Annotated in this window: 102 protein-coding genes (2 of these 102 cut by a window edge); 43 read left to right on the top strand and 59 right to left on the bottom strand. The window is 61.8% G+C overall.

Annotated elements, in window-relative coordinates; all coding sequences use genetic code 11:
• A protein-coding gene (locus tag RPE78_RS00780; protein ID WP_406720967.1) for a TetR/AcrR family transcriptional regulator crosses the window boundary here: on the top strand, nt 1-423 show its 3' portion. 237 nt of this gene lie to the left of the window's left edge; the window shows 423 of its 660 coding nt (coding positions 238-660); its start codon lies beyond the left edge, outside the window; it ends in the stop codon at nt 421-423.
• Nucleotides 424-442: 19 nt separating this feature from the next.
• Here RPE78_RS00780 and RPE78_RS00775 read toward each other — a convergent pair whose 3' ends face one another.
• The gene (locus RPE78_RS00775) at nt 443-3,049 is read right to left on the bottom strand and encodes a chemotaxis protein CheB (protein WP_339107627.1); all 2,607 of its coding nucleotides are present in this window, start codon (nt 3,047-3,049) and stop codon (nt 443-445) included.
• A 77-nt stretch (nt 3,050-3,126) separates the two neighbouring features.
• Here RPE78_RS00775 and RPE78_RS00770 point away from each other — a divergent pair, with 77 nt between their 5' ends.
• Nucleotides 3,127-3,501, top strand: coding sequence for a response regulator (locus RPE78_RS00770; protein WP_339107626.1), 375 nt, complete (start codon nt 3,127-3,129; stop codon nt 3,499-3,501).
• 97 nt (nt 3,502-3,598) lie between these two features.
• Nucleotides 3,599-6,010, top strand: coding sequence for an ATP-binding protein (locus tag RPE78_RS00765; protein WP_406720966.1), 2,412 nt, complete (start codon nt 3,599-3,601; stop codon nt 6,008-6,010).
• 25 nt (nt 6,011-6,035) lie between these two features.
• On the opposite strand, the gene RPE78_RS00760 is transcribed toward RPE78_RS00765, so the two are convergent.
• Nucleotides 6,036-7,979, bottom strand: coding sequence for a putative bifunctional diguanylate cyclase/phosphodiesterase (locus RPE78_RS00760; RefSeq protein WP_406720965.1), 1,944 nt, complete (start codon nt 7,977-7,979; stop codon nt 6,036-6,038).
• A 359-nt stretch (nt 7,980-8,338) separates the two neighbouring features.
• Here RPE78_RS00760 and RPE78_RS00755 point away from each other — a divergent pair, with 359 nt between their 5' ends.
• On the top strand, nt 8,339-9,517 hold the full coding sequence (locus RPE78_RS00755) for a M20 aminoacylase family protein (protein WP_406720964.1): 1,179 nt from the start codon (nt 8,339-8,341) through the stop codon (nt 9,515-9,517).
• Nucleotides 9,518-9,589: 72 nt separating this feature from the next.
• On the opposite strand, the gene RPE78_RS00750 is transcribed toward RPE78_RS00755, so the two are convergent.
• Complete coding sequence (locus tag RPE78_RS00750; protein WP_339107622.1) at nt 9,590-10,387, bottom strand: Crp/Fnr family transcriptional regulator; 798 nt, start codon at nt 10,385-10,387, stop codon at nt 9,590-9,592.
• A gap of 60 nt (nt 10,388-10,447) precedes the next feature.
• On the bottom strand, nt 10,448-11,455 hold the full coding sequence (moaA, locus tag RPE78_RS00745; RefSeq protein ID WP_406720963.1) for a GTP 3',8-cyclase MoaA: 1,008 nt from the start codon (nt 11,453-11,455) through the stop codon (nt 10,448-10,450).
• A 155-nt stretch (nt 11,456-11,610) separates the two neighbouring features.
• Between moaA and RPE78_RS00740 the strand changes: the two genes are divergently transcribed.
• The 3 genes from RPE78_RS00740 (at nt 11,611) to RPE78_RS00730 (ending at nt 15,625) form a co-directional block, all read left to right on the top strand.
• Nucleotides 11,611-12,102, top strand: a complete 492-nt coding sequence (locus RPE78_RS00740; RefSeq protein ID WP_406720962.1) for a hypothetical protein — start codon at nt 11,611-11,613, stop codon at nt 12,100-12,102.
• A gap of 456 nt (nt 12,103-12,558) precedes the next feature.
• Nucleotides 12,559-14,148 (top strand): Re/Si-specific NAD(P)(+) transhydrogenase subunit alpha, encoded by a 1,590-nt coding sequence (locus tag RPE78_RS00735; RefSeq protein ID WP_406720961.1) that lies wholly within the window; start codon nt 12,559-12,561, stop codon nt 14,146-14,148.
• A 13-nt stretch (nt 14,149-14,161) separates the two neighbouring features.
• Nucleotides 14,162-15,625, top strand: a complete 1,464-nt coding sequence (locus RPE78_RS00730) for an NAD(P)(+) transhydrogenase (Re/Si-specific) subunit beta (protein WP_406720960.1) — start codon at nt 14,162-14,164, stop codon at nt 15,623-15,625.
• Between the two features lie 40 nt (nt 15,626-15,665).
• Here the strand turns inward: RPE78_RS00730 and RPE78_RS00725 are convergent, their stop codons facing one another.
• The 5 genes from RPE78_RS00725 to RPE78_RS00705 form a co-directional block, all read right to left on the bottom strand.
• A complete protein-coding gene (locus tag RPE78_RS00725; protein WP_406720959.1) occupies nt 15,666-16,034 on the bottom strand; it encodes a hypothetical protein in 369 nt (122 codons plus the stop codon).
• Complete coding sequence (locus tag RPE78_RS00720) at nt 16,034-16,321, bottom strand: hypothetical protein (RefSeq protein ID WP_406720958.1); 288 nt, start codon at nt 16,319-16,321, stop codon at nt 16,034-16,036. The genes RPE78_RS00725 and RPE78_RS00720 overlap by 1 nt, the downstream gene beginning before the upstream one ends.
• On the bottom strand, nt 16,318-16,887 hold the full coding sequence (locus tag RPE78_RS00715) for a sigma-70 family RNA polymerase sigma factor (protein WP_339107615.1): 570 nt from the start codon (nt 16,885-16,887) through the stop codon (nt 16,318-16,320). Before RPE78_RS00715 ends, RPE78_RS00720 begins: the two co-directional genes overlap by 4 nt.
• Before the next feature lie 72 nt (nt 16,888-16,959).
• Complete coding sequence (locus RPE78_RS00710; RefSeq protein ID WP_339107614.1) at nt 16,960-17,265, bottom strand: hypothetical protein; 306 nt, start codon at nt 17,263-17,265, stop codon at nt 16,960-16,962.
• A gap of 48 nt (nt 17,266-17,313) precedes the next feature.
• Nucleotides 17,314-17,766 carry an EF-hand domain-containing protein gene (locus tag RPE78_RS00705; RefSeq protein ID WP_406720957.1) on the bottom strand — a complete coding sequence of 151 codons (453 nt, stop codon included), beginning with the start codon at nt 17,764-17,766 and terminating at the stop codon, nt 17,314-17,316.
• 194 nt (nt 17,767-17,960) lie between these two features.
• Here RPE78_RS00705 and RPE78_RS00700 point away from each other — a divergent pair, with 194 nt between their 5' ends.
• On the top strand, nt 17,961-19,250 hold the full coding sequence (locus RPE78_RS00700) for a DUF3422 domain-containing protein (RefSeq protein ID WP_339109517.1): 1,290 nt from the start codon (nt 17,961-17,963) through the stop codon (nt 19,248-19,250).
• 324 nt (nt 19,251-19,574) lie between these two features.
• Here RPE78_RS00700 and RPE78_RS00695 read toward each other — a convergent pair whose 3' ends face one another.
• Nucleotides 19,575-21,161, bottom strand: a complete 1,587-nt coding sequence (locus RPE78_RS00695) for an AcvB/VirJ family lysyl-phosphatidylglycerol hydrolase (RefSeq protein WP_406720956.1) — start codon at nt 21,159-21,161, stop codon at nt 19,575-19,577.
• Nucleotides 21,162-21,348: 187 nt separating this feature from the next.
• Between RPE78_RS00695 and RPE78_RS00690 the strand changes: the two genes are divergently transcribed.
• The 3 genes from RPE78_RS00690 (at nt 21,349) to RPE78_RS00680 (ending at nt 24,098) form a co-directional block, all read left to right on the top strand.
• On the top strand, nt 21,349-22,572 hold the full coding sequence (locus RPE78_RS00690) for a glutathionylspermidine synthase family protein (RefSeq protein ID WP_339107611.1): 1,224 nt from the start codon (nt 21,349-21,351) through the stop codon (nt 22,570-22,572).
• Between the two features lie 100 nt (nt 22,573-22,672).
• Nucleotides 22,673-23,254, top strand: a complete 582-nt coding sequence (locus tag RPE78_RS00685; protein WP_339107610.1) for a DUF1190 domain-containing protein — start codon at nt 22,673-22,675, stop codon at nt 23,252-23,254.
• Nucleotides 23,255-23,405: 151 nt separating this feature from the next.
• Complete coding sequence (locus tag RPE78_RS00680) at nt 23,406-24,098, top strand: DUF1236 domain-containing protein (RefSeq protein WP_339107609.1); 693 nt, start codon at nt 23,406-23,408, stop codon at nt 24,096-24,098.
• Nucleotides 24,099-24,432: 334 nt separating this feature from the next.
• On the opposite strand, the gene RPE78_RS00675 is transcribed toward RPE78_RS00680, so the two are convergent.
• On the bottom strand, nt 24,433-25,179 hold the full coding sequence (locus tag RPE78_RS00675) for a DsbA family protein (RefSeq protein ID WP_339107608.1): 747 nt from the start codon (nt 25,177-25,179) through the stop codon (nt 24,433-24,435).
• A 169-nt stretch (nt 25,180-25,348) separates the two neighbouring features.
• On the opposite strand from RPE78_RS00675, the gene RPE78_RS00670 reads away from it, so the two are divergent.
• The 6 genes from RPE78_RS00670 to RPE78_RS00645 all read left to right on the top strand — a co-directional run bounded on the left by RPE78_RS00670 (nt 25,349) and on the right by RPE78_RS00645 (nt 33,404).
• Nucleotides 25,349-26,494 carry a pyridoxal phosphate-dependent aminotransferase gene (locus tag RPE78_RS00670; RefSeq protein WP_406720955.1) on the top strand — a complete coding sequence of 382 codons (1,146 nt, stop codon included), beginning with the start codon at nt 25,349-25,351 and terminating at the stop codon, nt 26,492-26,494.
• 68 nt (nt 26,495-26,562) lie between these two features.
• Nucleotides 26,563-27,825, top strand: coding sequence for an N-acetylmuramoyl-L-alanine amidase (locus RPE78_RS00665; protein ID WP_406720954.1), 1,263 nt, complete (start codon nt 26,563-26,565; stop codon nt 27,823-27,825).
• Between the two features lie 173 nt (nt 27,826-27,998).
• Nucleotides 27,999-30,560, top strand: a complete 2,562-nt coding sequence (locus RPE78_RS00660; protein WP_339107605.1) for a PBP1A family penicillin-binding protein — start codon at nt 27,999-28,001, stop codon at nt 30,558-30,560.
• Nucleotides 30,561-30,656: 96 nt separating this feature from the next.
• Nucleotides 30,657-31,784 (top strand): peptide chain release factor 2, encoded by a 1,128-nt coding sequence (prfB, locus tag RPE78_RS00655; RefSeq protein ID WP_339107603.1) that lies wholly within the window; start codon nt 30,657-30,659, stop codon nt 31,782-31,784.
• A 242-nt stretch (nt 31,785-32,026) separates the two neighbouring features.
• Nucleotides 32,027-32,590 carry an adenylate kinase gene (locus tag RPE78_RS00650; RefSeq protein ID WP_339107602.1) on the top strand — a complete coding sequence of 188 codons (564 nt, stop codon included), beginning with the start codon at nt 32,027-32,029 and terminating at the stop codon, nt 32,588-32,590.
• Nucleotides 32,591-32,657: 67 nt separating this feature from the next.
• Complete coding sequence (locus tag RPE78_RS00645) at nt 32,658-33,404, top strand: SDR family NAD(P)-dependent oxidoreductase (RefSeq protein ID WP_406720953.1); 747 nt, start codon at nt 32,658-32,660, stop codon at nt 33,402-33,404.
• Nucleotides 33,405-33,458: 54 nt separating this feature from the next.
• Here the strand turns inward: RPE78_RS00645 and RPE78_RS00640 are convergent, their stop codons facing one another.
• From RPE78_RS00640 to RPE78_RS00630, 3 genes are all read right to left on the bottom strand, one after another.
• The gene (locus RPE78_RS00640) at nt 33,459-33,959 is read right to left on the bottom strand and encodes a polymer-forming cytoskeletal protein (RefSeq protein ID WP_339107598.1); all 501 of its coding nucleotides are present in this window, start codon (nt 33,957-33,959) and stop codon (nt 33,459-33,461) included.
• Nucleotides 33,949-35,262: a DUF5930 domain-containing protein gene (locus RPE78_RS00635; protein ID WP_406720952.1), complete on the bottom strand. Its 1,314-nt coding sequence runs from the start codon at nt 35,260-35,262 to the stop codon at nt 33,949-33,951. Before RPE78_RS00635 ends, RPE78_RS00640 begins: the two co-directional genes overlap by 11 nt.
• A 231-nt stretch (nt 35,263-35,493) precedes the next feature.
• Nucleotides 35,494-35,970: a peroxiredoxin gene (locus RPE78_RS00630; protein ID WP_339107596.1), complete on the bottom strand. Its 477-nt coding sequence runs from the start codon at nt 35,968-35,970 to the stop codon at nt 35,494-35,496.
• Between the two features lie 246 nt (nt 35,971-36,216).
• Here RPE78_RS00630 and RPE78_RS00625 point away from each other — a divergent pair, with 246 nt between their 5' ends.
• The 5 genes from RPE78_RS00625 to lpdA all read left to right on the top strand — a co-directional run bounded on the left by RPE78_RS00625 (nt 36,217) and on the right by lpdA (nt 44,403).
• Nucleotides 36,217-39,612 carry a hypothetical protein gene (locus RPE78_RS00625; protein ID WP_406720951.1) on the top strand — a complete coding sequence of 1,132 codons (3,396 nt, stop codon included), beginning with the start codon at nt 36,217-36,219 and terminating at the stop codon, nt 39,610-39,612.
• Between the two features lie 7 nt (nt 39,613-39,619).
• Nucleotides 39,620-40,669, top strand: coding sequence for a tRNA preQ1(34) S-adenosylmethionine ribosyltransferase-isomerase QueA (queA, locus tag RPE78_RS00620; protein ID WP_406721667.1), 1,050 nt, complete (start codon nt 39,620-39,622; stop codon nt 40,667-40,669).
• Between the two features lie 148 nt (nt 40,670-40,817).
• The gene (locus RPE78_RS00615) at nt 40,818-42,215 is read left to right on the top strand and encodes an MFS transporter (protein ID WP_339107594.1); all 1,398 of its coding nucleotides are present in this window, start codon (nt 40,818-40,820) and stop codon (nt 42,213-42,215) included.
• A gap of 124 nt (nt 42,216-42,339) precedes the next feature.
• On the top strand, nt 42,340-42,948 hold the full coding sequence (locus RPE78_RS00610) for a DUF924 family protein (RefSeq protein ID WP_339107593.1): 609 nt from the start codon (nt 42,340-42,342) through the stop codon (nt 42,946-42,948).
• A 60-nt stretch (nt 42,949-43,008) separates the two neighbouring features.
• Nucleotides 43,009-44,403 carry a dihydrolipoyl dehydrogenase gene (gene lpdA, locus RPE78_RS00605; protein ID WP_339107591.1) on the top strand — a complete coding sequence of 465 codons (1,395 nt, stop codon included), beginning with the start codon at nt 43,009-43,011 and terminating at the stop codon, nt 44,401-44,403.
• A gap of 94 nt (nt 44,404-44,497) precedes the next feature.
• Here the strand turns inward: lpdA and RPE78_RS00600 are convergent, their stop codons facing one another.
• Nucleotides 44,498-44,863 carry a rhodanese-like domain-containing protein gene (locus tag RPE78_RS00600; protein ID WP_406720950.1) on the bottom strand — a complete coding sequence of 122 codons (366 nt, stop codon included), beginning with the start codon at nt 44,861-44,863 and terminating at the stop codon, nt 44,498-44,500.
• Nucleotides 44,864-45,149: 286 nt separating this feature from the next.
• Between RPE78_RS00600 and uvrA the strand changes: the two genes are divergently transcribed.
• A complete protein-coding gene (uvrA, locus tag RPE78_RS00595; RefSeq protein WP_406720949.1) occupies nt 45,150-48,005 on the top strand; it encodes an excinuclease ABC subunit UvrA in 2,856 nt (951 codons plus the stop codon).
• A complete protein-coding gene (locus RPE78_RS00590) occupies nt 48,002-48,406 on the top strand; it encodes a DUF4260 domain-containing protein (RefSeq protein ID WP_406720948.1) in 405 nt (134 codons plus the stop codon). The genes uvrA and RPE78_RS00590 overlap by 4 nt, the downstream gene beginning before the upstream one ends.
• Before the next feature lie 28 nt (nt 48,407-48,434).
• Here the strand turns inward: RPE78_RS00590 and RPE78_RS00585 are convergent, their stop codons facing one another.
• The 6 genes from RPE78_RS00585 to RPE78_RS00560 form a co-directional block, all read right to left on the bottom strand.
• The gene (locus RPE78_RS00585; protein ID WP_406720947.1) at nt 48,435-48,896 is read right to left on the bottom strand and encodes a hypothetical protein; all 462 of its coding nucleotides are present in this window, start codon (nt 48,894-48,896) and stop codon (nt 48,435-48,437) included.
• Between the two features lie 11 nt (nt 48,897-48,907).
• On the bottom strand, nt 48,908-49,330 hold the full coding sequence (locus RPE78_RS00580; RefSeq protein WP_339107586.1) for an excinuclease ABC subunit A: 423 nt from the start codon (nt 49,328-49,330) through the stop codon (nt 48,908-48,910).
• 159 nt (nt 49,331-49,489) lie between these two features.
• Complete coding sequence (locus RPE78_RS00575; RefSeq protein ID WP_339107584.1) at nt 49,490-49,867, bottom strand: hypothetical protein; 378 nt, start codon at nt 49,865-49,867, stop codon at nt 49,490-49,492.
• A gap of 108 nt (nt 49,868-49,975) precedes the next feature.
• Nucleotides 49,976-51,025: an enoyl-CoA hydratase/isomerase family protein gene (locus RPE78_RS00570; RefSeq protein WP_406720946.1), complete on the bottom strand. Its 1,050-nt coding sequence runs from the start codon at nt 51,023-51,025 to the stop codon at nt 49,976-49,978.
• Nucleotides 51,026-51,080: 55 nt separating this feature from the next.
• On the bottom strand, nt 51,081-51,887 hold the full coding sequence (locus RPE78_RS00565) for a hypothetical protein (RefSeq protein WP_406720945.1): 807 nt from the start codon (nt 51,885-51,887) through the stop codon (nt 51,081-51,083).
• 117 nt (nt 51,888-52,004) lie between these two features.
• Nucleotides 52,005-53,504, bottom strand: coding sequence for a CoA-acylating methylmalonate-semialdehyde dehydrogenase (locus tag RPE78_RS00560; RefSeq protein WP_339109515.1), 1,500 nt, complete (start codon nt 53,502-53,504; stop codon nt 52,005-52,007).
• A 150-nt stretch (nt 53,505-53,654) separates the two neighbouring features.
• On the opposite strand from RPE78_RS00560, the gene RPE78_RS00555 reads away from it, so the two are divergent.
• The 3 genes from RPE78_RS00555 to coaD all read left to right on the top strand — a co-directional run bounded on the left by RPE78_RS00555 (nt 53,655) and on the right by coaD (nt 55,917).
• Nucleotides 53,655-54,569 carry a LysR family transcriptional regulator gene (locus RPE78_RS00555; RefSeq protein ID WP_339107581.1) on the top strand — a complete coding sequence of 305 codons (915 nt, stop codon included), beginning with the start codon at nt 53,655-53,657 and terminating at the stop codon, nt 54,567-54,569.
• Between the two features lie 213 nt (nt 54,570-54,782).
• Entirely contained in the window at nt 54,783-55,217 is a 435-nt protein-coding gene (locus tag RPE78_RS00550; protein WP_406720944.1) for a CBS domain-containing protein, read from the top strand.
• Nucleotides 55,218-55,419: 202 nt separating this feature from the next.
• Nucleotides 55,420-55,917 (top strand): pantetheine-phosphate adenylyltransferase, encoded by a 498-nt coding sequence (gene coaD / locus RPE78_RS00545; protein WP_339107578.1) that lies wholly within the window; start codon nt 55,420-55,422, stop codon nt 55,915-55,917.
• 33 nt (nt 55,918-55,950) lie between these two features.
• On the opposite strand, the gene RPE78_RS00540 is transcribed toward coaD, so the two are convergent.
• From RPE78_RS00540 to purB, 6 genes are all read right to left on the bottom strand, one after another.
• Entirely contained in the window at nt 55,951-56,649 is a 699-nt protein-coding gene (locus tag RPE78_RS00540) for a YfdX family protein (protein ID WP_406720943.1), read from the bottom strand.
• Between the two features lie 183 nt (nt 56,650-56,832).
• Complete coding sequence (gene gap, locus RPE78_RS00535; protein WP_339107576.1) at nt 56,833-57,834, bottom strand: type I glyceraldehyde-3-phosphate dehydrogenase; 1,002 nt, start codon at nt 57,832-57,834, stop codon at nt 56,833-56,835.
• Nucleotides 57,835-57,924: 90 nt separating this feature from the next.
• Complete coding sequence (locus RPE78_RS00530) at nt 57,925-58,068, bottom strand: hypothetical protein (RefSeq protein WP_339107575.1); 144 nt, start codon at nt 58,066-58,068, stop codon at nt 57,925-57,927.
• Nucleotides 58,069-58,105: 37 nt separating this feature from the next.
• Nucleotides 58,106-59,110 carry a type I glyceraldehyde-3-phosphate dehydrogenase gene (gap, locus tag RPE78_RS00525; RefSeq protein ID WP_406720942.1) on the bottom strand — a complete coding sequence of 335 codons (1,005 nt, stop codon included), beginning with the start codon at nt 59,108-59,110 and terminating at the stop codon, nt 58,106-58,108.
• Nucleotides 59,111-59,323: 213 nt separating this feature from the next.
• Nucleotides 59,324-60,385: a FliG C-terminal domain-containing protein gene (locus tag RPE78_RS00520; protein ID WP_339107573.1), complete on the bottom strand. Its 1,062-nt coding sequence runs from the start codon at nt 60,383-60,385 to the stop codon at nt 59,324-59,326.
• A 181-nt stretch (nt 60,386-60,566) separates the two neighbouring features.
• Nucleotides 60,567-61,871 carry an adenylosuccinate lyase gene (purB, locus tag RPE78_RS00515; RefSeq protein ID WP_339107572.1) on the bottom strand — a complete coding sequence of 435 codons (1,305 nt, stop codon included), beginning with the start codon at nt 61,869-61,871 and terminating at the stop codon, nt 60,567-60,569.
• Between the two features lie 393 nt (nt 61,872-62,264).
• Here purB and RPE78_RS00510 point away from each other — a divergent pair, with 393 nt between their 5' ends.
• A complete protein-coding gene (locus tag RPE78_RS00510) occupies nt 62,265-63,065 on the top strand; it encodes a heme-dependent oxidative N-demethylase family protein (protein WP_406720941.1) in 801 nt (266 codons plus the stop codon).
• On the opposite strand, the gene RPE78_RS00505 is transcribed toward RPE78_RS00510, so the two are convergent.
• The 3 genes from RPE78_RS00505 to acnA form a co-directional block, all read right to left on the bottom strand.
• Nucleotides 63,066-63,377, bottom strand: a complete 312-nt coding sequence (locus RPE78_RS00505) for a TM2 domain-containing protein (protein ID WP_406720940.1) — start codon at nt 63,375-63,377, stop codon at nt 63,066-63,068.
• A gap of 106 nt (nt 63,378-63,483) precedes the next feature.
• Nucleotides 63,484-63,954 (bottom strand): DMT family transporter, encoded by a 471-nt coding sequence (locus RPE78_RS00500; protein ID WP_339107569.1) that lies wholly within the window; start codon nt 63,952-63,954, stop codon nt 63,484-63,486.
• Between the two features lie 315 nt (nt 63,955-64,269).
• Nucleotides 64,270-67,023, bottom strand: a complete 2,754-nt coding sequence (acnA, locus tag RPE78_RS00495; RefSeq protein WP_406720939.1) for an aconitate hydratase AcnA — start codon at nt 67,021-67,023, stop codon at nt 64,270-64,272.
• 505 nt (nt 67,024-67,528) lie between these two features.
• On the opposite strand from acnA, the gene RPE78_RS00490 reads away from it, so the two are divergent.
• Nucleotides 67,529-68,569, top strand: a complete 1,041-nt coding sequence (locus tag RPE78_RS00490; RefSeq protein WP_406720938.1) for a DUF1223 domain-containing protein — start codon at nt 67,529-67,531, stop codon at nt 68,567-68,569.
• Between the two features lie 243 nt (nt 68,570-68,812).
• On the opposite strand, the gene RPE78_RS00485 is transcribed toward RPE78_RS00490, so the two are convergent.
• The 3 genes from RPE78_RS00485 to tkt form a co-directional block, all read right to left on the bottom strand.
• Nucleotides 68,813-69,685 (bottom strand): lysophospholipid acyltransferase family protein, encoded by an 873-nt coding sequence (locus RPE78_RS00485; protein WP_406720937.1) that lies wholly within the window; start codon nt 69,683-69,685, stop codon nt 68,813-68,815.
• A gap of 36 nt (nt 69,686-69,721) precedes the next feature.
• Complete coding sequence (locus tag RPE78_RS00480) at nt 69,722-70,546, bottom strand: DMT family transporter (protein ID WP_406720936.1); 825 nt, start codon at nt 70,544-70,546, stop codon at nt 69,722-69,724.
• Between the two features lie 188 nt (nt 70,547-70,734).
• A complete protein-coding gene (tkt, locus tag RPE78_RS00475) occupies nt 70,735-72,753 on the bottom strand; it encodes a transketolase (RefSeq protein WP_339107564.1) in 2,019 nt (672 codons plus the stop codon).
• Nucleotides 72,754-73,000: 247 nt separating this feature from the next.
• Here tkt and RPE78_RS00470 point away from each other — a divergent pair, with 247 nt between their 5' ends.
• From RPE78_RS00470 to RPE78_RS00460, 3 genes are read left to right on the top strand one after another with little or no spacing between them, the layout of a single operon-like run.
• A complete protein-coding gene (locus tag RPE78_RS00470) occupies nt 73,001-73,729 on the top strand; it encodes a hypothetical protein (RefSeq protein ID WP_406720935.1) in 729 nt (242 codons plus the stop codon).
• Nucleotides 73,722-74,099, top strand: coding sequence for a cell division protein ZapA (locus tag RPE78_RS00465; protein ID WP_339107562.1), 378 nt, complete (start codon nt 73,722-73,724; stop codon nt 74,097-74,099). The genes RPE78_RS00470 and RPE78_RS00465 overlap by 8 nt, the downstream gene beginning before the upstream one ends.
• Nucleotides 74,096-74,449: an MliC family protein gene (locus tag RPE78_RS00460; RefSeq protein ID WP_339107561.1), complete on the top strand. Its 354-nt coding sequence runs from the start codon at nt 74,096-74,098 to the stop codon at nt 74,447-74,449. The genes RPE78_RS00465 and RPE78_RS00460 overlap by 4 nt, the downstream gene beginning before the upstream one ends.
• A 68-nt stretch (nt 74,450-74,517) precedes the next feature.
• Here RPE78_RS00460 and RPE78_RS00455 read toward each other — a convergent pair whose 3' ends face one another.
• The 9 genes from RPE78_RS00455 to pyrC form a co-directional block, all read right to left on the bottom strand.
• On the bottom strand, nt 74,518-74,988 hold the full coding sequence (locus RPE78_RS00455) for a hypothetical protein (protein ID WP_339107560.1): 471 nt from the start codon (nt 74,986-74,988) through the stop codon (nt 74,518-74,520).
• A gap of 139 nt (nt 74,989-75,127) precedes the next feature.
• A complete protein-coding gene (gene purF, locus RPE78_RS00450) occupies nt 75,128-76,603 on the bottom strand; it encodes an amidophosphoribosyltransferase (RefSeq protein ID WP_339107559.1) in 1,476 nt (491 codons plus the stop codon).
• A 150-nt stretch (nt 76,604-76,753) separates the two neighbouring features.
• Nucleotides 76,754-77,344 (bottom strand): CvpA family protein, encoded by a 591-nt coding sequence (locus RPE78_RS00445; protein WP_339107558.1) that lies wholly within the window; start codon nt 77,342-77,344, stop codon nt 76,754-76,756.
• 32 nt (nt 77,345-77,376) lie between these two features.
• Nucleotides 77,377-78,744, bottom strand: a complete 1,368-nt coding sequence (gene radA, locus RPE78_RS00440; RefSeq protein WP_406720934.1) for a DNA repair protein RadA — start codon at nt 78,742-78,744, stop codon at nt 77,377-77,379.
• Between the two features lie 107 nt (nt 78,745-78,851).
• Entirely contained in the window at nt 78,852-79,772 is a 921-nt protein-coding gene (locus tag RPE78_RS00435; RefSeq protein WP_406720933.1) for a DNA repair protein, read from the bottom strand.
• Between the two features lie 163 nt (nt 79,773-79,935).
• Nucleotides 79,936-80,985, bottom strand: a complete 1,050-nt coding sequence (gene alr, locus RPE78_RS00430; protein WP_339107555.1) for an alanine racemase — start codon at nt 80,983-80,985, stop codon at nt 79,936-79,938.
• 182 nt (nt 80,986-81,167) lie between these two features.
• Nucleotides 81,168-82,670, bottom strand: a complete 1,503-nt coding sequence (locus tag RPE78_RS00425) for a replicative DNA helicase (protein ID WP_339107554.1) — start codon at nt 82,668-82,670, stop codon at nt 81,168-81,170.
• Between the two features lie 259 nt (nt 82,671-82,929).
• The gene (locus tag RPE78_RS00420; protein ID WP_339107553.1) at nt 82,930-83,610 is read right to left on the bottom strand and encodes an orotate phosphoribosyltransferase; all 681 of its coding nucleotides are present in this window, start codon (nt 83,608-83,610) and stop codon (nt 82,930-82,932) included.
• A gap of 51 nt (nt 83,611-83,661) precedes the next feature.
• A complete protein-coding gene (gene pyrC, locus RPE78_RS00415; RefSeq protein WP_406720932.1) occupies nt 83,662-84,702 on the bottom strand; it encodes a dihydroorotase in 1,041 nt (346 codons plus the stop codon).
• Nucleotides 84,703-84,898: 196 nt separating this feature from the next.
• Between pyrC and RPE78_RS00410 the strand changes: the two genes are divergently transcribed.
• From RPE78_RS00410 to RPE78_RS00400, 3 genes are all read left to right on the top strand, one after another.
• Complete coding sequence (locus tag RPE78_RS00410) at nt 84,899-85,294, top strand: hypothetical protein (RefSeq protein ID WP_406720931.1); 396 nt, start codon at nt 84,899-84,901, stop codon at nt 85,292-85,294.
• A 27-nt stretch (nt 85,295-85,321) separates the two neighbouring features.
• The gene (locus RPE78_RS00405) at nt 85,322-85,777 is read left to right on the top strand and encodes a hypothetical protein (RefSeq protein WP_406720930.1); all 456 of its coding nucleotides are present in this window, start codon (nt 85,322-85,324) and stop codon (nt 85,775-85,777) included.
• Between the two features lie 138 nt (nt 85,778-85,915).
• Nucleotides 85,916-86,137, top strand: coding sequence for a DUF1127 domain-containing protein (locus tag RPE78_RS00400; protein ID WP_406720929.1), 222 nt, complete (start codon nt 85,916-85,918; stop codon nt 86,135-86,137).
• A gap of 140 nt (nt 86,138-86,277) precedes the next feature.
• Here RPE78_RS00400 and RPE78_RS00395 read toward each other — a convergent pair whose 3' ends face one another.
• The 3 genes from RPE78_RS00395 to RPE78_RS00385 form a co-directional block, all read right to left on the bottom strand.
• Complete coding sequence (locus tag RPE78_RS00395) at nt 86,278-87,204, bottom strand: phosphoadenosine phosphosulfate reductase (RefSeq protein WP_406720928.1); 927 nt, start codon at nt 87,202-87,204, stop codon at nt 86,278-86,280.
• A gap of 177 nt (nt 87,205-87,381) precedes the next feature.
• Nucleotides 87,382-88,431 carry a glycosyltransferase family 2 protein gene (locus RPE78_RS00390; RefSeq protein ID WP_406720927.1) on the bottom strand — a complete coding sequence of 350 codons (1,050 nt, stop codon included), beginning with the start codon at nt 88,429-88,431 and terminating at the stop codon, nt 87,382-87,384.
• 160 nt (nt 88,432-88,591) lie between these two features.
• Nucleotides 88,592-90,883, bottom strand: a complete 2,292-nt coding sequence (locus tag RPE78_RS00385) for a glycosyltransferase family 2 protein (RefSeq protein ID WP_406720926.1) — start codon at nt 90,881-90,883, stop codon at nt 88,592-88,594.
• Nucleotides 90,884-91,131: 248 nt separating this feature from the next.
• On the opposite strand from RPE78_RS00385, the gene RPE78_RS00380 reads away from it, so the two are divergent.
• Complete coding sequence (locus RPE78_RS00380; RefSeq protein ID WP_406720925.1) at nt 91,132-92,484, top strand: hypothetical protein; 1,353 nt, start codon at nt 91,132-91,134, stop codon at nt 92,482-92,484.
• Nucleotides 92,485-92,645: 161 nt separating this feature from the next.
• Entirely contained in the window at nt 92,646-94,883 is a 2,238-nt protein-coding gene (locus RPE78_RS00375) for a hypothetical protein (protein WP_406720924.1), read from the top strand.
• A 453-nt stretch (nt 94,884-95,336) separates the two neighbouring features.
• Here RPE78_RS00375 and RPE78_RS00370 read toward each other — a convergent pair whose 3' ends face one another.
• The 10 genes from RPE78_RS00370 to cobA form a co-directional block, all read right to left on the bottom strand.
• Nucleotides 95,337-96,131 (bottom strand): methyltransferase domain-containing protein, encoded by a 795-nt coding sequence (locus RPE78_RS00370; protein WP_406720923.1) that lies wholly within the window; start codon nt 96,129-96,131, stop codon nt 95,337-95,339.
• A 147-nt stretch (nt 96,132-96,278) separates the two neighbouring features.
• Complete coding sequence (locus tag RPE78_RS00365) at nt 96,279-96,881, bottom strand: L,D-transpeptidase (protein ID WP_339107543.1); 603 nt, start codon at nt 96,879-96,881, stop codon at nt 96,279-96,281.
• A gap of 212 nt (nt 96,882-97,093) precedes the next feature.
• Nucleotides 97,094-97,633 carry a translation initiation factor IF-3 gene (gene infC, locus RPE78_RS00360; RefSeq protein ID WP_406721666.1) on the bottom strand — a complete coding sequence of 180 codons (540 nt, stop codon included), beginning with the start codon at nt 97,631-97,633 and terminating at the stop codon, nt 97,094-97,096.
• 194 nt (nt 97,634-97,827) lie between these two features.
• On the bottom strand, nt 97,828-98,487 hold the full coding sequence (locus tag RPE78_RS00355; RefSeq protein WP_339107541.1) for an SDR family oxidoreductase: 660 nt from the start codon (nt 98,485-98,487) through the stop codon (nt 97,828-97,830).
• Nucleotides 98,488-98,743: 256 nt separating this feature from the next.
• Complete coding sequence (locus RPE78_RS00350) at nt 98,744-99,574, bottom strand: ferredoxin--NADP reductase (protein ID WP_339107540.1); 831 nt, start codon at nt 99,572-99,574, stop codon at nt 98,744-98,746.
• A gap of 151 nt (nt 99,575-99,725) precedes the next feature.
• The gene (locus RPE78_RS00345) at nt 99,726-100,097 is read right to left on the bottom strand and encodes a DUF934 domain-containing protein (protein ID WP_406720922.1); all 372 of its coding nucleotides are present in this window, start codon (nt 100,095-100,097) and stop codon (nt 99,726-99,728) included.
• Nucleotides 100,094-100,894, bottom strand: a complete 801-nt coding sequence (locus tag RPE78_RS00340; protein WP_406720921.1) for a phosphoadenylyl-sulfate reductase — start codon at nt 100,892-100,894, stop codon at nt 100,094-100,096. Before RPE78_RS00340 ends, RPE78_RS00345 begins: the two co-directional genes overlap by 4 nt.
• Nucleotides 100,863-102,530: a nitrite/sulfite reductase gene (locus tag RPE78_RS00335; RefSeq protein WP_406720920.1), complete on the bottom strand. Its 1,668-nt coding sequence runs from the start codon at nt 102,528-102,530 to the stop codon at nt 100,863-100,865. Before RPE78_RS00335 ends, RPE78_RS00340 begins: the two co-directional genes overlap by 32 nt.
• A 12-nt stretch (nt 102,531-102,542) precedes the next feature.
• Complete coding sequence (locus RPE78_RS00330; protein ID WP_339107536.1) at nt 102,543-102,851, bottom strand: DUF2849 domain-containing protein; 309 nt, start codon at nt 102,849-102,851, stop codon at nt 102,543-102,545.
• The gene (gene cobA, locus RPE78_RS00325; RefSeq protein WP_406720919.1) at nt 102,851-103,669 is read right to left on the bottom strand and encodes a uroporphyrinogen-III C-methyltransferase; all 819 of its coding nucleotides are present in this window, start codon (nt 103,667-103,669) and stop codon (nt 102,851-102,853) included. Before cobA ends, RPE78_RS00330 begins: the two co-directional genes overlap by 1 nt.
• A 132-nt stretch (nt 103,670-103,801) precedes the next feature.
• On the opposite strand from cobA, the gene RPE78_RS00320 reads away from it, so the two are divergent.
• Complete coding sequence (locus tag RPE78_RS00320) at nt 103,802-104,263, top strand: Lrp/AsnC family transcriptional regulator (protein ID WP_339107534.1); 462 nt, start codon at nt 103,802-103,804, stop codon at nt 104,261-104,263.
• A 96-nt stretch (nt 104,264-104,359) separates the two neighbouring features.
• Here the strand turns inward: RPE78_RS00320 and RPE78_RS00315 are convergent, their stop codons facing one another.
• Nucleotides 104,360-105,634 (bottom strand): cytochrome P450, encoded by a 1,275-nt coding sequence (locus tag RPE78_RS00315; RefSeq protein WP_406720918.1) that lies wholly within the window; start codon nt 105,632-105,634, stop codon nt 104,360-104,362.
• Between the two features lie 26 nt (nt 105,635-105,660).
• Here RPE78_RS00315 and RPE78_RS00310 point away from each other — a divergent pair, with 26 nt between their 5' ends.
• The 5 genes from RPE78_RS00310 (at nt 105,661) to RPE78_RS00290 (ending at nt 112,144) form a co-directional block, all read left to right on the top strand.
• Nucleotides 105,661-107,469: a sensor histidine kinase gene (locus tag RPE78_RS00310; RefSeq protein ID WP_406720917.1), complete on the top strand. Its 1,809-nt coding sequence runs from the start codon at nt 105,661-105,663 to the stop codon at nt 107,467-107,469.
• Nucleotides 107,453-108,688: a sigma-54-dependent transcriptional regulator gene (locus tag RPE78_RS00305; RefSeq protein WP_406720916.1), complete on the top strand. Its 1,236-nt coding sequence runs from the start codon at nt 107,453-107,455 to the stop codon at nt 108,686-108,688. The genes RPE78_RS00310 and RPE78_RS00305 overlap by 17 nt, the downstream gene beginning before the upstream one ends.
• 225 nt (nt 108,689-108,913) lie before the next feature.
• Nucleotides 108,914-109,927, top strand: coding sequence for a TRAP transporter substrate-binding protein (locus RPE78_RS00300; RefSeq protein WP_339107530.1), 1,014 nt, complete (start codon nt 108,914-108,916; stop codon nt 109,925-109,927).
• A 124-nt stretch (nt 109,928-110,051) separates the two neighbouring features.
• A complete protein-coding gene (locus RPE78_RS00295) occupies nt 110,052-110,747 on the top strand; it encodes a TRAP transporter small permease (protein WP_406720915.1) in 696 nt (231 codons plus the stop codon).
• Between the two features lie 5 nt (nt 110,748-110,752).
• Complete coding sequence (locus RPE78_RS00290) at nt 110,753-112,144, top strand: TRAP transporter large permease (RefSeq protein WP_406720914.1); 1,392 nt, start codon at nt 110,753-110,755, stop codon at nt 112,142-112,144.
• Between the two features lie 131 nt (nt 112,145-112,275).
• On the opposite strand, the gene tpiA is transcribed toward RPE78_RS00290, so the two are convergent.
• The 3 genes from tpiA to RPE78_RS00275 all read right to left on the bottom strand — a co-directional run.
• On the bottom strand, nt 112,276-113,028 hold the full coding sequence (gene tpiA, locus RPE78_RS00285; protein ID WP_406720913.1) for a triose-phosphate isomerase: 753 nt from the start codon (nt 113,026-113,028) through the stop codon (nt 112,276-112,278).
• Nucleotides 113,029-113,129: 101 nt separating this feature from the next.
• Nucleotides 113,130-113,534 (bottom strand): HesB/IscA family protein, encoded by a 405-nt coding sequence (locus RPE78_RS00280; RefSeq protein ID WP_406720912.1) that lies wholly within the window; start codon nt 113,532-113,534, stop codon nt 113,130-113,132.
• A 27-nt stretch (nt 113,535-113,561) separates the two neighbouring features.
• A protein-coding gene (locus RPE78_RS00275; protein ID WP_406720911.1) for a DUF3307 domain-containing protein crosses the window boundary here: on the bottom strand, nt 113,562-114,049 show its 3' portion. Its footprint extends 298 nt past the window's final position; 488 of the gene's 786 nt are visible here — the last part of the coding sequence; its start codon lies beyond the right edge, outside the window; its stop codon occupies nt 113,562-113,564.

Here is a 114,049-nt window from a genome sequence, read left to right as displayed (position 1 = left end):
ATTTTTCTGGCCGGTGTCGAGGATTGTCTTGCCGGACCGGGAGGGACGCGGGACAAACTTCTGGGGGCGGCGCGCCTTCTGGCGGGCCGGCTATGCGCCGAGGATGTGGTGCGGGTGCAGCGGATCGTGATTGGTGTGGTTGAACGGATGCCCGAGCTGGGGCAGCGTTTTTACGAGGCGGGCGCGCGGAATTTTCTTGGCGTCTTCAGTCATTGGCTGGGCGCGCAGGCGCAGGCCGGACAGCTTTCGCTGAGCGATCCGGTGATGGCCGCGCACCGGTTTTCCGAGCTGGTGACGGCGGGGATCTGGCGGCAATGTCTTTTCGGATTGCGTACGGCCCCACCCAGCGACGCCGAAATCGAGCGCAACTGTCAGGAGGCGGTACGCATCTTTTTGCTGGCCTATGGCCCGCCTGCCGTCTGACGCAGGCAGGGGCTAGATCTCAGGCGGGCGTGGTATCGATGCCGTGAAACAGCAGCATCGCCCCCGTTGTCGGTTCGGCCTGCGTAGTCGATTTCTGCATCATCGGGTGGACCTCGATGCGCAGATGATGGCCTTCGTGATCCCCTTCGGCATTGCGCGATGTCTTGGAGCTGATCACCTCACGCGCCAGTTTCGGCAGGTCGATGAAGGACAGCTTCGGCGTGACCACCGCCAGCGGGCGGTTCACATCATGCGCTTCCAGCAGGAAATGCGCCCCGACCAGATCGCTGAAACGCCGGATGCGCAGGTCGCTATCCACGAAGATCACCCCGACGCGCAGCTTGCGCAGGACCGTGTCGGTATGCTCGTTCAGCTCGGAAAGCTTGTCGATCTGCAATTCGTGCTCTGTGCTCAGCGTCACCAGTTCTTCATTGACCGCGTGCAGTTCCTCGTTCGAGCTTTGAAGCTCTTCGTTGGAGGCCTGCAATTCCTCGTTCGAGGCCTGTAGCTCTTCGTTGGAGGCCTGCAATTCCTCGCCGCTGGCTTCCAGACGCTCTGTCACATGCTGGAGCGTTTCCTCGGTCAGGCGCAAGTCGCGTTCCAGTTCCTGGATGCGGCGGGTCAGCAGCAGCACATCCTCGTTGAAGCTGATCGGCTTGGCAGATTTGGGCGGGGCGTCCTCCGCATCGGTCTCGCTTGCCTCGCGGAAGGTGATATCCACCAGCATGAGCCGCGAGCGGGTCAGTTGATCCAGCGGCTCGATGCGCAGCACAACCGACCGCAGGCGTCCGCCGCCCATATCCACCTTCACCTCGCGCGACGAGATATCCAGCACCCCTTGGCGCAGGCGCTCCATCCCGACCTTGATCGGGAATTGCAGATCGCGATGCACGATCTCGTCCACCGTCCATTCGGCCAGATTGTTCATCGTGTCGATGAAGGCGCTGGCGGCCCCGAACCAGCTGAGCACATGCCCGTCCGTGGTCACCAGAATGGAGGAGGGCGCGTAGCGTTTGAGCAGCGCATCATATCCCGCAATCAGCATCTCGCGATGCGACATGTCGAAGAAAGTGCTGTTGGTGGCGGCGTTGCGGCGCGGGGCAGGGCGGGCCGAAGTCACCGGCGCGCGCTCGGAATTGCGCGTGGCCGAGCCCAGCTGGTGTGACAGGATGTTCCTGTCCAGCACCCTGCGGCTGGAGGCTTTCTGGAACAGTCGCCAACGGGCATTGATCTGTTTGAATTCCGGTCCGAAGCGGCCGATCGTCTCGGACGGGCCAAGCAACAGGAACCCGTCCTTGCGCAACCCGAACAGGAACATCGAGATGATGCGCGCCTGTGGTTCCTCGTTGAGATAGATCAGCAGGTTCCGGCACGAGACCAGATCCAGATTCATGAAGGGCGGGTCACTGAGCGCGTCATGCACCGAGAAGATGATCGACTGCCGCAGCTTGGGTTCGATGATATACTGGTCGCGATGCTGGATGAAATATTTGGCCCGCAGCTCGGCGGGGACTTTGGCCACGCTGGTTTCCGAATAGATGCCCGCCGAGGCGATATCGATGGACCGGCGGTGCACATCGGTGGCGATGATCCGGAATTTACGGTCAAGTCGGGCGGCTTCCAGCGCTTCGCTGAGTTCGATGGCAATCGTATAGGCCTCTTCGCCGCTGGCACAGCCCGGAATCCAGATACGCAAAGGGGCATCGTCATCGGAACGTTCCACCAACTCATCCAGCGCATCCTTGCGCAGGATGCGGATCGCTTCGGGATCGCGGTAGAATTCGGTGACGCCGATCAGCAGGTCCTGATAAAGCTCCTCCAGCGCATTCGCATCCTCGGAGAGCAGAACGCGATAGGCCTCGAGCGAGGGCAGGCCCCGCAGATGCTGGCGGCGGTCGATCCGCCGCTGCACGTTGATCGGCTTATAGGACGAGAAATCCACATGGTATTTGCGTTCCAGAAGTTTCAGGATCGCCTGCGAGGCCGATCCTTCCATCTCGGTCAGGGCACCACGGCCTTTCTTGCCCATCGTGAAGACGATAGAGATCGCCTCGGGCATCTCCTCGACTTCCAGCACGCGGTCCACCGCGCCGGCTGTCAGCACCGAGCGCGGCATCGAGGAAAACGCCGCCTGTGCGGGGGCCTGCGCCAGCACCGTGGCATCGGCATTATGCAGGATTTGCGCGCCGCGGGTGCCATCGGTGCCCGAGCCGGAGAGGATGATCGCAACCGTCGCTTCGGGCGGGCGTTCTACCAGAGAGCGAAAAAGCGCATCAATCGGCATGGGCGGGCGGTGCCCTCTCTCGCCGAAGGCCGTGGTCACGAAATGGTCCCCGACCAGTTCGACCGTCTGGTTGGGCTGGTTGAGATAGATGGTGTTCGGCTCCAGCCGCATGCCGTCTTCGATATGTTCGATGCGCATCTTCGAACGGCGGCTGAGCAACTCGTCCATCATGGACCGGTAATCGGGCGATAGATGCTGGATAACGATATAAGCCCATCCTGTCGAATCAGGGCAGTTGGAGAAGAAAGCCTCCAGCGGTTCCAGCCCGCCCGCCGATGCGCCCAACGCCACAACGGGAAGAGCGTGTGAATCCCCGTGCTGAGCCTGAGATGCATCGGTCATCGTGAAGTCCTTGTCGGTCTTGAGTTAATTCAAACCGTAGCACATACTCTGCCAGCCGCAACTTTAAGGACACCCCCTTGGCCAGAATTCTTATTGCAGATGACGACGAAAACTATCTGATCGCCTTTTCGGAGGGGATGGAGGCGCTTGGCCATGAAACCGTCTGTGTGACGCAATCCGACAGGCTGCTTCCGAATCTGGAACTGGGCGGGTTCGATATCGTTTTTCTCGACGTGGTGATGGCCGGAGGCGGGGCGATCGTGGCGTTGCACAAGGTGCGTGAATTCAGCGCGAGCCTTCCCGTTGTGGTGATTTCGGGCATGCCCGAGGTGGTGGATTCGCCGATTTTCACGCTGGGTATGCGCGCGGCAAATGCGCGGGTGTCCAAATCGACATCGCTCGCTAAGCTGTCGGAACTGGTCGATGATCTCGTCAGTAAAGCGCGGCAATAACACGTATCGCGTGTAGCCACCCGCCGGTTTTGCGGCGGCGTTACAGGCGCGCATATGTCACGGGCCTATCTCAGGGGGCGCAGGCGGGAAGGATTGCATGAGACACAGAGTGCAGCTCGAAGATCGCCTGTTTGCGCGCCCGCAGATCCGCAATGTTTCCGGCGGGTCCTATGCGCTGCTGGGGTCCTATGCGCTGCTGGGGGCCTGTCTGGCGCTCTGCGCCTGTGTTCTGCTTGGCGGCTATGTTCTTGACATCGCGCTTTTGCGCCAGCTTGCGCCGGGCTGGCCCGCGATGGTGCCGCAGACCGCCTATGCCCTGCTGTTTCTGGCGCTGGCCCAAGGCGGGCTGTTGCGCGGTATCGGGCGGGGGCCGGTGCTGGTGGCGCTCGTGTTGGCGCTGGCAATGGCGGGGATCGGGATCGAGGACCAGTTGCATGCCCTGCCGCAAACCCAGATCCGGCGGCTGTCTCTGAACCCGCTGGTGACCTCCAGCACCGGACGGATGGCCCCCGCAACCATTGCGGGCGTCTTGCTGATGGTGGCGATTTTGGCATTGCAGATGGCCAGAGCCAAATGGTGCAAATGGGGCCATGCGGCGCTGGCGAGTTTCGGCATCTTTTCGTGCCTGATCGCGATGGATGCCTATTTCTTCGATGCGCCCGCCTTGTCGCGCATCACCTTCCTGTCGGCGATGGCCTTCCATACGGCTTTGGGTTTTTTTCTTTTATATGTCGCGGCTTTGCTGGCATCTCCCGAAGGAAGCTGGGTGCCCGACCTGTTTGCCGACCTTCCGGGGGGGCGTATGGCGCGTTGGGTGCTGCCTTGGGCCGTAATGGGGCCTATCGCGCTTTGCTATGTCGCGCTGCGCAGCACCGAGCACGGGCTGATCTCGCCCAATTTGCGGCTCAGCAGTCTGGCCATTGTGCTGCTGCTGCTGGCGGCGGTGGCCACCCTGCGCGGGGCACGCTACCAGAATATCGCCGCGCGCAGGGCGGTCTATGAAGAGCGTCGCCTGCGCGAGGTGCTGGATGGGCTGGAAACGGCGGTCTTCGTGATTGATGCGCAGGGCGTGCTGCGGATGGTCAACCATGCCGCCGAGGAGATGGCGGCCCATGCCCCTGACACCTTCCTGCAGACGGCAGAATTCCATTCGATGCGCAACCGCCGTCCGTTGGAGGGGGACGAGCATCCCGTTACACGGCTTCTGGCTCAGGGCGGTCCGACAGAGCTGCATTGCGGCTGGATCGATGGGAGCGGTCGGGAACATGCGCTGCGGCTGTCGGTGACGCGGACCCATCCGGGGCAGGGCTTTGCCGAGCCGGTGCGGATTTTGGCCATTCAGGACCAGACCGAGGGCTGGATCCTGCGCGAGAACCTCTCGCGCACCGAACGGCTGGATGCGATCGGCCAGATGGCGGGGGGCGTTGCCCATGAAATGGCCAATATTCTGGGGGCTGCGCGCCTTTCGGTGGATACGCTGCTGCTGAAACCCGAAGAGCTTTCCGAGACGCAGCGTGGCAAGATCACGGCTATCCGCACGGTCTGCGAGCGCGGGGCCGATCTGACCGAACGGCTTTTGAACCTGACCCGAGACCGCGCCGCCGAGGACGAGACGCTGCGGCTGGACGCGAAGCTGCGCGAGGTTGCGGATCTGGCCCGCCAGACGGTTCCGGCGGCGATCCGTTTGGACCTCGATCTGGGCTGCGGGGATCTCTTCGTGCGCTGTGTGCCGCGTGATCTGGAAAGCGCGCTGCTCAATCTTGTGCTCAATGCCAGCCATGCGATCATGGAAGGGCCGGGGGCGGGCGGGATCACGCTGCGCAGCCAGGCGTGCCCCGATGGTCGTGTCGCGATTTCGGTGATCGATACGGGGCCGGGCATGTCGGCGGCATTGCTCGAACATGTGCGCGAACCGTTCTACACAACGCGCGAGGCGCAGGGCGGCACCGGATTGGGGCTGCCGATGGTCGATAATTTCGCCCGTCAGTCGAATGGCCTGTTCGAGCTGCGCTCGACCGAAGGCGAGGGCACGACCGCGACGCTGGTGCTCGGGGTGGTGTCACCGGCCGATGCCGAAGCTGCCCCGCCGCAGATGCAACTGCCGGATCTGGGCGGTCTGCGGGTGCTGGTGGTGGAAGACGACCCGCATTTCCATGATATTCTGACCCAATCCCTGCAAATGCTTTCGGCCGAAGTGCTGTCGGCCTCGTCGGCGGCGCAGGCGCTGGATATTCTGGCGCGCCAGACCCGTGTGCCGGATCTTCTGATCACCGATATCATGCTGCCGAACGGGTTGGACGGCTATCGTCTGGCCTTTGAAAGCCGCAAGATCTGGCCTGATCTGCGGGTGATCTACATGTCGGGCTATACCGACCAGATCAGCCGTTCGGGGCGCAGCGTGCAGGGGCTGTTGCTGCGCAAACCGCTGGCACTGGACAATCTGGTCAATGCCATTGCGCTGACCTTGCATAACAGGCCCGGTGATGGGCCGGGCCCGTCTGCGCCGTGACGCGCTGTTGTTTTGGCGTGCGGGGCTACTTTTGCGCAGAGGGCGTCGGTGAGGCCGGATCGTAGCGGGTGGGGGCCTGTATCAGGTCTTCGATGGACATCGGACGGGCAAACAGGAACCCCTGCGCGCGCGGACAGCCCATCGCCTTGAGCATCTGTAGCTGTTCAAGGGTTTCGACGCCTTCGGCCACCACCTCGTAGCCGCATTTCCGTGCGATCAGCAGGATGGCTTCGGCAATCGCGCCCCCCGAGCTGCTTTGCGACAGCTTGGCGCAGAAAGACCGGTCGATCTTGAGAATATCCACCGGCCAGTTGTCCAGATGGCGCAAGCCCCCATAGCCCGTGCCGAAATCATCCAGCGCCACTTTCGCGCCTCTTGTGCGCAATTCCAGCAACGACCGCAGGATCTGCCCCGAGCGTTCGTCCAGCATGACCTTTTCGGTGACCTCGATGGTGATCATGCTCCAGTCCAGATGGTGCCGGTTCAGCATGGACTGGACATCGAAGACGAATTCGGGGTTCAGCAGGTCGAAGGCGGTCAGGTTGATCGAAAGGGAGGCGGGGCGGGCGCCGCGCTGACCCAGACCGGCCTCGTTATAGGCCATCAGCGCGCGTTCGAGCACCGTGCGGGTCAAGGTCTCGGCAAGGCGGTAGTCCTTGAAGATCGAGGCGAAAGCATCGGGCAGCAGGATGCCGCGCTGCGGATCGCACCAGCGGGCCAGAACCTCGTAGCCTTGCACTTCGCCCGTCCCGCTATCGACGATCGGCTGGAAATAGGGTTCCAGCCGGTGGGCCCCGATTGCCTCGTCAAAGCGGCGCCCGATGGCACGCGAATTGAAGCGTTCGTGATGGCTGGGCGAGAAGATGGTATTGACCGCGCGCCCTGCATGTTTCGAGGCATAGAGCGCGCTATCGGCCAGTTCGAACAGGTGACTGAAGCTGCGCCCCTGCGACGGAAACAGGCTGGCCCCGATGCTGACCCGCCCCAGATCCGCTTTTCCCAGCATGGCCGCGCCCCGCTGCACCGCCGAACGGCAGCGCGACAGAAGCGTTTCCAGATAGTTCGACGAGGTCCGGCCCGTTTCGACGAAAATCCCGAATTCATCCCCGCCGACACGCCCCACGATCGCAGGCGGAGGGAAGGCCGAGGTGATGGCGGAGGCGATGATGCGCAGATATTTGTCGCCAAAACTATGGCCGTAAATATCGTTGATCGACTTGAAATGGTCGATGTCGAGCATGATGAACGCCCCCTGCGCCTCTTTGGCATTCAGAAGGTCAAGCCGCATCGCGACCTTGCGCTCGAACGAGCAGTGGTTCTCGACCTGCGTCAGCGGATCGACCTCGGCCTCGCGTTCCAGCCGTTTCGCGCGGCGCTGTGCGGCCTGATAGCTGTTCTGGAGCGCCTGCTTTTCCAGATGCACGGCCAGCGTATGCGCCAGAAGCTGGGCGGTGGTGTCAAGCTGTTGGGCGCGATAGGCGCAGGCGGGGGCGCTGGTCGGAAAGGCGGTGCTGAGCCCCCCGAGCCGCCGCCCCGTTTCGCTGAACAGCCCGTGGCTGTAGAACACGTAGTCCTCGGTGCTGCAGCTATAGGGCGGGGTTGCGCGCCCGTGCAGATGGGACTGTGCCGTGACCTCTTCCAGCCCGAAGCTGAGCGCATCCTCTTGGGCGGTGCGGCCCTCGGTGAAGCTCTCGGTGCGGCTTTCGGCGGGGCTGTCCTGCGCAAGGGTGACATGCGCGCGCGTGGCCCCTGTCAGACGTTGCGCCAGCGCCGAGAGGTCTTGCAAAAGTAATGGGGAACTGTCCGTCGCGTCCAGCGTCGCGTTCTGTTTTTCCTGCCAATGGGCTGCGCGCAGGTTCCGCATTTCCAATTCGTGCAACTGATAGGTCCCTCGCGTCTGCGCAGGCGGAAAAGGCTGACCGACCATCGTGACCGAAATGGGGGCTGTCCCGCGAGATTTATGTGCCATCGCAATGTCCTAAGCAAGAAAACCGATCAGACTGGTCAAACGCATCCACAGGGAGAAAATGGTCAAATTTTGATTTATGATTAACTCAACTTTAAGGTGATCACGCTTCTTGGCGCTTCGTCAATCATTTTCCGCATTCTGCGGATTTTTTTGCCCTAAAGGCCGAATATTGCGTAATTTTACAGCCAGTTGCGGGGGCGGGGTGTCGCCTCCTGCGCCCCAAAGCCGTCTTCAGGCCATTCATCGGGGCCAAAGATCCTCGGGGGGAGGCAAAGCGACACGGGCAAAGACGGCAGGCCTTGTGCCCGCGCACGCCATCGCGCAAGCTGCGAGGGGATTTAGCGTAGAAAGAGCAGCCAATGCCGATCAAGACCCGTTTTGCCGAGATGCTTCCGGAAATCACAGCATGGCGGCATGACTTCCACCAGCATCCTGAACTGTTGTTCGATGTTGGACGCACGGCTGGGCGGGTTGCCGCGCTTTTGCGCGAGTTCGGCTGCGACGAGGTGGTCGAGGGCATCGGTCGCACAGGTGTGGTCGGGGTGATCCACGGGCAGTCCACTCAGGCGCAGGGACCTCGCGCAGAGCGTGCCATCGGGCTGCGCGCCGATATGGATGCATTGCCGATCCTTGAACAGGCCGATGTGCCCTATGCCTCGACCGTGAAGGGCAAAATGCATGCCTGTGGCCATGACGGGCATACCGCCATGCTTTTGGGGGCCGCGAAATACCTGTGTGAAACGCGGCAGTTTGCAGGGCGCGCCGTGGTGATTTTCCAACCCGCCGAGGAAGGGGGCGGTGGCGGCCTTGAAATGTGCCGCGACGGGCTGATGGACCGCTTCGGCATCGAGGAGGTCTATGCCATCCATAATATGCCGGGCATCCCCGTGGGCGAATTCGCTATTTGCGATGGTCCGATCATGGCGGCTTGCGACCAGTTCGATATCCGTGTGCTCGGGCGGGGCGGGCATGCCGCGACCCCGCATGATGCGGTGGATGCGGTGGTTGTCTCGGCGCAGATCATCATGGCGCTCCAGACCATCGCCTCGCGCAATGTGAACCCGCATGATCAGGTGGTGGTCTCGACCTGCGCGGTCAAATCCGACAGCTCGGTGCATAATGTCATCGCGCAGGAGGTGAAGCTGCGCGGCACCGTGCGCACCATGCGCCCCGAGTTGCGCGATTATGTCGAAGCGCGCCTGCACCAGATCGTGACCGCCACCGCAGAGGCCTTCGGGGCGCGGGCCGAGATCCATTATGACCGCGGCTATCCCGTGACCTCGAACCCGCCCGAATATGCCGCGCTTGCCGTGCAGGGCGCGCGCGGGGTCACCGATAAGGTCAATCCGGATGTCACCCCGATGATGGGGGCCGAGGATTTCAGCTATATGCTCGAAGCCCGTCCCGGCGCCTATATCTGGCTGGGCAATGGCGATAGCGCGATCCTGCATAGCCCCGATTACATTTTCGATGACCGTGCCTTGCCTTACGGGGCGAGCTGGTTTGTCGAAATGGTCGAGACCCGTCTGCCGGTTTGACGTGACGGGTCTGGCGTGACGGGGGGGACCTGACGGGTCGGGCATGCGGTCGGCGCAGCGCCGGTGTCGGGCTTACAACAGAGGGCGCGTGACCTTTTGCGGCAGGATGATATCCTGCGCGCGGGCCAGCTTTTCGGGGTCGGGCAGGGTCAGCCAGCCCCGCTTCCATTCGGCCAGTTTCTCGCGCCGCAATCTGGCCAGCGTCTTGTTGGTATGCACCAAAGACATCCCCAGCGCGTCGGCCAGATCCTGCTGCTTCCAGGGCATCGGCACGGTTGGTCCTTTCAGGCCCCGTTCCGTTCCGGGGGCGGCAGAGCGCGAAGGCTCCAGCTCGATCTGGCGCAGGAAGATCTGCAACAGCGCCCAGGCGATGCGGCTTGTGGCTTCACGCTGACCGATGGCGGCAAGGCTTTCGCCAAGGAAATGCTCCTCGCGGGCGGCCAGCCATGTCACGGTAAAGGCGCGTTCGGGCTGTGTGCGCATCAGATCCCAGAAGGCGCTGCGATCGAACACGCATAGCCGCATGTCGGAAGAGCTTTCGAAGCCGTGGCACATTTCGCCCATCACAGCGGTCTGCAGCCCGACGAAATCACCGGGAAACACGAAGTTCAGCACCTGACGGCTGCCATCGGGCAGGGTCTTGTAGCGCATCCCCAGACCCTCAAGAACGGTATACATCTGCGGGCTTGCCGCGCCTTCAAGCATCACCGTCGTGCCCGCCGCTACACTCATCTCTCCGGCCTTGAACCGCTCCATGAACGCGATTTCCTGATCGGAGAATGTCTCGAAACAGTCCTTCTTGCGGAGCGGGCAATCGGTGCAGGCGGTGCCATGCCCCGAACGCGGGCTTGCTGGTGTGGCGGATGACATGTTCTTTCCCTCGTGACCTATGTCCTGAGACAAGCCGCAAAGGAGGGGTTGGTTCCCTGTCTAGCCGCCGGTATGGCTCATATGGCGCGACATCTGCCCCGCGACCTGCTGGCGGGAATAATCGAAATCGTGGCCCTTGGGTTTGCGGGCAATGGCGTCGCGGATGGCAGCGATCAGGGGGGCATCCGCGTGGTCGGCGCGCAGGGGCGCCCGCAGATCGGCGCGGTCCTCCTGACCCAGACACATATACAGCTCGCCCGTGCAGGTGACGCGCACCCTGTTGCAGCTTTCGCAGAAATTATGGGAGAGCGGTGTGATGAAGCCGATTTTCTGACCGCTCTCGCGCAAGCGGACATAGCGCGCAGGCCCCCCCGTGCTCTCGGGCAGGTCGGTCAGCGTGAACCGCTCGGCCAGACGGGTGCGCAGCGCCGAAAGCGGCCAGTACTGGTCCAGCCGCAGGTCTTCGCCCATCTCGCCCATCGGCATGACCTCGATGAAGGTCAGGTCGAACCCCTCGTCGCCGCACCATTTTACCAGATCGAACAGCTCTGCCTCGTTGAACCCTTTCAGGGCGACGGTGTTGATCTTGACCCGTAACCCCGCCGCTTTGGCGGCCTGTAGCCCTTCGAGAACCTGTTCAAGCCGCCCCCAGCGGGTGATCTGCGCAAATTTCTGCGGATCAAGCGTATCAAGCGAGACATTGATCCGGCGCATCCCCAAGGCGGCCAGCTCTGTGGCATACCGCGCCAGTTGCGAGCCATTGGTGGTCAGCGTCAGCTCGTCAAGCGCGCCGGTGTCGAGATGGCGGGCAATCGCGCGGAAAAAGGTCATGATGTCGCGCCGCACCAAAGGCTCGCCCCCCGTGATGCGCAGCTTGCGCACGCCCAGCCCGATGAACGCCGAGCAGAGCCGGTCAAGCTCTTCAAGGCTCAGCAGATCGCGCTTGGGCAGGAACTGCATATGCTCGGCCATGCAATAGGTGCAGCGGAAATCGCATCTGTCGGTCACTGAAACCCGCAGATACGAGATAGGCCGTGCAAAAGGGTCTATGAGAGGCGCATGTGTCATGTCCGAAATCTAGGTTTGCCAGCGGCATTGAGCAAGCGGTCTCTGGGATTTGCGCAATGCGATTTGCCCAAGGAATTCCCTTGCGCTAGCTATACGGGCGTGACCTGCGGCAATGGCTTCGGGAACACGCTGTATTTTTATAAAAGGATGGGTGCATGATGGCGAGGCAGCGGACGCAGGAACGGGTCTGGGGGCAGACCGTGCGGTTGAAACAGGGGCTGGTGGTGCTGGTTTGCGGCCTTGGCCTGAGCGCCTGTTCCCAGTTGGGCGGCCATACGGACCCGGCGGCTGCACCGGGGACGGGGCTGATCAAAAGCCCCATTCCGCAGGGGGCGGCCCATACGGCTCAATCGCTGGATCAGGCCAGCGCGGGCGAGCGCGCGGCGGCGATGGCAACCAGCACCGGCGGCACCAAGCTTGGCACGACCGTGGCCAGCCTCGGCGACCCGACCCAAGCCGGTTTCTGGCTGAAGACCTCTTTGGTGAAAACCCAGACCAAGGGCCGGGTCACATTGTCGAACGGCAAATCCGTGCAGGTGATGCTTCTGCCTGCGGAAGATGGTGCCAGCCAGCTTTCGCTCTCGGCGCTCCGGATGCTGGATGTCTCGCTTACCGACCTGCCGACCCTGACGGTCTATGCGCTGTAATCTGCATTGGCGGGGGGTGTGCTGACCCGCGACCGGCCCGTCGGAGGATGGGCCGGTTTTTTATTTGCCAAAACCCGTGTGGAAACTTGCCTATAATTTTCAAACCGTTGCTGAAAAAGAGGCAGTATTAGTGTCCTATATTTGAATGTTTCCGCAAACATACTGCGGTCTATGGTCGCAATCAAAAAAATATATGGCAGCCATGCTGTCTATTAATGGATTGCAGGTGAATTTGAAAAGCACCGCAAGATGCTGAAAAATATATGAAATTATTCAGTATGCCTTGGTATGCAGAGGTATGCCTTTGTATTCCGGGGTGAAACGCTCTTCTTTTCAAGGATTTCGACTATAGGGGCGCTTGTGAAACAATCTTGCGCAGTCTAATCCTTTTGCAGGGCGTGTCGCTTGGGGCATGTCGTCTATTGACCTGACACCGCGTCAAAAGGGGGGATCAACTTGAAGATCGGTGCTCCAGAGGAGATTTATTCGGGGGAATCGCGTGTTGCGATGACGCCGGATTCCGCGCTCCAGCTGCAAAAGCTGGGCCATGAGTGTTTCATTCAATCGGGGGCCGGCATCAAGGCGGGCTTTACCGATGCGGCCTATACGGCTGCCGGCGTCACCGTTATCGAGGGCGCCGAGGCGCTGTTCGACGCGGTTGATTTCGTCGTCAAGGTGCGTCCGCCGGAGGAGGCGGAGCTGTCGCGCCTGAAGGCGGGCCAGACGCTGATTTCGTTCTTCTATCCGGCGCAATCGCCGGAGATGCTGGAAAAAGCCAAGGCCACCGGCGCGAATGTGATCGCAATGGATATGGTGCCGCGGATTTCGCGCGCGCAGAAGATGGATGCGCTGTCGTCGATGGCCAATATCGCGGGCTACCGCGCGGTCATCGAGGCGGGCAACAACTTCGGGCGCTTCTTCACCGGTCAGGTGACGGCGGCGGGTAAGGTGCCGCCGGCCAAGGTGCTGATCGTGGGCGCGGGTGTGGCAGGTCTGGCCGCGATCGGGGCCTCGACCTCGCTTGGTGCGATCACCATGGCCTTTGACGTGCGTCCCGAAGTGGCCGAGCAGATTGAATCCATGGGGGCCTCCTTCGTCTATCTGGACTTCGAGGAAGCCCAGACCGATGGCGCGGCGACGGGCGGCTATGCGGCCCCGTCTTCCCCCGAATTCCGCGAAGCGCAGCTGAAGAAATTCCGCGAGCTGGCACCGGAAGTCGATATCGTCATCACCACCGCCCTCATCCCCGGCCGTGATGCGCCGGTGCTCTGGACCAAGGATATGGTCGAGATGATGAAGCGCGGCTCGGTGATCGTCGATCTGGCCGCCGAGCGTGGCGGGAACTGCGAGCTGACCGTCAAGGACGAGCGGATTGTCACCGAGAATGGCGTGACCATTCTGGGCTATACCGATCTGCCCTCGCGGATGGCGACGCAATCATCGACGCTGTATTCGACCAATATCCGCCATATGCTGGCGGACCTTACGCCGGAAAAAGACGGTGTCATCAACCATAACATGGAAGATGACGTGATCCGTGGCGCGACCGTGGTTCATCAGGGCGAGATCACCTTCCCGCCGCCGCCGCCCAAGGTGAAGGCGATTGCCGCGCAAAAACCGAAGGAAAAGGCCAAAGAGCTGACGCCCGAGGAATATAAGGCGCAGGAAAAAGCGGCCTTCCGCAAGCAGACCATGTCTCAGGTCACGCTGCTGGTGGCGGGCACCGTGCTGCTGCTTCTGGTGGGCGCGGTCGCACCGGCCAGCTTCATGGCGCATTTCGTGGTCTTCGTGCTGTCGTGCTTCGTGGGCTTCCAGGTCATCTGGAATGTCTCGCACAGCCTGCATACGCCGCTTATGGCGGTCACCAACGCGGTGTCGGGGATCATCATCCTTGGCGCGCTGTTGCAGATCGGCGCGGGCACGCAGGTCTCGGGCGGCTGGCTCGTGGTGATCCTCTCGGCCATCTCGATCCTGATTGCCACGATCAACATCGTCGGCGGCTTCCTGGTTACGCGCCGGATGCTTGCCATGTTCCAGAAGTCGTAAGGGGGTGGGATCTATGGATATCGCTCTGATCTCGGCCGCCTATATCGCGGCGGCCATCCTGTTCATCCTCTGCCTTGGTGGCCTCTCGGGGCAGGAAAGCGCCAAGCGCGCTGTCTGGTATGGCATCTCGGGCATGGCTCTGGCCATCATTGCGACCGTTTTCGGTCCGGGTGTGGGTTTCTACTGGCTGATCCTGCTGATGCTGATCGTCGGCGGCGGCATCGGTGCGCAGCTGGCGCGCAAGGTGGAAATGACCGCCATGCCGCAGCTTGTGGCGGCGCTGCACAGCTTCGTGGGTCTGGCCGCTGTCTTCATCGGCATCAATACCCATATCGTGCTGGCCTCGGTCATGCCGATCATTCTGGAACATGCCCAAACCGGCGTGATGCCCACCGCTTATGAGCAACTGTCGGGCTTTGCCGCGATTGTTGCGCATAAGTCGATGGCCGAGGTGAATATCCTCAAGGTCGAGACCTTCCTTGGCGTGTTCATCGGCGCGGTCACCTTCACAGGGTCCATCGTGGCTTTCGGCAAGCTTGCAGGCAAGATCGACGGCAAGGCCAAGAAACTTCCGGGTGGCCATATTCTGAACGCCGGTGCGGCGATCCTGTCGCTGGCGCTTCTGCTGTGCTACATGGGTGGCTCGGGCGCGTGGACGCTGATCCTCATGGCGCTTTTGGCCTTCTTCATCGGCTATCACCTGATCATGGGCATCGGCGGCGCCGATATGCCGGTGGTGGTGTCCATGCTCAACAGCTACTCGGGCTGGGCGGCCTCGGCCATCGGCTTCTCGCTTGGCAATGACCTGTTGATCGTCACCGGTGCGCTGGTGGGCTCTTCGGGTGCGATCCTGAGCTACATCATGTGTAAGGCGATGAACCGCTCCTTCGTCTCGGTGATCCTTGGCGGCTTCGGCACGACCACGGGCCCCGCGATGGAAGTCGAGGGCGAGCAGATCGCGATCGATGCCGGTGGTGTGGCTGATGCGCTGCATGATGCCGATAGCGTCATCATCGTGCCGGGTTACGGGATGGCCGTGGCGCAGGCGCAAAACGCCGTGTCCGAGCTGACCAATATGCTGCGCTCGCGTGGCAAGACCGTGCGCTTCGCGATCCACCCCGTGGCAGGCCGCCTGCCGGGTCATATGAACGTGCTCTTGGCCGAAGCCAAAGTGCCCTATGACATCGTGCTGGAGATGGACGAGATCAATGACGACTTCCCCTCGACGGATGTGGTTATCGTCATCGGCTCGAATGACATCGTGAACCCCGCAGCCCAGGAAGACCCGAATTCGCCCATCGCGGGCATGCCGGTCCTCAAGGTCTGGGAAGCCAAGCAGGTGTTTGTATCCAAACGCGGACAGGGCACCGGTTACTCGGGCATCGAGAACCCGCTGTTCTATAAGGAAAACACCCGCATGTTCTACGGCGATGCCCGTAAGTCGGTGGATGAGCTGCTGCATATGATGAAAGCCTGATCAGGCAAAGGAAAGGCCCCGAGGTTTCTCGGGGCCTTTTTCATTGGTGATGCGCGTCAAGCCTGTCCAGCACTAAGGGCTGTAGCTGATCTAGCAGCGCATCCAGATCGCGGCGGAAGTCGCCCATCGCCGCTTCGGTTGCGGCGCGATCAAAAGGCTCGGCGGTGCCAAGCGCCACAATTCTGGCGCGCGCCTTCAGCACCTCTTGCAGGGTGGGGGTCAGGGTCTCGCGGTTCTCGGCCAGAGCGTCCCGCAGATCGCGCCGGATCTCGCGCGGGAAGATCACCGCCTCGCCCACGGGGCCGGTCAGCTGGGCGCGCAGCGACATCAGCCGCAGCCCCGCGCCGATCGCCAGCGCATTGCCCAATAAAGACACCGCCAGTACGCCAATCAGAACCTTGCGCTGCATCAGAAGCCTCCCGGCGGCAGGCTGCCGGTGATCAGCGCCAAGGCCAGATCATCGCCGAAGAGCGGCCCGATCACGCCCCAGCCAAGGGCGAGCGCCACAATCAGCGCGCCACCGAAGCCAAGCGTAACGGGCAGGGGGCGGATGAGAACCTCGGCCAGAGGCGGTCTGTGCGGCGTCTGTCGGGCGATCTCGCTCAGCACGGTGCGCGACAGTCGGGGGAGGTCCACGGGTGTCGCCTGCATCAGTTCGATCACGCGCGCGTCGATATCTTTGGTGTCTTGCGTCATGGATCGATCTCCTTGAGTTGGTCGCGCAGTCTGGCGCGGGCGCGGATCAGCAATTGTTCGACAGCCCCCGTCGACAGCCCCATGATCTGGGCAATCTCTCGGGTGCTCAGTTCGCCACTGGCGCGCAGCAAAAGCGCGCGCCGCTGGCGGTCGGGCAGGTGGTGCAGGGCGGCTCGCGTCAGCCCCAGCCGCTGGCGCATCGCCAGATCATATTCGGCAGGGGGATGGTCATCGACCGGGTCGGGGGCTGCGTCAAGCCCCAGAAAGTGCCGGACCCCCAGACGCCGGTTGCGGTCGGTGCAATGGTTGGCGGCAATGCGGTAGATCCAAGTCGAGACGGCGGCCCGCGCAGGGTCATAGCGGGAGGCTTTCTGCCAGACGCGCAGGAACACCTCCTGCACAACGTCCTCGGCCTCTTCGGGGCGGCGCAACATAGCGGCGCTGAACCGCGTTACTCCGGGGCCGAAGCGCTGCATCAGGCGCTGCAGGGCCTGCCGGTCGCCCTGCGCCAGTGCGGCCATCAGCGCGACCCATTCGGTTTCGGGGCGGTTATCGGCCTGTGTCACGCGGGCCTCCTTCCGCCCGATCCCTGCCTGCAACCGGATTGGATCGCAGGCAGGAAGGAAGAGCAAGCGTGATCAGCGGGTGACACTGATCTTGCGGCTTGTCTGGCCGGTTTCGCCATTCGTGCCGGTCGCCGTAACGGTGGTTTCGGTGCCGGTGCCGTCGCTGCTACGGGTGCGCGTTTTCGAGGCGGTCTGCCCCGTCGGGCTGGTCGCCTTGGTGGTCGTGGTGCATTTGGCCTGACCGTTTTCACGCACGCAGTCGCGGTCCTTGGTGACGGTGCTGCCTTTGCCGGTTTGCACGGTGACGCTTTGCGCCTGCGCGGTGGCGGCCATCGTGAACAGGCCGAGCGAGGTCAGCAAAACAGGGAGAAGTTTCATAGCAAAATCCTTTTGCGGGGGAGAAAACAGAGCATGACAGCCCCGTTGTTAAAATGACGCAGGCGAGAGGCCTGCAGGAAGGCGGGCGATCAGGCGCGCCAGTTCTGACGCGCTGAGATGTCCGTCGCTGTTGCGGTCGGCACGGGTAAAGCCCTGTGTCTGTGCCTTAAACTCGGGCCAGTCCACAAATCCGTCGCGATTCGTGTCACGTTTCATCAGACGCTGACCATCCGCATGCTGCCCGCGGGCCTGTGCGGCCTGCGCCACATCCTGCGCGCGGATTTTTCCATCCTGATCGCGATCGATCCCGTTGAAGATCGTGCGGCGCAGGGCGTCGAATTCCGCCAGATCCAGCCTCCGGTCCTGATTGCGGTCATAGCGATCAAGGATCTGGGCGGCGCGGGCCATATCTGTGTCGGGGCTGGCTTCGGCCAGCGGGGCGAAAAGGGCAAACAGGCAAGACATCACAAGCGATGAGGGGCGTGACAGGCGGCAGGTCATGGCGGTCTCCGGCAAACTGGCGATGTCTTCCTTTACGCAATCCGCGCGCGGTCCCTACGCGTGCCAGCGGAAAAACTGTTGCGGCATACGAATGTATGCTAATAAATACATGATATTAATGCACAAAATTATTTACAGGCGGGTGTGATTGAGGCAGGCTCCGACGGTCGTAACCAGGAATGACTGTCATGCCCATGCCTCCGGTCGAAGACCATCCGCAGCGCTACCCGATGGTGGCAGAGCTTCATGCGCGCCCCTTTCCCAAGATATCGGTGCCCTCGCATGTGGTCTATCTGGCGGTGAAAGAACCGCTGGGGGCGGCATCGCGTTCGCGGGCGGCAGATATGGAACATCTATGTGATCTTCTGGACCGGCATGGCGCGCCGCTGCCTCCCGAAGGGGCCACCCATCATGCGGGAAATATCGGGCGATACCGGCTGTCTTGGGAAAGCCATACAGAGTTTGTCAGCTATCTTGCGCAGTCCGACGGGGTGTCACAGCGCCCCTTCGATCCTGCGGAAACGGCGGTTTTCCCCGAGGACTGGCTTAGAACGGCCCCCGGAAAGCGTCTGGTGGCCGTGCATATCCGCATCAAGGAAATGCCCGAAGATCCGGGGCAACTGGCCAAGATGGTCGATGACTGGTTCGTACCGGAAAATCTGGTCTGCACCTGGGTTGTGGATGAGGCGATCGCTTTGGCGGGCGATTTCCGCATCGATGCGGCAGGGCAGATGCGTTTTGCGCTTTTCGTGCGGCCCGGCACGGGGCCGGGTCGGGTCGGGAGGGTGGTCCAGCGGCTCTGCGATCTGGAGGCCTATCGCGCGATGTCCATGCTGGGGCTGTCGCGCGCGCGAGAGCTGACCGCGCGGCTTAACAGCCTTGATCCGGCCCTGTCCTCGCTGATCGCATCCATGCGCGATGCCGATACCACGCCCGAGAAGGTGTTGAACGCGTTGCTCGATATCTCCTACGAGCTGGAGATGCTGGCGATGCATCTGTCCTTCCGTTTCGGGGCGACCCGCGCCTATGCCGCCTTGGTGCGCGAGCGGGTCGAGATGCTGCGCGAGACACGTTTTGCGGGGCGGCAGAAGCTGGGCGAATTCGTCTCGCGCCGTTACGATCCGGCGATCCGCACCGTCTTTGCCGCCGAGCAGCGGCTGAATGCGATGCTGGAACGTGCCGGTCGCGCCGCCGAATTGCTGCGCACACGGGTGGATGTGGACCGTTCGGCGCAGAACCAGAAGCTGTTGGAAAGCATGGATCGCCGTTCGGATCTGCAGTTGCGCTTGCAGCATACGGTCGAGGGGTTATCGGTGGTGGCGATCAGCTATTACGCCGTCAGCCTGTGCGGATATCTGGCCTATCCGCTCGCCAAGAAGCTGGGCATGGGCAAAGAGATGATGGTTGCGGGGCTGACGCCACTGGTTGTGCTGGCGGTCTGGCTGATGCTGCGGCGGATCAAGAAAGGCATGGGCGCGCATTGACGGCCTTGCGGATAGCAAGGCCGAGATCGGGAGGGGGCGGTTTGGCACGGACCTGCTTTGGCGCGCGCCAATCCGGCTGATACCCTCGCGGTCCCGTTCAGCGTCGAACAGGCCGATCCAGCCCCCAGTCCGCGCGGGCCCGCGCTGTCATAAAGGCGCAAGCTCATTTCGTTGTTTCGCACGTTCCACAGGGGCCCGCGATCGATCCTGCATCGGGGTAGGCTGCTCTCGCTTTGATGGGCCGTGGTAATGCCGCGGGGGCGCTCTCCCGTAGCGGTGGCCGTTTTGACACGGCACCGGCTGACCAGTTCCGGAGGGTCTTGCTCAGGGTAAGGCGGCGGTATCGGCGGGCAGAGGCGGGGGGGAAGGCAGAGGCGGGAGCAACGGCACGGGCAAGGAGACGGGCAGTGAAACGGTGCCAAGCGCAGGCGGTCTTTCGGCGTCGGTCTGCACTGAGGGCGCGGGGGCGGGGTCTGCCTGTTGTGCGGAAAGAGCATCGGCGGGCGGCCTTGCCTCCTGTGCGTCGGGAAGGCGCAGACCCAGTATGGCCTCTGCCGCGCGGTCATAGTTTTTGTCCAGATGATGGCCCCCTTCGAAGGCCAGCGCCGTAACCGAGGGGCTGGCGGGGCAGGCGCTGTATTGGTCTTTGCGCCCGTACAGGCAGAGCACATGCAGGGACGGCGGCAGTGCCTCCAGGGCCGCGACCACATCGCGGCTGCCGGTCTTCTGGCCAAGCCATCCCCCCATGACCACCTCGAAGCCGGTATGGGTTTCGGGCGAAAGCAAGGCCAGCCCCAACACGTTCTCGCGCAGCGTCGCGGGCAGCAAGGGCGCATAGAACGGGGTGACATTCGCCCCCAGCGAAAATCCCGCCAGAATGACGTTCTGCGTGCCGAAACGGGCCGCAAAATGCGAGTGGATGCGGGTCATATCGGCGGCAATCCTGTCCGGGCTGCGTTCCTGCCACAGATAACGCATGGTCGAAATCCCGATGACAGGTAGCCCGTTCTGTGCCAGCCGGTCTGCGATTTCCTCGTCGAAATTGGCCCAGCCGCCATCGCCCGACAGGAAAATCACAAATGCCTCCGGTGGGGTGTCCGCGGCGCTATTATCGGTGGCCGCTTCGGGCAGGTGGAGAGTGATCGGCAGATCCTGCAGATCCTGTGCACGGGTGCCGGTGTCAAAGGCGTGATCGGTTCCGGCCAACGCCAGATAGGCCTGCACCAGCGCCGCGTTACGGGCCTCGGTGCTGTCCTCGGCGGGCGGGTAGAAGCGCACACCACGCACCGCCTGTAGCACCGAGGCCGCGTCGGTTGCGGCATCATGCCAACGCAGCACCGTCTTGCGGCCCGCTTCGGGCAGGGCGGTCTGACAGGTATCGGGCAGATCCCTGTGCAGATCCTGCGTCACGATCCCCTTGAACTGGTCGGGGCGGGTGGCGGCCGCCAAGCGCGCAAGGGCCGTCCCCTCTCCGATGCCAAGCAGGACGGGGGCACGGGGCGCGGCTTCCCGCCGCTTGCCGATTTCCTGTGCGATATATAGCAGGGCGTCGGTTGCCTGCTGGCAGCCGCCCCCGAGATCCAGCAGCCAGTCCGGATCGATGGTAATGACAAGCGTATGCATGTCCGCCAGTGTCCGGGCAATCGTTTCGCTCCGGCCTGCCGTGGCATCCGCCGCCCCGCCCGCCAGTAAAAGCGCGGTCGAACGGATGTCGTCCTGCGGCTCGGCAATCGAGGTGACCGCCAGAAACAGCGCGCTGCTTTGCGGTTGTGCCGTTGCGCGCAGACCACCGAAGATCATCAGGCCCAGCAGCAGGGTCAGCATCAGCCCCGGTCTTACTATCAGCGCGCGGCTTGGCGCAGGGGGCAACAGGCGCAAGACAGAACGGGCGGGGAAAGGCGAATGCGGCATCAAGCGGTCTCCTGCAATGGGCAAAGCTATAAGCGGCAAACCCTGATGAGCGGTTAAACCCTCGGAGGAAAACCGCACCGATGGCGGCCAAGGCTGGCATGGAGGGCCGAAAACGGGTAGAGCGCGGGCAAGGCCCCCGCGATATCCGTTGGTTTGCGGTATCCGGTCAGGGTCCGAGGAGGATGATATGCGCAAACTCGATCTGCCCGAACGTGCTGGCTGGCGCGATATGGCCAAAGAGGTGGGGTTCACCTTTGCCGATATGCATGGCGAACCCTATTGGGACGAAAGCTCGGCCTATGAATTCACGCTGCGCGAGATCGAGGACCGCATCGAGGACCCTGCCACCGAGCTGCACGCGATGTGCCGCGAGGCGGTGGACCGGATCGTGAATTCGGAGGAATTGATCGGGGTCATGGGCCTGCCCGAGGCGCATTGGGATCTGGTCCGCAATAGCTGGCGCGACGGGCAGCCCGAACTGTATGGCCGTTTCGATCTGGCCTATGACGGCAAGGGTCCGGCCAAGATGCTGGAATATAACGCCGATACGCCCACCTCTTTATACGAGAGCGCGGCCTTCCAGTGGCAATGGCTGGAAGAGCAGATCGCGGCGGGCGTGCTGGCGGAGGACGCCGACCAGTTCAACGGCATCCACGAGGCGCTGGTCGAGCGGTTCCGCGCCCTGTTTGCGCCCAAGACGGACCTGCATTTCACCGCGATGGGCGGCAATCCCGAGGATTATGCCACGGTCGAGGCGCTGGGTTGGGCCGCGCGCGAGGCGGGGCTGGGGGCGCATTACTGTGATCTGGAAAAGATCGGACTGAGCGAAGAGCAGCAGTTTCTTGATGACGAGGATCGGGTGATCGGCACGCTGTTCAAGCTGTATCCGTGGGAAGATCTGCTGCGCGAGGACTATGCCCAGTATCTGGCAGGGTCGGGGGCACAGTTTATCGAACCCGCTTGGAAGGCGCTTGTCTCCAATAAGGCCATCCTGCCGATGCTCTGGTATTTCTTCGAGGGCCATCCCAATCTGCTGCCCGCCTATTTCGAGGAGGATGTGCGCGAGGGGCTGGCCGGAAAGGGCCGCCCCGCTCCCGAGATTGCCGAAAGTTTCGCCCGCGCGCATGGCCAGCTTCTGCGGGGCTATGTCACCAAACCGATTTTCTCGCGCGAGGGCGCATCGGTGCATATCATCGAGGGCAGCAAGGTCGAGACATCGCAGCAGGACGGCTATGCGCAATATCCCCGCATCGTGCAGGCCTATCAGCCCTTACCGGAATTTTCAGGCTTCCGACCGATTATCGGGGCCTGGATCGTGGGCGGGGACTGCGTGGGGATGGGGCTGCGCGAGGATCGCTCGCGGATCACGCAAGACCTGTCGCGCTTCAAGCCGCATTTCATTCGGGGCTGATGCGCCCGTAACTGCGGTGCCGATGCCGCGGACCTGTGATATGGGGCCTTATGCCGTGCGTGCTCGGGGCTCCGATACTGTTTGATGAAGGACCAGATTGATGAAGAAACGCTCACGCTATGTTGCCCTGACCATCATGGGGGCTGCCGCCTTTACGCTGGCGGGGTGCAAGGAGGAAAAGGTCGATGCACAGGCTTTCCCCGATCTGGCCTCTTGCGAGCAGGCGGCAGGCGCGGGGGGCGACTTCACCGCCGAGCAATGCCGCACCGCTTTTGCCCAGGCGCAGGAGCTGAACGTGGAATCCGCCCCGCGCTATGACAGCCTGCAGGTCTGCGAAGAGCAGCACGGGGTCGGGAATTGCGGTAGCGAAGAAGAGGCCACGGGGCATCAGGGCAGCGGTATGGGCGGGATCTTCATGCCGCTTCTAGCAGGCTATCTGATCGGCAATATGCTGGGCGGGCGCGGCTCGGCGCAGCCTTTGTATCGTAACGGGCAGGGGGGCTATACCAATGCCGACCGCTCGGCCAGCTTCTCGACCAATAACGGCAAGGCCAAGCTCAGTCAGGGGCTGTTCAAGAAACCGGCCACGACCATCGGCAAGGCGCCGATGACCCGTGCTACGGCGGTTTCGCGCGGGGGGTTCGGGACCAGCTCCAGCACCAGCCGCAGCTTTGGCGGCTGAGGGCGCTGGCCGGTTCCCGCCGATGGCTTGAGAATCTTGTGAACGGTTTGCGGGGAACGTCTCTGCCCGAATGCGGGTTGTTTGTACAAATCGCAGCACAGCGCCGGATCGGTGCGCAGCGGCTGCGACGGGTAAGCTTAGGAGATAGAAGATGTTCAAGAAAACCACGATGACCGTTGCCGCATTCGCCACGCTTGCAACCGCAGGTCTGGCCACCAGCGCCTCGGCGTTTCCGGCCATGCTTGGCACCGACAGCTCGCTTCGCGCAGGGCCGGGGGCGGATTATCAGGTCAGCTCGACCGTGCCGCAAGCCGCCAATATCGAAGTGGATGGCTGCATCTCGACCGGCAGCTGGTGTCAGGTCAGCTATGGCGACAATACCGGCTGGACCCCCGCGTCGAATATCGCGATCCATGAGGGGAACAACATCGTCTATCTGGCCGATCGCCCGAAAAATGTCGATGTGAAGACCATCGAGATCAAGGATAATGGCAATGGCCAAGCGGCCGGTGCCTTTGCCGGTGCCGCCGCAGGTGGGGCGGCAGGCGGCGCCATTGCCGCAGGCACGGTGATCGGCGGGCCGGCTGGTGCCGTTGTGGGGGCGCTTATCGGGGGCGCGCTGGTTGGCGAGGCCGCCAAACCCGAGCCCACCACGGTCACCTATGTGCAGGAGCATCCGGTTGATCCGGTCTTCCTGAAAGGCGATGTGAAAACCGGCGCGAAGCTGCCCGATAACGTGGCATTGCAGCCCGTGCCCGACAGCAAATACGCCTATGTGAACGTCAACAAGGAACCGGTTCTGGTGGACCCGCATAGCCGTGCCATTGTCTATGTGTTCAACTGATCTCCTCTGTTGAGGAAAATCCGGAAGCTGGCCCTCGGGCCAGCTTTCTGCTGTGTGGTCCGGAGCACTGATCCTGTCGGACGGGGCCGCCATCCAGATGGGCAGGCCCGAATGGCAGAATCCGCAAAAGCCGCCCCGCAGAGGACCGCTCCGGCTTGCCGCCTGCCAAAGGCCAGAGAGCTGCCTGTTCTGGGGCTTCCGATTCCCCAGTGTCGCGTGCGGTGGAAGGCCTGGGGCAATCTCTCCCGAAACTTGCCATCAGGACCGGCGCTGCGTCTTATCGCCGCGCCAGACATCAGTGCCAGAAATCGGTGCCAGTTACAGCCGCGCCTGTTCAGCCGCGCTGATCGGCGACGATCTTTTTCATGGCCTCTTCCGGCGCATAACCGCGCAGCATCTCGTCGCCGATCACAAAAGACGGGGTACCGGACAGGCCCATCCGCTGGCCAAGCGCGTAATTCGCCTCGATCACCTTTTCAACCTCGGGCGAGGCGGCGGCTTTCTGGATCGCATCGCCGTCCAGATCGAGCTTCTTGGCCAGCGCCGAAAGGCTGTCATCGGAAATATCGCCACGCAGGGTCATCAAGGCGTTATGGACCTTCTCATACGCCTCATCGCCCGCGACCTGCTTGGTGGCAATGGCAAAACGCGCAGCCTTTACCGAGGCGTCGCCCAGAATAGGGAATTCCTTGACGATGAAACGGATATGGCCATCCGATTTCAGAAGCGCGTTGATTTCGGGATAGGCCTTCTTGCAATAGCCGCAGCGGTAATCCATGAACTCGACAATCGTCACATCCCCATCGGGATTGCCGCCCACCCATGACTCGGGATCATTGGTCAGCTCGTCTTCATTGGTCGCAATCAGTTGCTGGTCATTCTGCGCGATCTGGGCGTTCTGCTTTTTTTCAAGCTCGTTGATCGCCTCCATCAGGACTTCGGGATTGTCCATTAGGTAATTGCGCACGGCCCGTCCGAAATCGGCGCGTTCGCTATCGGTCATCGACCCCAGATCAAGCGCGCCTGCGGGCTGGGCCAAAAGCGCAGAAAGGGCGAAGGCGGGAAGGAGTTTGCGGGTCATCTGGGTCCTCTGTCGATCCTTGGTCCGGCGCCACAGACCGGCGCGGGAGGTTGGCGCCCACACTGGCGCAAGCGCGGCGGCGGGGCAAGGGGGGGTACAGCCTTTGCATTGACCTATGGCAGCGGCTGGCCTATCGCGGCGGGGTCGAAGCCTAAAATGGAGCCCCACCATGCGTTTCTCAACCCGCGGACAAGTTGATCCTTTCATTGCGATGGATGTGATGGAGGCCGCCAGTGCCGCCGAAGACGCAGGGCGCGATATCGTACGAATGGAGGTAGGCCTTCCCTCGACGCCTGCACCTTCGGGCGCGCGCAAGGCGCTGGCCAAGGCGCTGGACGATCAGGCGATGGGCTATACGGTGGCCTTGGGTCTGCCTGCGCTGCGGCAGGGGATCGCGGGGCTGTACAAACGTTGGTACGGGGTCGATCTCGATCCGGCGCGGGTGGTGGTCACCTCGGGCTCCTCGGGCGCGTTCGTACTGGCATTCTCGGCGCTGTTCGACGCGGGCGACAAGGTTGCTCTGGGCGAGCCGGGCTATCCCAGCTACCGCCAGATCCTGCGCGCGATGTCGGTGGAACCGATGGGCATGCCGACCAGTGCCGAAAACCGCTATCAGCCGGTGCCTTCGGATATCCCCGAAGATGTGCAGGGGCTGATCGTGGCCTCGCCGGGCAATCCGTCGGGCACCATGCTGGGCAAGGCTGAACTGAAGGCGCTGATGGATCTGGCCGAGGCACGCGATTTGGCTTTTATCTCGGACGAGATTTATCATGGCCTCCATTACGAGGACCGCGCGGTGACGGCGCTAGAGGTCTCGGATCAGGCCTATGTGGTCAATTCCTTCTCGAAATATTTCTCGATGACGGGCTGGCGGGTCGGCTGGCTTGTGGTGCCCGAAGACCATGTGCGCACGGTCGAGCGTCTGGCGCAGAACATGTTCATCTGCCCGCCGCATGCCAGCCAGATTGCCGCCCTTGCCGCGCTGGACTGCATCGACGAGCTGGAGGCCAATCGCGCCGCCTATGCCGAGAACCGCCGCCTGATGCTGGAGGCGCTGCCGCAGATCGGCTTTGACCGGATCGCGCCGCCCGATGGGGCCTTCTATATCTATGCCGATGTCGCGCATCTGACCGATAACTCGCTGGCCTTTGCCGAAGAGATCCTGCGCGAGGCAGGGGTTGCCGTGACCCCCGGGCTGGATTTTGACCCCGCGCGCGGGGCCACGACGCTGCGGTTTTCCTATGCGCAATCGACCGACCGCATCCGCGAGGGGCTTGCACGGTTGCAGAGCTTCATGGCGCAGCGTGGCAAGTGAGCACTGACTTTCGGGGGGCGCTGCGCTAAGCTCGCCCCGAACAGGATACAAGAACGGAATCGGGCAGAATGCGGAGATCGGCGCAGCCGTGTCATGGGCGCTTGGCGCTTTTCTGGGTCATGGCGCTTTGGGCGTTTCTGGCGGGGTGCGGGCTGGCGCAGGCGCAAGACAGCCGGCTTTCGGCGCTGGCGCAGCTTGATCCGGCGCGCAGTGGCATCACCGGCGATGCAACGCAGACGGATCTGCGCTTGGGGCTGTCGCAGCCTGTCGCGTGGCGGGCGTTCTTGCTGGATAATCCGCCGCGTCTGGTGGTGGATTTCCGCGAGGTCGATTTTTCCGCACAGGATCCGGCGGTGATGCTGGGCAAGGGGGGCAAAAGCGGCGCGGTGCAGGTGCTGCGCTGGGGGCCGTTCCGCCCCGGCTGGTCGCGTCTGGTGGCCGAGCTGTCCGGCCCGATGAAAATCGCGGCCGCGCAGCTGCGGACCGGCGAGGCGCCGGAACTGGATATTTCGCTGACTCCGGTCAGCAAAGACAAATTCGAAACAACGCAGGGCGACCCGAATTCGGCCTTGTGGGATTTGCCGCAGCCGGCGCCGGTTCCGGCTCCGATCCTGCGCCAAGATGGCTCGCGCCCGCTGCGGGTGGTGCTTGATCCCGGTCATGGGGGCATTGATCCCGGTGCGGAGGCGGAGGGCACTTCGGAGGCGGTGCTGGTGCTGACCTTCGCGCGCGAGCTGAAAGAGGCCCTGACCCGCGCGGGGATCGATGTGGTGATGACGCGCAACGAGAATGTGTTTGTGCCGCTTGAGACCCGTCTGACGATTGCGCGCAAATCCGAGGCGGATCTGTTCATCTCGCTGCATGCCGACGCGCTGGCCAGCGGGAAAGCCACCGGAACGGCGATCTATATGCTTGACGAGAAAGCCACCGACGACGCGTCGCAAAAACTGGCCGAGCGCCATGATCGCGCCGATATTCTGGCCGGTGTCGATCTGGACGGGCATGGCGATGATGTCGCACGGGTGCTGATGGATCTGGCGCGCACCGAGACGCGCCCGCGCACCGTGCGTTTTACGCAGGTTCTGGTGGGAGCACTGAAATCGGCGGGGGTGACGCTTTACAAACATCCCGTGCAGGGGGCCGATTTCTCGGTGCTGAAATCCGCCGATTTCCCTTCGGTGCTGATCGAGCTGGGCTTTCTGGACTCGGAACGGGATCGCAAGCATCTGCTGGATGACAGCTGGCGCAAAACCACGGCCGCCGCGATCACGCAGGCAGTGCAATCCTGGGCGCAATCGGATGCGGCAGAGGCAAGACTTTTGCGCCAGTAGCCCTATAAATGACGCTGAATGCTGTAGAAACGCCGCTCACATAGCCGAGATGTGAGCGCGATCTTGCCGCGAAGGCGTATAACTTGTTTTGACCCCGCAGGCCGTGGCGGCTATAGGCGGGCAGAATTGCGGTTTTCCGCGATAAACGGGCATCCCCCGGTAAGGAGCGAACCTTGATCCGATTTATCCTGTCCTTCTTCGGCAGCATCTTTTCGTGGATTGTTACGGCGGTGTTCTTCGCCGCGCTGACGGTCGGGGCGATCTTCTGGATGTATTCCCGTGACCTGCCGAGCCATGATCAGCTTTCGCAATACCAGCCCAAGACGATTTCGCGCATCTATAATGGCGACGGGCGCCTGATCGACGAATTCGCCACCGAGCGCCGTCTGTTCGTGCCGATCGACGAAATTCCGCCCATCGTGCAGGATGCCTTTGTATCCGCAGAGGACAAGAATTTCTGGCACCATGCGGGCTATGATCCGGTCGGGATCGCGCAGGCCGTGTTCGAGGCGGTGCGCACCGGCGGCCATGACGTGCGCGGGGCCTCGACCATCACCCAGCAGGTGATGAAAAACTTCCTGCTGTCTTCGGACCGGTCGGTCGAGCGGAAGATCAAGGAGCTTATTCTGGCCTCGCGGGTCGAACATGCGCTGCCCAAGAAACGTATTCTGGAGCTCTATCTCAACGAGATCTTCCTCGGCCAGAATTCCTATGGTGTGGCGGCGGCGTCGCTGACCTATTTCAACAAGCCGCTGTCGGAACTGAAGCCCTATGAGGCCGCGACACTGGCCTCGATGCCGAAAGCCCCGTCGAATTACCATCCGGTGCGCGATATGCAGCGGTTGAAGGACCGCCGCAACTATGTGCTGCATGAGATGTGGCAGAACGGCTATATCTCCGAGGCAACCTATCGCGAAGAGCGTGAATTGCCGGTGAAATCGGTGCAGAACGGGGATTACGCGCCGTTCCGCGACCAGATGCCGCCGCGCGACTATTTCACCGACGAGATCCGCCGCCAGCTTTCGCGCAGCTTCGGTCAGGACGAGTTCTTCTCGGGGGGGCTGACCGTGCGCGCAACCGTCGATCCCGAGATGCAGGCACAGGCCGGACGCGCCCTTCAGCATGCGTTGGAAGATTATGACCGCAGCCGGGGTGTCTGGCGGGGCACGGGGGTGACCATTCCGGCGGACAAGCTGAAAAACGAGGCCGATTGGCGCGCGGCGCTGGCCGATGTGCGCAGCGATAAGGTGCCGCGCGATGTCGAGGGCTGGATGCCTGCCGTCGTGCTGTCTGTCGGCAAGGAAGATGCCCGCATCGGCATCGAGGGGATCAAGGAAGAAGGCAATGGCAACTGGATCCCCGCCAAGGATGTGCAATGGGCCCGCAAGCTGAACGAGAACGGCAAGCTGGGTCCGAAGGCGCGTGTGGCGTCGGATCTGGTGAGTGTGGGCGATGTGGTGATGGTGCGCGCCATGACCTCGGACAGCGATGGCAGTTTCATCCGCTGGACGCTGCGGCAGGTGCCGCAGGTGGAAGGGGCCTTCATGGCGATGGACGTGCATACGGGCCGTGTGATCGCGATGCAGGGCGGCTTCTCCTATCAGTCGACCGTATTCAACCGCGCCACGCAGGCGATGCGCCAGCCGGGCTCGAACTTCAAACCCTTCGTCTATGCGGCGGCGCTGGATTCGGGCTTTTCGCCCGAGACGGTGGTGGTGGACGCCCCGATCGAGGTGAATACCCCGCAAGGCCTGTGGCGTCCGAAGAACGCCTCGAACAAATATTACGGCCCGACCCCGATGCGGACCGGTCTGGAACAGTCGCGTAACCTCATGACCGTGCGGATCGCGCAGGAAATCGGCATGGATACCATTGCCAATTATGCCGAGCGCATGGGCGTCTATAACCCGATGAAGAAGTTCCTTGCCAACGCGCTCGGGGCGCAGGAAACCACGATGTTCAATCTGGTCTCGGCCTATGCGATGTTCGCGAATGGCGGCAAGCGGGTGGAACCGACGCTGGTGGACCGTGTGCAGGACCGCTATGGCCGCACGATCTACCGCCACGACCAGCGCGTCTGTGACGATTGCAGCGCCCAGACCCTGCCTGCGGGCGAGGGGCCGCGGATCGAGTCGAATTCCGAGCAGGTGGTCGATCCGATCACCGCCTATCAGATGATCTCGCTCATGAAGGGCGTGGTCCAGCGTGGTTCGGGCCGCGGGGTGAATATCAGCGTGCCCGTCGCGGGTAAAACCGGCACGACCAATGATGCAAAAGACGTGTGGTTCACGGGCTTTACCTCGAATATCGTCGCGTCGTGCTATATCGGCTATGACAATCCCAAAGGGCTGGGGGCGCATGCTTTCGGCGGGACGCTCTGTGTGCCGGTGTTCAACGAATTCATGAAGGAAGCGGTCAAGAAATATGGCGGCTCCGAATTTACCGTGCCGCCGGGCGGGCATTGGCAGAACTTCAACCGCTTCACCGGCGAGATGCTGCCGCCGGGGGCGTCGGGCGATTATGTGCAGGCCGAATATCTGCGCGAAGGCCAGAGCATTGCCGGTATGGGGCTGGTGGTTGATGGCGGCTTCGGCATGGGCTCCAACCTGCCGCTCTTTGCGCCCGGGGAAAGCGACGAGGGCGGGACATCTGTCACCACCTCCTCCGGCAAGACCGCGATCCTCCCCAAACAGCGCGCGAATTTCGGCACAATCAGTGCCGGCGGGCTATACTAACATCACAGGCCACGGATTTTCGGCCCCTTCGACAACTTGTCGAGGGGGCCTTAAATCTGTATGACCGGCCAGAACAGGAAAAGGACAGGTTTCGACATGCGCGCCGAGACGCAGAACATCGTTGAACAGATCAAGAAATCGCTCGACCTTCTGGGGCAGCGGATGGACCTTGAAACGGCTCCGCACCGGATCGAGGAATTCAACGCCATGATCGAGGACCCGACGCTGTGGGACGATCAGGCCCGCGCGCAGAAGCTGATGCGCGACCGTCAGGCGTTGTTGGACAAATACGAGACCTATCAGCGCATCAAGCAGGAGCTTGAGGACAATATCGAGCTGATCGAGCTGGGCGAGATGGAAGGCGATTCCGATGTCATCTCGGAGGCCGAGGCCGCGTTGAAGGCCCTCAAGGAAGAGGCTGCCGCCAAGGAGCTGGAAGCGCTTCTGAATGGCGAGGCCGATGGCAATGATACCTATCTCGAAGTCCATTCGGGCGCGGGGGGGACGGAAAGCTGCGACTGGGCGTCGATCCTTGCGCGGATGTATGTCCGCTGGGCCGAAAAGAAGGGCTATGAGGTCGAACTTGAATCCGAGACCGCAGGCGAAGAGGCGGGCATCAAATCCGCAACCTACAAGATTTCCGGCCCCAATGCCTATGGCTGGCTGAAATCTGAATCCGGTGTGCACCGTCTGGTGCGGATTTCGCCCTATGACTCGGCGGCGCGTCGGCATACCTCTTTCAGCTCGGTCTGGGTCTATCCGGTGGTCGATGACAATATCGAAATCGAGATCAACCCATCGGATATCCGCATCGATACCTACCGGTCTTCGGGCGCGGGTGGCCAGCACGTGAACACCACCGACTCTGCGGTGCGGATCACTCACTTGCCGACCAATATCGTTGTGACCTCCTCGATGAAGTCGCAGCACCAGAACCGTGAAATCGCGATGAATGCGCTGAAATCGCGTCTCTACCAGTTGGAGCTCGACAAGCGTAACGCCGCGATCAACGAGGCGCATGAGAATAAGGGCGAGGCGGGCTGGGGCAACCAGATCCGGTCCTACGTGCTGCAGCCCTACCAGATGGTGAAGGATCTGCGCACCGGACACGAGACTTCGGACAGTCAGGGCGTTCTGGATGGCGATCTTGACGGGTTCATGGCCGCGACGCTGGCAATGGGCGTCGAGGGCAAATCCCGCGCCGATGCGCAGGCGGCGGATTAAGACCGGCTTTGTTTAAGCACCGAATCTTAGGTGCCTAATCACGCGGAACAGGGAGGGCGAAGGCTCTCCCTTTCTCATTTTGGTGAACCGGATCTCAAGAAAACTGATCGAATTGCATAAATTTATGCTGCAGGACAGCATCGTGAACAAACTGGTAATTGATTTTTGAACGATGATCGGGAAGATTATGAACAAGAGATGACTGCCTACAGGGCCCTTTAACGGGAAATTAGGAGGCCTTCATGAAACCTAGAATTTACATCACCGGTGCTGCGGGTGCGGGTTCGACATCGCTTGGTCAGAAGATCGCGCAGACGCTTCAGGTTCCCTATATCGATACGGATGACTGCTATTGGGCCGAAACCGAGGTGCCCTTTACCTGTAAACGCGAGATTGGCGAGCGCTGCGCGCTGATCGAAAAGGCGCAAGGCAAAGGCGGCCCCGAAGGCGGATGGGTTCTGGCCGGAGCCGCCGATGGCTGGGGCGACGCTATTTTACGGCAGGCCGATCTGGTCATTTTCCTGCGCGCGCCTACGCCTTTGCGACTGACCCGTCTGCGCAAGCGCGAGGTTCTGCGCTATGGCACGCGGGTGGCACCGGGCGGCGATATGGAGCAGATCTACCGCACCTTCCTGAACTGGGCGGCCAGCTACGACGACCCCTATTTCTGCGGACGTTCACTGAACCGCCACCGCGACTGGCTGGAAAGCCAGCCGGTGCCGGTGCTGGAGCTGTCCGGTGCGCGTCCGATTGCCGAACTGGAACATGACGCGCTGGCCGAGCTGGAGCATCTGGTCGCGGCCTGAGTGACGGATTGTCTTTTGGGCGGAACTCCTTTCCCCTCAGCGCGTAGGGCAGGAAAGGAGCAGTATCATGGACTTCAACGGAAAAACCATCTGGCTGGTGGGTGCAAGCTCCGGCATTGGCGAGGCGCTGGCGTTCGAACTGGCACAGCGCGGCGCGCGGCTTGTGCTGTCGGCGCGCTCCGAAGCGCCCCTGCAGGCGCTGCAGCAACGGCTCGGGCCGCACCATGCGGTTCTGCCCGTGGATCTGGCGGATAGGGCCGGGGTCGATGCGGCATGTCAGGCGATCTTACCACTGGTCGGGCAGGGGCCTCTGGACGGGATGATCACCACCGCCGCGCTTTACGATCCGGGGCTGGTGCGCGAGATCGATTGGGACAAGGCCGAGCAGTTGATGCGCGTCAATCTTCTGGGGACGCTGGCTTTTGCGCAGGCCGCCCCCGCGCTGTTACGCAAAGGCGGTCAGCTGGCGATTTTCGGTTCGGTTGCAGGCTATTTCGGGTTGCCCAAGGGGCAGTTCTATTCGGCCTCGAAAGCGGCTGTGATCAATCTGGTCGAGAGCCTGCGGGTGGAATATGCGCCCGATATCGATGTGCGGCTGATCTCGCCCGGTTTCGTCAACACCCGCCTGACGCAGAAAAACCAGTTCGACATGCCCTTCATCATGGAACCCGAGGCCGCGGCAAAGGCGGTCGCGGATGGTCTTGCAGGCCATCGCTTCGAGATCCATTTCCCCAAGCGCCTCACGCTCGGGTTGAAGCTTTTGCAGCTTTTGCCCTATGCGTTGTCGCTGCGGCTGACAAAACGTCTTCTGTAAACGCAAAAGGGGCAGCGCGATGGCTGCCCCTTGCAGAATGCAGGACTGCGGTGATCAGTCTTCGCTGCTAACCGGCGGAGCCAGTTTCGGCGTGACGTCGCCCGATTGCAGCGGGTCTTCCTGACGCTGCACGGACCCTTCGAAATGGGCACCGGATTCAATCGCGATGGTTTTGTGGATGATGTCGCCTTCGACCTTTGCGGTCGAGGTCAGGCGCACTTTCAGGCCACGCACGCGACCGATCACACGGCCATTGACCACGATATCATCTGCAACGATTTCGCCGCGGATGGTGGCGGTTTCGCCAACGGTCAGCAGATGCGCGCGGATGTCGCCTTCAACAACGCCCTCAACCTGCACATCGCCCGTGGTGCGGATGTTGCCGGTGATGGTCAGGTCGGAAGACAGCACCGAAGCACCGGGCTTGGCGCGGGGCGCACCACCGGGAGGCGGCGCGAAATCGCTTTTGCGCGGCGGCAGGCCTGCATCGGCCTTGCTTGCTTCGGGTTCGCCGGATTTGGTGCCGGGCTCGTGGATTTTGCTTTTAGAAAACATTCTTTGCAGCCTTGATGAAGGTCATCGGATCAACGGGTTTACCGCCTAACCGGATTTCATAGTGCAGATGCGGTCCGGTTGACCGTCCGGTATTTCCTGTATCACCGATCAAATCGCCTTGCGAGACCTTTTGCCCTTTCTGCACGCGGATTTTGGACAAATGGCCATAAACGGTCGAAACACCGAATTCATGCTGGATTTTGATCACCTGACCATAGCCATGTTCCCATTCGGCGGCGGTGATCACACCATCGGCAGGGGCATAGACATGGTTGCCGATGGGCAGCGCCATATCGACACCGGCATGCAGACGGCCCCAGCGGTAACCGAAGGGCGAGGAATAGCGGAACTGCGATTTCAGCGGCAGCTGGAAGGGCAGCTTGTCGGCGGCGATGCGATACATGTTGATCTCATCGAGCTTTTGCAGGATCGACGCCGCGCGCTTGTCATCCTCGGTCAGGGAGGCGGGGCTTTTGGAGGACATCGACACGCTGCCCAAAGGGCCGCCCGTACCGGAATAGCCCTTGCGGATCTCGCTCAGGATCTTGTCGGTGTTCAGCCCTGCCTGTTTGAACATCTTGTCGAACGGCGCCATCGAGATGGTCACCGCATCTTCAAGCGTGGCGAAAATCTGGTCATTGCGTTGTTCAAGCTGGCGTTTCTGGAGCGCAAGCTGTTCGGTTTCCTGCCGTGCATCCTGCGCGTCCTGCGTTGCACTATCGCGTTCGGTCGCGATTTCGCCCAGAGCGTTGGACAGCATCTGCACGGTTTCCGACATATCGACATTGCGCGCAGCGGGGCTGCCTTTGCCATCCTTGCCCTGCTGCAATCCGGCCAGCTGGGTCTTGGCAGCGTCACGTTCGTTCATCACGCGGCGCAGGGTCTGCTGCACCACCTTCAGGCCGGTTTCCAGCTCGCGGCGATGTTCTTCGGATTGCAGAAGCGCCGATTGCATCTGCGAGACCTGACCAAGCGCGGTCTGGAACCGCTCCTGCGCCGCCAGCGCCTCGGAGGCGCGGCTGTCGCGTTCACGCGCAAGGCTATCAAGGCGGTGTTCGAAGGCCTTTTGCGAAATGGCCGCCTGCTGCGCCGAGGAGCCTTCGGAAATATTGTCGATAAACAGAAGCGAGCTTGCCACGATGGACCAGCCAAACAGCACCGCCCCGACAGCCAGCACCGAAGCCTGCGTCAAAGGGCGCAGGCGCACAAAGCGGGTCGAGTCATCCGATTTCATAAAGAGGCGCTGCTCGGGGAGCCAGCGCTCCAGGGCAGAGTTGGTACGATCCAGTAGACGTCGGGGCAAAGGCTTGGGTCCTGCTCTTCCTGAGGGCCACATCGCAAGGGCGAGGCTGTGGCCGAATTGTCACCTGTGCGACATGAAGTGGTTGATAGATCTTGCGCGAGGCACGAAACCGATTAGCAACCACGCGGCCCATCTGACAACCTGATTCCTTGCCTGCGCGCAGGACATCGGCCACACTTCGCATCACATCAGCGAAATCCTGCCGAGGTTTTGCGTTAATTCGTTAACGTTTTAGCCCAACTCTTCGGCTTTTTGCAGGACTTCTGCGGCATGGCCGGTGACTTTCACCTTTGGCCACTGCGCGGCAATCCGGCCTTCGCGGTCAATCAGGAACGTGCTGCGTGTGATGCCCATATAGGTCTTGCCATACATCGATTTCTCGGCCCAGACGCCGTAGGTTTCACAAAGATCGCCCTCGGCATCGGACAGGAGGATGACGTTAAGGTCATGCTTGGCGCAGAAATTCTCGTGCTTTTTTAGGCTGTCCTTGGAGATCCCCAGCACCACCGTATCGGCTGCGGCAAAGGCGTCCGACAGGCGCGTGAATTCCAGCGCCTCGGTGGTGCAACCGGGCGTGTTGTCCTTGGGGTAGAAATACAGGACAACCTTCTTCCCCTTCAGCGCCGAGAGTGTCAGCAGGGCCTCGTCGCCGCCGTTTTGCGTGCGCGGCAGGGTGAAATCGGGCGCTAAATCGCCGATGGTTGCCATTTTTCTTTCCTTTTGCTTGTCTCTAAGCCTATTCACAGCCTAGATGAATTCTGCACGAACTCTATCTGTCCCGAAAATGCTGACAAGACATAGGCGGGATTTTTTGTGCCCTTTCCGGTTTTCAGAGCGGGCGGGCATGTTTTTGGGTGTGCCTGCGGGCCTTTCGGGGCGCGCAAGAGAACTTGGGGCCGGCTCGGCAGAGCCATTGCGTGAGAATTGGGCTATGGGCGCAAACGGGACGGCAGCGTGACAGACGACACGACCGATTTTTCCAAGCCGGAAGACGAGACAGAGCCGAAGCGTGCCCCAACGCAGCCTGTCGGCCGCCCTCCCATGCAGGGGCCGCCCGCAAGATCGCGCTCTATTTATAAGATTTTGCTTGTTTTTCTGGCGGTGCTGACCGTGCCCGTCGTCAGTCTTGTGGCGGTGCTGGCTTGGGCCGCCGTGACCCATCATCCGATGCGGGTGCCGATGGCGATTACCACCAAGGTGGAGGCGCGTGTCAATCAGGCGCTTGGCGGCACGTTACAGGCGCGGTTCTCGGGCGGGGCGGATCTGGTGATTGCCAGCGGCCTGCGCCCGCAGGTGCGGCTGAATTCGGTGCAGCTTCTGGCGCCGTCCGGACGCCCGATTGCGGTTCTGCCGCAGGTGCAGGCCGCCGTTCTGCCGATGCCGCTTCTGCAACGCCGGATTGCCCTGTCGAGCATCGAATTGAAGGGGGCCGCCGTTGCGATGCGCCGCCTTTCCGACGGGTCGCTGGATATCAATTTCGGCGGTCAGGGGGAGATGCAGCATCTGGCCATCGACAGTCTTTCGGATGTGACCGATGCCGTCGAAGCGGCTTTTGCCACCCCTGTGTTGCAAGATCTCAGCGAGATCCGCGCCGACACGATCGATATCCGCCTTGATGACGAACGGCTCGGGCGGGTCTGGCGGGTGTCGAAAGGGCAGTTCCGCCTGACGCAGGAGGCCGACCGTATCTCGGCCAGCCTGTCGCTGAATGTGGGCGAGCAGAACGATATGCCCGCCCAGCTTGCCTTGGGCGTGACCACTTACAAGAATTCGCCGCGGGCGCAGTTCGGGGCGGCGGTCACGGGGGTGCCTGCCCGTGATCTGGCCGTGCAATCGCCCGCGCTTGCAGGGCTTTCGGTGCTGGACGCGCCGATCTCGGGGTCGTTGCAGACCGCGATTGATGATCAGGGCGTCGTGTCGGGGATGGTGGCCAAGCTGAATATCGGGGCAGGGGCGTTGAGCCCTGTCGAAGGGTCGCGCCCGATTCCGTTTGAAAGCGCGGCGCTGGAATTGAGTTACAACCAGAAACAACAGCGGATCGAGATGAGCCGCCTCGAGGTGCATAGCACCGCCGCCGCCTTCAAGGCGACCGGCTCGGTGATGCTGCGTGATTTTGCCAATGGCCTGCCGCGCCAGCTTGTCACCCAAGTGGCGCTGAACGATCTGCAGCTTGATCCGGAAGGGGTGCTGGAACAGCCTGCCCATTTCTCCGACGGGATGGTCGATCTGCGCATCGGGCTTGATCCGTTCCGTGTGGATATCGGTCAGGCGCAACTGATGGAGGACCAGACACGGCTTTCGGCCAAAGGCTCTCTGGCGGCCAGTTCCAAAGGCTGGCAGGTGTCGCTTGATAGCGGGATCAGCCGGATTTCCTCGAAAGGGTTGCTGGCGCTCTGGCCGCCGAAGCTTGTCGAGCATACGCGCAAATGGGCTGACGAGAATATTGCCGATGGCACGCTTTACAATGTGCGGGCGGCCATCCGCATTGCCCCCAATCATGACCCGCGCATAGATCTGGGGTATGAATTCAGCGGTGCCGATGTGCGCGCGGTCAAGACGCTGCCCAATATCGAGGACGGGCGCGGTTTTGCCACGCTGGATGGCACAACCTATGCGATGATGGTGGAAGAAGGGCAGGTCACGGCCCCCGATGGCGGGGCAATCGAGGTGGCCGATTCCACGCTGAAAGTTCCCAATATCAAGCTTAAGCCCGCGCCGATGCAGGTCGATCTGGTGACCCGTTCGCAGATTCCGGCGGCACTTTCCCTGCTGGACGAGCCGCCCTTCAGCTTTATGAGCAAGGCCGGCAAGGGAACGGATATCGCCAAGGGCTGGGCCGTCGCGCGGACGCATCTTGAATTTCCGTTACAGCCGCATCTGAAACCGACGGATTTCAAATATGATGTCTCGGCCACGCTGACCGATGTCTATAGCGACCAGATCGTTCCGGGGAAGGTGCTGCGTTCGCGGCAGATGCGACTGCTGGCCGATCCGGAAAAAGGGCTGCGCATCGGCGGGCGGGGCCTGTTTCAGGACCAGAAATTCGATGCGTGGTGGATCAAGAAATTCACCCCCGAAGAGGCCCAGCATTCCCAGGTGCAGGGCTATCTGAATATCACCCCCGAAGGGCTGACCAAGCTGGGCGTGGCGCTGCCCGACAATATTCTGTCCGGCGAGGGCTGGGCCGCGCTGGATCTGGATATGGTGACGGGAGAGCCGGTCAGATATGTGATCCGCAGCGATATGAAGGGGATCGGCCTGTCGATCCCGCAGATCAGCTGGCGCAAGGGGCAGGCCTCTTCGGGCAAGCTGTCGATTGCGGGCGAGTTGAGCCAGCCCGTGAAGGTCGACCGGATCTCGCTGGATGTGCCGGGGTTGAAGGCGGAAGGCTCGGTCGCGTTGCGGGCCGATGGCGAGGGGCTGGAGCGCGCAAGCTTCGACCGTCTGTCGATTGGCGGCTGGTTCAACGGCGCCGCCGATCTGATTGGCAAAGGGCGCAACCGCCCGCCGGGCGTGGCCATTCGTGGCGGGCGCCTGACGCTGTCGGACCTTCCGTCGGGAACCAAGGGCGCGGGCAGCGGTAGCACGGGGGGCGGCGCGTCGGCCTCGACCCCGTTATCGGTGCGGCTGGACCGGCTGCTGGTGACGGACGGGATCGAGCTGACCGACCTTGTGGGCCAGTTCAACACCCGTGCGGGCTTCAACGGCACCTTTGACGCCCGCCTCAATGGCGGGGCGGTGGTCAGCGGTGCGGTGGGGCCTTCGGCCTCCGGGCGGCCTGCGGTGCGGGTGGAAACCCGCGATGCGGGCGGTGTGCTGGCCTCGGCCAAGCTGTTTGACAATGCGCGCGGCGGGCAGATGGTTCTGAACCTGTCGCCTACGGGGGATCGCAGCTATGTGGGGCAGCTTCGGGCCAGCAATCTGAAAATCACCAATGCGCCTATTCTGGCCTCGATGCTGTCGGCGGCCTCTATCGTGGGGCTGCTGGAGCAACTGACCGGCGACGGCATTGTGTTCAATAACGCCTCGGCCGATTTCAAACTGACGCCGCAGGGCGTATCCGTGACCGAAGGCCGTGCCACAGGCGCGTCGATGGGGATCACGCTGAATGGCAATTATCACATCGGATCGGGGGCATTTGATATGGAGGGGGTGATCTCTCCGCTTTACATCGTCAACGGGATAGGCCAGATCCTGAGCCGACGCGGCGAGGGCCTGTTTGGCTTCACCTATACCCTGCGGGGGTCGAAGACCGCGCCCAAAGTGTCGATCAACCCGCTTTCCATCTTCACGCCGGGGATGTTCCGCAACCTGTTCCGGACCGATCCGCCCGCGCTGAGCACAGAATAAGACGATGATGCAACTTTCGGATTTCGACTTTGACCTGCCCGAAGGGCTGATTGCCACAAGGCCCGCCCGCCCGCGCGATGCGGCGAAACTTCTGCTGGCGCAAGGCGGGGGCATTACGGATCTGCATGTGCGCGATCTGGTGGATGTGTTCCGCAAGGGCGACCGGTTGGTGCTGAACAACACCAAGGTGATCCCCGCGCGGCTGTCGGGCACGCGCACCCGCCAAGCGGCGCAGGGCGAGGTGACGGCCAATGTCGAGGTGACGCTTCTGGAGCCGCGCGCCGATGGCTGCTGGACGGCGCTGGCCAAGCCCCTGCGCAAGGTCAAAGAGAGCGAGGTGATCCGCTTTTCCGCCGATCTGTCGGCAGAGGTGGCAGAGATTGCCGAGGGCCAGCTGGCGATCCGCTTCAACCTGACGGGCGAGGATTTCGACGCGGCGCTGGCAGAGGCGGGGGCAATGCCGCTGCCGCCCTATATCGCGGCTTTGCGCAAACCCGATGCGCAGGATAAATCCGACTATCAGACCGTGTTCGCCCGCCATTCCGGCGCGGTGGCGGCCCCCACCGCCAGCCTGCATTTCACCCGCGAGCTTCTGGAGGCGATCCATGCCAAAGGGGTGGAGTTCACCGAAGTCACCCTGCATGTCGGGGCGGGGACGTTCCTGCCGGTGAAGGTCGATGATGTCACCACCCATAAGATGCACAGCGAATGGGGCGAGATCACGCCCGAAGCCGCGGCCGAGATTGCCGCCACCAAAGCCGCAGGCGGGCGCGTCATTCCGGTGGGCACCACGGCGCTGCGGCTGATTGAATCGGCGGCGCGCGGGACAGGGGCGATTGCGCCGTTCCGTGGCACCACCGATATCTTCATCTATCCGGGCTTCGAATTTGCCGTCACCGATGCGCTGATGACCAATTTCCACCTGCCGAAATCGACGCTGATGATGCTGGTTTCGGCGCTGATGGGCCCCGAGCGTATCCGCGAGATCTATGCCCATGCGGTGGCGCAGGAGTACCGGTTCTTCTCGTATGGCGACAGTTCTCTATTGATCCCGTAAGCTTGCTGATAATCCCTGCTTGAAAAGCTTAAAACGAAACTGGACACTGGCCCCTACGGGGACTAGCTCAGCGCGGGGCGCTGAGGGAGATTCTCGCCGCGGATGTCGGTTTTGGCACATTCAGATAGTATTCGATTAGGGGGCTTTGATGTTCGCCGCGATAAAGGATAGCTGGGCGCTGCTTTTGGGCGTGATGTTGCTGATGGTCGGCAACGGGATGCAGGGGACGCTTTTGGGGATCCGGGGCCAGCTCGAGGGCATCGGCACCTACGAGATGTCCTTTGTCATGACAGGCTATTTCGCAGGCTTCCTGATCGGGTCGCGCTCGATCCCCGGGCTGATCGGTCGCGTGGGCCATGTGCGGGTCTTTGCCGCACTCGGGTCGCTGATTTCGGCCGTGCTGATCGCCTATGCCGCCGCTCCCAACTGGATCGCATGGTCCCTCATGCGGGTGCTGATCGGGTTTTGCTTCTGTGGCGTGTATATCTCGGCGGAGAGCTGGCTGAATTCCAGCGTCGAGAAGGAAAACCGTGGCCAGCTTCTGGCGGCCTATATGGTCGTGCAATCGATCGGTATCGTCAGCGCGCAGCTGATGCTGAATGTCGGCGATCCGGCAGGCTATTTCCTCTTTGTCATCCCCTCGATCCTCGTGTCGCTGGCCTTCACCCCGATTTTGCTCTCTGCCGTGCATGCGCCGGATTTCTCCTCTGGCAAACGCATGAGCTTCCGTAGGCTGTGGACGGTTTCGCCCTTCGGCTGCGTGGGAATTTTCCTGATGGGGGGCGTGTTTTCCGCGCTCTTCGGGATGGTGTCTGTCTGGGGGACGCAGGCGGGGCTGAACGTCAAGCAGATCTCGCTTTTCGTCTCGGCGATCTATGTCGGCGGGCTGATCGCGCAATTCCCGCTGGGCTACCTGTCCGACCGTGTGGACCGGAGGATGATGGTTACCGTGTTGACGGTGATCGCGACCCTTTCCATGCTCTATCTCTTTTTTGCCACGCCGCCTTTCTGGGTGCTGCTGCCGATGGCGGCGGTTCTGGGCGGGATTTCCAACCCCGTCTATTCGATCCTTGTGGCCTATACCAATGACTTCCTCGACCGCTCTGAGATGCCTGCCGCATCGGCGGGGCTGATGTTTCTTTACGGGATCGGCTCGGTTGCAGGGCCGGTGGTCACGGGTTGGATGATGGAAACGCTTGGGCCGCAGGCCTTCTTCCTGTTCATCGGTGTGCTCTATGCCCTGCTGGCGGGCTACGGGATCTACCGGATGACACAACGTCCGGCACCGGCATCCGAAGATACGGGCACCTTCGCGGTGCTGTCTCCGGCCGTGACCGCCTATGCGGTGAACTACGCGCTTGATGCCGTGACCGAGGACCCCGACGCGGAAGCGCGCGCCGAGCAGGAAGCCCATGACAACCTGCGCGCCGCAGAGGCCGCTTCGGGGGTCGCGTTGCCGCTGCCCGTCGACCCCGAGGACGAGACCGCTCCGATGCCCGAAGATTCGGCGGACCCGGCCTATGGCACCAAGCCGGAAGAGCCGTGATCGGCGTAAAACCTCTGAAATTGCCGCCCCGAAGGTCGAATCTTCGTGATTTTGTCTTTGGGGCTTGCGTCGTGAAGCAAACGTGACAGGCTCGGGCCAAAGGCACTGTCTGGGGGCGCGGGTCATGGAACAGGTTGCGAATGTTATCGGCTTCTGGTGCGAGATTATGGGGCCGGATCGCTGGTTTGGCGCGGATGTCGCGCTGGATGAGGAAATGCAGCGCCGCTTCGCGCAGCTCTGGCGCAAGGCGCGGGTGGGGACGTTGGACGAATGGCGGGATACACCGCAAAGCGCGCTGGCGCTGATTGTGCTGCTGGACCAGATGCCACGCCATATGTTCCGCGGCACGGTGGATGCCTGGGTGGCGGATGCACAGGCGCTGGAAGTGGCGCGCCATGCGGTGGTTCAGGGATATGATCTCGAGATGACTGGTGCCTTGCGCCAGTTTTTTTATTTTCCCTTCATCCATGCCGAAGATCCCGATGCGCAAAGCTACGGGGTGGCCTTGTTCGAGACGCGGATGCCGGAAGGTGCGGTGCTGGATGCGCGTTTGCGTCAGGCGGTCATTGCGCAATTCGGGCGCTTCCCGTGGCGCAACGAGATCGTCGGTCGCCGTTCCACAGAAGCCGAGGCGCGTTTTTTGTGGAATGGCGGGCTGGATCTGCTGCGCCGGTCCGAGGAAATCACCGACCGGCCCTTGCAAGAAGCGATTTTGCTTGGCGAGCGCCTCTGAGATTGATCCCTCGGCAGAACTAGTTTAATACCAAACTAGTTTTCAGATGGAGGAATCCGCATGGCCGCCAAAAGCTTCGACATGATCGTGATCGGTGCAGGCCCGGGGGGGTATGTTGCTGCGATCCGCGGGGCACAGCTCGGGCTGAAAGTCGCCGTCGTCGAGCGTGAGCATCTCGGGGGCATCTGCCTCAACTGGGGCTGTATCCCGACCAAGGCGCTTCTGCGCTCTGCCGAAGTGTTCCACCTGATGGAGCGCGCGGCTGATTTCGGGCTGAGCGCCGAGAAGATCGGTTATGACCTTGATAAGGTCGTGGCGCGCTCGCGTGGTGTGGCCAAGCAGCTTTCGGGCGGCATCGGGCACCTGCTCAAGAAGAACAAGGTTACCGTCTTCATGGGCGAGGCGACCGTGGCCAAAAAAGGCACCGTTTCGGTGAAAACCGACAAGGGTGTCGAGGAACTGACCTCGAAGAATATCGTGCTGGCCACTGGCGCACGGGCGCGTAACCTGCCGGGGCTTGAGGCCGATGGCAAACGCGTCTGGTCCTATAAGCACGCGCTGAACCCGCCGCATCAGCCGAAGAAACTGCTGGTGATCGGCTCGGGTGCGATCGGGATCGAATTTGCGTCCTTCTTCAATACGCTGGGCGCCGAGACCACTGTGGTCGAGGTGATGGAGCGCGTACTGCCGGTCGAAGACGAGGAAATCTCGAAATTCGCCAAGAAGCAGTTTGAAAAGCTGGGCATGAAGATCCGCGAGAAGACCAATGTCAAATCGCTGGACCGCAAGGCCGATAAGGTCATCGCAACGCTGGAAAAAGACGGCAAGACCGAGACGCTTGAGGTCGATACCGTGATCTCCGCTGTGGGCATTGTGGGCAATGTCGAAAACCTCGGGCTGGAAGCTTTGGGCGTGAAGATCGACCGCACCCATGTGGTGGTGGATGAATTCTGCCGCACGGGTGTGGACGGCCTCTATGCGATTGGCGATATCGCGGGCGCACCGTGGCTGGCGCATAAGGCCAGCCATGAAGGCGTCATGGTGGCGGAGCTGATCGCGGGCAAACATGCGCATCCGATCAAGGAAGGCACCATTGCGGGCTGCACCTATTGCACGCCGCAGGTGGCAAGCGTGGGCATGACCGAGGCCAAGGCGAAGGCTGCGGGCCATGAGGTCAAGGTCGGCCGCTTCCCCTTCATCGGCAACGGCAAGGCGATTGCGCTTGGTGAGCCGGAGGGCATGGTCAAGACCGTGTTCGACGCGAAGACGGGCGAGCTTCTGGGCGCGCATATGGTGGGCGCGGAAGTGACCGAGATGATCCAGGGCTTCGTGATCGGGCGCACGCTCGAGACCACCGAAGAAGACCTGATGCATACCGTCTTCCCGCATCCGACCATCTCGGAATCGATGCATGAGGCGGTGCTTGATGCCTATGGCATCGCGATCCACTTCTAAGTTCCCCAGCCTTGATCCGACACGCCCGCCTTTTCAGGCGGGCGTTGCATTTCAGGGCGCGGTCGGCGGGCGATATGCGGGCCTGCTGCGGGTGTCAGACCTCGATCTCGCCGCCTGCGGCCTGCCAGTAGCGGAGGCTGACCATGTTGAAGACCTCCTGATAGCCCATCTGCTGCAACATCTTGGCGGCGTTTTCCGAGCGCGAGCCGGACACGCAATACAGCGCCACAGGCGGGCAGGTGGCAAGTTGCGGCAGACACTCGGCGCTATCGGGATGGGCCTTTTTCAGCAGCGATCCGACAGGGATATGCAGGGCTCCCTTGGCGCGACCGGTCTGACGCACCTCGCCATCCTCGCGCACATCAATCAGAACCAGCGTTCCGGCGCGGACCCGCTCTCTTGCGTCGCGGGCCTCGATTTTGGGGATAGCGCTGCCGCGGCGACGCAGAAAACCGAACATGTCATGCTCCTTGGGTGAGGCCCGCACGCGTTCCGGTGGGGCACAGTGATGCCAGTGATGCCGCCAAGCCGCTGGGCCTTGCAAGGGGCAGGATCAGGCATAGGCGGAAAATTGATCGCCTCGCGCAGCGCCTTTCCTGTAGGGCCGCCCAATTCGCAGGCGATGTGTCCTATCTTCCCGAAATTGCACAGGAGGGCAGGTGATTGTTCGTATTTTGTTCACGAATTGCCATTGGCAGTTTCCGAAGTTGCGCCTATCTATGGGACCAAGGCTAGCGGAGGTCCAAATGCCCGAGTTGAAAACCATCGAAATCCGTGGCGCACGGGAACATAACCTGAAGAATGTCGATCTGGATATTCCGCGGGACCAGTTCGTGGTGATCACCGGTCTTTCGGGCTCGGGGAAGTCCTCTCTGGCGTTCGACACGATCTATGCCGAAGGGCAGCGGCGCTATGTCGAAAGCCTCTCGGCCTATGCGCGGCAATTCCTTGATATGATGGGAAAACCCGATGTGGATCATATCTCGGGCCTAAGTCCCGCGATTTCGATTGAACAAAAGACCACCTCGAAGAACCCGCGTTCGACCGTGGGCACGGTGACCGAGATCTACGATTACCTGCGGCTGCTTTTTGCCCGCGCTGGCACTCCCTATAGCCCCGCCACCGGTAAACCTATTGAGGCGCAGCAGGTGCAGGATATGGTGGACCGCACGATGGCGATGGAAGAGGGCACGCGCGGCTATCTTCTGGCGCCCATCGTGCGCGACCGGAAGGGCGAATATAAGAAAGAATTCCTTGAACTGCGCAAGCAGGGCTTCCAGCGTGTGAAAGTCAATGGCGAGTTCTACGAGCTGGAAGAGCCGCCCGTGCTGGACAAGAAATTCCGCCATAATATCGATGTGGTGGTTGACCGGATCGTGGTGCGTGAGGGCATGGAGACCCGTCTGGCCGATAGTTTCCGCACCGCGCTTGATCTGGCCGATGGTATCGCCATTCTGGAAACCGCGCCGCGTGAAGGCGAGGGCGAGCGCATCACATTCTCCGAGAAATTCGCCTGTCCGGTGTCGGGTTTCACCATCCCCGAGATCGAGCCGCGTCTGTTTTCCTTTAACGCGCCTTTCGGGGCCTGTCCGGTCTGTGACGGGCTTGGGGTCGAGATGTTCTTCGATGACCGTCTGGTGGTGCCGGATCAGTCGCTGTCGATTGCAGGCGGCGCGCTTGCGCCTTGGGCCAAGACCAAAAGCCCCTATGTGACCCAGACCATCAACGCGCTGTCGAAACATTATGGCTTCGACAAGAAGACCCCGTGGAAGGACCTGCCCGAGAAGATCCAAGAGCTGTTCCTGCGTGGTTCGGGCAAGGAAGAGATCCCCTTCCGTTTCGATGAGGGCGGGCGCGTCTATCAGGTCGAGCGTACCTTCGAGGGCATCATCCCCAATCTTGAACGCCGCTGGCGCGAGACCGAAAGCGCATGGTCGCGCGAGGAAATGGAGCGCTATCAGAATACCCGTCCCTGCGGGGCCTGTCATGGCTACCGTCTGAAGCCCGAGGCATTGGCCGTGAAGATCGCGGGGCTGCATGTGGGGCAGGTGGTCGAGATGTCGATCAAGGATGCCTTTGCATGGGTCGATACCGTGCCCGGCCAGTTGAGCCATCAGAAGAATGAAATCGCCAAGGCCATCCTGAAGGAGATCCGCGAGCGTCTGGGCTTTCTGGTCAATGTGGGCTTGGATTACCTGACGCTGAGCCGTGCGGCAGGCACGCTGTCGGGCGGGGAAAGCCAGCGCATCCGTCTGGCCAGCCAGATCGGCTCGGGGTTGACGGGAGTGCTTTATGTGCTGGACGAACCCTCTATCGGGCTTCATCAGCGCGATAATGACCGCCTGCTGACCACGCTCAAGAACCTGCGCGATCAGGGGAATTCTGTGCTGGTGGTGGAACATGACGAGGATGCCATCCGCCACGCCGATTACGTCTTCGATATCGGCCCCGGAGCCGGTGTGCATGGTGGCCGCGTGGTGGCGCATGGCACGCCCGAGGAACTGGCGGCTGATCCGGCCTCGATCACGGGGCAATATCTGTCGGGCAAGCGCGAGATTTCGGTGCCCGAGACCCGCCGCAAGGGCAATGGCAAGAAGGTCACTGTGGTCAAGGCCAGTGGCAATAACCTCAAGAATGTCACCGCCGAGTTTCCGCTGGGCAAGTTTGTCTGTGTGACGGGCGTGTCGGGCGGCGGGAAATCGACCCTGACGCTTGAGACACTGTTCAAGACCGCCTCCATGCGGCTCAATGGCGCGAAACAGACGCCCGCGCCCTGCGAGACGATCAAGGGGCTTGAGCATCTGGATAAGGTCATCGATATCGACCAGCGTCCCATCGGGCGCACGCCGCGCTCAAACCCCGCCACCTATACCGGCGCGTTCACCCCGATCCGCGACTGGTTTGCGGGGCTCCCCGAGGCGCAGGCGCGCGGCTATAAACCGGGGCGGTTCTCCTTCAACGTGAAGGGCGGGCGCTGCGAGGCCTGTCAGGGCGATGGTGTCATCAAGATCGAGATGCACTTCCTGCCCGATGTCTATGTCGAATGCGAGACCTGCCACGGCAAGCGTTACAACCGCGAGACGCTGGAGGTTCTCTACAAGGGCAAGTCGATTGCCGATGTGCTGGATATGACGGTGGAGGACGCGCAGGAGTTCTTCAAGGCGGTGCCCTCGATCCGCGAGAAGATGGATGCGCTGATGGAGGTCGGCCTTGGCTATATCAAGGTGGGCCAGCAGGCGACAACGCTTTCGGGCGGCGAGGCGCAGCGGGTGAAACTGTCGAAGGAACTCTCGCGGCGGTCCACGGGCCGCACGCTCTATATCCTCGACGAGCCGACCACCGGTCTGCATTTCGAGGATGTGCGCAAGCTATTGGAAGTGCTGCACGAATTGGTGAACCAAGGCAATACGGTGGTGGTGATCGAGCATAACCTTGATGTCATCAAGACCGCCGACTGGTTGATCGATATCGGCCCCGAGGGTGGCGATGGCGGTGGCGAGATCGTGGCCGTGGGCACGCCCGAAGACGTGGCCGCCGAGCCGCGCAGCCATACGGGGCGCTATCTCGCGCCGATGCTGGGGCTGAAAGTGGCTGCCGAATGAGTGCGGATCAGGCACAGGACCGCATGTGGCGTCGCCTTGAGGGGCTGACGGTTGCGATCGCGGGGATCTATCTGGCCTATGTGCTGGACCCCGGCTGGCCGTGGTGGGTATGGGTCGTGCTGTTTCTTGCGCCCGATCTGTCCTTTGCGGGCTATCTGTTCGGACCGGCCACGGGGGCGATCACCTATAATCTGTGCCATATCTACGGCTTCGGGCTTGGGATTGCCGCTCTTGGCGCAATGGGTTGGGGCAGTGATAGCGCGACGCCTTGGATGGTGGCGGCGGGGTTTGTGGTTATGGCGCATGCCGGTATCGACCGCGCCTTGGGGTTTGGTCTGAAGCGGCGGGCAGGGTTCCATGATACCGATCTCGGACCGATAGGGCGGAAGACGCAGGGATAGTCGGCGGGCGGTTCGGGCCGCCGCGCCCCTAACGGAAGCTGCCTTCCACCACTGAAAGCACTTTCTTTGTGCGGGCATCGACGCGGTAGATATGCCGGCCCACCTTATAATAGCGCCAATCGCCATCCACATTGGGAAGGTCATACCGGCGCAGATCCATCAGCATGGAATGTTGATAGATCGGAAAATCGTCCCCGACCGCAAATTCCGGAGCCTTTTGTGCCTGTAACACCCAGCGCCCGCGCACGCCCTGCGTGCCAGGCACGCGGCAGAATGTCGAGCCGGTGGAGAGCGTTTTGCAATCGCGTTCGCTTTCGGGTTGCTGCGCCACAAGGGCGGCACCCTCGCGATTGCTGGGCGCGTTGATGGCATTGCCGCCGCGCAGGACCGTTTGTGCGGGCGCGGGGGCCGAGAGGCCGAGCGATATCAACAAAACACCCCCGGCGGTGACGCCGAGGGTGCGGATCAGAGAAGGTGTAAAACCGGACATTCGGTCTCCGATTAGTTCAGAATGGCATTTACCGCACCGATCAGTGCCAGCATCTGACCGGTCTTATCGACGCGATAGACGTGATCATAGCTGCGATAATAGGTATAGTGCGGATCGAGACCATAACGACCCGGATCGCGGATCACAACATAGTCACGGTCGATCCGCTCGCCACGGCGCCACTCATGGCTGGGGAAGCGATGATCATCGACCCTGCGCTCTTCGACACGGCGGTCGTCGCGGTGGTCATCACGGCGATCGATGACGATGACCTTCTCGTTATCACCGCGATGATGGTCATCCACCTTTTTCGCAATGCCCGGCGGCATGCCTTTATGGTCGCCTTTCTGCCACGGCGGATCCGCCAGTGCGACCAGAGGGGCGAGCGACAGGGTCGTTGCGAGAATGAGCGAATTTTTCATGGTCTTATTCATGACTTACTCCTTCGATTTGAGTAAGAAATGCGCATGGCGGGGAAGAAGTTCCAGAAGCGGAATTTAGCCTGCGCGGTTTATTGCCCAAGGCCCGAGCGCCTTGGCGGAAAAAGGCCGGACATTGGAAAATGTCCGGCCTTCAACGGGATATGCGAGCGATTACTTGTTGCTCAGCAGGGCGCTGACGAGGCCGATCACGGCCACGGTTTTCAGCGTATCGGTATCGACGCGCACGACGCGCTCGTTCACGATGCGGTATTCCTGACCTTTCGGCGGTGCGGGCAGGCGTTTGAGCTGGGCGGCGCTCGGCGCACGGCCCGGGGCGCTATGTTTTGCGCTGACCTGCTGTTGCGGGGCCGCTTTTTTCGAGCTGGCCTGAGCCGAGACGGCCTTGCCATGATTGTCCGACTTCTGGCTCTGCGAGGCCTGACATTTCTGGCCCGGCGCGCAGCCGTTTGTGTTGTGACCTTGATCGGCGAATGCAGCTCCCGAAAGGGTAACCAAGGCAATCGATGCGGACATAAGTAGGCGTTTCATGAACTGCTCCTTTGTAGTCATATGTCCTTTAAACGAACTGCTAACCGCTTTTGATCGCTGTTTTTAAAAGAAAAACTTTTTTGTGTAGACGGAACTTTTCAGCTTTGCTTAAGCTGGGCAGGCCTGTGCGCCGAAATTGATAGCCAGATCTTCTGGCAGGGGGGCAAGAAGGGCATCCACCCGCACCTGCATATCCGCGCCGGATGCGAACCGCCAGACCGGTTTGCGGTCCTTGTCGATGATCTGGGCGCGCACCCCTTCCAGAAACTCGGCGGATTCGCAGGCACGGGCGGTGAAGCGGAATTCGTTCGACAGCGCCTCGCGGATGTCGCGGGCCTCGCGGCCCATACGCACAAGCCGCAGGGTCGCCGCCATCGACAGGGCCGAGTTCCGCTCTAGCGTCTGTCGCGTTTCAAGGGCGAAACTGTCGCCCGCCCTTTCCAGATTCACAAGGATAGCAGCCAGATCATCCGCCCCGAAACAGCGGTCGATCATGGTGCGGGCCGCGGAAAGAGGCCCCTCGGGCAGGAGCTCGCCCGCAGGCAGGGCATCCACCGTGCCGGACTGACAGAGTGCGGCAATCAGATGCGGCCAGTTCTCTTCGGCGATCACCCTGTCGGCAAAACCTGCATAAAGCGCATCCGCAGGGCCCATACGCGCACCGGTCAGGCCCAGATATTCGCCCAGATATCCGGGGGCCTGCGCAAGGCGCCATGTGCCGCCGACATCGGGAATAAGGCCGATACCGCATTCGGGCATGGCAACCTGTGTCGTCTTGCCGATGATCCGGTGGCGGACATGGCCGCCCAGCCCGACGCCGCCGCCCATCACGAAGCCCTGCATGAAGGACAGGATCGGCTTGGGATAATGGGCAAGCTTGTCATTCATCCGGTATTCGTCGCGCCAGAAGGCCTGCCCCAGAGCGTAATCGCCCGCGCGCCCTGCATGATAGACAGCCGCGATATCGCCACCGGCGCAAAAGGCCCGCTCGCCCTCGGCATCAAGGATAACCAGATCCACCGCGCTGTTCTCGCGCCAGTCGTCCAAAGCGCGCTCGATGGCCAGACACATCGGGTGGCTCAGCGCGTTCAGCGCCTTGGGGCGGGTCAGCGTGATCCGGCCTGCGCGGCCTTGGATGCGGATATGCACGTCGTCCATTCTGGGTCCTCCTCGGTTGCGGCGATGGTGGGGCAGGCGGCAAGGCGCCGCAAGCCTATTGTGCCTGAAGTTGCGCAACGGCCTCGTCCCACCAGAGGTCGTACTCCATGAAATCCATATGGGTCTTGCCCGCGAGATAGGTGATCGTGATGCTGTCCAGCCCGTAACGCTCGACCAGATCGGTGCGGAAACGCTCGGCCCCGTTGCGGGGCACATGCTCATCCTCGCCCCCCAGAATGAAGGCGATGCGCGGACCGTGGGCATAGCGTTCGGGATGGGTCATCGGGTCCAGCGCATCATGGAAAAACCGTGCATGCCAGTCAGCCTGTCCCAGATCCATGAAGTGGGTCTGGGTCTCCAGATCGCGGGCGGCGGGGCGGGTCCAGTCGGGGGTGCCGACCACGGATGCCAGTTTGGTGATGCGCTTGTCGAGGCCCATAGCCACCACGCCGATATCGCCGCCCATCGAATGGCCCGACATGGTGACGGGGGCATGGATGTCGAATTCCGCCTCGGCCCAATCGAGCACGCGGGGCACCTCTATCGCGGTCTGCCCGAGGATCGGCCAGAAGTTGCGCCGGAAATTGGCGAAAATGCGGGCGCGGCGGGTAGCGTTATCGGTATCTTCGGGGATAGTGCGCGCGCCCATCATCCACGGGTCGAAGCTGACGCCCAGATAGCCCAGACGGGCCGCGCGCTGCAAAACAGGCAGAGCCTCTTCCTTAGAGAGCTCATAGGCAGGCACATGCAGCCAGATCCCGCGGAGTTCGCCCGCAGGGGGCTGGGCCAGAACGGGAATGCCATCCACATCCTGCCGGATCGGCTCGGGGAAGGTGGCGGTGGGGCGGGAGGTATCGAACATCTGAAAGCTCCTTTTACCGTCCCAACCACGTCATGACCCAAGCTGTTCCGCAAAGAGAAAAAGCCGCCCCCGAGGGAGCGGCTTTCGTATCGGGGAGGAAGGCCCCGACAGGGAGCGTTAGTCCATCGCCTTGAAGTTCAGCGACGCGCCGTCCTTGATGCCGGAGAACCAGCGGGCGGTGACGGTTTTGGTCTTGGTGTAGAAGCGGAAGGCATCCGGACCATATTGGTTCAGGTCGCCAAAGGCCGATTTCTTCCAGCCGCCGAAGGTGTAATAGGACAGCGGAACGGGGATCGGGAAGTTGATGCCGACCATGCCCACATTCACACGGCTTGCGAAATCGCGCGCCACATCGCCATCGGCTGTGTAGATCGCGGTGCCGTTGCCATATTCGTTTTCGATGACCAGTGCCAGCGCGTCCTCATAGGACGATGCGCGCACCATCGACAGAACCGGCCCGAAGATCTCCTGCTTGTAGATCTCCATGTTCGGCTCGACATTGTCGAAAAGGGTCGGGCCGACATAGAAGCCGTTCTCATAGCCTTGCAGCTTGAAGCCGCGACCATCGGTCACCAGCGTCGCGCCTTCTTCCACGCCCTTGTCGATCAGGCCAAGGATACGCTCTTGCGCGGCTTTGGTGATGACCGGACCATAGTCGATATCTTCGCCTGCGGTATACGGCCCGATTTTCAGCTTTTCGATCTTCGGCACGAGGCGCTCGATCAGCTTCTCGGCAGTGCCTTCGCCCACCGGAACCGCGACAGAAATCGCCATGCAGCGTTCGCCTGCCGCACCGTAGCCTGCGCCGATCAGCGCGTCTGCGGCCTTGTCCATATCGGCATCGGGCATGATGATCATATGGTTTTTCGCACCGCCGAAGCATTGCGCGCGCTTGCCGTTGGTGGTGGCGCGGCCATAGATATATTGCGCGATCGGGGTCGAGCCGACAAAGCCCACAGCCTGGATCACTTCGTCATCCAGGATCGCATCCACGGCCACCTTGTCGCCATTGACGATCTGCAGCACGCCATCGGGCAGGCCCGCTTCTTTCAGGAGTTCCGCCAGACGGAACGAGGTCGAGGGGCAGCGCTCGGACGGCTTGAGGATCATCGCGTTACCGCAGGTCAGTGCGGGCGCCATTTTCCACAGCGGGATCATCGCGGGGAAGTTGAAGGGCGTGATGCCTGCCACAACACCCAGCGCCTGACGCATGGAGTAAAGATCGATACCCGGACCGGCGTTATCGGTATATTCGCCTTTCAGAAGCGACGGGCCGCCCTGGCAGACCTCGACCACTTCCAGACCACGCTGGACGTCGCCACGCGCATCGGGGATGGTCTTGCCGTGCTCGCGCGAGACCAGCTCTGCCAGCTCTTCCATATGCTCGTTGATGAGCGCGGCGAATTTCATCATGACGCGGGCGCGGCGCTGGGGGTTGGTGGCCGCCCATTTCACCTGTGCTTCGGCTGCTTTGGCGATGGCCGACTGCACTTCTTCAACCGTTGCCAGGGCGACTTTCGCCTGAATCTCGCCCGTTGCCGGATTGTAGATATCGGCAAAACGGCCCGATTTACCGGCGACATATTCGCCGTTGATCCAATGACCCAGCTCTTTCACGCCTTGGCCTCCAAAATCTTTCATGATGTCCTCCTCTGTCGCTGTCTTGCGACGTTCCGCTGTAGGCTAGTATTGCGAGATTGCGCAGAAAAGGGGATAAGTCTCAAAGGAAGTTTTGCAAAATCGCAAAGCCTTGAGGGGTGGTGATCCATGGATTGGGATGATCTTCGCGTGTTTCTTGCGGTGGCGCGTGCCGAAAGCCTGTCCGGTGCCGGACGGAGCCTGAAATGCGACGCGGCAACGGTCGGTCGGCGTGTGGGGCGCTTGGAGGAGGGGCTCTCGACCAAGCTGTTTCTGAAATCACCGCAGGGCTACACGCTGACCGATCCCGGAATCCGGCTTCTGCCGCATGCCGAGGCGATGGAACAGGCGATGGGGCTGGCCGAAGAAGAGATCAGCGGGCAGGCCGGAAAGCTGACGGGCCAGTTGCGCATCGGGGCGCCGGATGGCATTGCCAATTATCTTCTGCCGCAGATCTGCAAGCGGATCGCCGAGGAAAATCCCGAACTGGATCTTCAGATCGTCGCGTTGCCGCGGGTGTTCAACCTCTCGAAGCGCGAGGCCGATATGGCGATCACCGTGTCGCGGCCTACGGCGGGGCGGCTGACGGTGCAGAAGCTGGCCGATTACCAGCTGCATCTGGCAGCGCATCATTCCTATCTGGCGGCACATCCCGAAATCCGCTCGCGGGCGGATCTGAAAGACCACCGGATTGTCGGCTATATCTCCGATATGATTTTCGACAAGGGGCTGGATTACCAGTCCGAGACGGGGGCCGAACGCGTGGCGCTGGCGTCGAATTCGGTTTCGGTGCAGATGCAGATGCTGCGCGCGGGGGCGGGGCTGGGGATCGTGCATGATTTCGCGCTGCCCTTCGCGCCGGGGGTGGTGACGGTGCTGACGGAGGAGGTGTCTTTATGCCGGACCTTCTGGCTGCTGCGCCATGCCGATGACCGCCGGTCTGAACGGCTGACGCGGGTGGCCGAGATGCTGGGGCAGGGGCTTCGCGCAGAGGTTGCGCGACTGGAAGCCTTGGCCGCACAGGGGTTAACTATTTCTGAATAGCGATCAGGCTTATAAAAGTTTTATAAACCAATGAGCTAGCTCATGCTTATTAATCAGGCATGCCCCTGCGTCACGGTGTCGCAATTTCGCGGAAACCCGCTGAAATAGGACCTTTCTCTAGGGGCGTCTTTACTCCTCGGGCTTGACAGAATGGGGGTGCGACCCCGACCCTTGGTATCGGGGAAAGGACCACATTTGCCTGAGGAGGATGCCATGCAGGTTCTACAAATTCTGAAGTCGAAGAAAGATGACGGCGTTGTGACGGTTATGCCCGAGGACTCGATTGCCGACGTTGCCCGTCTGCTCTCCGCGCGCAAGATCGGGGCGGTCGTCGTGTCGCGCGATGGCAAACATATCGACGGTATCGTTTCCGAGCGGGATCTGATCCGCGAAATCGGACGTCATGGCGGCACTTGCCTGTCGCATCCGGTGTCGACGGTCATGTCCACCAAGATCACCAGCTGCTGCCGGACCACAACCACGACGGAAGTGCTGGAGATGATGAGCGCGGGCGGTTTCCGCCATATGCCGGTGCTGTCGGGCGACGAAATGATCGGTCTGATTTCCATCCGTGACGTGGCGGCCGCGCGTGTGGATGAACTCCATATGGAAAAAGAAGCCCTGACCGGCATGATCATGGGCAACTGAGAAAAACGGGTGGGCCGCTGGCCCGCCCTGCGTGCACCCGGGGGCGACCGGCAGTTGGTGCGGGTTGGCTCTGATCGGAAAATTTGCCCTATTCCAATCCGATTTACGCGTTAACCCTTGCATCTGGGATGACAATCTTGTTGCCTGTCGCGGAAGAACCGCGCGAGCGAGGACGCGCGGGAGCAGAGGTAGGAGCCCCCCCATGCGTATCGGTTTGTATCCCGGAACTTTCGATCCGGTCACTTTGGGGCATCTGGATATCATCGAGCGCGGACTGTCTTTAGTGGACCGTCTGGTGATTGGTGTCGCGATCAACCGTGACAAGGGGCCACTGTTTTCGCTGGAAGAGCGTGTCGAGATGCTGGAGGCGGAATGCGCTTCCATCACGGCCCGCCGGGGCGGCGAGATTAGGGTGCATCCTTTCGAAAATCTGTTGATTGATTGTGCCGCCGATGTGGGGGCCAATATCATCATCCGCGGCCTGCGGGCCGTCGCCGATTTTGAATATGAATTCCAGATGGTTGGCATGAACCGTGCGCTTAACAGCGAGATCGAGACCGTGTTCCTGATGGCCGATGCCCGTCGTCAGGCGATTGCGTCAAAACTGGTCAAGGAGATCGCGCGGCTGGACGGTGATGTCTCGCATTTTGTTACCCCTGCCGTGCATCAACGCTTGGGGGCAAAACTGAAAACTGCCTGACGCAGGTCAGGCAGTTTTGCATGTCGTACTGGCTTAACTTTCGCCGGGGACAAGCTTGGCGGCGCTGTTTGCGCTCATCCGGGGCGACGGGTCAGGGATGCGCTGGTAATCCACGTTTTGGAAAACCACCGATTCCTCGACATCTTTCAACGCCATATTTGCGGCTTGCAGATCGCCTTTTGCATAGGCGGCTTTGGCCTGTTTCAGTTGGTCTGTCGCCAGATCTGCCGGAATCAGCGCCGAAGAAAGGTCCACCGAAACATCCGATGCTTTCAGGAGTTTCGCCGCGCCGAGCGCATTGCCGTTGGCTGCCATCGTCTGCGCCGCTTCGACCTGATGCTCGTTTTGCTTGGTCACGGTAAAATCGGCACCGACATTCATCGACAGATCGAAGGGCACATAGGCGCCCGGCTGGGTGGTGTCCATTGGGGCGATCCCCTTGGACCCTTGCGCCTCGGCGTGCTGCATATGGGTCAGGGCTCCGTCGATCATCTTTCCCGCTGCATCATCCTGCCCGTCGAAAATTGCCAGACGCGCCCCGCGCACGGCATGCATGGACAAAGCCGCCTCCTTGGAAAGCTTGACGAGATCCGCGTCGCTGGCAGCCTTCTGTTCGACCTTGTCAAGATTAGGGGCCTGTGCGTCTTCAGCGAAAGCCGGAAAAATGGCGGCGCTGCTGGCAAGACCGCCAATAAGGGCGAGCGAGAAGATACGAGTTTTACAGTCCATCATGTGACTCCTTCCGAGGAGTGGGTTTGCTTTTATCGGGGCGGGGTCGTTCCGCGCCAGTGTGTGGATAACTCGGCCTGTCGTAAAAAGGTTCCCAGATTTCAGTCACATACCCTTGAAGCCTTGGTGAGTAAGCATGAAAAAGGGGGCACGACGGCCCCCTTTTTGACACATTTTTGCCAATATTCAGATAAGCTTACCGATCGCGACCGCCGTGTCGCCCATGCGGTTGGAGAAGCCCCATTCATTGTCATACCACGTCAGAATGCGCACCATCGTGCCCTCCATAACCTTGGTCTGATCGAGTGCGAAGGTCGAGCTATGGGGGTCATGGTTGAAATCGATCGAGACATTCGGGCGGGCGGTATAGCCCAGAATGCCCTTGAGCGGACCTTCTGCTGCGGCTTTGATGGCGGCGTTGATTTCCTCTACCGTAGTGGCGCGCGCGGCTTCAAATGTCAGATCGACGACCGACACATTCGGGGTGGGGACGCGGATTGCCACGCCATCCAGCTTGCCATTGAGTTCCGGCAGAACCAGACCGACCGCCTTGGCCGCGCCGGTCGAGGTCGGGATCATCGACATGGCCGCTGCGCGACCGCGATACAGATCCTTATGCATTGTATCCAGCGTCGGCTGGTCTCCGGTATAGCTGTGCACCGTGGTCATGAACCCTTTGACGATTCCGACGGTGTCATTGAGCACTTTGGCCACCGGCGACAGGCAGTTTGTGGTGCAGGAGGCGTTCGACACGACCAGATCTTCGGTGGTCAGCGTGCTGTCATTAACGCCAAAGACGATGGTTTTGTCGGCACCTTTCGAGGGGGCAGAGACCAGCACGCGTTTGGAGCCGTTTTGCAGGTGGATCGCGGCTTTCTCGCGGTCGGTGAAAATACCGGTGCATTCCAGCGCCACATCGACATCCCCCCAAGGCAGATCTTTCGGATCGCGCAATGCGGTCACGCGGATCGGGCCGCGTCCGACATCAATCCAGTCCTCGCCCGTGGTGACTTCGCCCGGAAAGCGGCCATGCACCGAATCAAACCGGATCAGATGCGCATTGGTTTCAACAGGACCGAGGTCGTTGATCGCCACAACTTCGATATCGGTACGACCGGATTCCACGATAGCACGCAATACATTGCGCCCGATCCGCCCGAAGCCGTTGATCGCTACTTTGACCGTCATCTTTGTCTCCTCTCGCTTTCTGCGGCGCCAAGGGCACCGTTTGCGCTAACATGAACATTCGACGTAAAAGGTCAACGCGAATGTAGGTCTTCAGCGCCAGAATTGAAGATAATAGACGAGGTCGGTTATTTTTCTGGAAAGAAAGAACAGCGTGTGGCCGCCGGTCAGAAGAAGATCGGCCAGCATTGCCAGCACGATAAGGGCGGCCAGCCCAAGAGCGATACGGTTGGTCATAGACCCTCTTTTTCCGCTCCCGGACTGGCCGAAAGCTTTAGTGCAACAGGCGACCCATCGTGCCGGCCACATCGGCCATACGGCAGGAGAAGCCCCATTCGTTATCGTACCATGCCAGAACGCGCACAAGCTTGCCGCCGGTCACTTTGGTCTGGTCGGGGGCGAAGATAGACGAGTAGGGCGTGTGGTTGAAGTCGATCGAGACCTTCGGCTCGGGATCATAGGCCAGAACCTTGCCCATATGCCCCATTGCCGCCTCGCGCACGACTTCGTTCACGTCATCGACCGTCACGTTTTTCTTGGCGATAAAGGTCAGATCCACCGCCGAGACATTGGGGGTCGGCACACGAATCGAGGACCCGTCCAGACGGCCCGCCAGCTCGGGAAGGACTTCACCGATGGCTTTGGCTGCACCGGTGGAGGTCGGGATCATGGCCATTGCAGCGGCGCGCGCACGGTAGAGGTCTTTGTGGCGACGGTCGAGCGTCGGCTGGTCACCGGTATAGGAGTGAATGGTGGTCATCACGCCAGAATCGATGCCGATCGCTTCGTTCAAAACTTTTGCCAACGGTGCCAGACAGTTGGTGGTGCAGGAACCGTTCGAGACAACCTCGTCGGCCAGCGTCAGGTCGCGATGGTTGACGCCGTAAACCACGGTGCGGTCGACATTGGTCGCCGGTGCCGACACCAGAACGCGCTTCGCGCCGCGACCAAGATGGACCGCCGCTTTGTCACGGGCATTGAATTTACCGGTGCATTCAAGGACGACGTCAACGCCCTCCCAGTCCAGATCTTGCGGGTTATAGGTCGACATCACCTCGATCGGGCCCTGACCCAGATCCAGCGTATTGCCTTCGACCTTGACCTGACCGCCGAAGCGCCCGTGGACGGAGTCATATTTCAGCAGGTGAGCATTGGTTGCGATCGGCCCCGTGGCGTTGATCTTCACAACCTGCACGTCATTGCGCGCGGCTTCTGCGATATGCGCCAGCGTGCAGCGCCCGATGCGGCCGAAGCCATTAATCCCGATGGTTACGGTCATGATGCTCTCCCAAACGAAGCGATCAGATTCATGAATTGCCTCATGAATACCACTGCATGCACCGCGAGAAAACACGCGCAAACAGCGTGTTAGCGTAAACATTACGGGGTTGCGCTAACGTTGGCGATAACTTCGGCAGCATGCCGCCACAGAGTTCAGGACAAAGATTGCAATCCGCGAGTCACGGAGAATCAATGCTGAAGAATATGGCTCTTAGTCTTCATCTTCGGCAACAAGGAAAATCTCTCCGGCAGCTTCCATCTCGCGAATGACATTCACAACAGCGCCCATCGCCTCTTCGGCATCCTTCTCCTTGATCTTGCCCAGCGTCTCCATTTCCTCGCGCAGCCCGTCAGCCATGCGCTTGGACATGTTTTCAAGGATGAACTCTGCCGCCTTTGCATTTTCGCCCGTGACCGAGGCAGCCAGCGCGGTCAGCAGGCTTTCCTGCGGCACATTGCGCAGGATCTTCGGCAAGTCTTTCGGCGCGATCCGCACCGGAATATTGGCGAAGGTGAAGATCGCCTTGCGCACCTGATCAGCAAAATCCTTATCGGCCTCGTCAAGGCCTGTCAGAACATCATCGCGGGTGGTCGCTTTGGTATAGTTGAGGATCGCCCCGACCCGTTCGACCGGCCCCGAGGTAAAGGCCCGCACCGGCACCGCATCGACCTGAGCGATAATCGCCTGACCGATTTTCCAAACCGTCTCGGGGGCGATATTGCCGGTCAGCGACACAGCATAGGCCACGCGCCGCGCTTTCTCGCCGGGCATTTTCGACAGAAGCTCTGCCGATTTCGCCACCGTCAGCTTGGACAGCAGTACAGCACAAATCTCGATGCTCTCCTCCTCGGCAATCGGGGCCAGCGCGTCGGTTTCCAGCGCGGCAATCCGCTCCCACGGGTCAGAGCGGGAATTGCCCGCCGCCAGTTTGCGCAGGCGGCTTTCGGCAGAGGGCGTCAACTGGCCCTGCAACAGCTTCAACGCCGAATCCAGACCACCGGCAAAAGTGATGCCAATCGCCTCCAGCTCGTTGCAGAATTCTTCGATCACGGTGTTCATGGTGTCTTTGTCGACCATACTCAGCCGCGAGATTTCCTCGGCCAGTTCGGTTTGCTGGTCATCGCTGAGCTGCATCAGGGGCAGTTTCTCGCCTTCGGAAGACAGCAGACGGACAATAATCGCCGCCTTCTGTTTTTTGGTCAGACCCGGACTGCTGCTTCCCATGTCGAAGCTTGCTGCATCAAAATTTCCCAAAGTGGCAAGTTGGTTCACCCGAGACTCCATGACTTTCTGCCTTGTATGGCGCCACATTCGCAGTTCAGCGTTAAAGGCGGGTTACTAGGTCTTTGGAAATATCGGATTTTCCCTAAAAGTTAACCATCGCCGGATGGGCCTATGGAAAAGGGCGCCCGATGGGCGCCCCGAAATGTCATGCAGTCCGGCAGGGCAGGCGTTACGCGCCAAAAACCCGACGGAAGATCGTGTCGACATGTTTCGTGTGATACTCCATGTCGAATTTCGCATTGATGCCATCCACGCCAAGCGCGGCGACCACATCCTTGTCGGCCAGCAGCAGCTCGCGGAAGTCCAGACGCTCTTCCCAGACTTTCAGCGCGTTACGCTGCACCATGGAATAGGCGTCCTCGCGCGAGACACCCGCCTGCGTCAGCGCCAGAAGCACGCGCTGGCTCATCACCAGACCGGGGAATTTGTTCATATTGTCGAGCATGTTCTGCGGGAAGATCAGCATCTTCTCGACCACGCCCGCCAGACGGTTCAGCGCGAAATCCAGCGTGATGGTCGCATCGGGGCCGATACCGCGCTCGACCGAGCTATGCGAGATGTCACGCTCGTGCCAGAGCGCCACGTTCTCCATCGCCGGCACCACCGTCATGCGCACCAGACGTGCCAGACCGGTCAGGTTCTCGGTGAGAACGGGGTTCTTCTTATGCGGCATGGCCGACGAGCCCTTCTGGCCCATCGAGAAGAATTCCGCGCCTTCCAGCACTTCGGTGCGCTGCATGTGACGGATTTCAATCGCGATATTTTCCATCGAGGAGGCAATCACGCCCAGCGTCGCAAAGAACATCGCATGACGGTCGCGCGGGATGACCTGCGTGGAGATCGGCTCGGGCTTGAGGCCGAGCTGCGCACACACATGTTCTTCGACCGCCGGATCGATATTGGCGAAAGTGCCGACCGCGCCCGAAATCGCACCGGTGGCAACCTCTTCACGCGCGGCCTGCAGACGGGCCTTGTTGCGGTCCATCTCGGCGTAGAAACGGGCAAATGTCAGGCCCATCGTGGTGGGTTCGGCATGGATACCGTGCGAGCGGCCCACGCGAACGGTGTTCTTATGCTCGTAGGCGCGTTTTTTCAGCGCGGCCAGAACCTTGTCCAGATCGGCCAGCAGAATGTCTGCGGCGCGCACCAGTTGCACGTTGAGGCAGGTGTCGAGCACATCCGAAGAGGTCATGCCCTGATGCACGAAACGCGCCTCGTCCGAGCCGACATGCTCGGCCAGATGGGTCAGGAAGGCGATGACGTCATGCTTGGTGACCGCTTCGATCTCGTCGATCCGCGCGACATCGAACTCGACATCCTTGGCTTTCCAGACGGCTTCGGCGTTTTCTTTCGGGATCACACCGAGAGCGGCCTGTGCGTCGCAGGCATGGGCCTCGATCTCGTACCAGATCTTGAATTTGGTGGCGGGTTCCCAGATGTCGACCATCTCTTTGCGGGCATAACGCGGGATCATGCTTGAGACCTTTCGATTGCGCTAGATGTAAGCTGTTGGCAGGCTTCTAGACTGCGCGCCCCCGTCGGGCAAGGTAGAGGGAGGGTCTGACGGGGCGAAACTGGGCTATTTCCTGCCTCGGGACCGTTCGGGCGGCGCAAAAACGGAGGGCAGACACTCTGCGCGGGCGAATCTTCCACATATTGTCCGGCGCAGGTTCCGGTGGGGGCGCAAAATGCCTGACCGGTTTTTGGGCGGTTTTGCTGCGGCACGGGCAAAACGCGAGCAAAACACGGGCCAGGCACGGGCCGGGCACGGGCCGCATATGGGGCAAACGCCACCATCGCGACCGGCGGGGTGGGATTTGCTGCAATCCCTCTTGTGGCGGAAGGCAAGGGGTCGCAGGTTTGCGGCATGGAAACCGTTCTGCAATCCCGTCTGTCCTTCGCCCCTTGGGCCGACCCGCGCACGCACCGCCTGCCGGGGATCGTGCCTCTGGCAATCGAGGACTGGCTGGAGGTCGATGACGCCTATGCGGCACAGATGGCGCTGCGCGAGGATCTGATCGCCCACCATGAGGATCAGGTGCACGCGCTTCTGCCTCAGGCCGGTCTGGCGGCGCAGGAACTCCTTGCGATGGTGCTGCGGCTTTTGCCCGCCAAAGGATACAGGGTCGAGGCAGGGCATGTCATCTGCCCCGACGGGCGTCTCGTCACGCCGGACCCTGACGCCCCCTTGCTGACATTGGGGCGACTGACGCAGAATGATTTCTGCCTGATGCAGAACGGGATGCAGAACGGGCCGGAGGGCGAGCATATCCTGACCGGTGCCATCCTGTGCTTTCCGGCGGGATGGTCGCTGGTCGAGAAGATCGGGCACCCGATGCGGCGCATTCATAGGCCCGTCGCGATTTACACCGAGGATCTGGCAAAACGTGTCCAGCGGCTTCTGGACGGTGTGCAGCCGGGCAGGGCGTTGATGCGTGGCACCGCCTCGCGCACGGGCCAGCCGCTATTTGACAGCCGCCCCGAGGCGCTGCGCGGGCAGGTCAATCCCCAACGTCCGTTGATCCGTGTCGAACGTCAGGGGCTTGTCCGGCTTCCCCAAAGCCGTGCGGTGGTGTTTTCGATCCACACGCAGATGGTCCATCCGGTGTGTCTGGATGCCGCGCAGCGTGCTGCGCTTGAGGCCAGCGATTTACGGCTGGGGATCTAGTTACCGGCTTTCCCACATGTAGCGGGCGCGCATCTCGTCCATATCGCGGCGGATCATGCCGGGGATCAGCAGCGCATCGATCACCCACCAAAGCGCCACAAAAGTCAGCGGGATATACCCGATAAGGATTACCGCGAGCGCCGTGCCGATGCCGAACAGGGCCAGCATGATCAGCCCCGACATCCAGCGCCCCAGATAGAACCGGTGCACCCCCAGCATGGGCAGGAAAAACCACAGAAGATAGGCGATCAGCGCCGATTTCTTCTCGTTGGCGACGCGCTGCTCGACATAAAGCTGACGGGTCTCGTTCATTGTGATGTAAATCCCTATTACATGTGGTGAAAGAGATATGGGAAGGACAGCCCGCATTTCAAGCCCGTCCTCTTTACGCCCGTCCTCTTGCCCCTGTCGCGCCCCGTTATTCCGAAGGGAAAAAGCGCCCGCCAAACATGAACAGCGTCAAGCCCCCGAGCATGATCGCCAGTCCGGCGAATTTCCACCACTCGGTCGGGCGCACCGGCATCTGGATCAGGCCGAAGCTGTCAATCACCATACCCGCCGCCAGCTGCCCGATGATGAACAGGAACATGACATTGGTGACGCCGATCTTCGGGGCCAGAAAAATCGAGGTGAACACGAAGCCTGCGCCAATCACGCCCCCCAGCCAGCGCCACCACGGTTGCTGTGCAAGGGTGGTGGTGACCGCGTTCCAATCGGCAAGAACCAGTGCCGCCGCCCCCAGACACAGCGCCCCGATGAAAAACGAGATGAAAGAGGCGACGAGGGGTTGCCCGCCGATCCCCGCGCTGAGGCGGCTGTTGATGGCGGCCTGACAGGACAGGCCGATCCCGCCTGCCAGTGCCATCAGGGCGTAAAGGATGCTGTTCATGAAAATGTCCCTTCAGGGCTGGGGGTTGATGCAGGGCATGGCCCCGTGCTGTGGGCAAAGGCAAGGCGCGCAGCAGGGGCCGGATGCCGGTCTCCTATCGCTCCTCAAGCCCCGCAAGATCCGCCTGACGAGCCTTGTCGGGCATGGGCACGCGCCCAGCCCTCCGAACCTAAGACGCAACCGGCGTAACCCGAGCAGCTCCGCCTCCGTCGGACAATGGCCAGCGGTCGCTTGCTGGCCACCCGTTTGCAGCCCGTTCGCAGATACCAAAAGGCCCTGCGCAATGCACAGGGCCTTTCAGAACGTGTGGCCCGATCAGGCTTTGGCGAGGTTGCGCAGCACGTAATGCAGCACACCGCCGTTTTTGAGATATTCGATCTCGACCGCCGTATCGATACGGGCTTTGAGCTTGATCTCTTTCTTGCTGCCATCCTTGAACTCGATGGTGCAGGGCACAAGGCTCAGCGGTTTGATATCGCCTTCAAGCCCCTCGATCGTCACCACCTCATCGCCGGTCAGCCCCAGCGTTTTGCGGGTGTCGCCATTGGTGAACTCGAAGGGGATGACCCCCATGCCGATCAGGTTCGAGCGGTGGATCCGTTCGAAGCTTTCGGCAATCACGCCCTTGACGCCCAGCAGGTTGGTGCCTTTGGCCGCCCAATCGCGCGAAGACCCCGCGCCGTATTGCTCGCCCCCGAAGATCACCAGCGGCGTGCCTGCCTCCTGATACTCCATCGAGGCATCGAAGATGGTGGTCTGCTCGCCATTCGGGCCTTTGGTAAAGCCGCCCTCGACGCCGTCCAGCATCTCGTTCTTGATGCGGATATTGGCAAAGGTGCCGCGCATCATGACTTCGTGGTTGCCGCGACGCGAGCCGTAGCTGTTGAAGTCTCTCGGCTCCACGCCATGCTCGGTCAGGTATTTACCGGCAGGGGTCGAGGGTTTGAACGAACCGGCAGGCGAGATATGGTCGGTGGTGATCATATCGCCCAACAGGGCCAGAACGCGCGCGCTCTTGATATTGGTGATCTCGCCTGCATCCGGAGACATGCCCTGGAAATAGGGCGGGTTCTGGATATAGGTCGATTCCGGCGGCCAGTCATAGGTTTCGCCCCCGTTGACTTCCACCGCCTGCCATTTCTCGTCGCCCTTGAAGACATCGGCATATTTGGCCTGGAAGGCCTCACGGGTGACGACCTTCTCGACCAGTTCGGCCACTTCCTTATCCGACGGCCAGATGTCTTTCAGATAGACGTCCTTGCCCTCGGGGGTCTGGGCGATCGGACCACCGGCCAGATCGACATCCATATCGCCCGCAAGCGCATAGGCCACAACCAGCGGCGGCGAAGCCAGATAGTTGGCGCGTACATCGGGGCTGATCCGCCCTTCAAAGTTGCGGTTGCCCGACAGGACCGAGGTCGCGATCAGGTCGTTCTCATTGATCGCTTTGGACAGCGCCGGATGGATCGGGCCGGAATTCCCGATACAGGTGGTGCAGCCATAGCCCACAAGGTTGAAGCCGATTGCGTCCAGATCCTCCTGCAGCCCTGCCGCATTCAGATATTCGGTCACAACCTGAGACCCGGGGGCCAGCGAGGTTTTCACCCAAGGCTTGCGGTTCAGGCCCAAGGCACGGGCCTTGCGCGCCACAAGCCCCGCCGCGATCAGCACATAGGGGTTCGAGGTGTTGGTGCAGGAGGTGATCGAGGCAATCACCACCGAGCCGTCCTTGAGCGTGATCTCCTGACCGTCCAGATCCACCTTCACCGCTTTTTCGGTCACGGTTTTGGTTGCGGCAGGCCCTTCGGCCGCCATATCGGCGGCTGCGTCGGACGCATCCTTGCCGCGGAAATCCGAAACGACCTTCCCGAAAGCCGTGGCCGCATCGGTCAGCGCGACGTAATCCTGCGGGCGTTTCGGGCCGGAGATCGCGGGCACGATGGTGCCCATATCCAGCTCCAAGGTCGAGGAATAGATCGGCGCGTAATCCGCCCCGCGCCAGAAGCCATTCTCTTTGGCATAGGCTTCGACGAGCGCGATCCGGTCTTTCTCGCGGCCCGTCTGTTCCAGATAGCGCAGGGTTTCCGCGTCAATCGGGAAGAAGCCACAAGTTGCGCCATATTCGGGTGCCATATTGGCGATGGTGGCGCGTTGGGCCAGCGGCAGATTGTCCAGACCGTCGCCATAGAATTCAACGAATTTGCCCACCACGCCGTGCTTGCGCAGCATCTCGACGACCTTCAGCACAAGGTCGGTGCCGGTGGTGCCTTCGACCATAGCACCCGTCAGCTTGAAGCCCACAACCTCGGGGATCAGCATGGAGATCGGCTGACCCAGCATCGCGGCCTCGGCCTCGATCCCGCCTACACCCCAACCAAGAACGGCGGCGCCATTCACCATCGTGGTGTGGCTGTCGGTGCCCACAAGCGTATCGGGATAGGCGACCTCGCGGCCCTCCTGATCGGTATCGGTCCAGACGGTCTGCGCCAGATATTCGAGGTTCACCTGGTGGCAGATGCCGGTGCCCGGCGGCACGACGCGGAAATTCTTGAACGCGGTCTGGCCCCATTTCAGGAACTCGTAGCGCTCCATATTGCGTTCATATTCGCGGTCCACATTCATCTGGAAGGCGCGCGGATTGCCGAATTCATCGATCATCACCGAGTGGTCGATCACCAGATCAACGGGGACCAGCGGGTTGATCTTTTGCGCATCGCCGCCCAAGCCTTTGATCCCGTCGCGCATCGCGGCCAGGTCCACCACGGCGGGCACGCCGGTGAAATCCTGCATCAGCACGCGGGCAGGGCGATAGGCGATCTCGCGGGGGTTGTTGCCCCCCTTTTCGGCCCATTCGCCGAACGCCTTGATATCCTCGACGGAGACCGAAAAACCGGCATCTTCGAAGCGCAGCAGGTTCTCGAGCACAACCTTCAGCGAGGCTGGCAGCTTCGAGAAATCGCCAAGCCCGGCATCGGAGGCCGCTTGAATGGAATAATAGGAAAATGTCTTGTCACCAACCGTCAGTTCCCGACGGGTCTTGGCGGTATCATTACCGGTCACGATGGTCATGAGTTTGGCCTCCCTCTAGGTCAATAGGGTGTCGCTACGCTTTAATTGGCGCAACAACAGGGAGAGGACAAGGGGGTGTGGAAAATTTTTGTATGCATTTGTATACAATCTTGCGCGCAAAGAACTCCATCGACGCATGCGCCGCGGAGGAAGGGGATCTGCCCCTGCAGGGGCCGCCCGATGATGTGCCCCCCGCCTATTAGGTGACGCGCAGATAGAGCGCCTTGGCCAAAGGTCCACTGTTCGGGCGCGGCTGTCACGCATTATTTTGTGCCCAAGCCGTTGCGGCGCTGCGTCAGTTGCGGATTAACCTTCTGCACGTCTTGTTGTGCTATCGAACCCTATGGCAAAGACGGTATCGCAGGAAGACGCTGTGTCGGGGAGGCTGTGTGTCAGGGAGGCGGGCGAATGCAACACAGTCGGGCTATCTCGCAAAACCTTGATTGGCATTAGCTGGAATCGCTGATTAAGTCTTCTTTGAAAAGTAAAGGATTTGGACGCTTCCATGACGACTGCGCAGGTGGATCATCTGGCGACGAAACGTAAGTTAACAGCTTCGCCTCTGCGTCTTGCAATGGTCGTAACCGTCAGCGTGATGCTGGGGTCGGCGATGATGTCCCCTGCGGTCTGGGCGCAGGATATGTCCGGTGCGGGTCAGGCTGGCGCGGCCAATAGGGACACCGATCCCCAATCGGGAGAGACGACCTTTTCCGATACAGCCGGACCGGATGAAAGCGGCTTTTCCGAAAACGACGAATTCGGTGCAACGGCGGGGGCAACTGCGGAAGAGACCGCAGGACAGACCCCGTCTTCCTCTGACGCGCCGCTGACCGACCCCGCGACCGCAGTGGTGACGGCCACGGCACCTGCCGGTGTGGATGTGTCCAAAGGCACCTCGCCCGTTGTGGTCGAACTGTTCACCTCGCAGGGCTGCGCGGCCTGCCCGCCCGCTGATAAGCTGCTGGAGGGTTTGGCCGAGCGTGACGATGTGATCGCCCTCGCACTGCATGTCGATTACTGGGATTATCTCGGCTGGCGCGATCCCTTCGGTCAGCCCGCCTTTACCTCGCGCCAGAAAGGCTATGCGCGCGCGGTGAAAGAGCGGATGATCTATACGCCGCAGATGATCGTGAACGGACAGCAGCGCCTGCTCGGGGCGGACCGTGTCGCAATCAAATCGGCGCTGGATACGGCCACGGCCAGCACTGCGCCTGTCGATATCGCGATCTCGCAAGAGGGCGATCAATACCGCATCTCGCTTTCGGCCAATCCGCCGTTGGGGCATGACGCGATGGTGCAGGTGGTGCGTTACCTGCCGCATGCCTCGGTCGATATCCTGCGGGGCGAGAATGCCGGTCTGAGCATGGATTACACCAATATCGTCACCCAATGGCACATCGTTGCCGATTGGGATGGCCAGACCCCGATGACCTTCGATACGCAGGTCGAGGGCAGCAATCCTGCGGTGGTGATCGTGCAGACCTCGCAGCCCGGACGGTCTGTACCTTTGCCCGGTGCCATTGTTGGCGCGGCGCGTATCAAGTAAGGTCACGCGGTTTCGGGCGGCAAAAGCGGGGGGAAGCTTCGGCCAGGCCATCACGCGCCAGTCCAGAGCCAGCCTAGGGACGGCTTACAGGCCGCCAATCCACAGGGAATTCAGCCGGTCTATGCGGCGCTGTCACGGTTGCGGCTGACCCGCCCAAGCGCGTGGGATTGTCCGGACAAGCATCATGAAGGATGCGCAGCGCTTTCGGGGGGTATCCTGTTCTGTTTCAGGTCCCGTTCCGCTTCAGGTTTTGTTCCAGCGGCGGTGGATCCACAGCCATTGTTCCATATGGGCGCGGACCTGACCTTCAAGGGAATCGAGCGTAACCTGCGTCATCTCTTCCGGCGTCGTATGCGGAACCGGCTCCCCGACATAGAAACGGAAGCTCAGCCCGTCGGGTTGGCGGATGGCATAGATCGGGATCAGATCGATATCCAGACGCAGGGCCATTTCCGCAGCAGAGAGAGGCGAGGGGGCAGGTTTTCCGAAGAATTGCAGCACGGCCCCTGTGCGGAAATACTGGTCAGTCGCAAGGGCGATCATGCCCCCGTTCTTGAGATGGCGCAGCATATTGGTCATGCCACGGCGGTCGCGCGGGTAAAGCGGTGTGCCAACGGTTTCGATGGCGGCAAGATAATCGCGGTTGAAAAGCGCGTTATTCATCGGGCGATACAGGCCCGCAATGGGAAAGCCGCGCGCGATCAGCACGCCACGGGCCGCGTCGTAATTGCCGAAATGCCCCGATACGAGCACGCAGGCCTTGCCGGTTTCCTTGAGCTCGGTCAGCCGCGCCGCGCCCGGCCCCTCAAGCGGGATGTCACGCATACGGGTGATGAACTCGGTGCCGGAAAACATCTCGGCCAAAGTGCGCCCGATATTATCGGGGACGGCCTTGCACAGGCGCGCGACCTCGGCGGGGGGCAGGTCGGGGCAGGTCAGAGCCAGATTGGCGCGGATCCGGCGGCGGAACCCCAGAAGCGGTGCCACCCCTGACAAAAGCCGGCCCGCCAGAGGGATGCGTCTTTCATAGGGCAACCGCTGCAGCAGGCCCATTCCCGCCTTGAAGACAAGGGCCGACACGCGGTCGGTCAGGCTTGGGGTGGCGCGTTTGGGCATCGGGATTCTCCGTTCGGTACCGGTGCGGCGGGCCGCTCAGATCCGGTTTTCACGCCACCAGACATAAAGTCCGGCGCCGACGATCACAAGCGCACCTGCCACTGTCCAGCCGTCAGGATACTGGCCAAAGAACAGGATTCCCCACAGCGTGGCAAAGATCAGCCCCGTATAGCCGAAGGGCGCCAGCGACGAGGCCTCGGCGATGCTGTATCCCTTGACCAGAAATCCCTGACCGATGGCCCCGCTCAGCCCGAGACCGAGAATGGGCCAGAGCGTTTCTGCTGCGATCGGACGCCAGACAAAGGGCAGCGCGAGACTGGACCCGATCAGCCCCACAAGCGCGCCCCAGATCAGCGAGGTGATCAGCCCGTCGCGCTGGATCATGCGGGTGATCAGCATACCGCCGGCAAAGCAGATTGCTGTGCCAAGCGCGTAAAGCGCCGCCCAGTCGAGGACGCCCGGACCGGGGCGGATAATGATCATTGCGCCACAGAAGGCGAAGCCGATGCCCATCAGGCGGCGTGGACCGAGGCGTTCGCGCAGGAACAGCGCCGCCCCCAGCGTGACCAGAACCGGATTGAGATCGGCAAGAGCCGTGGCCTCGGCAAGGCCGATAGACTGGATCGCGGTAAAGAACAGCAGCACGGTGGTCAGCTGCATCGCCCCACGCAGCACCTGCAGGCGCGGCTGGCGGGCGGGCAGGAGGCGGCCCAATCTGGGGGCGAAGACCAGAAGCAGCAATGCGGTATTGGTGAGATAGCGCAGCCAGACGATCTGCACAGGATCATAGTGCTGCGAGAGCCCCTTTGCGCAGGCATCCATCAATGTGAAACAGGCAAACGCACAGAGCACGCATATCATACCCAACCCGTTTCTGGGGCGGCCAGTCTCGCCATCGGCTGTGTAGGTCTTGGGGGTGTGGGGGGCTGTCTGGGGGAGCCCGTCGCGTGGTGCGACGCGGCCTGCTCTTGCAGAGCCGGCCCCGCCACCCGCCGCAACGGAAGAGGGGGCCGGTGCGGCCCCCTCTTGGTTCTGATCCCTGAGCGTGGTCACAGAAGGGATTTGACCTTTTCGGCGATCGCCTCGGGGGTGATCCCGTATTTGGCATAAAGCTCGGGCGCGGGGGCCGAGGAGCCGAAGCCGTCCATACCGACAAAGCCCGCCTTGGTTTCGCGGCCACGCTCGCCCAAGAGGTATTTGTCCCACGGTTGACGGATCGCGGCTTCGACGGCCACGCGCACGGCCCCTGCGGGCAGGATGCGGCGGCGATAGGCTTCGTCCTGCGCGTCAAACAGTTCCATACAGGGCACCGACACAACGCGGGTGCCGATGGCTTGGGCCTGCAGGATCTCGCGGGCTTTCAGCGCGATCTCGACTTCCGAGCCGGTCGCCATCAGGATCGCCTGACGCTTGCCTTCGGCTTCCTCGATCACATAGGCCCCTTTGGCGACCATGTTCTGCGTGCTGTGCTTGGTGCGCAGCGTGGGCAGGTTCTGACGCGAGAGCGCGATCACCGAAGGCGTTTCCTCGGTGGTCAGCGCCAGCTCCCAGGCTTCTGCCGTCTCGATCACATCCGCCGGACGGAACGTCCAGGTGTTGGGGGTCGCGCGGCAGATCGCCAGATGCTCCACCGGCTGGTGGGTCGGACCGTCTTCGCCCAGACCGATCGAGTCATGGGTCATGACATAGACCGCCGGAACCTTCATCAGCGCCGACAGACGCATCGCGCCACGGGCGTAATCGGTGAAGCAGAAGAAGGTGCCGCCATAGGGGCGCACGCCGCCATGCAGCCACAACCCGTTCATCGCCGCCGCCATCCCGTGTTCACGGATGCCGTAATGCACGTAACGGCCCTTGCGGTTCTCGGGCTCGAAAACGCCCAGATCCGCGGTTTTGGTCAGGTTCGACCCGGTGAGGTCCGCCGAGCCGCCGATGGTTTCCGGCACCGCGGGGTTGATCGCGCCCAGCACCATTTCCGACGCCTTGCGGGTGGCCACTTTCGGCGCCGCTTCGGATTGCTCTTTCTTGAACTTGCGGACGGCTGCGGCAAGCTTCTTGGAAACCTCGCCCGTCATCATGCGGGTGATTTCCGCCTGTTTGGAGGCCGAAAGACCGCCGAAACGCTCTTCCCACTCGCCGCGCGCTGCCGCGCCACGTGCCCCGATCTCTTCCCAGGTCGCCTTGATATCCGCCGGAATATCGAAGGGGCCGTGATCCCAGCCATAGATCTTCTTGGTGGCCTCGATCTCGGCATCGCCCAGCGGCGAGCCGTGCACGGAGTAGCTGTCAGCCTTGTTGGGCGAGCCGAAACCGATGATGGTCTTGCAGTCGATGAAGACCGGCGCGTTGGATTTCTGGGCTTCGGTCAGGGCGCGGTCGATATCGGCCGGATCATGACCGTCGCAATGCAGGACTTTCCAGCCCGCCGCCTTGAAGCGCATGCGCTGGTCGGTGATGCAGGCCTTGTCGACGCGGCCATCAATGGTGATGTTGTTATTGTCCCACAGAACAACAAGGTTCTTCAGCTTCTGCATACCGGCCAAACCGATGGCTTCATGGCTGATGCCTTCCATCAGGCAGCCGTCGCCGGCGATCACATAGGTCTTGTGGTCAAAGACCTTCTTGCCGAAACGCGCGCGCAGGCTTTCTTCGGCAATCGCCATGCCGACAGCGGTGGAGATCCCCTGACCCAGCGGGCCGGTGGTGGTTTCAACCGCATCCAGCAGGAAGTTCTCGGGGTGACCTGCTGTCAATGCGCCTTTCTGGCGGAAATTCTTGATCTGGTCCAGGGTCACCTGCGCATCGCCGCAAAGATAGAGCAGCGAGTAGATCAGCATCGAGCCATGACCTGCCGACAGGATGAACCGGTCGCGGTCAAACCATTTCGGGGCTTTGGCGTCGAATTTCAGGTGCTTCTGAAACAGCACGGTCGCCACATCGGCCATGCCCATCGGCATGCCGGGGTGACCGGAATTGGCTTTTTGCACGGCATCCATCGTAAGCGCGCGGATGGCCGAGGCCAGTTTCCAGTGATCGGGGTGCTGTTCACGAAGCGTGGCGATATCCATGGGCGGGATCCTCATACGGCAACTTTTGGGCATTCGTTCGGCCCCTGATAGCAGGGATGGGCCGAATATCAAGTCTGCGGAATGGCCGTTTTAGTCTTTGTGCAAAGAACGGGCGCCAAGTTGCTGATCGCGCTAGCATGCGGGAACTGGCATGGGTTTGGTGCGGGCTCTGGGAAAGTCTTGACCTGATGGGCTAAACTGTCACTTAACACCGGGCGGCACGATTCGTTGTCGCGCGGGATTTGATATGTCTGCCGATTTATGCCCAGATAGCGGGATGACGACAGGCGCGCTACAGCGGGGATGTGACACGATGACGGATGAGGCGGCCGATTTTTCGCAATATGAACGCAGGCTTGCCTTTGCTTTGGCCCGTGTGGCCAAGAGTGTCGAGACACTGGTTAACGGGCGTGATGCCGCACGGGCCGATCTGGCGAGCATGCGGTCCCAAGCCGAAGCCGAAGCCGAAGCCGCTTTGCCCTTGGCCCCGGCAGAAGCGGTGACACTTGCCGATGTCGATCATTTGAAAAATGAAAACAAATCGTTAACGGATGATCTTAATCTGGCACGTGAAGAGGTGGCCGATCTGCAGACGCAGGTTGAAATGGCCGCCGCTGAACGCGAAGCCGCGCTTTCCGCATTGGAGAAGCGGCTGGGGCAGCGTGCGCGCGCACTGACACAGGCCCTGTCCGAGATCGAGCGATTGCAGGCGGCCAATACCGACCTGATCGCGGCCAATCGTGGCTTGATCGATGCCGGCGGGCGGATGGCGCAGGTGCAGATCAATGAGGCGCTACGGGCCGAGGTCGAGGCGCTGAGAGCGGCCCGCGCGGCGGAGCGGGCGGCGCTGGACGAGATTATCGGCGGGATCGAGCCGCTTCTGGCCGCGCGTGACAGTGTTCTGCGCGAAGAGGCGGCGGGCGATAGGCCCTTGGGCGATCACGACGAGGCGAGCGAGGAGAAACAGGATGGCTGAAGTCACGGTCACAATCGGTGGGCGCGATTTTGAAGTCGCCTGCCAGAATGGCGAGGAAGCCTATCTGCGTTCGGCAGCAGGTATGCTTGATCGCGAGGCCAGCGTGCTGATCGGGCAGATCGGGCGCATTCCCGAAGTGAAAATGCTGCTGATGTCGGGGTTGATGCTGGCGGACCGGACGGCGGCTGTCGAGGACGAGATTGCCGCGATGCGTGTCGAGATGACCAAGCTTCAGGCCGAACTGGCCGAGGCGCGCGCCAATGTGACTCAGGTCGAGGTGCCGGTTTTGCCACCGGAGATGTCCGAGGCGCTGGCCGAGATTGCCGCCCGTGCCGAGGCCTTGGCCGATAATATCGAAGACGTTCTGTGACCGTGCAAGCGGCTGTCGTTCGGGGCGGGAAGGGCGTTGCAGCCTGTGCCGCGTTCGGGCTTCTGGCGGTTGCAGCCAAAGCCGAGGATCTGCCGCAGCCTGTGCGCTACCATTGTGACCGGCAGTCCGAAATTTCGGCGGTCTATGTCAACACCGTTGCTCCGCCGCTGGTGGTGCTCTGGGCGGAAGGGCATCAGGTCGTTCTGCCCTCCGGTCCCACCGGCTCTGGTGCACGCTATGCGCTGGAACGTGGTTATGTCTGGCACACCAAAGGGTCCGAGGCCTTTCTGGCGTGGCAGGATGACAGGGGCGAGAGGGTGCTGAGCCAATGCAAGGCCCAGCGAGAGTAGCGCGGAGCTGCCTTCTGCGTCGCAAGGCCGCCGGAGGGGCGGCCTGCTTCCTTGGGCCGATGCAGGGTCTAGCGGGCGAGATCAAGGATGATCTGGTCCCGTTCCCGCGGTTTTTGCGATTGCGTATTGCCGAAGAACCCGCGGCCCCAGTTCTCGATGCCTTTGGTTTTGAGGATCTTCAGCACGCCCTGCAGCCGCTCCACCTCGCGCAGCATCAGATCCTCTGCCGCTTTCTGCACATCGGGCGTGCTGCCGCGCGTCTCGATCTCGACCGGCTTGTCGGAGGCGGTATGCATGGTGCAGCTTGCGCATGGCTCGTTGATTTCGGTGATGATCAGCTTGAGTGCGATGATCTTCAGATCGTCTTCTTTATGCGCCACCAGCCGCAGCCCCAGCGGCGCGGAGGACAGCATCGAGAGTTCCACCTTCGTACGCGGATCAATGATCAGATGTTCGTCGCCATTTGCGATTTCTTTCAGAGCCATAGCGGTTGCATGAAGATCCAGAAAGGTCTTTGCAGGGATTGTCTTATTGGGCATCTCGGCATCCATGATTGCGAAAAAGAGCACTGTCCCATCCAACTTATGCGTGATCTGTGCATAAGCCGTTAATCCTTGCCGCGAATGCAAAAATGGCGCCTGTTTCAAAGGCGCCATTCCCGTGCAATTTTATCGAAGCTTATTCTGCTGCGGTTTTCATCCGGAACCCTTTGGCCAGCTGGTCTGCCGGAGAGATCGGATATTCGCCCGAGAAGCAGGCATCGCAATATTGCGGGTTCTCTTTGTTGCGGCCTTCGGCTTCGCCCGCGGCACGGTAAAGACCGTCGAGCGAGATGAATTTCAGGCTGTCCACACCGATCCAGTCGCGCATCTCGTCTTCCGACATCTTGGCGGCCAGCAGCTTGGAGCGGTCGGGCGTATCCACACCGTAGAAGCACGGCCATGCGGTGGGCGGGGAGGCGATGCGGAAATGCACTTCCTTCGCACCGGCATCAAGGATCATGTCCTTGATTTTGCGCGAGGTGGTGCCGCGCACGACCGAGTCATCCACCAGAATGACGCGCTTGCCCTTGATCAGCGCCTTGTTGACGTTGAGCTTCAGGCGCACACCCATATTGCGGATCTGCTCGGTCGGTTCGATGAAGGTCCGGCCCATATACTGGTTGCGGGTGATGCCCAATGCGAAGGGAATGCCCGATTCCTGACTGAAGCCGATCGCCGCGGGCGTGCCCGAATCCGGCACGGGGCACACAAGATCGGCCTCCACAGGAGCCTCGCGTGCCAGTTCGACGCCGATCTGGCGGCGGGTCTCATAGACCGAGCGGCCGCCATACTGGCTGTCGGGGCGCGAGAAATAGACATGCTCGAAGATACAGAAGCGCGATTTGGCAGGCGCAAACGGGCGGGAGGATTTTACCAGCCCGTTCTCGATCACCACCATCTCGCCCGGTTCGATCTCGCGGACGAATTCGGCGCCGATGATATCGAGGCCGCAGGTCTCGGAAGACAGCGCAAAGCCGTTATCGCCAAGGCGGCCCAGAACCAGCGGGCGCACGCCCAAGGGATCACGCACACCGATCAGTTTGGTGCGGGTCATGGCGACCACCGAGAAAGCACCCTCGACGCGGCGCAGCGCGTCGGCGATACGGTCGGCATGGCGCTTCTGGATCGACCGCGCCATCAGGTGGATGATGCACTCCGAATCCGAGCTGGACTGGAAGATCGCGCCCATCTCGATCAGCTCGCGGCGCAGCTGGTCGGCATTGGTGAGGTTGCCGTTATGGGCCACCGCCGCACCACCCAGCGAGAATTCCCCGAAGAAGGGCTGGATGTCACGGATGACAGCGCCTTTCTTGCCAGCGGTGGAATAGCGCACATGGCCGATGGCGATCGGGCCGGGCAGCGTTTCCATCAGCGAGGCTTTGGTGAAATTGTCGCGCACATAGCCGAAGCGGTGGGCCGAGTTGAACCCGTGTTCGGGGTCATGGGCGACGATGCCGCCTGCTTCCTGACCGCGGTGCTGAAGCGCATGCAGGCCAAGAGCCACAAAGTTGGCAGCGTCTTTCACGCCGACAACGCCAAAGACGCCGCATTCTTCCTTCAGCTTGTCATCGTCAAAAGGATGGGAAAGGAAATGCTGGGGCAGATCATTCATGGAAACTGGCTCCGGGCTCGGGATCTGGGAGGGTTGAGGGCCATATAATGCGAAACGGGAAGGGTGTTAACCCCTCCCGTTCGATAAAGCTTTACAAGCCTGTCATGATTTTCCTGCCGAACGCGGCTTCAAGCGCCGCATATCGGGGGATTATTGCTCGATCGTGGTCTCGGAAGGGGCCTCGACCGGTGCGGGGCAGGTTGAAACAAGCTGCTCATAGCGTGCGGTGATCCAGCCCGGCGCATCCTGCGGCATCGATTCGTCCATCTGGCCCGACATGCGCGAGAACACTTTCGCCGAACGCGAATCGTCGATCACCGGCATCGCCTCATTGACCATGACGCGATCATAGACCACGAAGGCCACCGCCACGAGCACGATCCCGCGCAGGACGCCGAAGAGGAAACCCAGACCCTGATCCAGCCCGCCAAGCGCCGAGCGCTGTACGGCCGAGGCAAAGAGGGGGGTGATGAAGCTCATCACGATCAGCGCGATGGCAAAGACCGCTGCGAAACCGCCAATGGTCGCCAATTCGCAGCTTCCGGCCAGAAACTTGTCCAGCATGGGGATCTGCGCGATCAGCGGGCGGGCCGCATCGGCAAAGATATAGGCCAGCACGGCGGCAGCAATCCAGCCGAGGATGGCCAGCGCCTCGCGCACGAAGCCACGGCTATAGGCCAGAATGGCCGACAGGATGATGATAACCGCCACGATGGCGTCGACGATGGTAAACCCGTCCATACGTTTTTACGTCCTTCAGTCTCGCCCGGGCGTCAACCGGCGCCGAACATGTCTCCGACAAATGTCACGAGATCGGGGAGTTTCCTCAGGGCGATCCCGTCGCCCCCTTCGGTTTTCGTGCCGGAAGGAGCAATGGCTTGTGAGAAACCAAGTTTTGCCGCCTCTTTCAACCTGTTTTCCGCCTGACCCACCGGACGCAGCGCCGCAGACAGGCTGATTTCGCCAAAAATCACCATATCCGCGGGCAGGGCTGTGTCTTCGCGGGCACTCAGAAGGGCGGCGGCGGCGGCCAGATCGGCGGCAGGTTCGGTGACCTTCATGCCGCCTGCGACATTGAGAAAGACATCAAGGCCCGTGAAGGGGATGCCGCAGCGGCTTTCGAGCACCGCGATAATGGTCGAGATCCGGCCACTATCAAGCCCCACCACCGTGCGGCGCGGGCTGGCCAGGGTAGAGGGGGCGACAAGGGCCTGAATCTCGGTCAAGACGGGCCTTGTGCCTTCTATCCCTGCAAAAACCGCCGATCCGGGGGCGGCTTGGCCGCGTTCGGACAGGAAGAGCGCCGAGGGGTTGGTGACCTCGGCCAGACCGCCACCGGTCATCTCGAAGACACCGATCTCGGCGGCAGGGCCAAAGCGGTTTTTCACCGCGCGCAGGATGCGGAACTGATGCCCGCGCTCGCCCTCGAAATAGAGGACCGTATCGACCATATGCTCGACCACGCGCGGGCCTGCGATCTGGCCTTCCTTGGTGACATGGCCCACCAGAATGACCGAACAGGCGCGTTTCTTGGCAAAGCTGACAAGCTCGTGACAGGCGGCACGGACCTGGCTGACCGAGCCTGGAGCCGATTCGACATTATCGGCCCACATGGTCTGGATCGAATCGATGATCACCAGATCGGGGGATTCGGTCTCCATCGTGGTGAGGATGTCGCGCAGGTTGGTCTCCGCCCCCAGCCGCACCGGCGCATCGGCCAGCCCCAGACGCTGGGCGCGCATGCGGACCTGGCTAGAGGCTTCCTCGCCCGAGATATAGAGGCATTTGAGGCCGGTCTGGGCAAAGCGCGCCACCGCCTGCAACAGCAGCGTGGATTTCCCGATGCCGGGATCACCGCCCACCAGAATGGCCGAGCCGGGCACGAGGCCGCCGCCCAGCACGCGGTCGAATTCGGCCAAGCCGGAACAGGTACGCGGCGGCGGGGCCTCTTCATCGGCTAGGGTGGTCAACCCGATCACGCGGCCTTTGGTAGAGCCGAGGGTTTTGCCCTTGGGGCCTGCCGAAAGCGGGGCCTCTTCGATGAGGGTGTTCCATTCGCCGCAGGCATCACATTTGCCGTTCCATTTGCGATGGACGGCGCCACAGGCGGTGCAGGTATAGGAGAGGATGTTCTTTGCCATAGAGTAAATATGCGGAACACAGGGCGAACATCAAGGGGAAAGGGGCGCTGCCCCTCTTGGAGCCTGTGGCTCCAATTCACCCCGGGATATTTGGGGCAGCTGGAGGCCTAGCCGCGATCGGGGCGGGGCGAAAGTTCGGCGGGTTTGGGCAGGGCTACGACATTCGAGCTGTCTTTCGTGCTGCTCTGGGGGCGTTTGGGGGCGACGTTGGGCAGTTGTTCTTCCAGTTCGTATCCCAGCGCCGGCAGAATGGCGGCGAGATCGCGTTCGAGGAGTTGGAACTCGCGGGTGACGCGGCGCTCTTCCGCCTCGACCTCGCTCAGCCAGTGGCCGATCTCGTCGCAGGTTTTGCGCGCCAGTCCGATCTGCTGGGCCAGCCTGTCGGTTTCCTGCTGGCGGGCCTTGAGCGTATCGCGGGCGCGGGCGACGTTCGCATCGCTGTAGATGCGCGCAAGATCGCGCGATTGCAGGCTCATCTGGGCGGCAAGTTCCAGCAGTTCCGGTTCGAGGCCGGGCAGGTCGGGGTGCTGGCGCAGCCATGTGATCCGTTCGCGCATGGTGTCGAATTCCCCTGAGAGGGTGAAGGCACCGGCGCGGTCGGCTTCGTGGGCAAGGCGGTAGGCATGGGCCACATCCTGCATGCCGATATGGAAATTGCGATGCGAGCGTTCCAATCTGCTGACGCGGTTATGTGCGGGCAGATAGAGAGCCAGAAGCAGGACCAATGCGGCAAAGCCTGCCTGTAACCACGGGCCGATATCCGTGACTGCGGCCTGCCCGAGTTGGGGGTGTCCGATTTGGGATTGCCCGAACTGTGCGGGCACATGCAGCCAAGGCAGAAATCCGAGGGCCGAGCCGAGAAACTGGCCAAGGGCGCAGAAGGCCAGAAGCAGGACCAGCCCCGAGATCGTGGTGTTGACCATATCGGCCAGATCGCTGCGGCTTCTGGCGAGGCGGCGCAGATGGTTTGCTTCCGCCATTTCCGGAACGGTTCCGCGCTGTGCGGATTTTGGATTTTGTGACGCCATCGGATACCCCTGCCACCGCTCTGCGCCACCATAAGCGCGCCTTTTCACCCAAGGGAAACATGGGGTAAATTTTCAGTGAGCGCAAGGGCGGCAACGCCCAGGACAAGGGGGCTACGCCTGTAATTAGGCGCAAGATCAGAGCCTTGCGCCTATCGGTTGTGCATTAGCCGAGCGTTTCGCTATAGCGGCGCTGATAGCGGGCCCCGAGCGAGGTGAGGACCTCGTAGCCGATGGTGCCGATCAGGTCGGCCAGCGCATCGACGCCCTGATGGGCATTGAGCAGATCCATCTCCTCGGGGGTGCCATCGAGATCGGTGATATCGACGGTGATCAGGTCCATCGAGACACGCCCGATCAGCGGGCAGGCGGTGTCTCCGGCCCACAGGGTGGCGTTATTGGACAGGCGACGGCTGATGCCATCGGCATAGCCTGCCGAGACCGTGGCCACATGGCTGCGGCGTTCAGCCTGCCATGTATTGCCATAGCCCACCGTTTCGCCCGCCTCGACGATCCGCGTCTGGATGACGGGGAGCGAGAGCGTGACCACCGGCGTGGCGTCGGTATAGGGCCGTCCGCCGTAAAGACCGATGCCGGGGCGCACGAGGTCGAAATGGTAGTCTTTGCCATAGAGCAGCCCGCCCGTGGCCGAAAGCGAGCGGCGCAGGCCGGTGCCATCGGTCATGCGGGTGAATTCCGCCAGCTGGCGTTCATTCATGCCGGTATGGGGTTCGTCCGAGCAGGCGAGGTGGCTCATGATCAGGCTGGGCGATTTTTCCAGAAGGCTCGGCGCCAGGGCCCGCCAGTCGGCATCTTCCAGACCAAGGCGGTTCATGCCGGTGTCGAGCTGGATGCCGAAGGTGGCTTCGGGCAGCACGTCCATATGGCGTTTGACCTGTTCGGGCGAATTCAGCACCGGTGTCAGGTCGAGATCGGCGATCATGTCGCAGTCGCCTGCCATATGGCCGGACAGGATGAAGATTTCCGGCCCGTCGCCAATCGCTTGGCGCAGTTTCGCGCCTTCCTCGGCCAAGGCCACGAAGAAGGTCTTTGCGCCTTGGCGCAACAAGGTGCGGGCCACACGGTCCGCCCCCAATCCGTAGGAATCGGCTTTCACCACGGCGGCAGTCTGCGTCGCGGGGCCGGATTTGGCGTCCAGAGCCTTCCAGTTGGAGGCGATGGCGTCGAGGTCGATGTGAAGAAGTGAGCTTGCCATAGGCGAATGTCTTCGCCTTTCTGCGGGGTTCGTCAAGAACTAACCGCATCCTTGCCTGTTTGCCGAAGGATTTGCGCCCATTTGCGAGTATTGCGCGAGAAAGTTGAGGGGATCGGATGGTATGGGCGAAGAAAATTCGAGCGATCTTCGCCCTTGCAGGAGGGAGGCGGGGCGGTGCCGAATCAGAACCCGTCCGCGCCGTCGCCCTGCCATGCCTTGGCCAGATCCGAGAAGCGCGTGAAGCGGCCCTCGAAGGCGACCTCGACCGAGCCGATCGGCCCGTGGCGCTGCTTGCCCAAGATGATCTCGGCCTTGCCGTGGACCTGTTCCATAAGCTGTTGCCAAGCGGCCATCTTTTCCAGCTCGTGATCGCCGGGTTTCTCGCGTTCTTTATAATATTCGTCACGATAGACGAACATCACCACATCGGCGTCCTGTTCGATCGAGCCCGATTCCCGCAGATCCGAGAGCTGCGGGCGTTTGTCGTCACGGCTTTCCACCGTCCGGCTGAGCTGCGAGAGCGCGATCACGGGGATGTTGAGCTCTTTGGCAATCGCCTTGAGCCCCATAGAGATCTCGCCGATTTCCTGCACGCGGTTATCGCCACGCCCCGAGCCGCGCAGAAGTTGCAGGTAGTCGACAATCACCACATCAAGCCCATGTGTCCGCTTCAGGCGGCGGCAACGGGCGGCGACCTGCGCAATCGGCAGGGCGGGGGTGTCATCGATATAAAGCGGGCAGGTCTCCAGCGATTTCGCGGCCTCCACAAAACGGCGGAATTCCTGTTCGGACATATCGCCACGGCGGATCTGCTCGGAGGGCACTTCGGCGGCTTCCGACAGGATACGGGCGGCCAGCTGTTCGGCCGACATCTCGAGGCTGAAAAAGCCCACGCAGCCGCCCTCGATGGCGCCTTCGGTGCCGTCATGTTTCTGCCCGCGCTTATAGGCTTTGGCGATGTTGAAGGCGATATTGGTGGCAAGCGAGGTCTTCCCCATCGAGGGGCGCCCGGCAAGGATGATAAGGTCGGACGGATGCAGACCACCCATCTTCTTGTCCAGATCGCGCAGGCCGGTGGAAATCCCCGCAAGGCCGCCCTCGCGTTGATAGGCGGCATTGGCCGATTGCACGGCCTCGGTCACGGCCTTGAGGAAGGAGACAAAGCCTTTCTCGGCAGTGCCCGACTCGGCCAGCTTGTAAAGCGCGCCCTCGGTCTGCACGATCAGCTGTTCGGCCTCTTGCCCTACATCCAGCTTCGAGGCGCTGGCGGACAGTTCGCGCCCCACATTGATCAGCTCGCGCCGTAGCGCCAGATCATGGATCATCTGCGCATAATCGCGCGCCGCATAGGCCGAGATCGCAGCCCCTGCCAGACGCGCCAGATAGGCCGGACCGCCCAGTTCCTTCAGCCCGCTGTCGTCTTCCAGATAGCCCTTCAACGTGACCGGAGAGGCCAGCGCGTTCTTCTGGATGCGCGCCACGGCGGTCTCATAGATGCGGCGGTGGACGGGTTCGTAGAAATGATCGGCCTTCACCACTTGGGCGATACGGTCGTAGATATCGTTATTGGTCAGGATTGCGCCCAGAAGCTGTTGTTCCGCCTCGATATTATGCGGAACCGGATCGGCGTCCTGCGCGCCATTCTGGTCGATCTGATCGTTACGGACTGCGCTGATCTCGTTCATCTCAATGCCTCGATACCCGTGAGGGGGTCTCTTACCTTATCTCGCCCGCGTAACTCAATGTGGAAAACACTGGGGGAGCGTGCCCTGCGGGCGTCCCTTGCGGGGGCGGGTTTTGTGGTGGATTGCGGCGTTTCTACCATATCCGGCGTAAAGAGGCTAAGGAAAATGCAAGCGGGCGGGCTTGTGCACATTTTGCGCACCGACCCGCCCACAGGCTTATCCACAGAAATCTTGGCGCGACCCTTGTCGCTGACCAAGGTCAGTCTTTTTTATTGGCATCCTGCCACGCGCGCGGCGCTTTGAGGAAGGCCTCGACCTCATCCAGCGTCTCGGCGTCAAAGGCGCCCTGCGCGCGCGCCTCGGCCAGAACGTCCCACCAGGTGCACAGATAGGAGAGTTCGACGCCATGTTCGCGCAGGTTCGGGATCGTCTCGTCGAAGATGCCGTAGTAGAAGATCACCGAAGTGTGGCCGCAGGTCGCGCCCGTCTCGCGGATCGCATCCACGAAGGACAGTTTCGAGCCGCCATCCGTGGTCAGATCCTCGATCAAGAGCACGCGCTCGCCTTCGGACATCGCGCCCTCGATACGGGCATTGCGGCCATAGCCTTTGGGCTTTTTACGCACATAGGTCATCGGCAGGGCCAGACGTTCCGCCACCATCGCGGCGAAGGGAATGCCTGCGGTCTCGCCACCGGCCACATTGTCGAATGCCTCGAAGCCCGCCTCGCGCATCACGGTCACCGCCATGAAATCCATCAGCGTCGAGCGGATACGCGGGAAGCTGATCAGCTTGCGGCAGTCGATATAGGTGGGGGACGGCAGGCCCGAGGCCAGCGTGAAGGGTTCGCGGGCATTGAAATGCACGGCCTTGATTTCCAGCAGCATACGCGCGGTCAGGCGGGCGATCTCTTCTTTCGGGGGGAAGCTTGCGGGGATCATGTGGAGTACCTTCCTAGGAAAAACCGCGCCGGAGAACCGGCGCGGGAGATATCAGTCTTGGACGTGCCAGAAGCATGGGAAGCCCGGATCAAACACAGTCACGGGGCTGTCTTCGACCGCGATCTTGGCGGGCCATTGGGCGGCCTCATCGGTCTTGGTCAGCGTCAGCGTGGCGGCATTCACCGGCAGGCGGTAGAAGGCGGGGCCATTCTCGCTTGCGAATTTCGCAAGTTTCTCCAGCTTGCCTTCGGCCTCGAAGATATGGGCCAGAAGCGCCATCGTATTGGTCGCGGTAAAGCAGCCCGCGCAGCCACAGGGGTTTTCCTTGGCGTTATCGGTATGCGGGGCCGAGTCGGTGCCGAGGAAGAAATGCGGGTTGCCGGAGGTTGCAGCCTCGACCAGCGCAAGGCGGTGCACCTCGCGTTTGGCCACCGGCAGGCAGTAGTAATGCGGCTTGATCCCGCCCACGAGGATGTGGTTGCGGTTGATGATCAGATGGTGCGTGGTGATCGTGGCACCCATATCGTCGCCCTGCGATTTCACATACTCCACACCGTCCTTGGTGGTGACATGTTCCATCACCACGCGCAGGCCCTTGACCGCGCGCAGCACCGGATCAAGGACACGGTCAATGAACACGGCCTCACGGTCGAAGATGTCAATCTCGGGCGCGGTCACCTCGCCATGCACACAAAGCGGCAGGCCGATCTCGGCCATTTTCTCCAGCACGGGGCGGACCTTGTCGAAGTCCTTCACACCCGAGGCCGAATTGGTGGTGGCGCCCGCGGGGTAAAGCTTCACCGCTTTCACCAGACCCGAGGCATGGGCCGCTGCCACATCCTCCGGGTCGGTGTCCTCGGTGAGGTAAAGCACCATCAGCGGCTCGAACTCCGCGCCTTCGGGCAGAGCCTTCAGGATACGGTCGCGGTAAGCAGAGGCCTGAGCGCCGGTCACGACCGGCGGCACCAGATTGGGCATGATGATCGCGCGGCCGAAATGGCGGGCGGTCTCGGGGGCGACTGCCTTCAGCATCGCGCCATCGCGCAGATGCAGGTGCCAGTCATCGGGGCGGGGAATGGTGATCTGGGTCATGGGTGTCGATTACCCCGAGCGGGCGCGCAAATCCAGCGCGAAGCGCGGGCCTGCGTCGAAAACTCTTGTCGAAAACTTTGCCACGCGTCGTATAGGCCGGGGGCTATGGCCGGGCGCAAACACTGCGGGGACCAAATTGACAATACATGCCCGCCTGCCATCACCCGTCCTGAGGGATATTCGGGGAGCGGGGACGATGGTTACGATTCTGGTGGCGGTGACGATCCTGCTATGGGCCAGTGGCAGGCTGCCCGAATATCTGACGGCGCTGATCTTCTTTGCTGCAGCAATGATGTTTTCGGTCGCGCCGGCTTCGGTCATCTTTTCGGGCTTTGTCTCGGCGGCATTCTGGCTGGTCCTGAGCGGCTATGTGATCGGTCTGGCACTGGCCACCGCTCTGGGCACTTTTCAGCTATCGGCTTCGGTGCTGCCTGCGAATGTGCCCAATCTGGTGATGCTGGGAGCGGTCGAGACAAGCTATGGCCTGCATCTGTCCTATTTCCCCTATCTTCTGGCTAATCTGCCGGTTCTGGGGCTACTGAAGGGGCCGTGCTCGGGGTGTGTGTTCTTCTTATGTTCCGTTACCGGTTGACCCAGCGGCGAGGAATTCGGCACCAAGGTGAACCATAGAAGCGCGCTTTATGTCGCGGCAATTCTGGGACTTGCGGCGCTGGTGGCGCAAAGCGGGCTGGGCGCGCGGATCGGGGTAGGGCTTCTGGCCTATGCGCCATTGGATGCGCAGGGGCGCTATAGCGATGTGGTGACGCTGGCCGGTCTGGCGGGGCTGTTGAATTTTGTGGTAACCGCTAATGGTGTGCCCGCGCTGTTCACTCCGCTGGCACAGGCTCTTGCCGATGGAACCGGGCTGCCGCTCTCGGGGGTACTGATGCTGCAGGTCGTCGGATTTTCGACCCCGCTTCTGCCCTATCAGGCCGCGCCGATCGTTGTGGCAATGGGATTGGCGCGTGTGCCGCTTCGGGCGGGGATCTGCTTGTGCCTGAGCATGGCCTTGCTGACCTATCTCCTTCTGCTACCGCTGCATTATGGCTGGCTGCACCTGCTGGGCTGGATTTAGACCGCAGACGGGACGCCCCGCCTTTGCGCGCGTTGCATGGCGGGGCTGCAGCATTACACATGGTCCCTTGCGACGCTTTGTCATAAACCCGACCATAGGGGGGAAAGTCCTGCAAGCACGCATACAGGAGTTTTCCAAATGACGCATATCGCACACATGCCGCGTAAACCGGCGGCAACCTCATCGGTTCTGCGGTTCTTCCAAGCGATCGGTCGGGCTTTCGTCGCCTTTGGAGAGGCGCGTTCGCGTCAGTCCGAGATCGTTCGCCTCAACGGGCTTTCGGATGCGGCTCTTGCCGCCAAGGGGATCCGTCGGGACCAGATCGTGACCTATGTCTTCCGCGACAAGTTCTATCTCTGACTTGTGGTTCAGGGCGGGGATGCAGCGCAGCCTTGCCTTGCCCGTCAGGCCAAAGGCGTAAAAAGTTCAGGCGATCCGGTCGGTATGACGGATCGCCCTTTTTGTGCCTGCTTTATCGCATCGGGCCCGTGATCGCCCGCTCAGACAGGCTCGGGTTCCAGTTCGATCCCTTTCGGGGCAAGCAGTTCGACCAGTTTGTTATAGCGACGGCGGAAACGCGGTGCATCAAAGCGGCGCGCCCCGTCGCGGCAGATCAGCGCCTCGAGATAAAGCCGTTCCTGCGGGCGGATGCTGCGCAGCAGGGTATGCAGATAGGCAATGTTCTGACGGCAGTTGCGATACAGCTTGCGGAACTCTGTCGCCGTCAGCTTGCCCTCGCAGGCACGTGCGATCATCAGCTCCAGCACGTTGCAGCCCGCCAGCATTGCCTCGATATTCTCGCCCGCCAGAATGCAGGGCAGGAGCGTGACATTGGGACGGTGGAAAAGGGCGGCATGCATGGCATCAAGCCGCTGCAAAGGATCGTAGACCACGAAGGCCTGTTTCGCGCCATCCAGCATTTCGGGCGCGAAACCATAGCGGTCGGAGAAACTGATACGCCGCATTTCCGGATAACGGTCATCCCAACCGGCCAGACGCGGGTCGAGCGTGGCCTGCGGCTGTAGCGCGATCACCGTGGCATCGGGGGCCACCACAGAGAAAGCCGCCGCCGCATAGCCGCAAGAGCCCGCCCCGTAAAACACCACGCGGTCATAGTCTTCGAAGACCCCGTCATCGACGAGCCGGTCGAAATAGGCATAGACCTCGGGCGCGCGGAACCATGTCGCATCCTCGGCAATGAGTGTCAGGCTGGACCAGCCACCCTCCTGCGCGATGCGGTAGCCAAGGGGCAAACCGTCCTGATCCGTATCAAGCAGATCATCGCGCAGTTCGAAACTGACCAGAAGGACAGGCCCGTCCTCGCTGAACAGGGCCACATGCGCTGGGCCCAACTGTTCGAAATGGCCGAATTCCTGCCCGAGCGCGCTCATCCGCGTCTGCCAGTTGTTCACGCTCATATCCTGCATGGCGAGGCCCCTTCAAATTCGGTAATGGCCGGACACAGTGCCGGACCGGCGCAGAGAGTATCTGCGATTTTCAGTTAACCTATCACTATTTTAAAATGACAAAATCATGGTGAACGCAAGAAAATGCAATGGCCACAAGGTATTGCGTAAACAATGCTGTGATTGATGCGGTATTGTTTACAAATTCGGCTTGGTCTGGCTGGTCTGTGCCAAATGTGCCAGCCGCAGCATGCGCTGGGCATCGGCCTTTGACAAGGGGCGCGTCGGCGGGGTCAGCAGAAGCCGCCCGAACATGGCGCGCGGGGCCTCTTCGCGCAGCAGGGACCGGATCTTCTCGTGACGCCAGCGCACGGCCTGCGCGTGCAGGGCACCGAGCACGGGATCGTCCAGCAGGCTCTGGTACAGCGGTCCGCGTAGCGGGGCTGTGCGCTGGATGCTCCGGTCCTCGTCTTGGCAGAAATTGCGCTCCACCCAGTAGGACAGGTCGAACCCTCCGACATCGCGATTGGCCCGTCCGCGGTCGCATTTGACAACATAGTTTTCCATTGCCCCAAGCGCATAATGGTTCAGCTGCACCATGCCCCAGCAGTTTCGATCGGGTGGCGTGAAAAGGCGGTTTTTCTGGTAGAGATCGGGGAGCGGAGTGCCCGCGCCGTCAAACCAGCGCGGCGCCGCGCCCTGTGTCAGGCCACGGGGGCGATGCACCCCCAGTTTGCGGTAATCTCCGGTTCTGCGCAGGAGCGTCTTGAACAGCGAGGCCCGCCACGGCCAGAGCATGGCAGGGGGGGCGGCCTTGTCGAAACAGTCCGTTACGGGGGTGTCGGTATAGTCGATCACGCCGTTATTGCCGAAAAGCCGCCATGTCAGGGCGATGGCATCGGCGTCGGGCAGGGCGGCGATCAGGTCCGAAAACCGTCCCGCCCCCAGATGGATATTCACGAATTCATCCACGTCGAAGACCAGCACCCAATCGGCGCGCTGCTGTGCCGGATGGTCGTCGGCGCGCAGCAGGGCTTCCCATTGCGGGCCACGCCGCCACGGGCCGGGATTGCGTTCATGGCTGAGCCAGCCCATCTGTGCCAACCGGTCCAGCATCAGATCGGTGCCATCTTCGCAATCGTTGGAATAGATCACGAAATGGTCCATGCCGATGGCACGGTGATGGGCGATCCACTCCAGCAGGAAAGCGCCCTCGTTCTTCATGCAGCTGATGCCGAGGATATTCATGGGGCCGCCCCCTGCACTGCCCCTGCGAGGGGGCTCCGGCAGGCGCGGCCTTGGGCGCGGAGGGGGGTGGTCAGTCCGTCTGTCGGGCTTTTGACCGCTTTGCGCGCGTGCCTGCGGATCCTGGCGGCCCTATCTGGCGTGTTCTTCCAGCGGTTTGCCATTAGTGCTCCGCCTCGCCCTCATGTTCGACCGTGAAGAAGAAATCGGGGGCCACGTCGCGCAGATGCATATCTTCGGGCAGGCAGTCGGGGCCGGCATTGAACACCGCCGAGCCGAAATGCTGGAGCATGCGCGAGAGCCGTTCGTATTTGGCACTGGTCAGGTCGCCATAGAAGTTCTCGTAATTCTCGGTGGCGCGCAGCTCGGCAATCTTGGTGCGATGCGCGGCCACGGCGGCTTCATGGGCGGCACGGATCTCGGGATCAGCCATCAGGCGGTCATATTCGGCCTGTAGCGCGGGGATCATCCGCTGGATCGAGCGGTCCTCCTCGAGGTTATGGTTCATCCGGAACCAGTAGTTCAGCCCCTGATCGCGGTCGACATGGTTCACCCGCCCGCGGTCACGCTTAACCAGAAAGCTCTCGGCAGAGCGCACAGCATAATGGTTGAGCTGCACCCAGTCATAGCCATAGGTTTCCAGCGTCGAGCGCCAGCCATTGCGGAACATCTCGCGCGGCATGGGCTGGCCCGACCCATTGAGCCATTTCACCTGATCCCACAGGTCCGGCACCAGACCTTTGGGGCGGTGCACCCCCATCTTCTTGTAGATATCCATATTGCGGAACAGGGTCTTGAACCCCCAGGCCTGATGCGGCTTGCGCACGACTTCCGGCGCGCAGGTGGTGAACTGGTCCAGAAGGAATCGGTCCTCATAGTCATGCACATCGCAATTACCGAACAGCCGCCATGTCAGCGAGATCATATTCGCCTCGCCCATCGCCTTATAAAGGTCGGTCAGGGTGCCATCGCCGATCTTGATATTGATGAACTCGTCCACATCCATACAGATCGCCCAACCGGCCTGCTGGATGACGGGTTCGGATTCGGCGGCCTGAAGGGCGGCATGCTGGGGCTTCAGCTCGCCCCCCGGACGCCACGGGTTCTCGCGGTGCTGGACCAGCCCCTTGGCCATCAGCATGTCCAGCATCGTATCGGTGCCATCGGTGCAGTCATTGGTATAGATCAGGAAATCATCCACCCCGATCGCACGGTGATAGGCCAGCCATTCCAGAATGAACGGGCCTTCGTTTTTCATCGTGGTGACAATCGCGGTGCGACCGGCGCGCAGGGCCGCTTTGGGGGCGGGTTTGACCTTGGAGACCGGAGGCCGCACGGGCTTGTGCCCCCAGACATCCAGCGATAGCGCCAGAAGCTGTTCGTCCTCTACCAGCGAGGTCTTGGGGGCCAGCTCTGCCGCCTTGCGCCCCGGCACGCGCAGCGCCATTGCCCGCCAGAAGGGAAAGATATGCGCAGGATCGGGCTTGGCATAGGCCACACGTACCATGCGCCATGTCGCCTCCAGCCCCGCCTTTGCGGGCGCACATCCCCAGCGTGCGGTGCCGCGCCGCGCATCGAACTGGCGGCAGATATGGTCGGCGAAACATTCCGCGGCACCATTGCGCACCCGCCACGGATAGATCCGCCGCCCGACCAGCATGATCACCCCGGAAGGGGCCTCGAGGCAGGCATCGAAGGCGCCCATCCTGCCATCGGCCACAGGGGCCAGAAGGTCCGTGACATCCAGCGTCAGCACGGCGCGGGCTTCGGCCAGAAACCGCCATTTCGCAATTTCGAAGACCAGACCCTGCCCGAGGGGCGCGCGCCACGGATCGGGGGCGGGAGGCTCCATCCGGTCCTTGCCGGGGGCGTCGGGGGCAAGGAAGGGGTGGCTTTCGGGGCCCATGCCGGGCTTGCCCATCGCGACGGGGCAGTCCAGGACGATCACCACCATCTCCAGATCGCGGTCATCCAGCCCCTTGGCCAGCTGCGCCACGAAAGGCGCATCGGAAAACCGGTTGAGGATCACCGCGCCGGTGGCGGCATGCTGGTCGGCATGCCAGCTGAGCCAGTCCAGCACCGTCTCGGCGCTTTCCTCGAAACGTTGGCCGAACAGGCAGTTGCGATCGCGCAGCAGATCCCATTCCGCCTCGGCCATTGCAAGCGGGCGCATATGGGGCGGGGTGGTCGCGTCGGTCTGGGTCGTGATCTGCACCGGCAGGGGGCCGTCGAGCGTGGCGCAGAGCATCGCCCCGCCAGCCACATCGCGCGTTTCGGTGATCGTGCCGCCGTCCAGATGGGTGATCTGCGCGGCCTGTGAGGGGTTGGCAAACATCGCGCGCAGATGGCGGCAGCCCTGTGCCTCCCACGTCACCGCATCCAGAAGGACGGGGCCGGTGCCCGCCTCTTCGCACGGGTCTTCTGCCAGAAGGCTGCGTCTGATCACTGATGCCATGTCGTCGTTATCCTGCGTCTCCGGCGGAGGTTTCCGCGGCCCGCCCTGTCTTCGGGGCAGTCTGTTGTCTTTGTGAAAGCACAAGCCGCAGATTTGGTTAAGGCCATTTCGGTTTTTTTTCGTATTCCGTTGGAAAATGTCACGATTTCGGGCAAGTTGAGGCCAAATTGGGGCAAGGCCCCGCCGGACTTGGCCTTCGGGTGTGATATGGCCCGTAGAATGACTGGCCTGTGGTGTGTGGGGGGATCATGCGCGAGATAGGAACGCTGTGGATCGGCGGCCGGCTGAGCTGGCTTGAAATCCTGTGTCTCAAAAGCTTTGTCGATCAGGGACAGAAAATCACGCTTTTTTCCTACGGGCCGATCGAGAATGTCCCTAACGGGGTCATCTTGCGCGACGGGCGCGAGATCCTTGCCCCAGACCCGCAGGAAGGGTTTCTGAAATACGAGCGCAAGGACAGTTTCGCGCTGTTTGCCGATCTGTTCCGGCTGCATATGCTGGCCAAATGTCCGGGCATGATCTGGGTGGATACCGATGTGTATTGCCACCGCCCGCTCACATACGACAGCCCCTATGTGCTGGGCTACGAGCTGCCCGACAGCCCGCGGGTCAATAATGCGGTGCTGGCGCTGCCGGCGGGGTCTCTTCTTTTGCAGACCATGCTCGATTTCACCAAGGACCGGTTTTCCATCGCGCCGTTCTTGCCGCCCCATCTTGCCAGCAGCTATCACGAGGCGGCTGCGCGGGGGGCGCCCGTGCATGTCAGCCAGCAGCCTTGGGGGATCTGGGGGCCGTTGATGGTGACCTATTTCACCCATGCTCTGGGCCTTGGCGGGCAGGTGCAGCCGATGGAGGCGTTCTACCCTGTGCCGTTCCCCGAGCGGGCCAAGCTGCTGGGCAGCGAAACGGCGATGCAGGCGTGTCTTTCCGCGCAGACCACGGGGCTGCATCTCTGGGCCTCGAACAAGCGTAGCCTCGGGCGCAATCCCCATAGCGTCCCTGCGAACGGCAGCTATCTTGAACATCTGTGCCGCAAGCACGGGCTGCGTCCCGAATTTGCCCCGATCACAGGGCGCGCCAAGCTGACCTTCGAGGAAACGGGGATCGCAGCGCAAGTGCTGGCCGAAATGGGGGTCGGGGTGGTGCGGGCCTGCTATGATCTGGGCGGCATGGCACCGGGCCTCGCGCTGGCCGCGCATCGGCGGCATAATTGCGATGTGGTACTGGTGGATCTGACCCCCGAAGGGACCGCGCAAACCACGCCATCGCCCTGGGTTGCGCCCTATGTGGAATGGCTTGTCTCGCAGGGGGTGCGGCGGGACCTGGTGCGCGTCGTTCTCGATCCGTTCTTTCTGGAGCCGGACGGGTTGGCCCTTGCCACCGGCAGTTATGGCGACCAATGGCCGGTGACCGCGCTAGGGCCGCTTCTGCCGCGTCTGTTGCGCCCCGATGGGGTGCTGGTCATCGACATCCGGCGCGGATCGGGCGGGTTTCCTTATCTGCGCAAGCAGGGGGCTTTGCGGCGGCTGGAGGCGGCAGAGCCGGAGCCGGACGCCGCCATCACGCGGGCCATTTTCACGCCGCAAGCGCCAACTTCATGAGATTTAGGAAATTTTTTACGTTCTGACGGGGCGTTGGGGCAGAAATGCCTTGGAAATGTCGCACGTGCTTCGCATGATGACCGCATTTACCAAGGCAGCTGCCTTTGCGTTAATATGCATTAACAAGACCGGCATCCGGTGGCCAGGAAAGTGTAGGAAAGATGAGCAAAGACTATCAGGTTGCGGCGCTTTGGATCGGCGGCAAGATGAGCTTTCTGGAGGTGCTGTGCCTGAAAAGCTTTGTCGATGCGGGCCAGCATATCACGCTGTATTCCTACGAGCCGATCCCCAATGTCCCCGAAGGGGTGGCGATTGCCGATGCCAACGAGATCCTCTCGGCGGACCAGTTCCTGCGTCATGGCCGCACCAATTCGCCCGCGCTGCATTCGGACCGCTTCCGCTATCACCTGCTGGCCAAGCATGACCATATGATCTGGGCCGATACCGATGCCTATTGCGTCAAACCCTTCACCACCCCCACGGGGCATTTCTTTGCGTGGGAAAGCAAGGAAGGGGTGAATGGCGGCGTGCTGGGGCTGCCGCAGGACAGCGAGGCGCTGGGGCGGCTGATCGAGTTCACCAATGACGAATATGCCATCCCCACATGGTATGGCGATGACTACACCCGCGAGCTGGAAGCGGCCCGCGACCGTGGCGAGCCGGTCCATGCCGGTGACCAGCCTTGGGGCGTCTGGGGCCCGCATGGCCTGACCCATTTCCTGAAGGAAACGGGCGAGATCAAATATGCGATGCCGCAAGAGGCGCTTTATCCCATCGATTACAAATGGCGCGCCAAGATGACCCAGCCGGGCTATGACTGGCAAAAGCATATCACCGAGAAAACCTATTCGATCCATTTCTATGGCCGCCGTTTGCGGGCGCGGATCAATGACAAACATGGCGGCATCCCGAAGCCGCGCAGCTGTGTCGGCATGCTGATGACCAAACATGGCGTGCTGCCCGACGGGTCGATCCTGACAGCGGCGGCCCCCGCGCCGGTTCCGGCCCCCGAAGGCGCCAGCGGTGCGGCAGCAGAGGCGCTGCTTGCGAAAACCGGACTGACGCGCGTGGAACGGATTGCCGATCTGGGGGCCACCGCCCCCGATCTGCTGCAGGCCGCCCAGAGCCGTTTCGATTGCGATATCGACCTGATCGACCTTGCCCCCGATGGAAGCTGGCCCGCTCTGGCGACGCCCCATGCGCAGGGGGTGAAGGCGCAGCTGGTGGCCGGCGGTATTGATGGCGCGCGCATCCGTATCGTGACCCAAGCGGCAGAGGTGAAGCCCGCCGATCTGGTGCTTTCGCTGGCAAGCTTTGGCGATGTGGCGAAAGTCAAGCATCTGGAGCCGCTGATGGGGCGCCTGTTCCATGCCGATAGCCGGATGCTGATGGATATCCGCGCCGGTAGCGGGGCCTTTCCTTTCCTCAAGCCCTATGGCGAGAACGAGGTTCTTGAAGATCTGGCGGGAAGGGGAAATGGCAAGATCAGCCGGGTGCTCTTCAGCCCTTTTGCCCCTAAGGCCGAAAGCGATCCGGCCTGGGCAAAGATCGCGCGCGAACTGGCAGGCCCCGAGGGGTTCTATACCGATAACGGCCAGCATAGCTTTCTCTACGTGCCGCGCGGGCGCACCCTTGTGGTGACCTTCGACAATCTTGATATCGCGATGGGCAAGCGCGAGGACCGCCGCCCTTGGGGCTATAGTTTTATCGAGAAACAGGGCTGGTCGATGCTGGGGGCTATGGCGGGCGGCTGGACATGGTATCGCGACCCTTGGGTGATGGCCGAATTCGACCGGCTGGCCGCCGAGGGGTTCTTTGCCCAATTCGACCGCGTGGTGTTTTACGGTGCTTCGATGGGCGGCTATGCTGCCTGTGTCTTTGCGGCGGCCTGTCCGGGGGCGGATGTGGTGGCGATCTCGCCGCAATCGACGCTGGATAAGACCGTGGTGCCGTGGGAGACGCGCTATAAAACCGTTTGGGGGCAGGATTTTTCCGGCAAATATGGCGATGCGGCGCAGGCGAGCCTGACGGCAAACCGTGTGAGTATCCTCTATGACCCCTATGAGCCGCTGGATGCGGGCCATGTGGCGCGCTTCACCGGCGAGAATGTGGTGAAGCTGCGCGCGCCGCTGATGGGGCACAGGCTGGGGTCGTCACTCAGCCAGATGGGGATCTTGCAGCCGATCATCCTCAAGGCGCTGGAGGGGCAACTCAGCCCCAATGACTTCCATATGGCGCTGCGGGCGCGACGGAATTTCCCGCGCTACCAGAAGGAGCTTTTCAACCGCTGCGTGGCCAAGGGCCATCTCTCGCTGGCGCGACGGCTGGGCGCGTGGGTTCTCAAACGTAATGATAACGCGGCGGTGAGGAAAGCCCTGCGCGATCTCCCGAAAACCTGATTTGAGTTTTCGCGCCCCGCGTGCAGATTGATATGTGTCAAAGTCCTCCGTCTCCTGTGGGACTAGACAAAGGTCAGGTGGATCTATCTCCCTCTAGCCGGTTTCCGGCAAGATCCACCCATTGCGGGTCAACGGGCATTCTCCCTTGCCCGATCCGAAGAAAGCGCCGCGGGTCTCCCTCCTGCGGCGCTTTAAATTTTCGTGGCGCTTCAAATTTCGGACGCGGTGGTGGTTGTGCGGCGTGTCTGTGGTCCGAGGGACTATGGTCGGCGGCGGTGCTCCTGCTTTGCGGCACAAGGTTTGCGGCACAAGGTTTGCGGCAAAAGGGCGGCTCTTGCTCGGGCGGCAGTCAAAGGCCGGTCGCGCATCGCTCGGCGGCGTGCCCCGTCTGGCCGCGCGCCGGTCTTGCAGCAGGCCCGCTTTACAACATACCTGTCGGGGCGGGAGCGCCGCTTATTCGGTGCCCATGCTTGCGCCTGTGCCCGTATCTGCATCGGGGGCAGGCTGCGCGTCATCCCATTTGCGCATGTAGTCGGTCTGGTAGACGCTGCCATCGCCCAGCGATCCTTCCAGCGGCTTGCGCACCACATAGAGCAGCATGACCGGCGAATTCAGCGGAAGCTGGCGGCTCAGGCGCGGGCGCTTGCCGGTGTCATTGGGGTTGGTGGTGGTGGCAAAGGCATTGGCGAAATTGGGCAGCATCGGCTGCAATTTCAGATCAAGCACCTCATAGCCCAATGTCCTCTGCCAAAAGCCGAACACCATTTCCGGCGTGATCTGGTAGAAGCCGTGGTTGATCCAGCCATTGCAGGGAGAATGCCCGATCAGCGTGCCGCCCGGGCGCAGCATGGCATTGAGATTGCGGAACGCGGTCGGCAGATCGAAGATATGCTCGCAGGTGCCGCCATCATAGACCACGTCGAAATGGTGGTGCAGCGCCTCGGGCAGGGGTTTGCTGAGATCCTGCACCAGCGAGGCCCCTTCGAAATCCGACATATCCATCGAGTCAACGGTATCGAAGCCGAGCTTGCGGATGAAATGCTCGGAATAGATCGATTGCGGGTCTTTCAGATCGGCTTCGCTCAGGCCGGGAAGATATCTGGCAATCGTGTCGGTCAATAGCTGGGCCGAAGCCCCCTTGCGCGAGCCGATCCATCGCTGGCGACCGAGCATCACGAAATTGCCGGAAAGGCGATGGGTCTTCACTGTCTCGATCAAACGGGCGCAAAGCGTGTCGGGAAGGGCCATAATGAACCTTTCAGCTAAATCTATCCTCTTGAAGTTCCTTGTGTTCGCATATCCGGCCCTAACTCTTGGTTAATGCCCCCCCCCTGCGCCAATAAAAAAGCGCCCCCGTCTGGGGGGCGCTGGTAGAACCGGCAGGCTATGGTGGGATCAGAGGATCTTGACCTGCGATCCCACGGGGCACAGCTCGAAGAGTTGCTCGACCTGTTCGTTATAAAGCCCGATACAGCCCGACGAGCTGCGACGCCCGATCTTGCGGGTGTCATGGGTGCCGTGGATGATATAGGCGGGCCAGCTGAGATACATCGCGCGGGTGCCCAAGGGGTTGTCGGGACCGGGCGGCATGTAATGCAGCGAGGGATCCTTTTCGAGCATCGATTTGGTCGGCGTCCAGTCGGGGCCGACTTTCTTGCGCACGATCTCGGTATAGCCGCGCTTGGTCAGCGCATCGGTCATCGGCACGGAGGTCGGATAGAGGCGGTAATCGGCACCGTCGACGGCCCAGTAGTGCAGGGCTTTCGAATGGGTGTCGGCGATCAGCGTCACGCGATCGAGCCGGTCGAAATGGTCCTGCCAATGGATCTCGCGGAACGCCGAGATATTGTGGCGCGACGGCGCGGCCACGATGGCCGGTTGCTGCGCCATAGGAATGTCTTGCGTCGCGGCACGTGCAATCGCGGGGGCGCAAAGCGCCGCACCACCCAAAAGCAGGGCGCTGCGCCGCGAAAGGTGACCGGAACGGTCTTGAGACATGGTGTGAACTCCCGTTCAGAATTCTGAATATGAGCAAAGTCGCATGAAAGACCCCGCTCGCTCAACTCACGCCTGCTCACGCAGATGCGATCTTCGCAGAGGTGATGTAAATGCAACTCCTACATCTACCTTCCACGAAAAACCCTCCCCGAAACACGAGGAGGGCAACCCTGCTGGCTATGGCCAATGCACAGCCTTGATCGTGTCGGACCTTATTTCGGCCCGATCATCATCACCATCTGGCGGCCTTCCAGCTTGGGCATGTTCTCGATCTTGCCCAGCTCGCCCACGTCATCCTTGACGCGGTTCAGAAGTTCGAGACCCAGATTCTGGTGTGCCATCTCCCGACCGCGGAACCGCAGGGTGACTTTCACCTTGTCGCCGCCTTCAAGGAATTTCTTCACCGAGCGCAGCTTGACCTCGTAGTCATGGACATCGGTCCCCGGACGGAACTTGACCTCTTTGACCTCGATGATCTTCTGCTTCTTGCGGGCTTCGGCTTCGCGTTTCTGCTGTTCGTATTTGAACTTGCCGAAATCCATGATCTTGCAGACCGGAGGTTTGGCATTGGGGGAGATCTCGACGAGGTCAAGCCCGGCTTCCTCGGCCATAGCAAGCGCCTTCGACGGGGTCACTACACCAACATTTTCACCTTCCGCGCCGATCAGACGAATTTCAGGGGCGCGGATCCGTCCGTTCACGCGAGGACCAGTGTCGCGGGTCGGCGGGGCATTATGGGGTCTGCGGGCTATGGCGTTAATCCTTCTGTAGCCTAAAATCAGTTGGCGCATAAAATAGGACCGCGCGCGACCGGTTTCAACCGCAAACGCACCCGCCGGTCCAAGAAACCCCAGATTCTGCCAAGGCGGGAAGCCGGATCGGGGGATTGGCGGCGGACCGGGGCGCATCCTGTGACGGATGCGCTTTTTCTGGGCGGTCCCTGTGCCTAGGCGCTGCGGCGCAGGGCCTGCAGGGCCTCAAGGGGGGGAGACTCACCATCGGTCAGCTCGATCAGCTCATGGCGGATGTCGGGCATATCGACCAATGTAGCCAGTGCGCGGGCGACATTGCCGCGTTTGACGGTGCCATAGGGCAGGGCCAGTCCTGCCGCGATCCTGCCGTCCTCGTCTTCCGTCACCAGCGTGCCGGGGCGCAGGATGACCCAAGACAGCGCGCTGCGCACCACGGCGGCATCGGCCTCTTTCTTGACGCGCATGTAATGTTCGAAATTCGGGTTCGGCTCTTTCCACCGCCCTGCTTCGGGAAAGGCGGAGACAAGGTAGAACCGGTCCACCCCCGCACGTCCCATTGCGGCCATCACCTCGCGCGGGCCCTCGCCATCGATACGCGAGGTGCGATCCAGCCCCGATCCTGCCGCCCCCGCCGAGAAGATGACGATGTCATGGCCCTCGATCATCGGGGTCAGATCCTGTGCGGTAAGCTCCATCATATCGCCCAAAACGGGGCTGGCCCCCTGGGCGGTCAGTTTTGCGGCCTGTTCGGGGGTGCGATGCAGGGCCGTGACCTCGTGTCCGGCCGCGATCAGCATGGGCAGAAGGCGCGCCCCAATACCGCCCGTCGCACCGATGAGAAAAATATGTGCCATTGGGAAATCCTTTCTGGTTTTTCACATCTAGGGCGCGCGGGGCGGATCGTCACCCGCTCTTGCGTTTTGCAGGCCCCTAGGGGTCTATGCGCCATATAGCCGCCGGGACCGGCTCTTTTTACGCGCAGACCGCCCCTTTCGTGCCGGGGGCTCCAAGATCGCGCCCTATGGTGTCGAGATGTAGGGGGCGGGACGACGATGGGAAATGAAAAAGGCCCCCCGCAGCGCGGAGGGCCCTGAAAGACCGTCAGCGGGATCAGACGCCTTCGCCGACGAAGGCTTTCTCGACCACATATTCACGCGGCTCGGAATTGGCACCTTCGCGCAGGCCGAAGCTTTCGAGCACCTCCATTACGTCCTTGTTGAACGCCAGAGACCCGCAGACCATCGCACGGTCGGTTTCGGGGTTCATCGGCGCAAGGCCCAGATCCTCAAAGACCTTGCCCGACTTCAGGTTGTCGGTGATGCGGCCCATATGGTGGAATTCCTCGCGGGTCGCGGTCGGGTAGTATTTCAGCTTGCCCTCGACCATCTCGCCGATCAGCTCGTCATTTTGCAGACCCTCGACCAGCTGCTTGCCGTATTCCAGCTCTTCAACCGTGCGGCAGGTGTGCATCATGATGACCTCGTCGAATTTCTCGTAGGTCTCGGGGTCGCGCATCAGGGACGCAAAAGGCGCAAGGCCGGTGCCGGTGGCCAGAAACCACACGCGCTTGCCCGGAAGCAGCGCATCATGGACCAGCGTGCCCACGGGCTTGGGGCGCAGAATGATCTCGTCGCCTTCCTTGATGTGCTGCAGACGCGAGGTCAGCGGGCCATCCGGAACCTTGATCGAGTAGAATTCCAGCTCTTCGTCCCAATTCGGCGAGGCAATGGAATAGGCGCGCAGCAGGGGCTTTTCCTTGCCGGTCTTCTCGTCGGTCTGCATCAGGCCGATCATCACGAATTCCCCCGAGCGGAAGCGCAAAGATTGCGGGCGCGTCACGCGGAAGGAGAACAGGCTGTCGGTCCAATGTTTGACCGAGGTCACGGTCTGCGCATCGGGAAGGGTTTTGACGGGCGGGGTTTTGGTTGCAGATTCGGTCATGGCGGTCTCGTGTTTGGTCCGGAGGGCATCAGATGGGCGTCCGGAAAGAACATATCGAACGGGTATGGCGAAAGGCTGAACCCGAAAAAGATGGCGTTAGCGTGCTGGGGCCTGCCATAGCGCAGAGCTGCGCCTATGGCAAAGCCTGATCTTAGCCCATCAGACGACGGCGGTAGGAATGCTCCTGCCAGTCGGCGCGGAACACCCATTGATCCTGCGGCTGGCGGGTGGCCAGCTCATCCGAGATCTCGACTTCGTCAAAACCGGAGCGGCGCGCCATGGCATATTGGTCGGCAATCACATGGCCACGGGCGCGCAGACGCCCCGCAAAGCCCAGATCGCGCAACCGGCGGCCAAGGGTAAAGCCGCGCCCATCTGCAAAGGACGGGAACTCGCAGATCACCAGCTCGGCCCCTTGGGTCAGGGCCGCAAGCTGCGCCGGATCGGTATCGGAGGGCAGAACCACCGGCGCGCCCGTGAAATCATCGGCATGAAAGCCGTCATCGCGTACAATCTTGCTCATGCGACGGTTTCTCCTTTGGAGGTTTCGTCAATTACCTTGCCATCGGGGCCCACTCGTACGGCCTTGCCGCCGATGAAATGGATCCCGCATTCGGTTTTGGATTGCCCGCGCCAGCGGCCGGCGCGGGGGTCTTCGCCCGGTTTCACGGGGCTGGTGCAGGGGGCGCAGCCGATGCTGGGGTAGCCCTTGGCCACCAGCGGATGCTTCGGCAGGCGGTTCTGGATCATATATTCCTGCAGATCCTCGCGCGTCCAATGCGCCAGCGGGTTGATCTTCATGCGGGTGGGGGTCTCTACCTCGAAGAAGTCGATCGCCGCACGGGTCCCCGACTGGTAGCGCTTGCGCCCCGTGATCCACGCATCGAACTTGCTGAGCGCGCGTTCCAGCGGCACCGTTTTGCGTAAGGTGCAGCAGGCATCGGTGTTGAACTGGTGCAACGTGCCATCGGGGTCCTCGAAATCGAGGTCCTTCTGGTCGGCGGTGATCACCTGCACACCGGTCAGATCCAGCTTCTCGGCCACCTCTTTCTGGTAGTCGAGCGTTTCCTGAAACAGCATATGCGTATCGATGAACAGCACAGGCGTCGCCGGACGGATCAGCGACACCATATGCAACAGCACCACCGATTCCGCCCCGAAAGACGAGACCATCGCCACATCGCCCGTGTCATGGTCATCCAGCGCCTTCTCCATCACGGTGATGGCGGCATGGTGCTTGTAGCGGCTGTTCAGCCCTGCGACGCGGTCCTCGATCGAGGCCCAGCCGTCACGCGGCATTCTTTTTGGCTGCGTCTCCATACAGCGCCTCCTTGAAAGGTTCGGCACCAAGGCGCCGATAGGCCGCGAGGAAGGTCTCGTCCGTGGAGTTGCGTTTCTCCAGATAGGTCTTCAACAGACGCTCGACCGCAGGCACTACCTCGTCATAGGCGAAACCGGGGCCGGTACGCTCGCCGATGGCGGCGTTTTCGGTGGCATCGCCGCCCAGCGTGATCTGGTAGTTCTCGACGCCCGCACGGTCGAGCCCGAGGATGCCGATATGGCCCACATGGTGGTGACCGCAGGCGTTGATGCAGCCCGAGATCTTGATCTTCATCAGACCGATCTCGTCTTCCAGATCCAGCTCCTTGACGCGCAGCGCGATCTGCTCGGCCACGGGGATCGAGCGGGCGGTCGCAAGCGCACAGTAATCCATGCCGGGGCAGGCAATGATATCCGAGGTCAGCCCCGCATTGGCCGTGGCCAGACCCGCCTTGGCAAGCGCGGTAAACAGCGCCGGAATATCGCCCTTGGCGACATGCGGCAGGATCACATTCTGCTCGTGGCTGATGCGCAGCTCGCCATAGCCATATTGATCGGCCAGATCCGCCATCAGGCGCATCTGGTCGCCCGTCGCATCGCCCGGCGTCTTGCCGTGCTCCTTGAGCGAGATCACCACCGAGAGATGGTTCTCGACCTTATGGGCATTGGTATTGCGGTTGACCCAACGCGCCAGCGCCGGATCAACCGCCACAGCCGCCTCCAGTGAGGAAGGGTCGGTGTTCTTGAAGGCGGGCGGGGCGAACTGGCGTTCGAGATCGGCCAGAACCTCCTGGTCATAGCCCGAGAATTTCGCGCGGATCTTGGCGAATTCTTCATTGACCAGTTCGCGCATCTTCTCGATCCCGTTCTCGAAAACGGTGATCTTGATACGGGCCTTATATTTATTGTCGCGGCGACCGATGATGTTCCAGGTGGAGACAACCGCCTCGAGATAGGGCAGCAGATCGGCCTTGGGGATGAAATCGGTGATCACCTGACCGATCATCGGCGTACGGCCCAAACCGCCGCCCACAAGAATACGGTAGCCCTGTTGGCCGTCCTGTTCGACCAGCTCCACCGCCAGGTCATGCACCTTCAGCGCCGCGCGGTCATGGGTCGAGGCGCCAACGGCGATCTTGAACTTGCGCGGCATGAACTGGAACTCGGGGTGGTCGGTCGACCACTGGCGGATCAGCTCGGCCGTGGGACGCGGGTCTGCGATCTCGTCGGTGGCGGCACCGGCGAAATGGTCCACGGTGGTGTTGCGGATCGTATTTCCGCTCGTCTGGATCGCATGCATCTGCACATCGGCCAGCGCATCAAGGATATCGGGGATATCCTTCAGCTTGGGCCAGTTGAACTGGATGTTCTGGCGGGTGGTGAAATGGCCATAGCCCTTGTCGAATTTATCGGCAATCATGCCCAGCTGGCGCATCTGGTCCGCGCGCAGCGTGCCATAGGGGATCGCAATCCGCAGCATATAGGCATGCAGCTGCAGGTAGACGCCATTCATCAGGCGCAGCGGCTTGAATTCATCCTCGGTCAGCGAGCCGTCGATGCGGCGCGCCACCTGAGCACGGAACTGCTTGCAACGCTCGCGCACGAAAGCTTCGTCGAAATCGGAATAGGTATACATCGCGCGCTCCTGTTACTGGCTGGCTGTTTCGGCTTGCTTGCCGTGGAAGTAGTTCGACGGACCGCGGGTCCGGAAGGCTTCGCGGAAATGGGTGGGCTCGGGGCCGTTCTCCCCCATCTTCGCATCGGCCAGATAGGGGCCGACGGCGATCTCCGGCTGGCCTTGGGCCACCAGCATCCGCATTTCGGCGATGGTCTCGTCCTCGATGAATTCGGCCTGCGCATGGTCGCGCACCCAAGACCCGTCGGCGGCGAGATAGATCACATCGCCTTCCATCAGATCATTGGCGGTCAGGACTTTCGGCGTGAATTTACGTGCCATCAGAATGCCTCCTCACGGGCTTGCTCTCGGGCGTGATGATCTGGCTGGTGAAGATCGGTAAGGGTGTGGGTCTTTGTCGAAAGACGGGGCGCGAGGCCCAGAAGGATAATGGCGGGCCCCACACAACACCCGGCCACCTCGGGCAGGGTTGCAAGGGTCGCGGCCCAGATTTTCTGTTCGGTCTGGGCGACATTCTCGACCAGTGTCACGGGCGTTCGGGCCGAGGCCCCGTGCATCATCAGGCGGCCCTGAATGAATCGGGCGGCTTTCTTGCCCATATAGATGGCTGCGACCGCGCCGGGAAGGGCCAGACGCGCCCAATCGGAATCCGTATAGCCTTTGGTGTCATGGCCGGTCAGGAAGTTCAGCTCGGAATTGCGGCCCCGCTCTGTCAGGCTCTGGCCGATCGCCGCCGTCGCGGCAGAGGCCGAGGTGATGCCGGGCAGAACCCTGAAGCCGATGCCGGCCAGTTCGAGCGCGGTGATTTCCTCGTTCATACGGCCAAAAATCGACGGATCGCCGGATTTCAGCCGCAGGACCCTGCGTCCCTGAAGGGCAAACCCCAGCAGCAGGCTGGTGATATCGGTCTGATCCATACTGGGGCCGAAGCCGCGTTTGCCGGTCTCGATCCGCGTGGCCTGCGGGCCGATCAGCGCCAGCACCTCCGGCCCGACCAGCGCATCATGCAAGACAACATCCGCCTCGGCCAGTGCCCGCGCCACCGCCAGCGTCACATGCTCGGCAGACCCCGGACCCGCACCGGCAAAGGTGACAAGGGGGGGGATCTGGGCGTTTGACGGGCTGTGAGACATTTGCATAGACCTCTGGCTTTCAGGCTGTAATATAGGAAATTATTCCCCTGTGGCGCTATGGGGTCTTGCGAATAAGGATGTATGTTCGTAAGCCAAATAAACTTGGAACGTATGTTCCGTTCACCGGAGGTTGGGCGAATGTCAGTCCGTATTGACGACATGGATCGGAAAATTCTTTCTCAGCTCCAGCTGGATGCGAGCCAATCGCTGGATGATATCGCGCGCAAGGTCGGCTCGTCGAAGACGCCCGTGTGGAATCGTATCCGCAAGATGCGCGAGGCGGGGATCATCGGCCAGCAGACTGCCATTCTGGACCCCGAAGCCCTTGGTTTCGATGCCTGTTTCTTCGTATTGATCCGCACCTCGGAACACGAGGCCGACTGGCAGCAGAAGTTTCTGGCCGCCCTGCGGGCGCGCCCCGAGGTGATGGAGGCCCACCGGCTGGCGGGCGATATCGACTATATCCTGAAGGTGCGCGTGCAGAACGCCCGTGCCTATGACGCCTTCTATCAGGCGCTGATCTCCGAGGTGAAGGTGCATAATGTCACCGCCCTCCTGTCGATGGAAGAGATCAAGAATACCACCATGCTGCCTTTGTAATCAGGGGGCCGTTACATATGTGCCGGCCCGCGGGGAGGTTTCTTGCGCCGGATTTTTTCCTGCGGCAAAGCGATCCCGCATTTGCCGGTTCTGGCGCTAGTAATGCACCTTCAGCGTATTCAGCCCGTGGAAGGGATAGAGGTCGGCATAGGCAGGCGGCTCGGTCAGCGTCAGGCGCGGCAGACGTTGGATCAGCACTTTCAGCGCAATCTGCATCTCCATCCGTGCCAAGGGGGCTCCCAGACAGAAATGGGCGCCCGCACCGAAGGCATGATGCGGCTTGCCCGGACGCTGTGGGTCGAAGCGGTCGGGGTCATACCAGATGGCGGGATCGCGATTGGCCCCTGCCAGCAAAAGCCCGATCCGCTCCCCGCGGGCAAAGACCTGCGTGCCGATTTCCATATCCTCTTTCACCCAGCGCAGGAACAGATGCAGCGGCGGGTCGAAGCGCAGGGCCTCTTCCACAAGCGCGGCAAGGGCGGGCGCGTTGTCTGCGGCCTCCTGTGCGGCGGCCCAAAGCTGGGGCTGGCGCAAAAGCTGTGCCAGCGCATTGCCCAGCGAGTGCACCGTCGCCTCGTGTCCGGCATTCAGCAGCAGGATCGCGGTCGACAGGATTTCGGCCTCGCTCAGCCCGCGATCCTCATCGGTTTCCGTTGCCAGTAGCGCCGAAAGCAGGTCATCGGCGGGGCTGAGGCGGCGCTTGGCCATCTGCCCGCGCAGGAAGGCGCCAAATTCCAGACTGGCCGCGACGGCGGCGGTTTCGACCTCGGGGCTACGGCGCGCCTGATACATCCCCACCATCGCATGCGACCAGCGCAGCAGGTCGGGGGCGGTGGTGTCGTCCAGCCCCAGAAGGCGGGCGATGATGATGGCGGGCACATGCTGGGCATAATGGGGCAGCAGGTCGCACCCGCCTTCGGGCAGCGCGTCGATCAGCTGGTGGCACAGCGCCTCGATTTCGGGGGCCAGGGCCGCGATCCGCCGTGAGGTGAAGGCCCGTAGCACCTGCGCGCGCAATTTGGCATGGGGCGGGCCGTCAAGTTCCAGCATGCTATGCGCTTCGAGATCATAGAAAGGCGCAAGATGGGCGGCGGGCGTGGTGCCGAAACCGGCAGGGGCCGCGCGGCCCAGACGTCGGTCGCGCAAACAGCCACCGACCACGGTGGAATGCGCGGTGACCGGCAGGCCCCAATCCTCCCAGAAGACCACCCGTCCGGCCTGCCTGACACGGTCGTAAAACAGGTAGGGCGCCTGCACGAAGGCGGGATCGCGCGGCGATTGCTGGAGGCGGGGCAGGGAGCTGGGCGCTGTCATCGGGCCATTAAGCGCGGGCTTCGGGGAAATGGCAAGCCATGCAAACGGTTGACACATGCCCTTCTGCGCCGGATGACAGATTCATGCAAAACACAGTCGCGCCTTTTTTGTCGAAGAAACACCTGCGTCGGGGGGCAGGGCTGTTGCTGGCGGTGACGGCCCTGATCTGGGCATCCGTCTCGGTCTGGTATCACGCGGCGGATCGGGGCATGGCGCAGGCCCGCGCCCGTGGGCAGGCCGATCTGCGGCTGGCCTCCGACCGGCTGGTGGCCGCGCTGTCGCAATATCGCGAGGATGCGGTGCTGGCGGCGGATCATCCCTATGTGCGGGCCTTGGCGGCGGGGGACGGGGTCTGGTCGGCGCAGGAAGTGGCGCAGACCCTGCAACGGTTTGCCGATCTGGCGGGGGCCGAGCATCTGGTGCTTTTGCGTCCCGACGGGCGGGTGCTGGCCGCGCCCGAAGGCACCCCTGACCGTCTGCCGATGACGGAAGATGTCGCGCGGGCGGCGCAGGGGGCTTTGGGGCGGTTCCACGGCGTGGAGGGGCGCGGCACACATCGCATCTTCGCCTTTGCCGCACCGGTTTTTGCCACCCGCCCCGCGCGGGGGCGGCAGGTGGTGGGCATCGTCCGGCTGACGCTTGATGCCGAAACGGTCGAGGCGACGGGGCGGGGCGATCCGCTGCCGGTCTGGTTCAGCGATGATCAGGGGGTGGTGTTCACGGCCAACCGTGCGGGGCTGATTTTCCGGCGGGCGGCAGATGCGGGGCCCGCCGATCCGCGGATCTATCCTGCCGATGTGCCTTTCGTGACGGTGCCTGTCCGCGAGCGGGTGATTGCGGGGCAGCCCATTCTTTGCACCCCGCAATGCGCCTTGCCAGTGGTGCTGGATCTGCCGGTGATCGGGCTGACGGGGCATGCCGAGGTGCCGGTGGAGCCGATCCTGCATGAGGCGCGGGTGCAGATGTTTGTCGTGGCGCTGGCCATGCTGGCGATCGGGGCGCTGTTTGTCACGCTTTGGGCGCGCAGGCAGGCGCTGGCCGACCGTCTGGCCAGCGAGGCCGCGCTGAATGCCGCGCTGGAAAGCCGTGTGGCCCTGCGCACGACAGAGCTGCGCGAGGCCAATGCTGCGCTGCTGCGCACACAGGCCGAACTTGTTCAGGCCGGAAAACTGTCGGCCTTGGGCCAGATGTCGGCAGGGATCAGTCACGAGCTGAACCAGCCTTTGATGGCGATTGGCTCTTTTGCCGAGAATGCCGGTATTTTTCTGGCGCGCGGGCAACAGGATCGGGCGCGCGACAACCTGCGCCGCATCGGCGAGATGTCGGACCGGATGGGGCGCATCATCCGCAATCTGCGGGCCTTTGCCCGCCCCGAGACCGAGCCTGCCTCGCCCGTCGATATGGCGCGTGTGATCGAGACGGCGCTCGAGATTGCGGCGTCGCGGCTGGCGGGGGTGCCGCTGGACTGGGCGGGGCTTGATCAGCCGGTCTGGGTGATGGGGGGCGAGACGCGGCTGGCACAGGTGGTGGTCAATCTGCTGTCGAATGCCGTCGATGCCTGTGCGGGGCAGGACCGGCCGCAGATTCGCATGAGACTGTGCGCGCAAGGCGGTCTGGTCCGGCTGGAGGTGCAGGATAACGGGCCGGGCATTGCCGATCCCGAGCGGATGTTCGACCCGTTCTATTCCACCAAAGAGGTGGGGACGAATGAAGGAATGGGGTTGGGGCTGTCGATCTCTTACCGCATCGTGCAGAGTTTCGGGGGCACGCTTACAGGGACCAATCTGCCGGATCCGGCGCGGGGCGCGATGTTTGCGCTGACCCTGCGCCAGCCCGATACAGAGCCCGATACGGAGACCGATAGGGAGGACGGAAATGGGAACGGTCAATAAGGTGCTTCTGGTCGATGATGACCGTGCCGTACGCGAGGCCCTGTCTCAGACCATCGAACTGGCCGATCTGGAGCCGGTCGCGGCGGGCAGTTTTGTCGAGGCGAAAGACCATCTGACGCCAGAGTTCGCGGGGATCGTGGTCAGCGATATCCGCATGCCGGGGCGCGACGGGTTCTTCCTGCTGGAATATGTGCGCGGGCTCGACCCCGAATTGCCGGTGATCTTGCTGACGGGCGAGGGCGATGTGCCCTCGGCTGTGCGCGGTATGACGGGGGGGGCGTTCGACTTTCTGGAAAAGCCCTGTGCGCCGCGCGACCTGCTGGCGGTAGTCGAGAAGGCGATGAAAACCCGTGCCTTTGTCATGGAAAACCGCGCCTTGCACCGCGAGGCCCGCAAGGGCGATGCGGCCGCAAGGATGCTGGTGGGCCATTCCGAGGTGGCCGAACGCCTGCGCGACGCCTGCCGTCTGGCTGCGCGTTCGGGCGCGGAGGTGCTGGTGACGGGCGCGCCGGGGGCGGGAAATTCCAAGGCTGCCGAGGTGATCCACCTGCTCTCGGCTGCGGCACAGCGCCCCTTCGAGAAACGTTCGGCGGCGGGGCTTGCCCCCGAGACGCTGGAACAGGCCTTTGCCACAGCCGATGGCGGCACGCTCTATCTCGACGAGATCGCGGATCTGCCGCAGCCGGTGCAGTTCACATTGCTACAGCTTCTGGAAACCCAGCCCGCCACGCGGCTGATTGCGGGCACCTATCGCGACCTCGAGGCCGAACGCGATGCGGGGCGTTTCCACCCCGATCTCTACTGGAAGCTGGATGTGCTGCGGGTGCGGGTGCCCGCGCTGGCCGAGCGGCCCGAGGATATTCCGGTGCTGTTTCGCCATTATGTGCGACTGGCCTGCGAGAATTCGTCGCTGGCCATGCCCGATATCCCGCAGCTCTATCTGCAAGGGCTTGCCGCGCGCGATTGGCCGGGCAATGCCCGCGCGCTGATGTCGGAGGCGATGCGCTTTGCCATGGGGCTGAGCGGCACCGAGCAGGCCGAGGCCGAGCCGGGCCTGACCGAGCAGATGGCCCAACTGGAGCGCGGCATTCTGGTCAATGCGCTGGAGCGCCATCAGGGGCGGGCCTCGGATGCGGCCAAGGCCCTGAAACTGCCGCGCAAGACCTTCTATGACAAGCTCGCGCGCCACGGCCTCAAGCCCGAGGATTACCGGCTGTGACAGATCACGCGGATGTGCGGAATTTCGCACCACTCTGAAATGAGGCTGTGCGATTTGTCGCACAACTTCATGGGCATGCTTGGGGCTATTGGCCGCAAGTATTTGTATTTATGTGATTTATTATTTTATGCATATCTGTATTGCGAAGGATGCATGGCAATCTCCATTCTGTGTCTCATGGAGAGGGGCGCGACATCGCGCCATATGGATCTGGGAGGAGCCCCCATGAAAGTTACCAAAGCCGTCAAGGCCTTCGCGCTGGCATCGACTGCCATTATCGCCACCGCAGGTCTGGCCAATGCTGCCTGTGATGACGGCGAGATGGTCATCAAGTTCAGCCATGTGACCAATGCCGACAAACACCCCAAGGGGATCGCGGCGGCGGCCTTTGCCGAGCGCGTGAACACGGAAATGAACGGGAAGGTCTGTGTCGAGGTCTACCCGAACTCGACGCTGTATAACGACGATCAGGTGCTAGAGGCGATGCTGCAGGGCGATGTGCAGATGGCGGCACCCTCGCTCTCGAAATTCGAGACCTTCACCAAGGTGTTCCGCATTTTCGATCTGCCCTTCATGTTCAAGAATATGGATGCCGTGGAAGAGTTCCAGCAATCGCAAGCCGGTCAGGATATGCTGGCGTCGATGGAACGCCGCGGCCTGATGGGACTGGCCTTCTGGCATAACGGTCTGAAGCAGTTCTCGGCCAACAAGCCGCTTCTGCTGCCGAGCGATGCGAAGGGTCTGAAATTCCGTGTGCAGCCCTCGGACGTGCTGGTGGCACAGATGAAGGCGCTGGATGCCAGCCCGCAGCCGATGGCCTTCAAGGAAGTGTATGGCGCGCTGCAGACCGGCGTTGTGGACGGGCAGGAAAACACCTGGTCCAACATCTACGGCCAGAAGTTCTACGAAGTGCAGGATGGCACGACCGAAACCAACCACGGTCTGCTTGACTATATGGTTGTCGTCTCGACCGACTGGTGGGACAGCCTCGATGGCGATATCCGCGACCAGCTGGCCACCATCATGGCCGAAGTCTCGGCAGACCGCAATGCCGCCATCGCGCAGGTCGATGCCGATAACCGTCAGGCGGTCATCGATGCAGGGGCCGTGGTGCGCGAACTGACCGACGAGCAGCGTCAGGCATGGGTGGATGCGATGAAACCCGTCTGGGCGCAGTTCGAGGGCGATGTCGGCGCCGATAACATCGCGCTGGCGCAGGAAATCAACGCCAAGCACTAAGCTGGAACGGCCCGAGCGGCCATCACTCACGGGTTCCAGCGAAGGCTCCGCGCGCCATGTGCGGGGCCTTTCTCGGGCCATGCCCGATCACCCGATCATCACCAATTCAACAGGGGGCAGGGACATGTCTTCCCATGACACCACGCCAAAAGGCCCGTTTGGCGCCTTTATCGACGCGCTGGAAGAAAACGCGATCGCCTTTATTCTGGGCGCGATGACCTTGATCACTTTCGTCAATGTCGTGCTGCGCTATGTCTTCAACGCCTCGTTGATCTGGGGGCTTGAAGTGGTGCTGATCCTCTTTGCATGGCTGGTTATTCTGGGGGTGTCCTATGCCTTCAAGAAAACCGCGCATCTGGGGGTGGATGTGATCACCAATATGCTGCCTGCGCGCGGCAAACGCCTGATGGCGGTGGTCTCGGCGCTGTGCTGCCTGCTTTACGCGATTTTCCTGCTGAAAGGCGCGTGGGATTACTGGGCTCCTTATGCGGGCCTTGACCAGACCTCGGGCCATTGGTTTCCCACCGGCTTCGAGAAAACCCGTGACCGCGCGTGGTATGAAACCGATCAGGTGCCGATGCTGGAGATTTTCCGCTGGCTCGAGCCGCTGATCAATCAGGGCGAAGCCTATGACAAGCTGCCCCGCGTCATCCCCTATTTCATCCTTCCCTTCGGTGTGGCGCTGATCACCCTTCGCATCCTTCAAGCCCTGATCCGAGTGATCAAAGGCACCCAAGACAGCCTGATCGTCAGCCATGAAGCCGAAGACGACGTCGACCGCGTGGCACAGATGAACGCCACCGCTGCCGGTAAGGAGTAACCCCAATGGAAGTCATTCTGCTCTTTGCGGTCATCGTGGGCCTGCTTTTGCTGGGCGTGCCGATTGCAGTCTCGCTGGGCCTGAGCTCGATCCTGTTCCTGCTGGCCTTCTCGGAAACCTCGCTGGCTTCGGTTGCGCAATCGCTCTATCAGGCGATGGCCGGTCACTACACGCTGCTGGCAATCCCCTTCTTCATCCTCGCCTCCAGCTTCATGTCCACCGGCGGCGTTGCCAAACGGATCGTGCGCTTTGCCATCGCCTGTGTGGGCCACTTCCACGGTGGTCTGGCAATCGCGGGGGTCTTTGCCTGCATGATCTTCGCGGCCCTGTCGGGCTCGTCGCCCGCAACCGTTGTGGCCATCGGCTCGATCGTGATCGCGGCGATGCACCAGATGGGCTATACCAAGGACTTCGCCGCAGGTGTCATCTGTAACGCGGGCACGCTGGGCATCCTGATCCCGCCGTCGATCGTGATGGTGGTCTATGCCTCCACCGTCGAAGTCTCGGTCGGGCGCATGTTCCTTGCAGGCGTCATCCCCGGCATCCTCGCGGGCCTGATGCTGATGGTCGCAATCTATATCTTCGCCCGTATCCGCAAAATGCCCAAAGGCGAATTCGCCGGCTGGAGCGAGATCGGCTCGGCCTTCAAGGACGCTTTCTGGGGCCTGATGCTGATCGTCATCATCATGGTCGGTATCTACGGCATCCCCGGCGTGACCGGCGCGATCTTCACGCCGACCGAGGCCGCAGCCGTCGCCTCCATCTACGCATGGATCGTCGCGAACTTCATCTATAAGGACATGGGCCCGCTCAATGACAGCGAGACCAAGAAAGCCGACCTCCTGCACCGCCCCTATGCGCTGGTCACGGCCCTGTGGCACAAGGACACCCGCAAAACTCTCTTCGAGGCCGGCAAGCTGACCATCACGCTGATGTTCATCATCGCCAATGCGCTGATCCTCAAACACGTCCTCACCGATGAGCAGATCCCGCAGAAAATCGCCAATGCGATGCTCTCGGCAGGCTTCGGCAAGATCATGTTCCTCGTGATCGTTAACCTGATCCTGCTGATCGGTGGCCAGTTCATGGAACCCTCGGGGCTCATCGTGATTGTCGCACCGCTGGTCTTCCCGATCGCAATGGAACTGGGTGTCGACCCGATCCACCTCGGCATCATCATGGTGGTGAATATGGAAATCGGCATGATCACCCCGCCGGTCGGTCTCAACCTCTTCGTCACTTCGGGCGTGGCGGGCATGTCGATGATGCGGGTGGTGAAGGCGGCCCTGCCATTCCTTGGCGTGCTCTTCATCTTCCTGATCATGATCACCTATATCCCGTGGCTCTCGACCTATCTGCCCACCACCTTCATGGGGCCTGAAACGGTCATCAAATAGAGCCTCCATCCAAACGAAGAAAGCCGCCCCTCGGGGCGGCTCTCACCTTTTCGCTTTCCAGCTGCTGAAAATATCCCGGGGGAATTGGCCGCAGGCCAAGGGGGCAGAGCCCCCATTTTCAGCGTCCCCTATCAGGCCTCAATGCCCGCCGTCTCCAAAGCCGCGATGATCGCGCCGAAGTCACGGGCCTTCAGACTCGCGCCGCCGACCAGCGCCCCATCTACATTGGACACCGCAAAAATCTCCTCGGCATTCGACGGCTTCACCGAGCCGCCATAAAGCAAGCGCATGCCCTTGGCCTCTTCGCCAAAGGCTTTACCCAGCGTCTCGCGGATGACATCATGCACCTCGGCAATCTGCTCCAGCGTCGGCGTGCGCCCCGTGCCAATGGCCCAGACCGGCTCATAGGCGATGACCGTGTTCAAAGCCGTCGCGCCCTCGGGGACCGATCCCGCAAGCTGCGCGCCAATCACCTCCAGCGTGCTGCCCGCATCGCGCTCGGCCTCGGTCTCGCCCACGCAGATCACCGCCGTCAGACCCGCCGCATAGGCCGCCAGAGATTTCGCCGCCACATCCGCATCGCTTTCACCATGATCGGCGCGGCGCTCGGAATGGCCCAGAATAACGGCCGAGGCGCCTGCGTCCTTCAGCATCTGTGCCGAGATATCGCCCGTATGCGCCCCCGAGGTCTTCGCATGGCAATCCTGACCGCCAATCGCGATCCGGCCCGCAGCCGCCTCGGCCATCGGCGCCAGAAGCGTTGCAGGCGGGCAGATCAGCACATCGCAGTCCGCGCCCGAATGCGCCCCCACCAGCGCGGCAATCTCGGCCAGATCGGCCTTCAGCCCGTTCATTTTCCAGTTTCCGGCGGCTAGTTTCCGCATGCTGTCCTCCTCGATAACGCAAGTCGCGCCCAGACTAGGTCAGGGCGCGGGCAGGGGAAAGGGGCCATGCGGCAGGATCGGCGCGGTTAGCGCTAGAAGCGTCAGCCTTTCAGGCGCGGCACGCCATCCTCGGGCTGTGTCTCGGCGCTAAGTTCGCCAATGTCCTTGAATTTGATGGATTCTCCGCAGCCGCAGCTTTCCGCCACATTCGGATTGCGGAATTTGAACCCCGATTCGAGAAGGCCCGTTTCGTAATCGATCTCGGTGCCGATCATGAACATCTGTGCGGTGGGCGCGATCAGCACACGGGCCGCACCTTCCTCGATGACCATATCCATCGGTCCCGCTTCCTGTGCGATTTCCATCGTATATTCCATGCCTGCACAGCCGCCTTTCTTCACGCCGATGCGGAAACCGGCGGCATTCTCGCGGCTCATGAGCTTGGCGATGTGCTTGACGGCGGCGGGGGTCATGGTGACAGCGGGCTGCCCGGGAATACCAAACATGGGATGCTCCTTCGATGAAGCTGTAATTTAAGGGCTATGCTGCGGGATTCCAAGGGCCGGAATGCCGATAGGGGGCAGATGCGCCAACAGGCCCAGCGTCAGATATGCACAGGCAATCGCCCAGCCGAACGAGGCCAGCGTGCCGATGATCACATATTCATTGGCAGCATTATGGTCCGGCCCGCCCTTGGCCTCGAAGCGCAATATGGATTTGGCGGCGATCAGAAAGCCGATCCCCTGTGGCTGGCCGGTCAGTATCAGCACGAAAATCAGAGCGCGTTCCAGAAGGCCGATCAGTTGACCGCCTTTCGGCAGCCCCCCTTGGGGCGCACGTTCGGCGAGCGGCTGCATCAGCGCGCCAATCACGAAGCCGCCCATGCGCACGGTCAGCACCGCCCCCGCCACAAGCGCGAAAACCGTCGGCAGATAGGTTGCCAAACCGCTTTGGGTTTTCATCCAAAGCGTGTGTGCCCAAAGATCGGGCAGGGTTAGTGCCAAGGCGCAGATCACCAGCC

It is taken from the genome of Thioclava litoralis (genome assembly GCF_045278885.1).
Classification (GTDB): domain Bacteria; phylum Pseudomonadota; class Alphaproteobacteria; order Rhodobacterales; family Rhodobacteraceae; genus Thioclava; species Thioclava litoralis.
The sequence above is the reverse complement of the archived record's forward strand: the minus strand, read 5'-3'. Positions and strand labels throughout refer to the sequence as shown.

What these genes read in the sequence shown, in the direction of transcription:
- RPE78_RS00775 (WP_339107627.1), bottom strand. Translation starts at nt 3,049, where the DNA reads ATGACCGATGCATCTCAGGCTCAGCACGGGGATTCACACGCTCTTCCC.
- RPE78_RS00765 (WP_406720966.1), top strand. Translation starts at nt 3,599, where the DNA reads ATGAGACACAGAGTGCAGCTCGAAGATCGCCTGTTTGCGCGCCCGCAG.
- RPE78_RS00760 (WP_406720965.1), bottom strand. Translation starts at nt 7,979, where the DNA reads ATGGCACATAAATCTCGCGGGACAGCCCCCATTTCGGTCACGATGGTC.
- RPE78_RS00755 (WP_406720964.1), top strand. Translation starts at nt 8,339, where the DNA reads ATGCCGATCAAGACCCGTTTTGCCGAGATGCTTCCGGAAATCACAGCA.
- RPE78_RS00750 (WP_339107622.1), bottom strand. Translation starts at nt 10,387, where the DNA reads ATGTCATCCGCCACACCAGCAAGCCCGCGTTCGGGGCATGGCACCGCC.
- moaA (WP_406720963.1), bottom strand. Translation starts at nt 11,455, where the DNA reads ATGACACATGCGCCTCTCATAGACCCTTTTGCACGGCCTATCTCGTAT.
- RPE78_RS00740 (WP_406720962.1), top strand. Translation starts at nt 11,611, where the DNA reads ATGATGGCGAGGCAGCGGACGCAGGAACGGGTCTGGGGGCAGACCGTG.
- RPE78_RS00730 (WP_406720960.1), top strand. Translation starts at nt 14,162, where the DNA reads ATGGATATCGCTCTGATCTCGGCCGCCTATATCGCGGCGGCCATCCTG.
- RPE78_RS00725 (WP_406720959.1), bottom strand. Translation starts at nt 16,034, where the DNA reads ATGCAGCGCAAGGTTCTGATTGGCGTACTGGCGGTGTCTTTATTGGGC.
- RPE78_RS00720 (WP_406720958.1), bottom strand. Translation starts at nt 16,321, where the DNA reads ATGACGCAAGACACCAAAGATATCGACGCGCGCGTGATCGAACTGATG.
- RPE78_RS00710 (WP_339107614.1), bottom strand. Translation starts at nt 17,265, where the DNA reads ATGAAACTTCTCCCTGTTTTGCTGACCTCGCTCGGCCTGTTCACGATG.
- RPE78_RS00705 (WP_406720957.1), bottom strand. Translation starts at nt 17,766, where the DNA reads ATGACCTGCCGCCTGTCACGCCCCTCATCGCTTGTGATGTCTTGCCTG.
- RPE78_RS00700 (WP_339109517.1), top strand. Translation starts at nt 17,961, where the DNA reads ATGCCTCCGGTCGAAGACCATCCGCAGCGCTACCCGATGGTGGCAGAG.
- RPE78_RS00695 (WP_406720956.1), bottom strand. Translation starts at nt 21,161, where the DNA reads ATGCCGCATTCGCCTTTCCCCGCCCGTTCTGTCTTGCGCCTGTTGCCC.
- RPE78_RS00690 (WP_339107611.1), top strand. Translation starts at nt 21,349, where the DNA reads ATGCGCAAACTCGATCTGCCCGAACGTGCTGGCTGGCGCGATATGGCC.
- RPE78_RS00685 (WP_339107610.1), top strand. Translation starts at nt 22,673, where the DNA reads ATGAAGAAACGCTCACGCTATGTTGCCCTGACCATCATGGGGGCTGCC.
- RPE78_RS00680 (WP_339107609.1), top strand. Translation starts at nt 23,406, where the DNA reads ATGTTCAAGAAAACCACGATGACCGTTGCCGCATTCGCCACGCTTGCA.
- RPE78_RS00675 (WP_339107608.1), bottom strand. Translation starts at nt 25,179, where the DNA reads ATGACCCGCAAACTCCTTCCCGCCTTCGCCCTTTCTGCGCTTTTGGCC.
- RPE78_RS00670 (WP_406720955.1), top strand. Translation starts at nt 25,349, where the DNA reads ATGCGTTTCTCAACCCGCGGACAAGTTGATCCTTTCATTGCGATGGAT.
- RPE78_RS00665 (WP_406720954.1), top strand. Translation starts at nt 26,563, where the DNA reads ATGCGGAGATCGGCGCAGCCGTGTCATGGGCGCTTGGCGCTTTTCTGG.
- prfB (WP_339107603.1), top strand. Translation starts at nt 30,657, where the DNA reads ATGCGCGCCGAGACGCAGAACATCGTTGAACAGATCAAGAAATCGCTC.
- RPE78_RS00650 (WP_339107602.1), top strand. Translation starts at nt 32,027, where the DNA reads ATGAAACCTAGAATTTACATCACCGGTGCTGCGGGTGCGGGTTCGACA.
- RPE78_RS00645 (WP_406720953.1), top strand. Translation starts at nt 32,658, where the DNA reads ATGGACTTCAACGGAAAAACCATCTGGCTGGTGGGTGCAAGCTCCGGC.
- RPE78_RS00640 (WP_339107598.1), bottom strand. Translation starts at nt 33,959, where the DNA reads ATGTTTTCTAAAAGCAAAATCCACGAGCCCGGCACCAAATCCGGCGAA.
- RPE78_RS00630 (WP_339107596.1), bottom strand. Translation starts at nt 35,970, where the DNA reads ATGGCAACCATCGGCGATTTAGCGCCCGATTTCACCCTGCCGCGCACG.
- queA (WP_406721667.1), top strand. Translation starts at nt 39,620, where the DNA reads ATGCAACTTTCGGATTTCGACTTTGACCTGCCCGAAGGGCTGATTGCC.
- RPE78_RS00615 (WP_339107594.1), top strand. Translation starts at nt 40,818, where the DNA reads ATGTTCGCCGCGATAAAGGATAGCTGGGCGCTGCTTTTGGGCGTGATG.
- RPE78_RS00610 (WP_339107593.1), top strand. Translation starts at nt 42,340, where the DNA reads ATGGAACAGGTTGCGAATGTTATCGGCTTCTGGTGCGAGATTATGGGG.
- lpdA (WP_339107591.1), top strand. Translation starts at nt 43,009, where the DNA reads ATGGCCGCCAAAAGCTTCGACATGATCGTGATCGGTGCAGGCCCGGGG.
- RPE78_RS00600 (WP_406720950.1), bottom strand. Translation starts at nt 44,863, where the DNA reads ATGTTCGGTTTTCTGCGTCGCCGCGGCAGCGCTATCCCCAAAATCGAG.
- uvrA (WP_406720949.1), top strand. Translation starts at nt 45,150, where the DNA reads ATGCCCGAGTTGAAAACCATCGAAATCCGTGGCGCACGGGAACATAAC.
- RPE78_RS00590 (WP_406720948.1), top strand. Translation starts at nt 48,002, where the DNA reads ATGAGTGCGGATCAGGCACAGGACCGCATGTGGCGTCGCCTTGAGGGG.
- RPE78_RS00585 (WP_406720947.1), bottom strand. Translation starts at nt 48,896, where the DNA reads ATGTCCGGTTTTACACCTTCTCTGATCCGCACCCTCGGCGTCACCGCC.
- RPE78_RS00580 (WP_339107586.1), bottom strand. Translation starts at nt 49,330, where the DNA reads ATGAATAAGACCATGAAAAATTCGCTCATTCTCGCAACGACCCTGTCG.
- RPE78_RS00575 (WP_339107584.1), bottom strand. Translation starts at nt 49,867, where the DNA reads ATGAAACGCCTACTTATGTCCGCATCGATTGCCTTGGTTACCCTTTCG.
- RPE78_RS00570 (WP_406720946.1), bottom strand. Translation starts at nt 51,025, where the DNA reads ATGGACGACGTGCATATCCGCATCCAAGGCCGCGCAGGCCGGATCACG.
- RPE78_RS00565 (WP_406720945.1), bottom strand. Translation starts at nt 51,887, where the DNA reads ATGTTCGATACCTCCCGCCCCACCGCCACCTTCCCCGAGCCGATCCGG.
- RPE78_RS00555 (WP_339107581.1), top strand. Translation starts at nt 53,655, where the DNA reads ATGGATTGGGATGATCTTCGCGTGTTTCTTGCGGTGGCGCGTGCCGAA.
- RPE78_RS00550 (WP_406720944.1), top strand. Translation starts at nt 54,783, where the DNA reads ATGCAGGTTCTACAAATTCTGAAGTCGAAGAAAGATGACGGCGTTGTG.
- coaD (WP_339107578.1), top strand. Translation starts at nt 55,420, where the DNA reads ATGCGTATCGGTTTGTATCCCGGAACTTTCGATCCGGTCACTTTGGGG.
- RPE78_RS00540 (WP_406720943.1), bottom strand. Translation starts at nt 56,649, where the DNA reads ATGATGGACTGTAAAACTCGTATCTTCTCGCTCGCCCTTATTGGCGGT.
- gap (WP_339107576.1), bottom strand. Translation starts at nt 57,834, where the DNA reads ATGACGGTCAAAGTAGCGATCAACGGCTTCGGGCGGATCGGGCGCAAT.
- RPE78_RS00530 (WP_339107575.1), bottom strand. Translation starts at nt 58,068, where the DNA reads ATGACCAACCGTATCGCTCTTGGGCTGGCCGCCCTTATCGTGCTGGCA.
- gap (WP_406720942.1), bottom strand. Translation starts at nt 59,110, where the DNA reads ATGACCGTAACCATCGGGATTAATGGCTTCGGCCGCATCGGGCGCTGC.
- purB (WP_339107572.1), bottom strand. Translation starts at nt 61,871, where the DNA reads ATGATCCCGCGTTATGCCCGCAAAGAGATGGTCGACATCTGGGAACCC.
- RPE78_RS00510 (WP_406720941.1), top strand. Translation starts at nt 62,265, where the DNA reads ATGGAAACCGTTCTGCAATCCCGTCTGTCCTTCGCCCCTTGGGCCGAC.
- RPE78_RS00505 (WP_406720940.1), bottom strand. Translation starts at nt 63,377, where the DNA reads ATGAACGAGACCCGTCAGCTTTATGTCGAGCAGCGCGTCGCCAACGAG.
- RPE78_RS00500 (WP_339107569.1), bottom strand. Translation starts at nt 63,954, where the DNA reads ATGAACAGCATCCTTTACGCCCTGATGGCACTGGCAGGCGGGATCGGC.
- acnA (WP_406720939.1), bottom strand. Translation starts at nt 67,023, where the DNA reads ATGACCATCGTGACCGGTAATGATACCGCCAAGACCCGTCGGGAACTG.
- RPE78_RS00490 (WP_406720938.1), top strand. Translation starts at nt 67,529, where the DNA reads ATGACGACTGCGCAGGTGGATCATCTGGCGACGAAACGTAAGTTAACA.
- RPE78_RS00485 (WP_406720937.1), bottom strand. Translation starts at nt 69,685, where the DNA reads ATGCCCAAACGCGCCACCCCAAGCCTGACCGACCGCGTGTCGGCCCTT.
- RPE78_RS00480 (WP_406720936.1), bottom strand. Translation starts at nt 70,546, where the DNA reads ATGATATGCGTGCTCTGTGCGTTTGCCTGTTTCACATTGATGGATGCC.
- tkt (WP_339107564.1), bottom strand. Translation starts at nt 72,753, where the DNA reads ATGGATATCGCCACGCTTCGTGAACAGCACCCCGATCACTGGAAACTG.
- RPE78_RS00470 (WP_406720935.1), top strand. Translation starts at nt 73,001, where the DNA reads ATGTCTGCCGATTTATGCCCAGATAGCGGGATGACGACAGGCGCGCTA.
- RPE78_RS00465 (WP_339107562.1), top strand. Translation starts at nt 73,722, where the DNA reads ATGGCTGAAGTCACGGTCACAATCGGTGGGCGCGATTTTGAAGTCGCC.
- RPE78_RS00455 (WP_339107560.1), bottom strand. Translation starts at nt 74,988, where the DNA reads ATGCCCAATAAGACAATCCCTGCAAAGACCTTTCTGGATCTTCATGCA.
- purF (WP_339107559.1), bottom strand. Translation starts at nt 76,603, where the DNA reads ATGAATGATCTGCCCCAGCATTTCCTTTCCCATCCTTTTGACGATGAC.
- RPE78_RS00445 (WP_339107558.1), bottom strand. Translation starts at nt 77,344, where the DNA reads ATGGACGGGTTTACCATCGTCGACGCCATCGTGGCGGTTATCATCATC.
- radA (WP_406720934.1), bottom strand. Translation starts at nt 78,744, where the DNA reads ATGGCAAAGAACATCCTCTCCTATACCTGCACCGCCTGTGGCGCCGTC.
- RPE78_RS00435 (WP_406720933.1), bottom strand. Translation starts at nt 79,772, where the DNA reads ATGGCGTCACAAAATCCAAAATCCGCACAGCGCGGAACCGTTCCGGAA.
- alr (WP_339107555.1), bottom strand. Translation starts at nt 80,985, where the DNA reads ATGGCAAGCTCACTTCTTCACATCGACCTCGACGCCATCGCCTCCAAC.
- RPE78_RS00425 (WP_339107554.1), bottom strand. Translation starts at nt 82,670, where the DNA reads ATGAACGAGATCAGCGCAGTCCGTAACGATCAGATCGACCAGAATGGC.
- RPE78_RS00420 (WP_339107553.1), bottom strand. Translation starts at nt 83,610, where the DNA reads ATGATCCCCGCAAGCTTCCCCCCGAAAGAAGAGATCGCCCGCCTGACC.
- pyrC (WP_406720932.1), bottom strand. Translation starts at nt 84,702, where the DNA reads ATGACCCAGATCACCATTCCCCGCCCCGATGACTGGCACCTGCATCTG.
- RPE78_RS00410 (WP_406720931.1), top strand. Translation starts at nt 84,899, where the DNA reads ATGGTTACGATTCTGGTGGCGGTGACGATCCTGCTATGGGCCAGTGGC.
- RPE78_RS00400 (WP_406720929.1), top strand. Translation starts at nt 85,916, where the DNA reads ATGACGCATATCGCACACATGCCGCGTAAACCGGCGGCAACCTCATCG.
- RPE78_RS00395 (WP_406720928.1), bottom strand. Translation starts at nt 87,204, where the DNA reads ATGCAGGATATGAGCGTGAACAACTGGCAGACGCGGATGAGCGCGCTC.
- RPE78_RS00390 (WP_406720927.1), bottom strand. Translation starts at nt 88,431, where the DNA reads ATGAATATCCTCGGCATCAGCTGCATGAAGAACGAGGGCGCTTTCCTG.
- RPE78_RS00385 (WP_406720926.1), bottom strand. Translation starts at nt 90,883, where the DNA reads ATGGCATCAGTGATCAGACGCAGCCTTCTGGCAGAAGACCCGTGCGAA.
- RPE78_RS00380 (WP_406720925.1), top strand. Translation starts at nt 91,132, where the DNA reads ATGCGCGAGATAGGAACGCTGTGGATCGGCGGCCGGCTGAGCTGGCTT.
- RPE78_RS00375 (WP_406720924.1), top strand. Translation starts at nt 92,646, where the DNA reads ATGAGCAAAGACTATCAGGTTGCGGCGCTTTGGATCGGCGGCAAGATG.
- RPE78_RS00370 (WP_406720923.1), bottom strand. Translation starts at nt 96,131, where the DNA reads ATGGCCCTTCCCGACACGCTTTGCGCCCGTTTGATCGAGACAGTGAAG.
- RPE78_RS00365 (WP_339107543.1), bottom strand. Translation starts at nt 96,881, where the DNA reads ATGTCTCAAGACCGTTCCGGTCACCTTTCGCGGCGCAGCGCCCTGCTT.
- RPE78_RS00355 (WP_339107541.1), bottom strand. Translation starts at nt 98,487, where the DNA reads ATGGCACATATTTTTCTCATCGGTGCGACGGGCGGTATTGGGGCGCGC.
- RPE78_RS00350 (WP_339107540.1), bottom strand. Translation starts at nt 99,574, where the DNA reads ATGACCGAATCTGCAACCAAAACCCCGCCCGTCAAAACCCTTCCCGAT.
- RPE78_RS00345 (WP_406720922.1), bottom strand. Translation starts at nt 100,097, where the DNA reads ATGAGCAAGATTGTACGCGATGACGGCTTTCATGCCGATGATTTCACG.
- RPE78_RS00340 (WP_406720921.1), bottom strand. Translation starts at nt 100,894, where the DNA reads ATGGAGACGCAGCCAAAAAGAATGCCGCGTGACGGCTGGGCCTCGATC.
- RPE78_RS00335 (WP_406720920.1), bottom strand. Translation starts at nt 102,530, where the DNA reads ATGTATACCTATTCCGATTTCGACGAAGCTTTCGTGCGCGAGCGTTGC.
- RPE78_RS00330 (WP_339107536.1), bottom strand. Translation starts at nt 102,851, where the DNA reads ATGGCACGTAAATTCACGCCGAAAGTCCTGACCGCCAATGATCTGATG.
- cobA (WP_406720919.1), bottom strand. Translation starts at nt 103,669, where the DNA reads ATGCAAATGTCTCACAGCCCGTCAAACGCCCAGATCCCCCCCCTTGTC.
- RPE78_RS00320 (WP_339107534.1), top strand. Translation starts at nt 103,802, where the DNA reads ATGTCAGTCCGTATTGACGACATGGATCGGAAAATTCTTTCTCAGCTC.
- RPE78_RS00315 (WP_406720918.1), bottom strand. Translation starts at nt 105,634, where the DNA reads ATGTGTCAACCGTTTGCATGGCTTGCCATTTCCCCGAAGCCCGCGCTT.
- RPE78_RS00310 (WP_406720917.1), top strand. Translation starts at nt 105,661, where the DNA reads ATGCAAAACACAGTCGCGCCTTTTTTGTCGAAGAAACACCTGCGTCGG.
- RPE78_RS00305 (WP_406720916.1), top strand. Translation starts at nt 107,453, where the DNA reads ATGGGAACGGTCAATAAGGTGCTTCTGGTCGATGATGACCGTGCCGTA.
- RPE78_RS00300 (WP_339107530.1), top strand. Translation starts at nt 108,914, where the DNA reads ATGAAAGTTACCAAAGCCGTCAAGGCCTTCGCGCTGGCATCGACTGCC.
- RPE78_RS00295 (WP_406720915.1), top strand. Translation starts at nt 110,052, where the DNA reads ATGTCTTCCCATGACACCACGCCAAAAGGCCCGTTTGGCGCCTTTATC.
- RPE78_RS00290 (WP_406720914.1), top strand. Translation starts at nt 110,753, where the DNA reads ATGGAAGTCATTCTGCTCTTTGCGGTCATCGTGGGCCTGCTTTTGCTG.
- tpiA (WP_406720913.1), bottom strand. Translation starts at nt 113,028, where the DNA reads ATGCGGAAACTAGCCGCCGGAAACTGGAAAATGAACGGGCTGAAGGCC.
- RPE78_RS00280 (WP_406720912.1), bottom strand. Translation starts at nt 113,534, where the DNA reads ATGTTTGGTATTCCCGGGCAGCCCGCTGTCACCATGACCCCCGCCGCC.